Consider the following 115,343-nt stretch of genomic DNA (forward strand, 5'->3'; position numbering starts at 1 on the left):
CCAGGTTGCCACAGGACAGGGTCTGACGCTGGGGAGACTCCGCCTTCTGGGCCTCCATTCGTGCCAGATAGTCAGTCCGCAGGTCGCGACTGCGTTCGGTAATGCGTTGGGTCACCTGTTCCACGGTCCGGTGCATCATCTCACTCCGCTTCTTTCCGTTATTGCCGTTTTCCGCTTTTCTCGGTCTATGTGCTTCCATGCCTGGCCGGGTCCGTCCAATCACCGGCACATGCCGGAACTCAGCGCTCTGCGAACGGTCTCAACGGCATGATTCCACTGTAAACTTACCTTGCATTTACAAAATTCAGCGCTGACATAACCTGCCACAAGGCAAAAATGTTGTTATAATTACTACATCTTTCCACTGTACTGAGTCCCCTGGCAACCGTGGAGATGCACCATGACCATTCGCATAGCGATTAACGGCTTTGGACGTATCGGCCGCAATGTACTGCGGGCGCTGTACGAAAACAGCTACCGCGACCGCCTTCAGATTGTCGCCATCAACGACTTGGCGCCGCCGCAGGGACTGGCCCATTTGCTTCGCCATGACAGCATCCACGGCCACTTCAGCGGCACGATCGACCACGATGCCGAATTGCTGACTGTCAACGGCGACCGCATCGCCACCACCGCCCGAACAGACCCCGCCAGCCTGCCATGGCACAGCCTCAATATAGACGTTGTGCTGGAGTGTACCGGCCGTTTTACCGCCCGCGACCAGGCCGCAGCCCACCTGCAGGCCGGCGCTGGCCGGGTACTGATCTCAGCACCGTCAAAGGATGCCGACGCCATGGTGGTCTACGGCGTCAACCATCAGCAACTGCGTCAGCATCATCGCATCGTGTCGTGCGCCTCATGCACCACCAACTGCCTGGCACCGGTGGTGCAGGCCCTGCACCAGGGTGTCGGGATCGAAAGCGGACTGATGACCACCATCCATGCCTTTACCCACGATCAGCCGGTCACCGATGCCTGGGGCGGCGATGCCTACCGCGCCCGCGCCACCACCGCGTCGATGATCCCCACCCGCACTGGCGCGGCCGGCGCTATCGGGCGCATCATCCCGGAACTGGCCGGCCGTCTGGATGGCCTGGCGGTGCGGGTGCCCACCAACAATGTCTCGATGGTGGACCTAAGCCTGATTGCCCTGAAAGACACTAACGTCGATGATATTAACCAGTTACTTGAGCGAGCCGCGGATGCCAGCCCGATTATGGGCTTTAACCATGAGCCTCTGGTCAGCATTGATTTCAACCACAACGCTCTGTCGAGCATTGTCGACGGTAACCACACCCGAGTGCTCGGCCGTCACGTAAAAGTCATGGCCTGGTATGACAATGAATGGGGCTTCTCCAACCGAATGCTGGACAACACCCTGGCGCTGGTCCATGCCGAACACTGACAGACAGCGCCTACACCAGTGGCCAGTGGCACCCCATACATCCGTGACGACTCATACACCTGTGACACCCCATACGTCTGTGATACCAATACAACATTCATACCACCCCACCGAAAGGAACACACTATGCTGAGGCGCACCAAGATTGTCGCCACCCTGGGTCCCGCTACCGACTCCGCGGAATCGCTGCAGGCCATCATTGCAGCCGGTGTCGACGTCACCCGCCTGAACTTCTCCCACGGCAGCGCCGAAGATCACATCCAGCGGGCCCGCCAGGTTCGCGAAGCCTCCGAAGCGCTGGGGCGCTATACCGCCATCCTGGCGGATCTACAGGGCCCCAAACTGCGCATCGCACGCTTTACCGACAACAAGGTCACCCTGAAAGCCGGCCAGAGCTTTGTATTGGATGCCGCCATGGACAAGGAGAGCGGCGACAGCGAGCGGGTCGGCATTGACTACGAGCAATTGATCCAGGATGTGGCAGCCGGCGATATCCTGGTGCTGGATGACGGTCGTATCGAGATGGAAGTGGAAGCCGTGGATGACCACAGCATTCGCTCCCGGGTATTGATTGGCGGCCCGCTGTCCAACAACAAGGGGCTCAACAAACGGGGCGGTGGCCTTTCTGCCGACGCCCTTACCGACAAGGACAAAGAGGACATCCGCACCGCCGCGCAACTGGGGGCCGACTACGTCGCGGTGTCGTTCGTACGCACCGCTGACGATCTTCATACCGCCCGCGCCCTGCTGAAAGAAGCGGGCTCCAGCGCCGGCCTGGTGGCCAAAATCGAACGCGCCGAACTGGCCCACGACGATGACGCCCTGGACGACGTCATCCGCGCATCGGATGCGGTCATGGTGGCTCGCGGCGACCTGGCGGTGGAAATCGGCGACGCTGAACTGGTGGCGGTGCAGAAGCACATCATCGGTCGTGCCCGCGCCCTCAACAAGGTGGTGATCACCGCCACCCAGATGATGGAGTCGATGATCGAAAACCCCATGCCCACCCGGGCCGAGGTGTCCGACGTCGCCAACGCGGTGATGGACTACACCGATGCGGTGATGCTGTCGGCGGAGACTGCTGTCGGCGACTACCCCCGGGAAGCCGTGGAAGCCATGGTGCGGATCTGCATGGGCGCCGAAAAGCATCCCTCGATGCGTCAGTCGAAGCACCGCATCCACGAAACCATGGACCGGATCGACGAAGCCATTGCGCTGTCCGCCATGTACGCCGCCAACCACCTGGAAGGCATTGCCGCCATCATCTGCCTGACCGAAACCGGCGCGACACCGCTGCTGATGTCCCGCATCAAATCAAACCTGCCGATCTTCGCATTCTCCCGTCACCACAGCACCCAGCACCGGGTATCAATGTACCGTGGCGTGCAGACCGTGCCGTTCAACTCCACCGACATGCCGCACGAGGAAACCAATGCCCGCGCGGTGGCGGAACTGACCTCACGGGGCGTGGTGAAGGAAGGTGATCTAATCATCATCACCAAGGGCGACTATGCCGACGCCCAGGGCGGCACCAACTCGCTGAAGATTGTCAGGGTTGGCCCGGACGTTCGCTAGGCAACCTCTGCCAGGCATGGCAACCCAGCGCTCGCCGACGCCATTCACGGCGTCGGCAGTGCCGCCAGGCTGCTCCGCGCCAGCTCGGTGATAACACCCCAGTCGCCGGCGGCCACCGCCTCCCGCGGCGTCAGCCAACTGCCTCCCACCGTCAGCACGTTCGCCAACGCCAGATAATCCGCCGCATTCTCGAGATCGATGCCGCCGGTCGGACAGAAACGCACATCCGGAAACGGGCCCGCAAAAGCGTTCAGTGCCGCCGTCCCACCGGCCACTTCGGCAGGAAAAAACTTGAACTCGCGATAGCCCAGGGCATAACCCAGCATCAGCTCCGATGCCGTGGCAATACCGGGGATCAACGGCACGTTGGAGGTTAGACCACAGGCCAGAACCGCCTCAGTCGAACCCGGTGTCACCACAAACTGGGCACCAGCCGCCTCCACCTCGCGATACTGCGCTGGCGTAGTGACCGTCCCCGCTCCCACCCAGACTTCTGGCAACGACTGCCGCAACTGACGGATCGCCGGCAGGCCGTGCTCGGTACGCAGGGTGATCTCCAATGCCCGGATGCCACCGTTCACCAACGCCTTGCACAACGGGTAAGCCTGCTCCGGATCGCGAATGGTCAGGACGGGGATCACCGGCGCTGCATTCAATACTGCATGTACCCGGTTACGGTAGACCTCAGACAGTTGCGTCATCGATACCTCCAATGGATGTCAGGCGCTCCAGAACACCCGCAGCCCCAGTTTCAGGAATACCCGGATCGGCATATCCGCCACGTCATCCAGGTTCTCGCAGGCCTGTCGCAACGCCTCCGCCTTGCTTCCGCCCTGAATGTGCAACGCCCGGAAACCGGCCGCCGCCAACGCCCGCAACGTCAGTGTCACTCTCGCCTGGGTCTGGGATGGCGGTGTCATCGCACACACCCGCTCCGGTCGCGCGGTGTCCAGAGCCCGGTAAAGCTCTGGCGCATCCGGGAACAGCGACGCAGTATGGCCATCCGTTCCCAGCCCCAGCACGACGGCTGTCAAAGGCCAGGCCAGGGAAGCCAGCGCCCGGTCCGCCAGTGCCGCACCCTGCTCCGGGCTCACGCCTTCCCGCCACAACGGCCAGAAGGTCGCGGAGGCCGCAGGGCCCTGCAGCAGGTAACGACGAACGCTGGCGGCATTGCTGGCTGGATCGCTCTCCGGCACCCAGCGCTCATCCACCAGCACCACATCCACCCGGGACCAGTCGAGGGGCTTTTCCGCCAGCAGCTCGAAAAACGCAATGGGGGTCGTGCCGCCAGACACCGCCAGGCTCGCCCGACCGGGCTCTCGCAAGCGGTCAGCGAGCACACCGGCGATCTTTTCGGCCAGAATGCTGGCCACCGAATGGGCGTCAAGGGCGGACACCAGATCCACGCCGTCCGGTAACGCAATATCAGGCATCTTCATACCAGCTCCTGCCATCCCGGGTAATCAGCGCAATGGCCGCCACCGGCCCCCAGGTACCGGCGGCGTAGCGTTTGGGGAGATCATCATGGGCCTGCCAGTTGGCCACCACACCATCGACCCAGCGCCAGGCATACTCGACTTCGTCGCGACGCACGAACAGGTACTGATTGCCTTTCATAACTTCCCACAACAGCCGCTCATAGGCCTCCGGGATACGATCGGTCTGAAAAGCCTCCGAGAAGGTCAGCTCAAGCGGGCCCCGGCGTAACCGCATGCCCTTATCCAGCCCCTGGTCTTTGGTCAGAATCTGCAGAGTCATGCCCTCGTCCGGCTGCAGCCGGATGACCAGCTTGTTGCTGGCCAGATGGCGCTGGTCCGGATCGAAGATATAGTGCGGTGCCGGCTTGAAGTGGATGATGATCTGGGACAGTTTCTCCGGCAGTCGCTTGCCGGTGCGGATGTAGAACGGCACACCGGCCCAGCGCCAGTTCTCGATCTCCACCTTGAGGGCAACGAAGGTTTCGGTGGTACTGTTACGATCCGCTCCCTCTTCCTCCAGGTACCCCGGCACCACCTTGCCCTGGCTGGAACCGGCAGTGTACTGTCCGCGTACCAGGTGGCTCTCGATCAGGTCCGGTGTGATCGGCCTGAGGGCTTTTAGCACTTTCACCTTCTCGTCGCGGATGCTGTCGGCGGAGAGGTCCGCTGGCGGGTCCATGGCGATCAGGCACAGTAACTGGAGCAGGTGATTCTGGATCATGTCTCGGACCTGCCCGGCCTGATCGAAATAGCCCCAGCGGCCTTCAATCCCGACGCTCTCGGCGACGGTGATCTCCACATGGGAAATGTGATTCTGATTCCACTGGGAGGCGAACAGGTTGTTGGCAAAACGCAGTGCAATCAGGTTCTGCACCGTTTCCTTGCCCAGGTAGTGATCAATACGGAACAACTGGTCCTCATTGAACACTTCGCCCAGCTGCTGATTGATGGTGCGGGACGTCTCCAGATCGTGACCGATGGGTTTCTCCACCACCACCCGGGTCTTGCGGGTGCAACAACCGGCATCCCGCAACTGGCGGGCGATCACGCCGTACAGGGATGGTGGCGTTGCCATGTAGACAATAAGCGCGTTCTCGCAGTTACCGCGCCAGCGCACCAACGGCTGGTAATCATCAAGCCGGTTGATGTCCAGGCACAGATAGTCGACCCGCGCCAGCAGACGCGAGAGCACGCCGTCATCCCAGTCGCTGTCCGGGACCCGGCGCCTGATATCCGATGCCAGCTGTTCCCGCACATCGTCCACCGAGTGGGCACGGCGAGCCAGCACCAGCACCCGGCTGTCGGCGGCCAGCAGTCCGGTTCGCTCGAGCTGATACAGCGCCGGAAACAGCTTGCGGCGGGCCAGGTCGCCCAGACCGCCAAAGATCATCAGATCGCTACGGGTGTCGATCCGCTCCTCCATGAATGCCTCGCACTGGCTGGGTGAGGTTTCGGAAGGCCTCACATGTAGTAACTTTACCCAAATGTAGTGGTATCGTTACTCAAATAATGGCACTTGCATCGGTTTTTGCCAATGCAATAAGCATTCCGTGACATCTTTACTACGGCAATACAGCGGGAATACCGCTATAATGCCGGGCCACCATTCGCCAGACCCACTGGCCGCCGGACGGCCCGAGGATCAATGGAGAACACGCCCATGTCAGCCAAGCACGACAACCTGCTGGAGGAAATCCAGAACCGTCTGGAGAACCTGAACAAATCCGAACGCAAGGTTGCCGAAGCCATCCTCCGCGACCCCTCCGCAGCCACCCGCTACAGCATTGCCGCCCTGGCCCGCACCGCGGACGTCAGCGAGCCGACGGTCAACCGCTTCTGCCGCGGCTTCTCCGCCTCTGGCTTTCCGGACTTCAAGATCCGGCTGGCACAGAGCATTGCCACCGGCACGCCTTACGTGGGTCAGAACATCAAGCCCGACGACTCGGTGGAGGAGTTTGCCGACAAGGTCATGCTGACCACCATGGCCAACCTGGACAAGGCCCGCCAGGCCCTGAACCCCAAGGATCTGGCCACCGCCATCGACTATCTGATTCAGGCCAAGCAGATCAACTTCTTCGGCATGGGTGGCTCGGCTCCGGTAGCGCTGGATGCCCAGCACAAGTTCTTCCGCTTCAACATCCCGGTGATGCACTACGACGATGCACTGATGCAACGGATGGTGGCAGCCGGCAGCAGTACCGGGGATGTCATCGTGATCATTTCCTACACCGGCCGTACCAAGGAAATGATCGAAATTGCCCAGGACGCCCTCGCCAATGACGCCACCGTGATCGGCATCACCACACCGGGCTCGCCGTTGGCAGAGGTGTGCACCGTCGTGCTGGGGGTAACCGCAGCGGAGGACACCGAGGTCTATATGCCGATGTCATCCCGCATCATTCACCTGGCGGTGATTGATATCCTGGCCACGGGCGTGACGCTGAAGCGGGGCGAGGGTTTTCGCAATCACCTCAAGAAGATCAAGGACAGCCTCAAGGCCACCCGCCTGCCCCCGGCCAGCTCCTGACCAGGGGAGAAAGGTGTGGACCGGGCCGGCCATGCAGCGCCGGCCCGGGAAGAGTTACTGCCAGATCACCGGCTGGCGGCTGGAGTACCACTGCTCCAGATCCGGACGGTAAGCGTCCTCCACCACATTACGCTTGAGCTTCATGGTGGGGGTCAGGAAGTCATTCTCCATGCTCCACTCATCCTGCACCACCGCGATGAACTGCAACTGCTCGTGCGGATCGACGGTCTGGTTCACCTCTTTCAGCAGGTCTGAGAAGCTCTGCTCAAGCTCACGGCGATAGCCCTCGTCCAGGCGGCGGCGCTGGGCCTCTTCCGACAGCATCACCAGGCAGTGTGGCTGAGGGTAGTTTTCACCGGACACACACACCATCTCGATGTCCGGATGGCTCATCAGGCGATTCTCAATGGGAGCCGGCGCAACGTACTTGCCCTTGCTGGTCTTGAAGATCTCCTTGATCCGCCCGGTCAGACGCAGCCGCCCCAGATCATCGATCTCGCCCTTGTCGCCGGTCTTGAGGAAGCCATCCTCCGTCATGGTTTCGCGGGTTTTCTCCTCATCCCTGTAGTAACCCATCATGGTCGCCGGGCTCTTCACCAGCACCTCACCCTGCTCACTGATCTTGACCTCAACGCCGGGCAGCCCCTCGCCGACATAGCCGGTACGGGCTCGGCCGGGTTTGGTCATGTGGGAGTAGGCAAAGTTCTCAGACATGCCGTAGCCTTCCAGCAGTTCCAGCCCAAGACCGCGATACCATTCCAGGATATCGTGCGACAGCGGCGCCGAACCACTTCCGGCAAACTTGACGTGCTGCAATCCCAGGTTGGCAAGGATCTTCTTCTTGACGACCCGGCGCAGCAGCGGAACCCGCATCAGCCGCTCCAGCTTCTCTTTTGGCATTTTCTCGAACACGCCATGCTGGAACTTGGTCCAGATCCGCGGCACTGCCAGGAACAGCGTTGGCTGGGCGCGCCGGAGATCCTCAACAAAGGTATCCAGGGACTCGGCGAAGTAGAGATGGAAGCCCTTGTGCATGGAACCCAGCTCCACCACAAAGCGCTCAAACACGTGGGACAGCGGCAGATAGGACAGCATGCGTTCATTGCCACTGACATCGAGGGCATCGACCCCGCCGGCCGCAGCATAGGCCATGTTCTCAAAGCTCAGCATCACCCCCTTGGGCTTGCCGGTACTGCCCGAGGTATAGACGATCGAAGCCAGCTCCTTGGCATCGCGATGGACCTTGCCCTCCAGCGGCGGGAAGGTGGCGATGATGTCGTCCCAGCTCTTGAAATCGTTGGGCGGGCTCAGCGGGTAAGACAGGCAACGCACGGATTCCGGCACACCGGACTTCATGCTGTCCCAGTCGTCCAGCTTGCCGACAAACAGCACTTCACAGCCGCTGTGATCAAGGATGTAGCGCACGGTATCGGCGTTCAGCGTCGGGTACAGCGGCACCGAGACATGGCCTGCCATCCAGATCGCCCAGTCCGACATGATCCAGTGCGCGCAGTTCTTGGACACAATACCGATTCGGCTGCCTTCCGGCAGGTTCAGTGACTTGAGGTAGGACGCCATACGCCGGGCCTCACCCACAGCGCGGCGCCAGGTGTAATCAATGACCTGGCCACCACCCATGGGCTGAGTCAGATAAACAGCTTCGGCTTTGGCGGCCTCCCAGTGGTAGACCATTTCCAGGGGGAGTTTGTGATTATTGTCCATGGACCTTCCTTGTTGTGTGTCGGGAGTCTTGAGGTGCTCCCTTTGTTGGTTTTTGAGGTTGAGGTATGTCGTATCGTTGTTATGAATAGCCCCTTGCCGGGGGTTGTCGTTCTCGTTGTTGGACAGCCTTGAATGTCACGGCATCGACGGTTCAGGAGTCTCCGATTAAGACTTTGGTCTTACATTTCACCACACCCTGTCACTACAAAATGTGATGCAACCAAAACTATTTCTTTCCTGATACGCCCGTTGGCGAATGAAACGCGCCTGCAGCCGCCATCACCCTCAGGTCGTGAGCACGGCGGCAACAAATATCCGTAACTTGCCAAAGCGCGAACCTGAATGCTGTGCTAAACTGCCGCCTTTTTTGGGAGGGCCTGCTCGGAGGACCGCATCCCGCGGGAGCCCGCAGCCACGACCACCGACAACAAACCTGGGAGACACGGCACATGGCCAAGAGGACTCTGCGCACCCTGCTGGGCGCCATGCTGATGGCAACAACCAGCCTGGCACAGGCAAACGACCCGAAATCCGTGGCAATCACACAGATCGTCGAACACCCTGCCCTGGATGCGGTATACGAAGGCGTTAAAGATGAACTGGCAGACCGCGGCTACCGCGAGGGTGAAAACCTCACCGTCAGCCACGAAAGCGCCCAGGGCAACTCTGCCATCGCCGCCCAGATCGCCCGCAAGTTTATTGGCGAGAGCCCGGACGTGATTGTCGCCATCGCCACTCCGTCGGCGCAGACCATGGCTGCCGCCGCCCGCGGTCTGCCGGTGGTGTTTGCCGCCGTGACCGATCCGGTTGGCGCCAAGCTGGTATCCAACCTGGAAGCACCGGGCGCCAACATTACCGGCGTTACCGACATGCTTCCCATCGACCGTCATCTCGACATGCTCCAGCGCATCATGCCGGACGCCAAGCGCATCGGCACCGTCTACAACCCGGGTGAGGCCAACGCCGTTGCCCTGGTGGAGCTGCTGGAAGAGCGCCTGGCGGCGCGTGGTCTGGAGCTGGTGAAAGCCGCCGCCACCAAGACCTCGGAAGTACTGGGTGCGTCCCGCTCCCTGGTTGGCAAGGCCGACGCCATCTACCTGACCACCGACAACACCGTCGTCAGTGCGGCTGAAGCCGTGGTGTCTGTGGGTGAGCGCGCCAAGATCCCGGTGTTCGCCGCCGACACAGCCACCGTCAGCCGTGGCGCCGTTGCCGCCCTGGGCTTTGACTACTACGACCACGGCCGTCAGGCCGGCTCCATGGTTGCCCGCATTCTGGAAGGCCAGAAGCCGGGTGACATGGCGGTCGAGTCCGTTGATACCCTGAACCTGTTCGTCAACCCGGCCGCCGCCGAGCGGATGGGCATCACCCTGAGCGAGGAGGTCATCAGCTCCGCTCAGGAAGTGGTCAGCAGCGACGACTAACATCATCCCCGTAAGCCCCGGAACGGCGCCCATAAGGCGCCGTTCCCCGATCCAGTCACAGCGAATACCTACCCATGCTCAGTGAAATCGCATTCTACGGCGCCCTGGAAACCGGCCTTATCTACGGCCTGGTGGCGTTCGGCATCTATCTGTCTTTCCGTGTTCTCGACTTTCCCGACCTGACGGTCGATGGCAGCTTCCCGCTGGGTGCGGCCGTTGCCGCCATCCTGATCCTCCAGGGCGTCAACCCCTGGCTGGCCACCGGCGCCGCCGTGCTGGCCGGTATGGCAGCGGGTGCCGTGACCGCACTGCTGAACGTCAAACTGAACATCCTGAACCTGCTGGCGTCGATCCTCACCATGATCGCGCTGTACTCCGTCAACCTGCGCATCATGGGACGCCCAAACGTTGCCCTGCTGGGCGAGGAGACCGTGCTGGAATGGTGGTATGACACCTTCGACTACCTGCCCTACCACACGGTGCCAGTGCTGCTGTTCGCCATCGTGGTGGTGATCGGCATGATTCTGCTGTGGCGCTTCATGAAATCCGAGACCGGCCTGGCCATGCGCGCCACCGGCGCCAATGCCCGCATGGCGCGGGCCCAGGGCATTGCCACCGGCGCCATGATCGTACTCGGCGTGGCTCTCTCCAACGGCCTGGTTGGCCTGGCAGGGGCGCTGTTTGCCCAGAGCCAGGGCGCAGCGGACGTCACCATGGGCGTGGGCGTCATCGTCATCGGCCTGGCGTCGTTGATTGGTGGTGAAGCCGTGATCACCCCATCAACGGTGATCAAGGCGCTGCTGGCCTGCGTGGTTGGCGCCATCATGTACCGCCTGGCCATCGCGCTGGCGCTCAACGCCAATTTCATGGGCCTGCAGGCGCAGGACCTGAACCTGATCACCGCCGTGCTGGTCACTCTGGCCATCGTACTGCCGGGCGTGCGCACCTCCATCCGCTCACGACTGACCCGCAACAAGGCCTGAGGGGGAACCGATGATTAGTGCAAGCAACCTGAAACTGACCTTCGGCAAAGGCACCCCGCTGGAGAACCCGGCCCTGCGCGGCATGAGCCTGACCGTCAACCAGGGCGAGTTCGTAACGGTGATCGGCAGTAACGGCGCCGGCAAGTCCACCTTCCTCAACTCCCTCGCCGGCGAAGTGATGGTGGACAGCGGCCAGATTGTGGTGGACAACCAGGACGTAACCCGCCTGCCCACCCACAAACGGGCGCGCAATGTCGCCCGGGTATTCCAGGACCCGCTGGCGGGCACCTGCGAATCCCTGAGCATTGAGGAAAACCTGGCCCTGGCCATCAAGCGCGGCCAGCGCCGGGGCCTGACCGCCGCGGTGAAGGCGCGCTATATGGACCAGTTCCGCAGCAGCCTGTCCACACTCAAGCTGGGTCTGGAAAATCGTCTCGGCGACAAGATGGGCCTGCTGTCCGGCGGACAACGTCAGGCCGTAAGCCTGCTGATGGCGAGCCTGACACCGTCCAGCATCCTGCTGCTGGACGAGCATACCGCCGCTCTTGATCCCAAGACCGCCAATTTCGTGCTGGAGCTGACCCAACAGATCATCGAGGAGCAGAAACTCACCGCCCTGATGGTCACCCACAGCATGAAGCAGGCGCTGGAAGTGGGCAGCCGTACAGTGATGCTGCACCAGGGCCAGGTGGTGTTCGACATCGCCGGTCCCGAACGCGACGGCCTGGAAGTCAAAGATCTGCTCGGACTGTTCGAGCAACAGCGCGGCCTGCAGATCGACGACGACAGCCTGCTGCTGGACTGATCGCCCCACCCTCCCGATGCCCGGCGCAACCCGCGCCGGGCAATTCGTCACTCTCCCCCAAACAGCAACCAGCTCCGCCAGGAGCACCCGAAAATGGCCGTGTCGGTACGCACATTCCGGCACTATATCTAGTGTTTTCGGCTTGACGCCCTCAAGTCCCTATCAAGCCTGATTTTTTCGCCTTGCAAGGGGATTTCCATTGATTTTGTCGCGATCACCCGCCCCGGTTCATAGTTCCCGTCTTATTCACAGACCACTATATCCTGTTATACTTCCATGAAATCGCCCCACATATTGGGCTTTTATTGAACAATACAGTCAATCTGTAACCAGCCAGTTCGCAAACCAGGCCTGGTTACCCGGCCGACGCGCTGGCGCGAGCCGTCGACCCTGAAGCAACCACCAGATGTAGTGGTGTACGCACCACATATAGTGGTTGCTGGCAATTCAGCGCATACACGTATTTCAGGAACCGGACAGCGGTGTGGTCGCCCGGCCCCAGGCCAGGCTCACTTCATGCCGATTGTCCGGACCGGCATGACTCAGCACACAGAGGGTGGCAATGAACGCTAAGGCACAGGCAGTGATCACGACGATTCCCATGCAGGACGCCTCACTGGATATCTGGAGCAGCAAATACCAGCTCAAGACCAAGACCGGCGAACCGGTGGACAAGGACATCGAAGCGACCTACCAGCGGGTGGCCACTGCCCTGGCCGAGGTTGAGAACAAGTCTGCGCGCGCCAAGCACATGAAAGACTTTGTCTGGGCCCTGCAGAATGGTGCCATTCCGGCCGGCCGCATCACCTCCAATGCCGGTGCCGAGGCCCACAAGCCAGCCACCTCCACCATCAACTGCACAGTGTCAGGCACCATCGACGACTCGATGAACGACATCCTGGAGAAAAACCACGAAGCCGGCCTCACCCTCAAGGCGGGCTGCGGTATCGGCTACGAGTTCTCCACCCTGCGCCCGAAAGGCGCCTACGTCGCCGGCGCTGGCGCCACCACCTCCGGCCCGCTGTCGTTTATGGATATCTTCGACCGCATGTGCTTCACCGTGTCTTCTGCCGGTGGCCGCCGTGGCGCCCAGATGGCCACCTTTGACGTCCACCACCCGGACATCATCGACTTCATCCAGGCCAAGCGTGAAGATGGCCGCCTGCGTCAGTTCAACCTGTCGCTGCTGATCACCGAAGATTTCATCGAAGCGGTCAAGAACGGCGACGACTGGCACCTCTCCTTCCCCGTCACCCAGAAAGAAGTGGACGAGGAAAGTCTGGACCTGAGCGACAGCTCCCGCTTCCTGTACCGGGATTTCCCGGTGACCGAGAGCTACGTGGTCAATGACGAGGGCAAGGTCGCCTGCCGCATCTACCGCACCCTCAAGGCCCAGCTGATCTGGGACACCATCATGACCTCCACCTACGACTACGCCGAGCCAGGGTTCATCCTGATCGACAAGGTCAACCAGATGAACAACAACTGGTTCTGCGAGGAGATCCGTGCCACCAACCCGTGCGGCGAACAGCCTCTGCCCCCTTACGGCAGCTGCCTGCTGGGTTCAGTGAACCTGACCAAGTTCGTCGACTATCCGTTCACCGACAAGGCCAGCTTCAACTACGAGCGCTACCGCAAGGTGGTGGGCATCTTCACCCGCATGCTGGACAACGTGGTTGAAATCAACGGCCTGCCGCTGGCTGAACAGCGCCACGAAATCACTTACAAGCGCCGCCATGGCATGGGCATCCTGGGCCTGGGTTCCACCCTGGCCATGCTGCGCATGCCCTACGGCTCTGACGATTCCGTCAAGTTCACCGAGGAAGTGGTGCGGGAAATGGCCGTTGAAGGCTGGCGCCAGTCGCTGTCCCTGGCGGAAGAGAAAGGCGTCGCCCCGATCATGGACGACGAGTTCGAAGTGACCGCCAAGATGCTGGTACACCGCCCCGAACTGAAAGCCGATGGCTACAAGCTTGGCGACAAGATCAAGGGCCGGGTACTGCACGCCAAGTACAGCCGCTACATGCAGCGCATTGCCGAAGTGGAGCCGAAACTGGTTGAGCAGTTGGCGGAGAAAGGTGGCCGCTTCACCCACCACACCTCCATCGCGCCGACCGGCACCATCAGCCTGTCACTGGCCAACAACGCCAGTAACGGCATTGAGCCGAGCTTCTCGCACCACTACTCGCGCAACATCATCCGCGAGGGACGCAAGACCAAAGAGAAGGTCGACGTGTTCTCCTTCGAGCTGCTGGCCTACCGCCATCTGGTGAACCCGGGCGCCATGCCGTTCTCGGACGACGCCGACAAGAAGCTGCCGGAGTACTTCACCACCTCCGACGACGTCACCCCGGACCAGCACGTCGACATTCAGGCCGCAGCCCAGAAGTGGGTGGATTCCTCTATTTCCAAGACCGCGAACGTTCCGACAGACTTCGCCTACCAGGAATTCAAGGACATCTACATGTACGCCTACGACAAGGGCCTGAAGGGATGCACCACCTTCCGCTTCAACCCCGAGGCGTTCCAGGGCGTGCTGGTCAAGGAGAAAGACCTGGAGAACACCCTGTACGAATTCACCCTGGATGATGGCAGCAAGGTGACCCTGAAGGGTAACGAAGAGGTAGAATACGACGGTGAAACCCACACCGCAGCCAACCTCTTTGACGCCCTCAAAGAAGGCACCTACGGCAAATACTGATCCGGAACGACCGACACAGGAATAATGAGCATGACAGTCAAGATCACCAAGAATATCGTCGGTTACCGGGTGACCAAGGCCGACAACCAGCAAGAAGCGGAAACCACCGCCCCGGAGACCGCAGTCAAGCCGGTCGAGATGAACGAGTACATCGAACGCCCGGACTTCCTGCTGGGTACCACCTACAAGATCAAGCCGCCGGTGGCCGAGCACGCGATGTACATCACCATCAATGACATCCTGCTGAACGAAGGCACCGACCACGAGAGTCGCCAGCCCTACGAGGTGTTCATCAACTCCAAGGCGATGGAGCACTTCCAGTGGGTTATCGCCCTCACCCGCGTAATCTCCGCGGTCTTCCGTAAGGGTGGCGATGTCACCTTCCTGGTGGAAGAGCTGCGCTCGGTATACGACCCCAACGGCGGCTACTTCAAGAAGGGTGGCGTGTTCATGCCATCGCTGGTGGCCGAGATTGGCGCCGTGATCGAGAAGCACCTCAAGGCCATTGGCCTGCTGGAAAGCGAAGAGATGAGCGAAACCACCAAGCGCATCCTCGCCGAAAAGCGAGCCGAGTTCGAATCCGACGGCCAGTCCGCCCAGAACGACGCCGCCGCCAGCGACTACCCCGCCAACGCCACGGTCTGCAACAAATGCAGCACCAAGGCCGTCATCGTTATGGACGGCTGCGCCACCTGCCTGTCCTGCGGCGACAGCAAGTGCGGTTGAGGTGGTTAACCTGACGCGCTGAATAAAAAGCCCGGAAGCGAAAAGCTCCCGGGCTTTTTTGTTTGGAAAGGAATGTCATCAGCTTGCCCGCGTCGTTACTACGCAGTGATATTACGACCAGCAGAAGATCATATATCGAGGGCTTTTATAATACCCGACGGCGGCACAGTGGCCTTGGTTACCGGACTCCGCTAGAGATTCGAAAGAATCAACTGATGGGGCGTGTCCATTTTATTGGGGGAAGTCCACGCCTACGGCACCGGAAACAGCAAAGCTGCGCTGGTTATTGAGGCGTTATGCCCTAAGGAGAATTTTGAGCTAAATGGATACATCTGAGCTATTCGAACTTTTTGGCAAAAATATCGAGTCACCTGAAGTACATTCATTCTTGAAGAAGCATCCATCTTTTAAAGTTGGCGATCCGGACTATGGCAGGCAATACGTCGAATCAAAGAACGACGGTGTAGATCTGTTATTTGAACCAGATGGTGGCCCGCAGGGTGGCAAAACTAAAGATCTCAGGAATTGCCAGACTATATTCCTGTATGCCCAAGGCAAGGATGAGCATGAGAAGTTTCCAGGCGAGGTGCCGCTGGGCTTCAGTTTTTCGGACTCAAGATCAGACCTACTCAGCAAAGCTGCTCCAGAAAGAACCTGGAAGATTGGTCAAGGTGAAGTTGATGTCTCGTTCCCTAACCCAAATCATGATCGATGGGATTTGGGCGACAAGCTAATATCAGCTCACTACAGCAAGAAAACGGGTTCGATTATGTATTTCACAGTTACCCGAAAAAAGGCATAACTAAGCCATGCAGCGGATACCAAACCCTCCACTTCGCTCCGGTTTTGTCACCGATGATGGCGGGCGTTAACTTTATGGTCGAGTCGAAAATGGAAAGGTTGTCTTCTCATCAAATTGAAGCCATTAAGACGGAACATGGCCCTCTCCCCGACGAATACCTGATTTGGCTCTGTGAACGAGGATGGGGGGAGCAGGAAAGCGGGATCATGTTGTACTCAGGCCCCGTGCATCCAAAAGAAATATTCGGCGAGCAATACCCTGTGGCACTAAGGGAGGTATTGTTGATTGGCGATGATATGGCCGGCTTTTCGATTGGCTATCGTGCCTTAGAGCTTGGCTGGCAGTTTGTTGGTTTTGATAGTGCTGTCAGCGAGTTAGAGACGGTTAAAGAGGGACTCGGTGCATACCTCAAAAGTTAATCGGGTAGCCGGGGGCATCTAACCCCCAGCCCCCACAACACCCTGCATGCGGCTCCGCACAGGGCGTTTCACCGGGAATGGTGAAGCTTGATTGATCCATCCATCGCGCAGCGATGCCAGGCCTTCGGTTTTCAGGTAGTCATTGGAAAGAGTCTGTTGAATGCCCGGCGTCTTCGAGCTGCGCCAAGGGCCTTTGCTGGTGATACCACACGCCACGGCGGCCTTCACCTGTACGCCCAGCTTCATCAGGTTCCTGACTTTGGTACGTGGTTTACGCCACTGTCGCCAGTAGGCCATCCGGACGCGGCGGCGAAGCCAGTGATCCAGATCGCAGCAGCGCTGATAACCGGTGGCGATGCCACAGTCGTTGATCCAGCCACGAAGATACTGGCTAGGCCGAAAGCATCGATAGCAACGGCTGTACTCAGGCTTGATAGACAAAGTATCTGAATGGTGATTGACCGATCGCTCGTTGAGCAGCCCCCGATACGTCGGACCACCAAAGATAAGGACATTCACTGTCACTGCACTGCTGCATCATTTACGGTTGCCGTCAGATCACCGGCTTCGTTGTCTTGTGCCAACTCGCCGCCAGCCTACGCCTCATATGATGTTCTTGTGTTCATCAGCTCGCATTTGCGTTCGGCATCCTGGCCGCTGCAGGTATTCACGGCGTCTTCGGCCCTCCAGACGGAACCTCGCGGTTCGGTGCTTGCCATTCGCTAGTGGTTAGCGTTCAATCGGGAAAAATCCATTGAGCGACGATCTTCCCACAGGGGACTTTCACCCTTTTGGTTCCTGCCCAAGCTTGGCATACACAAGTATCGGCAACGAACATTAGCGCTGAAAGTTGCCGCCTAACACAAGGAAAGCCCGTGATAACCTGCTATCTTCGATATGTGATTGATCCCTACAAGCTGAAAGAATTTGAGCACTACTCAAAGCTTTGGATACCCCTGGTGAACAAGTTCGGCGGCCAGCATCACGGATATTTCTTGCCGTCGGAAGGCGCCAGTGACATTGCTCTGGCTCTGTTCACCTTCCCAAGCCTCGCCGCGTATGAACAGTACCGGAAGGACTCGTTCAGTGACCCTGACTGCATTGCCGCCTTCCAATACGCCGAAGAAACTCGCTGTATCCTCAGCTATGAACGCAGCTTTATGAGGCCGGTGTTTGAGTAATCCGGGTGAGCGCCAAGGTAGCTACTATGACCGGATCGCCCTCATCATTCAGGCTAGCAGCGCGACTTTGCTCACACTCGGGCGAATCACGAGAACCAGAGCACGATATAACCCCAGCACACTATGCTGGGGTTTTCCATTAGGTATTTGGTATCAAGCCTGGTAATCCCTTGATTGATGCCGCCTTTCCAGATACCGGAAAACAATGTTTCAACAACTCTGGAAAACCCCTGTTTAGGCCAAACCTCCGCTTAAACAGCACTCGCCCATATACTTATATGCTTAATAGGAATTTATTCATAGTGGATCTCATAGGTGGCGGCAGCAACTCCTGAATCGCCGATCATTAGCATATGCTCATCACCATAAGATCTGCGGAAAAACCCTCAGGGAGCAGAGACCAACACTCACTCCAACTCCATCATCGTACTGGCCAACATGCTCACAAGGGAAACAAACAATGTAACTTTCAGCATATAGATTCCTAACTCTACTGAGAGCGGCCAGACCATCCAGGAAATCGTTCCGATGTAGATTCCAAAATAACCGATCAGGAAGCACTTTGTCTGGCGAGCGGAATGAATCTGAAGACGCTCGAAGGATACGGCGAACAGAATGACAACGATTGGAATAAGCACATCGCCCAGATACAGGATGAGAGGGCTTAAATCTCCAGTTAACTGGGAGAAATGATTCAACCCAGTGGCAAATACTGCAATGACGATGGATAATAATATGGTGTTCCAGTTAATAGTGCTGGATTTTATGGCCTCACGGATTTCCGAGGGCTTCTGATCACAGTTCTCTAACGCGTAACGAAGGTTTCGTCGCCGTAGATAGCCGAAGATGCCTCGTGTGGTCCATACCTGTTTAGTGGTGCTGTCCAGTATCGCTCCGCTGATAAAAACCCGGTCCTTTCGACTAACCCGGCATCTTAGCGCCCGGAGGGCCGCCCTGGATTGCGGGGTGTCAATATGGCTTCCAACCTGAATGAGTTCAAAAACAATCGCAACAGGCAGTAATTTCTTTTTCTTGGCTTTGGGCTTTGACTTGGAAGCAGATGCCTCTGCTATGTCTTGTTCCTCGGCCTCCAACGCCTGCTCAAAATCTTCTCTGAAGGCCTTTCCGGTGGCGATCAGCTTCTCACGGGTTAGCTCTTTTGAGATCGGACCATCAATGAACAACGCGACCTTGATCGCCATACCGCTAACCTTGATGGCAATGCGGGAGCAGTAAGGCTTCAATGTTCGTAGTGCGGGCGCGGTCGAAACAACACTGACTGGACTTCCGTCCACTTCTGCGACATCGTCGAACTCCGGTAACGGACCACCAATCAACGGCGCTGAATTGGCATGGCGCGTCAACGACTCTAGATACTGAATAAGAAGCTCATCCTGGGCCTGCTCATCCGATTCGGCCTCAAGTTGATCCAGCAATGTCTCTTCATTGGGCAGCTGAGACACTTCGTCAACATCCGTAACAATAGTCCAGAAGCGCTCCACGATTAAACGTTGAACAAGACGATCAATAATGTAAGACAAAACCACATTCCTTTGCAGATAAACTCAGGAGCCAGCACTGGCCTGGATCAATGTTACACTATTTCACAGGCAAACATACAAAAGGCTACTGCTCTCTTGATATCGGAGGAAATATATCCCATACGCTCAAAATCCGATTGATCAATAAAACACCAGCCTGAATAATTTAATTTAAGAGATTACAAATAAATATAAGATTCTATATAGCCGTCAGGCTCAAAGTCCTTCATCTGGCCAACGATCTGCAGTCAGCTATCTCTCGCCGCACGCAGGGCGCAAATCTGGTACCGTTGTCCCTGGGTCAGTTGTCGGTATCCCGTCACAACTCTTTTTTGGTCTGTAACCCGAACGAGGGTTCCTACAGCGCCCTTCTTCCATCTCATTATCCCAAAGTGCTGCGGTTATTGCCGAACATCAGGAAAACAGGGAGCGTAACCTGCCCATGAACCAGGAATCACTTTACCCACCCGGCTTGGCATCCAGCGATAGAGTCATTCTGTTCGACGGTGTCTGCAAGCTGTGCTCTGCCTGGGCCCGTTTTCTGATCAGGTTTGACAGGAAGCGTCGATTCAAGCTGGCGACGGTTCAATCATCGGCAGGCAAAGCCATTCTGCAGTGGTATGGCCTACCAACGGATCACTACAACACCATGTTGCTTGTTGAGGGAGCGACGATCTACACCAGATCCTCTGCTTTTCTCAGAGTTGTGCGACGACTGCCCTGGCCCTGGCCGTTGATGTGCATTGGTTGGGCTATCCCCGGCCCCATCCGGGATTGGCTTTACGATCGTATTGCGTTGAATCGCTACAGGTTGTTTGGTCGTTACGAGACCTGTGTTGTTCCGAACAAAGATCATGATTCCAGGTTCCTGAATGACTAGTGTCCCCCTGAACTACGCTATTTGTCGGCTCACCGTCGCCTTTGTTTGGCTCTACCACGGTCTGGTGCCAAAATTGCTCTACCTGCATGAGGATGAGCTGGCGATGAGCCTCGCCGCCGGACTGTCGCAAACGGCGGCCGAAACCCTCGCAACCCTTGCCGGTATCGCGGAGATTGGGATGGCCTTTGCCGTCCTGCTTTTCTGGCGCCAGCGCTGGCCACTGATTCTCACGGTGGTGGCAATGCTTGGGCTACTGGTGTTTGTCGCCGCATTCCAGCCCGAGCTATTGGGTGGCGCTTTCAACCCAGTCACCACCAATGTCGCGTTGATCGCGCTTGCTATCATTGGCCTGAACCTGCAACGTTCAGATCAGGAGGAAAGCTAGCAGGCTTATTAACTCAAACATGAAGGCCTGACCAGTTGTCCAACTCACTGGCCTCTATCGAAGGAGAATCGCCATGAAGATGAGTCCGAAGGATTTTGTTGCGCGCAAAGGCACCAAGCCGATTCCCATGCTCACGGCATACACCTGCCCGGTTGCCCGCAGTGTCGAGCAGGCTGGGGTACCGATCATTCTTGTCGGGGATACGGTCGGGATGGTCGAGATGGGTTTTGACAGTACCCGGGATGTCACCATTGAGCACATGGAGTACCACATCGGAGCAGTGCGCCGGGGCGCGAAGAGTACCCACATCATCGGCGACTTGCCCTATAGAACAGACAGAGACCCTGAAACGGCCCTCGAGAACGCACAACGCCTGGTCAATGCCGGCGCCGATAGCGTGAAGCTGGAGGGTGCGAACACTCAGGTCATCCGTCACCTTGTCGAGCACAACATTCCCGTTGTCGGGCATACCGGACTACTCCCGCAAACGGCCGAGAACTTCAAGCAGGTTGGCCGCACAGAGGAAGACGCCAAGAGAGTCATGGACGAAGCCAGGTCCATTGAAGCGGCAGGCGCTTTCATGGTTGTGCTGGAGCATATCCCCTACCCTCTGGCCCGTGAAATCTCTCACGCGCTGGCCATACCAACCATTGGCATCGGGGCGGGTCAGGACTGTGACGGGCAGGTTCTGGTTATCAACGATGCCCTTGGGCTGGGCGACTACTGGCCGCCGTTCTCCAAACAGTATGCCTATGCCAGCAAGACCGTACTGCAGGTCGCGTCGGAGTTCTCCGAGGAAGTGGAATCGATGAAATTCCCAAACAACATCATTCAATTCACTGGCACAAACGGTCGTTAACTGCTGAATCAATGGGACGCGGAAGTGCGCCTTCGTGTCCCATTGATGCAACGTCTATCGAGATTGGAGAGCACGACCTCATCCCCATCCCAATCAAGGTCAGATGAATTTGCGCCAGGCTATTCCAATAGTCGGTCGTTACTGGCGCACAAGCATCTCAACGTAGGATGGCAGTACAGGTTAAGACATACCGGCGCTCAGCGAAGCTGTACCCTTCCGGGCTTACTGCCCTGTATTCTTCCGCTTGAACAACTTACTAAGCAGCCCAACAACGCCCGCAACGATAATTACACCAAACTTCTTCAGAAACAGCAGAGCGGCTGCGAAGAAGCCGGTTTTCGCTACCACTTTGCCAGCCACCAGTGCACCCAGGCCATAGGCCGCGACGGTGTCCACTTCCGGATCGAAATCGCTGTAGCGGTGCCCTTCATCAAACTCGGCCATGCCCAGCACCGTATCCAGGTTGCTCTCGATCTCGGGCAGTTGATGCATGCCCGCTATGAAGTTGAGCACCAACACGCCCTGGCGCCCAAGCGCCCGGATGTTGTAGTTCAGGGTATTGACCTGGGTATCACCGAACTGGAGTTCCTGGGCCCAGTACAGCTTGTGGGACTGCTGGTTGTAATGGGGTGTCGCCGCCCAGCCCAGCAATTCGACAGGCTGGTAGCCGGCTTCAATACGGGCCGGGTTCGATGAGCGGGTGTCCTCCTGCATCTGTTCAAGCAACTCGGCGTAGTCAATGTCGGCGGCATCGTCGTCGGACACATACCCCTCGGCCTCGTACTGAATGGTTACGCCCCAGGACTCATCATCCAGCGGGGTATAGCCTGCCGGAAACAGCATGCCCAGGGTTTCTTCGCCCGGCGGGTTGCCCCATGCCTCCACCAACACCCGTTCGCTGTCTTCAGGAGACAGGTAATAGAAGCTGTTTGGCACATTCAGTGTGGCCACACCATTCGGCAGGCTGATCTTACCCTGCTGGTAATCCAGGCTGTTGACGAAATGCTGAGCCCACTGCTGGTATTCCTGCTGCTGGTCCAGTTTTTTCGCCTCTGCCGCAACTTCCGCCTCGGAAGGCTCATTGGCCAGCACCCACTGGCTGCAAGTCATGAGTAACGCGGACGAAAACAATACGATGGCTTTCATAATGATTCCCTATGATTTGGTGCTCTTCCCTGATGGAGCAAACCCGATGTGTGGAGAAAGGGGGGCACTGCGCTGATTCGAAAATCAGTCCGGAGTATATCAGCCCTGTTTCAATAAAATCCTGAAGCAAGATCAACTGCGCGCTGGAATGAGGGCCTGTATCTTACTTATTACCCAGCGAATCCGGCTTCAGGATAGTTACGCCATCACACAAGACGAACTATGATGGTCGCCAGGCAATTCAGATGCCGTTTTCCTACCTTTTCCAATCACTGATCAAGGACAAGATGCCGTGAAAAAGACCGTTCTGTCAGCGTTATTGCTGCTCAGCCAGGCCTGCCTGGGAGATATAGGCCTTGCGGTCAACTCCTACGAAGACACGACCAGAGCAAGAACGCTGGAAACGACGGTGATGTACCCAACCAGTGCGGTCTCGCCCGAGAAACAGTTTGCGCAGAATGCTGCCTTCTATGGATTCACTGCGATTGAGAATGCCGTCGTAACTGGCCATCAGTTGCCGGTTTACATCCTGGTCCATGGCACCTCGGGAAACTGGAGGAACCTCTCCTGGTTGGCCAGCCAGCTGGCAGAGCGTGGCGCCCTGGTGGTATCAGCCAATCACCCCAACTACACCAGTGGCCAGGCCACACCTGACAGCGTCATCAGAATGTGGGATCAACCGCTGGATGTCTCGTTCCTGATCGACAACATCCTGTCAGGCCCGTATGGCCCTTACGCAGACCCGAAGAACATCACCGTCATTGGTTACTCGTTGGGTGGCTACAGCGCATTGGCACTTGCCGGTGCCAGGTTTGATATCGCCGGGTACCGCCAATACTGCGATGGTCACCAGGATGTGTCCTGCCAGTATTTTGCCAATGCCTTGATCGGGCTGACAGACGGGGATCGATCAAAGATTTCTGAGGACTACCGTGACACCAGGGTCACTCACGCAATCGCCCTGGCACCCGGGTATGTCCCAGCGGTCCAGCCAGACAGCCTGCGTGCGCTATCCGCCAGAACGCTGATCATTGGCGCGGAACTCGATGAACGTATTCCTCCCGCCTTGCAGTTGAAACCGTATCTGGAGCCGGCCTTTGACAACATCCGGTACCAGGAAATAGCAGGCGCCTACCATTTCAGCTTCATGCAGATCTGCAAGCCCGAAGCCGAGGCCATCCTTGCTGAAGAGGGTGCGGCGTTTGTCTGCCAGGAACGATCCGACATTGATCGGGAGTGGTTCCATACCCAACTGCAACAACTCATCGAGGAGTTTGACACCCTATAGGCCACACCGGGCAGCGTCTGTTATCAGATACGCCGTTGGTTGGTTTTCCAGGTCTTTGTGACCCAGCTCACGAACGTCATCGTGGCGCACAGGAGTCCCGATCCGATAAGCTAGACAACAAGTTGAAAAACTCACATAAAACACACCTGTCTAGCTTTCCGGTATGCCTGCCCTCGACTCAACCAAACGCGCACCCTCAATTGAAGACTACGAAGTCATGGAACAGGGGGTGTGCGACCAGATTGGCCAGAATCTTCGAATCGTTCGCACTCAGCTCGGGATCAGTCAGTCCGAACTCGCCTGCCTGATCGGGGTTTCCCGCAGCCAATACCGCCGCTATGAGGAAGGCCGGGATCTGCCCCGGCTGCACACCGCCATTCTCTGGTCAGTCGAGACCGGCATTCCAACTCATTGGTTGTTCACCGGCACCGGACACCACAATTGGGTGGATGTGCACTGGCACCCATCCTGGGTCGCCGTGCTGTACTTCCTGAACAAGGCACCCGGGTATGCGCTCAGATCCCTTCAGGCGGCCCTGGAAGGCTTGGCGGGATCAGCGTCAACCGGGCCCCTGGCGCACTATCGCAATCCGGGGATCGAAGAGTGTCGGAGCTGTATTGATGATCGCTACTATCAGGCAATTTCGAAACACCTGCGGCGGTTCCGTCAAGAGCACAGCCTTTCCCAGGACACCATGGCCCACCACCTCGGCATTTCCACCGCAGCCTACAAGCGCTACGAAGCATTCGGCACCAGTATCCACTTCAGCATTCTGCTGATTATGCGATTCTGGTCCGCCAGCGGCATCAGCCCGATGACGCTGACCCGCAATACCCCGGTGTTCCAGTACCGGCAGCAGCAGAACGACAATTTTGCCATCCTGCTGCCGCTGTTGAACAAGCTGTCGGTGGACCAGCTGGAAAGCGTGAAGCTACTGTTAGACACGCTCTGGACCATGTCCGGTCGCAACTATCTAACCGGAAGGGCTATCTAACAGGGAGAACTGTCTGACTGGGCAAGCCCGTCACACCCGCCGGCGGCCAGGCTTTGCCCGAAGACAATCCGACGATATGAAGCACTCAGGCTTCACATCATCTTTAGCGGTCAGGCTGGCTCTCCAATGACCCACCGTGGTATTCAATCGGTCCGATATCAGCCGCTGCATCCCGGGCGCGGCCGTAGATATCCGTCATCAACGCAGGTGCCAGACCTTCGTTAATCACCGGAGACCCCTGCCGCACGCTTACCCGGGCACCGGTAACACTGAGCAGTGGGTCGGCCGTTGAGTGGTCATGGTCCCAGGCCGGCACCACCGCCTCACTCGGGTTGCTGCCGGTGTAGTGCCAGATATTGTGGCTGCCAGTGACGTTGTCGTACTTGCTGTCACCCCGGTAGCCGGCACCCACGAAGGGCTGATCCTGTTGGGTGTAGCAGACGTTATTGCGCCACTCGATGGCTACGTTGTCTTCGCTGCCATTGAGGTTGAGGCAGCCACGGCCGCCCCGGGTCTGGCCATCGGCGGAGTAGCCATACACCAGGTTGTTGCGGATGTGCATGGTGCCCAACAGGCCGGAATCACGAATGGCAATGCCACCGTTCTCAGGACCATTGGAGGTGTCCGGATCGACACCGTCCCAGTCAGCCGCCAGCCCCACGTTGATCAGTACGTTATTGTCGATCTCCACATCCATCGACCAGTCACACTGGGAACCAACGCTGATTCCCGCCCCGGCCTGATCGACAATCACATTGTTGTAGATGCGGATGGGGCCTGTGGTGTCACCGCAGCCGTCATTCTGGTCGAACTGATGGATACCAAACTTGGCCTTGTTTCCATGCAGGTAGTTGTAGCCAAACTCCCAGGGCGCAACCTGCAGATCCGCGCCATCGCTGCGGATGGACATGTAGGTGGTGTGGTGCAGCTTGTTGGAGCCGTTACAGCCGTAGTCGTAGATCTCGTTGCCCAGCACCTTGAAGTTGGACACCCGGTCTGTACCCCACTTGGCATTGCCCATGATCGCGCCCTGGGTTTTGCTGGCGCAGCCGCCCGGAATGTCGCCGATCCGGTTGGCCACGGCACGCCCGTTCTTGCTTGAACGAATGCCATAGGTGCCTTTGAAGTGGATCACCGGCCCCGTTGGCTGGCCATTGCTGTCCACTGCGGTGTAGTTGGAGGCATACAGATCCAGTTTCGACACCACCAGGGCATCGGCGGTGTAGGCTTCAATGGCTCGCTGAGCGGTGACGGAAGGCTGGAACCCCGGGTAGGCGGTAATGGCAAACTGGGCATCCAGCGTGCTGCTGGCGGCACTATTGCTCCAGAAAATGCCCCGCGCCGTAGACGCATCGCCAGTATCAACATCGTGTACGTAAACGGTCGAACCCGCCGGTGCGGTGTCATCCGCATGGGTTACGGTGCGCCAGGGACTGTCCCAGGAGCCGTCGCCTGAGTCGCTGCCATCGGCTTTGACATGGTAGATGGTGCCGGATCTGACGGTGAATGGCAGGGCGTTGGAGGTGTGGCCATCCTGTTCGACATAGATCTTGCCTGCACCCTGGCTGGCGCCTGCGGGAATGGAGAACGCGATTTCCTGCATGCCGTGGGAAGCGAACAGATTGGCAGGTCCCGAAGGCAGGGTGCCATCGGCATTCTTCCAGTAGTAGACATAAGGCTCGTGCAGCGTACCGGTGCTGTCCTCGAACACCAATCGACCACCTTCGTCACCCAGGTCATTCCCCCAGACCGTTACAATGGCACCATCGCCACGACCGTCACCCAGGCCGGTGCTGGGGCCGCTGGTCAGATCGGTAAACGCCAGCGATGGTGGGGTATCAGCACCAGGACCTGAACCATCATCCGGATCATCGGCGGGCTGGAACTGGTAGGCGGCAATCACCGGGCTGCCGCCATTGCCTGCTTTGGTGGCAGCGCGGTTGAGCAGAAACAGCTTGCCAGAGGCTGGGTCAAAGGCACCGGCGGTGGGCATCCCCAGGGCAAAACGATTGTCGAAGCGGCCGTAGTCGTAGGGAATGGGCTCATGAAAGGCATTGGCCGCGAGGATGTCGTTGAGGTCGTAAAGCCAGACGTACGGGTATTCGTCCTCCGGGTCGTAAGGGCAGGTGCCGTGGCATTTGTTGCCATCCCACTGGGTGATGCCATATCCGCCGCCCGACTCGTGCATACCTGAGTGGCCGATGACCGCATAGGTGCGCGTGCCCGGCACGATGAAGCCAAACCAGGCAGAGCTGATGTGGGTCCAAAGCGTGTTGGATTGCGCAAAGTCAGAGTCCATACCGGTGTGGTTGTAGGCATCCCAGCTGCCCCAGCTGTCTTCATGGGCGTAAAGGGTGCTGGATAGCGCGGTATCCACGGTGTAGCCCAGCCACTGCTGGGCACCGACCAAGCCGGAGTCACCGCTCATGCCGGCAGGGTTAAAGGTGTACAGGCTGGGGCCAACGCTGGTGCGCTGAATGCCCCGGATGCCGCCACCACTGCCGGCCAGATGGGTGGCGCCCAGCTCGCCCTGCCACAGCTCCGGTACCGGCGACACATAGTTGAGCGTGGTGGCGCCCCCTTCCAGCTCAAAATAGCCATCCACCACCGGAGTGGCCAGGGAATCAGGATTGCGCACCACCACTGTGGTGTGGGTATTGCCACCGTTGACGTCGTTCCATCGGTAGCCCTGGATGACCAGCTCGCCATTTATGTAAGCCATGCCCCCCAGTTCATCGATGCCCTGAGGGTTATCCGATGTCGCCGCGTCAAGCACCCGGGTAAAGCCCTGCTTCATGGTCGCCTTGGGCAGCTGTGCCGGGTCCGATGCCATCCCCAGCACCTCCGGCACCTGGAATTCGGCAATCGCATCGTCATAACGGTGCGAGTCAATGAACACCGAGTTGGCATCCGGGTTGTAGGCCAGCCGGCCATTGGCCCAGGCCGTCTTGGAGACACCGTCACGGTATTCCACCTTGAAGGCCCCCTGATAGGCGCCGGTCAGGTCATCGATGGTCGCCAGCGGCAATGCCGTAGGCGCCGCCAGCGCGGCTGCGGGTACGGCCGTCAACACCAGGAAGCTCACAACCCGCCCTGCCCGACCGACCGTATTGGTGCCGGCAAGACCACCCGACCCGATCAAGCGCCGGGCGGTACCTTTTCCTCTCTTCACATAATCCATAGAGCGCCATTATCTCTGTCTGACTTGCTATCCATACTGCCGTTGCCACGCCCAGGCAGACGCATTGACGCCGACGCACCTGAAACGCAGGACAACCCCATGTTGCAACAGCGGTCAGTGTGTTCGGGACAGCCCGAGCCAACAAGCAACGAATCTGGCCATCATGAGGCGCAATTGGGCTCTGTTCGTAGACCAACCATCCCGACTTCATGATTGGTGTGAGACGATCCTTTGTTGCAGAATCAGCAGTCCTGGCTGCCGGGTTCATGAGAAATCAGCCGGCTCCAGATTCCACAAACGATCAAGTTGGCTATTTGCATAAGGAAAGCATGGCAATGTTAAGGACGTCCGCCCTTGTTCTTGCGCTATTTCTCAGTGGCTGTACAAGCGTCGCCACCTCCCCCCGACCAATGGATTACTACTCCCCGGGGCAACCGGAGTCAGCCGGCGAATCACTCTTTGAACCTGCCAAAAACTCCCTGGCAGACGACACCATCAAGCGCATCCTGGATTACCGGCTTGCCCTCCCCGCCCAGAACAGGGTTGCCGTACTGAAGCTGTCCAGCAACAGCTACTGGCGCTATTACTCCGATGACTTCACCCAGCTTAACGAAGACATTGCCACCAACTTTATCGGACGTCTGCAGGCATCCGATCGGGTCTACGACGCCTCCTTTCTCCCCAGCCTGCTGGTACCCGAGCAACGTACGCTGCCGTTCCTGCGGGAAGCCGCCGCCCGCTATCAGGCAGACCTGTTGCTGGCCTACCGGACCCAGTGCCGAACGTTCGAGAAGTACCGCCTGATCAATCCCGACGAAACCAGGGCCCACTGCACGGTAGAAGCCGTTCTCCTCGACACACGCTCCGGCACCGTGCCGTTCTCGGTGGTATCCAGCAACCAATTTTCCGCAAAGAAAGACAACCAGGACAACAACTTCAGCGAGACCATCCGCAAAGCGGAACTGGCCGCCATTGGCCAATCCCTGGCAGAAACGGCAGATCGTCTGACGGAGTTTCTGGCTCAGGTTGAGACGCTGTAACCGCGTTTGATGGCGGACATACCTTTGTTGTCTCCATCGATACAAATGGGCGCGGAGACGGAAAAGTCATAGTCCATCTCTATCGCTATAACCTGAGCAGGAGTGCCTATCAGATGTTTTTTTCCACAGAAAGTTGCCACGACCGACTACGTCAGTATTGTAAATAGCCTCGATGAAAGCCCTCAAAATCATAGCCCTCATCACCCTCTTCGTTCTCGTTTGCGGCTTCCTCGTACCCGATCGGCGCACCATTCCGGTTGCAGGTGCGACCCGCTCGGACTGGAACGCCAATACCTTCTGGTTTGAACCCTGGGGCAGCTCAGGGGTGCACAAGGGAATAGACATTTTCGCGACCAGAGGCACGCCCGTGGTTGCTGCTACCGATCTGGTTCTGCTCTACCGGGGAGAACTTCCGAAAGGAGGAAAGGTGGTCCTGGGACTTGGCCCAAAATGGCGCTTACACTACTTTGCCCATTTGGACAGCGTGAACCAGAATGGTTTGTTCGCTGTCCGGGGCGAATCTCTGGGAACGGTTGGAAACAGCGGAAATGCCCTGGGCAAACAGGCTCACCTTCATTACTCGATTGTGAGCCTGCTACCCCGTCCATGGTTGGTCGATGGGTCTACCCAAGGGTACAAAAAGGCATTTTACCTCAACCCGATCAAGTATCTGACAGACTGAGGATACTCTGAATACCCCAGTGAACCGCATGACCAGGCTATTGACGATACTCAGGAGGATGCCATGTTCCCACCAGCCTATCCCCATGACCGGATAGCCAAGCTTTATCCCAGTGTCTTTCTCCTCCACGGCAGTATTAGGATGAAGCCGGGGCTTCGAATCAACCGAAACATGATCATCCTGTGCGACGCTCAGGCACTCACCCTGGTCAACCCGGTTCGAATGGACGATGACGGCCTTTCTGCGCTGGAGAAGCTTGGCACCGTCAAGCGGGTCATCAGGCTGGGAGACTTTCACGGGCTGGATGACGCCTTCTATCTGGATCGGTACCAATGTGAGTTCTGGGCACAAAGTGGTCAGGCAACTTACCGCCACCCCCAGCCAGATACCGTGATCTCAGCCAACCTTGCCCCGCCCTTTCCCAACTCGGAATTCTTTATCTTCGAATCAGCCCAGTATCCGGAAGCCGCTCTTCTGCTTAGGGACCATCAATTACTGATCACTACCGACAGCGTTCAGTACCATGCAGACTGGAGCTACTTTTCGCTACTCTCAAAGTATGCATTCAGGCTGCTGGGATTCCGGCTTGGTCTCAACATCGGACCACCATGGTTGAAGCGAGTAACACCCGCCGGCGGCTCTCTGAAAACGGACTTCGAGCGACTGCTGGAGCTGGAGTTCGAGGCACTCGTATCGGCACATGGCAAACTGCTCTCCGCCAATGCCAAGCAGATGCTCGCCATGGAAGTTCACAGAATCTTCAATAAACCCAATACGCCGTAATAAACATCAAAAGCACACCATACAGGTAACCCATCGATGAAACTGATCGTATTGCTGGCAGCCGTGCTGATTGTCGGCCTTCTGTTCCTCCAACAGCTTGACAACGAACCCTCTCCCCCCGAAAACGTGGTCGGTAATAACCCGGCTGCTCCAGAGGCCCCGCGGGTTCCAACGAACCCCGAAGAGCTGAAAACCTTCGAGAACGACATCAATCAGTTTATGGATGACGCGGCGAAGAAACGCATGGAACAGGTCGAGTAGCGCCCCCCATTGTTGAGCGCTCACCCAGTAACTCCGTACTAGTGTCCCGCTCGAATTACACCGCAAGAAACGGAGTGTCCCCGGGCGCGGGGCAACTTATCGTTTGTGCATTCCAGCAAGACAGGAGAATGCACATGACGGAACGCAACGTATCAATGGGCGCGCTGGAGTGGGCCCTGGTGGTTATTCTGTCCATCCTCTGGGGTGGCTCGTTTTTCTTTGTTGAAGTGGCCGTATCAGCACTCGCTCCCCTGACGGTCGCGGCGCTTCGGGTGGGGCTGGCGGCGCTGGCACTCAACCTGCTGGTGCTGACCATGGGACAGAAGCTGCCGAGACAGCGTTCCCTGTGGCTGGCGTTCTTCACCATGGGGCTACTGAACAACATGGTGCCGTTCACCTTGATTGCCTGGAGCCAGACCCATGTATCCAGTGGGCTGGCCTCCATTCTGAACGCCACCACACCATTTTTTACCGTCCTTGCCGCCCATTACCTTACCCGGGACGAGAAGATCACTCAGACCCGGCTGTGGGGAGTAGCACTGGGGTTTGCCGGCGTCGTAGTGATGATTGGCGTCGGTGCCCTGGCCAGCTTCGGTACCGATACCATGGCACAGCTCGCGATACTGATCGCGGCCATTGCCTATGCCTGCGCCGGTATCTTCGGCCGACGTTTCCGCCAACTGGGCTGCTCACCACTGGTGACCGCCACCGGTCAGGTCACGGCATCAGCCATAGTGCTGATCCCCCTGGCCGCCGCTACTGACCAGCCCTGGCGACTGCCAACACCGGATGTTCATGTCTGGGGGGCCGTGATCGGTGTCGCCCTGCTATCTACCGCGCTCGCCTATATTCTCTACTTTCGGGTGCTGGCCACGGCAGGGGCCACCAACCTGCTGCTGGTGACGTTTCTGATCCCGGTCAGCGCCATTCTGCTGGGCACCACCGTGCTTGGCGAGCAGCTTGAACCCGGGCACCTGGCCGGTATGGCCCTGATCGGGAGCGGGCTGGCGGCGATTGATGGCCGCCCAGTGCAGGCTCTGCGACGCGTTTGGCGTCTTCGCCGGTTCCCGGTACGCTCACTGTTCAGGGACCAGGCTGATCGAAGCGACTGATGTGAGACAGGCAAGGAGTTTGGACCGATGAGCAGCATGGCTGACTTTTCCGACGACACCAGCCGCTGGCGGGCACTTGAAACCCGGGACCCGGCGGCGGAAGGCGCCTTTCTCTACGCCGTTCGAACAACGGGAATCTTCTGCCGCCCTGGCTGTGCCTCTCGCCGGCCCAGGCGGGCAAACGTTGAATTCTTCGAAACCTGCCGTGCCGCCACGCAGGCCGGCTATCGCCCCTGTAAACGCTGTCGCCCCGATACCCTGTCGCCGCGACGGCAGTTGATCAGCCTGATCGTTGACGCCTGCCGAGAACTGGAAGCCAGCGAGACCACGCCATCCCTGGACCAGCTCGCAGCCAGGGCGGGCCTGAGCCGCTGGCATTTCCAGCGACGGTTCAGGGATCTGGTGGGAATCACCCCAAAACAGTACGCTCTCACCCACCGGAGCCGACGGTTTCGCGCCAGTCTCAGCCATGAACCGTCAGTAACCGCTGCCATCTACGATGCCGGTTTCAGCTCCAGCAGCCGCGCCTATGACACCACCTACCAACGCCTGGCGATGACGCCCTCCTGTTATCGGGAGGGCGCCGCAGGCCTGACGGTGCACTACGGAGTGGCACCATGCCGGCTGGGCTGGGTGATGGTTGCCGCCACCGACACCGGGCTCTGTGCGGTAGAGTTTGGCGCGGCACCAGAGCCCCTGCACACCCATGCCAGACGCCGCTTCCATCGGGCAACACTTCAGGTGGACAGCCCCCTCATGGCTCCCATCCTCCAGCGGATTAGCGCATTCATCGACAACACAACCAGCCATCGCGAACTGCCGGCCGACATTCTCGCCACAGCTTCCCTGCGCCAGATCTGGCAGGTAGGCTGGCCATCAGGAAACGCCTGAGAGGACAACCCATGCCCCCGAGCATCGCACTGGAAGCACTCAATCCGGACCACACCCTAGAACTTTACCGGCTGACGGAGGCCAACCGCGAGCATCTGCGGGAGTGGCTGCCCTGGCTGGACAGTATCCGGTCCAGCCGGGATACCCGGGCTTTCATTGATGCCACCATGGCAGAGTCCGCTGCCCACGGTGCCCCGCACTTTGCGATCCGGAGTGACGGCCGCCTTTGCGGTGTCGCCGGATTCCACGCCCTCGATACACAGAATCGCACCGGCTCTCTGGGCTACTGGCTCGACCGCCAACACGGTGGCCGCGGCATCATCACCGCCGCCGTGGCGGAACTGGTGCAGCTGGGGTTTGGCGAATGTCGCCTGAACCGGATCGAGATCAGCTGTGCCGTCGGCAACCCCCGCAGCCGGGCGATTCCCGAACGCCTGGGATTCACTCTGGAGGGCGTCCTGCGCCAATGCGAATGGCTTTACTCCCACTATGTGGACCATGCCGTTTACGCCATGCTGGCTGACGACCCTCAACGCCATCTCATCGACTCATTCCGGAGAACGACATGCCTTCCCCGCTCGTAACCACCGACTGGCTGCAGGACAACCTTAGCAACGAACAACTGGTACTGATCGATGCCAGCATGACCAACGTTGTCGGTAAGGAACCGATCACCTATGACCACCCGCTATTCATTCCGGGTAGCCGTCGTATCGACCTGGAAGGCACGCTGTGCGACACCGGCTCGTCCCAGCTTCATGCCTTCCCGACAGAAGCCCAGTTCACCGCAGAAGCCCGGCGACTGGGCATCGGCCCGGACAGCCTGGTGGTGCTGTACGACAACCAGGGCATCTACTCGGCTCCCCGTGCCTGGTGGATATTCCGATCCATGGGGCTGACGGACGTGTGCGTGCTGGACGGAGGCCTGCCGCAATGGCTAGCGGAAGGACGGGAGACTGTCGATACCCCGATCGCCGATGCCGCCACTGGCCATAGCGTGACAGGCAACCTCGACGCCAACCGGGTGCGGGATGCCGCCTATGTCCTGCAGCATCTGGAGAGCGAGGAGGTTGCGGTTATCGACGCAAGATCCCGTGCGCGCTTTCTGGCACAGGCGCCGGAACCCCGGCCCGGCGTGCGAGGCGGCCATATTCCCAACTCATTCAACCTGCCATTTACTGAAGTGCTGGATGACTACCGCTTCAAACCCGCAGACCAGTTGACAGCACGCTTTACTGACCTTGAACTCCACCCCGACAGCCAACTGGTGTTTTCCTGTGGTTCCGGCATTACCGCCTGCATCATCCTGCTGGCGGCCGAGTTGGCCGGATTCAAGGCGCTATCACTGTATGACGGCTCCTGGGCCGACTGGGGCAGCAATGAAACATTGCCAATCACCGTGGCACCATCAAACAACGGAACCGCCAACCCGTGAAACTGGAATGCCTGAGCTCCTCGCATCACGCCTCACTGCTGCGATTTGAACTCGACAACAGAGCCTGGTTCGAGCGCTTTATCGAGCCAAGGCCCAAGGCGTTCTACAGCGATAACGGTATCCTCGCTCACATTGACGAATATCATCGGGCCTTTCAGAGTGGCGAACTGTTCCCTGGCCTACTCATCGCCCAGGGCGAGATCCTGGGCCGGTTCAACCTCCGGCAGATCAGCCTGAGTGAACGCTCCGCCACCCTGGGTTACCGCTTGGCACAGGTTCACACCGGCAAAGGGCTGGCAACCCGGGGGGTGGCCCTGATGCAGACCCATGCTCGCGACATCCTTGGCCTGACCACCCTGAAAGCCCAGGTACTGGACAACAACCCGGCTTCTCTTCGGGTGCTACGCAAACGGGGTTTCCAGCCTGCAACGTATCACCCCCAGGCCGCCACTATTGGCAACACAGTCTGCGGCCGCACCGAGATGTTCTGGCAATCCGCCAACAGCAGCGGCTGACAAACAGGCACCGGTTGAAATTCCGCCTTTTTCAGAATACTGTATATTTAAACAGTATTCTGGATGAGCGATGAGCGATCTGCTGAACACCCTGATTCATGATGCCCGCGTCTGGCAGGGCCGTCGCCACGGCCTGGCCAGGCCACCGTCACACAGTACGGGGCACGCTACCCTGGACCGGCTGCTGGACCATACCGGCTGGCCAGTCGGTGCCCTGAGTGAGTGTCTGATCGACCGCCCGGGGATTGGCGAACTGCAACTGGTACTGCCGCTGCTGAAGCAGGTAGCCGAATCGGAACGTATGGCGTTCTGGATCAATCCCCCCTGCATTCCCTATGCCCCTGCCCTGGCCGGGGCCAATATTGCCCTGGAGCAGGTTGTGGTGATCCACACCGACGCCCCGGGCGATACCCTGTGGACTCTGGAGAACTGCCTGCGCGCCAGTGTGACCGGGCTGGTGCTGGCCTGGCCCGGCAACCTGGCCAGCCGGGATATTCGCCGGCTACAGCTGGCAGCGGAAGCCGGTCGCAATGTCTGCATCCTGTTCCGTGAACGGCGCCAGGCCCGCCAAAGCTCCCCTGCTGCGCTGCGGCTGGAGCTGGAGGCCCGGGACGACCGGCAGTTGCAGGTTCAGGTACTGAAACGTCGCGGCGGCTGGCCCGGACAACCCGCGACCCTGGAGATCGATGGGCGCCTGGGTCAGCGCGAGCCGTCCGCCCCCCGGGTTATTACCGGTCCCTGGGCAGGATCAATGGGTTAGCCGTTATGCTCTGGCTTTACCTGCATTTCCCTCACCTGTTACTGGATCACCTGGCACGCAGCCAGGAAACACCGGCAGCCATGGTGACCGTCGCCAGCACTTCACAACAGGTACTCCAGGTCTGCCCGCTGGCGCAGCAGCAGGGGGTGCAGGCCGGGATGCGGCTGAAAACCGCCCTCGCCCTGACCCCGGAGCTGGGCATTGTCCACACCAACAGCACCCGGGAAGCGGAGCTGCTTGAACAGCAGGCCTGCTGGCTCTACCACTACGCCGCCCAGATCGTTCTCTACCCTCCGGAGGGCCTGTTGCTGGAGGCCAGCAGTCTGCTGCGGCTATACCGGACTCTGCCAGCATTGTGGCAAACCCTGGAGAACGCGCTCGCCAGCCGCCGGCTGACGGCCTGGCTGGCCTGCGGCATCACCCCCAAGGCTGCCCGTCTGCTGGCCCGCCAGAATCTGGGACAGTGCAGCGACGACCACACCCTGCTGGCGGCACAGGTCCAGGAACTCCCTCTGCCAGCCACCGGGCTGGAGACCCGACCACTGGAACGGCTGGCACGCCTTGGCCTGACCCGGCTGGGGGAAGTGGCGGCCCTGCCGCCCCGAGAACTGGCCCGCAGACTGGCGCCGGAAACCCTCGCCCACATCCAGCAGATTCTGGGACAGAGGCCGGACCCCCAGCATTGCTGGCAACCACCACACCGTTTCCAGCAGCGGGTGGATTTCATGCAGGAGGTGGAGCAGGCCCAGGGACTGCTGTTTCCATTGCAGCCCCTGCTCACCGAGCTGGAGGAAGACCTGTTGTGGCGCCAGGAGGACACCGACCGGTTACAACTTACCCTCCACCACCGGGATCACAGCCAGCAGGCTCTCAGCATACGCACTGCCGGACCGGAACACCGGGCCAGTGCCTTTCTGGAGCTGGTGCGACTGCATCTGGAACGACAGCCACTGCCAGCCCCCGTTATCGCCATGACGCTCACAGTCACCCGCTTCCTGCCCCGGGGCACCACAATCAGCCGGGATCTGCTGGGGGAAAACGAAGACCCGAAAGAAGCCTGGCAGACCCTGATTGGCCGCCTGCAGGCACGGCTTGGCCGTGGCGCGTTGCGGCAACTGGAACCCCAGGCAGATCATCGCCCGGAAAAAGCCTGGGCAACCGCCGGGCTCCAGCCACAGCGACGCAAGCCCCCGGTAACGCAGAACCCACCACCGCGACCACTGTGGTTACTGCCCTCACCCCAGCCGCTGCAACAGCCCCCGCAAACCTGGCTGTCCGGCCCGGAGCGCATCAGCAGCGGCTGGTGGGACGGCGAACGGGTGCAACGGGATTACTACAGCGCCTTGCTCACCAGTGGCCAACTGGCCTGGGTGTACCGGGACGACCAGGGCCACTGGTTTGTTCACGGCTGGTTTGGCTAGTGTCCGAATTAACCAGACGGGACACGAGAACACCATGAGTTATGCCGAGCTGACCTGCTTCAGCAACTTCACCTTCCTGACCGGCGCTTCCCATCCCCATGAGCTGGCGGAACGGGCCCTGGCGCTGGGTTACCAGGCACTGGCCATCACCGACGAATGCTCTGTCGCCGGTATGCCCCGGGCCTGGGCCGCCCTGCGCGATAGCCCGGTCAAACTGGTGACCGGCAGCTACTTTGAACTGGCCAGCCGTGACGATGGCCAGCCTGTCCGCTTGGTCGTACTGGCCCGGAACCGGCTCGGTTACGGCCAGCTCTGCCAGCTGATTACCCAGGGCCGCAGGCAGGCCAGCAAGGGCAGCTATCAGTTGAGCGGTGACGATCTGGAACAGCATCCGCTGGATCACTGCCTGTGCCTGTGGCACGCCCCCCACCCCCGGGAAGCCGACTTCAACAGCAGCCTGACCACAGGCCGCTGGCTACAGGCCCATTTCAGCCAGAGGTTCTGGATCACCGCAACCCGCACCCTGGAAGCCGGTGAAGAGTCGCATCTGGAGCGTATCCGCAACCTCGCCTCCAGCTTACGCTGCGCCATTGTTGCCACCGGCCAGATCCACATGCACAGCCGTGACTGCCAGCCACTTCAGGACGTGCTCACGGCCCTGCGGCACAACACCACCGTCGAACAGGCCGGGCACCGGCTGTTCCAGAATGGCGAGCGTTACCTGCGACCGCTGGCGGTGCTCGAACGGCTCTACCCGGAGACCTGGCGGCAGGAGTCCCTGCGTATCGCGGAACGCTGTGATTTCAATCCCGACATTCTCAAGGAGGAATACCGCTACCCGGCCAATCTGGTGCCGCCAGGCTACGGTGCCAGCCAGTACCTCCAGCACCTCACCCGGGAAGGTGAACAACGCCGCTTTCCCGACGGTACGCCGCCGGCAATACAGGCGCTGATCCGCAAGGAACTGGCACTGATTGCCGAGCTGGAGTACGAGCACTATTTCCTCACCATCCACGACATCGTCCGCTTCGCCCGCAGCCGCCATATCCTCTGCCAGGGGCGCGGTTCCGCCGCCAACTCAGCAGTGTGCTACTGCCTTGGCATTACCGAAGTCGACCCCCGGCAGGTGGACCTGCTGTTCGAACGGTTTATTTCCAGGGACCGCGGCGAGCCCCCGGACATCGATGTGGATTTCGAGCATGAACGGCGCGAAGAGGTAATCCAGTACATTTACCAGCGCTACGGCCGGGACCACGCCGCGCTGGCGGCAACCGTGATCCGCTATCGCCCCCGTAGCGCCATCCGCGATGTCGGCAAGGCGCTGGGGTTTGATCCGATTCTGGTGGAGCAGTTTCTCAATGGCATCGACTGGCGCGACAGGGAAAGCAACTGGCGTCAGCAGATCCTCGACAAGAACCTGACCCGCAACTCCCGCATTGCCGACCAGTTCTTCAAGCTGGTGCAGCGCATCCTCGGGTTTCCCCGCCACCTGTCCCAGCACGTCGGCGGTTTCGTGATCAGCGCCGGCCCACTGGCGGAACTGGTACCGGTGGAGAACGCCGCCATGGCCGAACGCACCGTCATCCAGTGGGACAAGGACGACCTGGAAAGTCTGGGACTGATGAAAGTCGACGTCCTCGCCCTGGGCATGCTGTCCGCCATCCGCAAGGCCTTGGCACTCATCAGCGCCAGACGTGGCGCACCCGTTACCCTGCAAGACATCGAGCGGGAGGACCCGAAGGTCTATGACATGCTGCAGAGCGGTGACAGCATCGGTGTGTTCCAGGTGGAATCCCGCGCCCAGATGAACATGCTGCCGAGGTTGCGGCCCGCCTGCTACTACGATCTGGTGATTCAGGTTGCCATCGTACGGCCCGGCCCGATCCAGGGCGACATGGTGCACCCCTACCTGAAGCGACGGGCCTGTCCGGAGGCCGTAACGTACCCCAACGACGACATCCGCCAAGTGCTGGAGCGCACCCTTGGTGTACCGATCTTTCAGGAGCAGGCCATCAAGCTGGCGATGGTCGCCGCTGGCTTCAGCGCCGGCCAGGCAGACCGGCTGCGGCGGGCCATGGCCGCCTGGAAATCCGATGGCGACCTGACGCCTTTTCGCGGCGCACTGATCGAGGGGATGCTGGCACGAGGCCACAGTGAAGCGTTTGCCGAACGGCTCTATAAGCAGATCTGTGGTTTTGGCGGGTATGGGTTTCCGGAATCCCACGCCGCCAGCTTTGCCCTGCTGGTGTACGTCTCCGCCTGGCTCAAGCACTACCATGCCCCCGCTTTCTATTGCGGCCTGCTCAACAGCCAGCCAATGGGGTTCTACTCGCCGTCACAACTGGTGCAGGACGCCCGCCGCCATCAGGTGACGGTGCTGCCGGTGGATGTCAATCACAGCGACTGGGATCACGTTTTAGAGAGTATCAACTTAGAGAATACTACCTTAGAGAATACTACCTTAGAGAATACTACCTTAGAGAATACTACCTTAGAGAATACTACCTTAGAGAATACTACCTTAGAGAATACTACCTTAGAGAATACTACCTTAGAGAGTACTAACTTAGAGGATACCAACGACAGCCTCAGGTTGGGGTTGCGGCTGGTGAAAGGGCTGTGCCGGGAAGCGGGCCGACGAATTGGCCAGCAGCGGCCTGAGTCCGGTTACCGGTCCACCACCGACCTGCGGCAACGAGCGGAGCTGTCCCAGCGGGATCTGGAGGCGCTGGCCGGGGCCGGCGCTCTGGCCAGTCTCAGCAGCAACCGACACCAGGCCTACTGGCAGTTGCTGGAACACCAACTGGCCCCCGGGCTGCTTCTCGGCACCGCCGGGGCAGACGACCACCCCGCGCCGCCCGTGCCACTGCCCGTACCCAGCGAAGGCCAGAACCTGCTGGCGGATTACCACAGCCTGGGGCTGAGCCTGCAGCGCCACCCCCTCGCTCTGCTGAGAGAACAGGGGCACCTGAAACACTGCCTCAACGCCGAGCAACTGCTCGATGTCGAACCCGGGCGCCCGGTCCAGGTTGCCGGTCTGGTAACCGGCCGCCAGCGCCCCGGCTCCGCCGCCGGCGTGACCTTCGTAACCCTGGAGGACGAAACCGGCAACATCAACGTGGTGGTCTGGCTCGCCACCGCCCGACGCCAGCGCAAACCCCTGCTGACCGCCCGCCTGCTGCACGTCAAAGGCATCCTCGAACGGGAAGGTGACATCATTCACATCATGGCCGGCAAGCTGAACGACCTCAGCCACCTGATTGAAAACCTCAACGTACAGTCACGGGATTTTCAGTAGTACCGCCCACCGCTTACCACCCTCTTCCATAACAGCTCACCAACAGACAACTGGTGATAAATCCACCAGCCTGGCGCTGGCGTAAGAACCTTGGCGGTATGAGTTGCAACAACCTTACTGACGAGGACCCCATAATGAAAAAACTGACAAGCTACATCCTCCTGTTATTGGCGCCTCTGGCCCTTACCGGCTGCTGGCTCGATGACGACGATGACAAGGACGTTGTCACAGTTACGGTCTTCCACACCTCCGCCGATGCGCCTGCCGTCAACGTGCGTCTCGGTGACGAGGTGGTCGTCACCAACGCCGATTTCAAACAATCCGCCCGTACCCGGGTAAGCGGTACCCAGAACCTGTTCGTCGATGCCCGTCTGCCGGACGGTCAGACCCTGGAAGTTCTGGGACCGGCCACCATCATGGCAGACGCCGAGAACGTTGACGCCTACGACGTCTTCGCCATTGGCCAGGTAGGCAACGCCACCTTGGAAGCGCTGGTCATCAGCGATGACCTGGAGCGCATGGACGCCAACAGCGTGCGGCTGCGGGTAGCTCACCTCGCCTCCGCGGCCCCTGCCGTGGATGTCTATGTCACCGCCCCTGACGCTGACCTGGCTGCGGCGTCACCAACCCTGACCTTCAGCTACAAAACGGTGACCGATGCTCTGGAAGTGCCCGCCGGGGACTACCGGGTCCGGGTCACGGCGGCCGGTCAGAGTGATGTGCTGTTTGACAGTGGTACCGTCCCCCTGGCCAGCGGTGCCGATCTGCTGATCGCCGCAGTCGACAACACCAACCATGGAGATGCGCCCATCAGCCTGCTGGTGGAAAGAGAAGGCACAACCACCGAGCTGGTGGATGCGGATGCCGGTGCCGGTCTGCGGGCGGTCCATAACGCCTACGACGCCCCGGCCGTCGACATCTATCTTGGTGGCATCACCGGCGCTCCCGCGATTGCCGGTCTGTCGTACCCGGATGCGGCACCAGGCCCTGCCCTGGGTAACTACGCCAGCGTCGCTGCCGGCACCACTGATGTCGCCATCACCGCAACCGGCGATACCAACGCCGTTGTCCAGGGCAGCTTTGAACTCGGCAACGGCATGGCTTACACCGTACTCGCCGCCAACGCACTGGCCGACATTGAGCTGCTGCCGTTTACCGACGATGCCCGATCAGTGGCAACCGAGGCCAGACTGCGGGTCATCCATGGCGCCGGCCAGGCCCCCAATGTCGATGTGTACCTGACCGCCCAGGGCAGTGGCGGTATCGGTAACGCCAGCCCGGTACTGAGTGATGTACCCTTTGGCGCCAGTTCCGGTTTCCTGGCGGTTGCCGAAGGTGACTACGACGTCTACGTTACCGTGGCCGGCACGGGCACCGTCGCCATCGGGCCGATACCGGTCACCCTCAGCAATGGAGGGGTCTACACCGCCATTGCCCGGGAAGCCTCCGATTTCGGCAGTTCGGGCAGTTTCACCGTCACCGGCCTGGACGACCTGGCCTCACCCAGTGCACCTTAAACACCGCATCCGCTAACCAAGAACCACCCGCCCCGGCCTGCCCAGCCGCAGCAGACCGGGGCCACTCCCTTTCAACAGGCACGTCTATACTGACCTTCATCGCCTTTCCGTCACCAACCGAAAGTGGAGGTCCGCATGGGCATTCAACAGCAACGCCAGGACACCATCGCCGCCCTGGTTGCCCCTGGCAAGGGCATACTGGCTGCCGATGAGAGCAGCCCAACCATCGCCAAGCGTTTTGCCGCCATTGCGGTGGAATCCACCGAAGCCAACCGCCGGGAGTACCGCAGCCTGCTGTTCGCCACGCCCAGACTGGGTGACAGCATCAGCGGCGTTATCCTGTTCGAAGAAACCCTGGGCCAGAACGACGATGACGGCACGCCATTGCCGCAACGGCTGGTCCAGCAGGGGATCGTACCGGGCATTAAGGTGGACAAAGGCAAGGGGCCGCTGGCCAACGCCCCGGGGGACGAGATCACCCGTGGTCTGGATGGCCTGGAGAAGCGCCTTGAGGGGTATCTGCAACAGGGTGCCCGGTTTGCCAAATGGCGCTGCGTGTACCACATCGGCGGCCACAATCCGGGGCCTTTGGCGGTCAAGGCCAACGCCGAAGTCCTTGCCAGCTACGCCGCCATCTGCCAATCCCTGGGGATGGTACCGATCGTCGAGCCGGAGGTGCTGATTGACGGCGACCACGACCTAGAGCGCTGCGCCCAGGTCAGCGAAACGGTGCTCCATGAGGTGTTTCACGCCCTCCACCGGCACCGGGTTGAGCTGGAAACGATGATTCTCAAGCCCAGCATGGTCACACCGGGCAAGAACCATCCGCAGGCAGCCACAGCCGAACAGGTGGCCGAGCATACCCTACGGGTCTTTCGCCGGGTGGTACCGGCGGCGGTTCCGGGCATCAATTTCCTGTCAGGCGGTCAGGGACCGGAGGAAGCCACCGTCAACCTGAACGCCATCAACCAGGCCAGCCATCGCCCCTGGACCCTCAGTTTTTCCTACGGCCGGGCCCTTCAGGAGCCAGCGCTGGCTGCCTGGGGTGGTCACCACGATCAGCGGGAAGCAGCCCAGCAGGCACTGCTGCACCGGGCCAGGATGAACGCCCTGGCTACCACCGGCGAGTACCGAACCACGCTGGAAGCGCGCTGATCTGTCCACTTTCTGCAAAACCCCACACTCCGTGACCGGCCCCTCATTTCGGGGCCGGGCGACGTTGATTCAGGTCAAGGTTTGGTCCCGTTCGAGTGCCTAGCATGGCGGACTCGATAATAAAAACGGACGGGAAGGACACCATGACATTCTGGCCCTGGAGTGAAGAGCTCGAAGTTGGTATCAGCGACATCGATCAACAACACCGCTGGCTGGTGGACCAGACCAACCGGCTGCACGAGGCCCTGGAGAACCAGGCTGAAGACAGCGAAATTGGCGACCTGCTGGAGGGGCTCATGGACTACACCATGAACCACTTCATTGTTGAGGAGGACCTGTTCGCCCGCCTCGGCTATCCGGAAACCGAGGCCCACAAACGCGAGCACGACACCTTCACCCAGAAGGTCATGACACTGATTGACCGCCATGAACAGGGCGACGCCTCAGGCGCCGAAGCCCTCGCCCTGCTCAAAGACTGGCTGACCCACCACATCCTCAAGGTGGACAAGGCCTACGTTGAGCACTTCCGCACCCATGGGGTCGGTTAGTGTCCCGAGTTACCGGGCGGACTGCCAGTTTGCCATATCCGCCAGTGCCAGCAGGCCGTCCGCCAGCACCCCTTGCCAGGCAAAGTAGTCATGCCCGGCGGCGTACTCCCGATAGCGAACCGGGAAGCCCTTGGCTGCCAGCAGGTCTCGCAGGTGGCGTGAGGTCTCCAGAATCCCGGCCATATCGGACCGGTGCCCCTCAAACAGGCCGGCACTGAGGAAGAAACGCACAGGTACGGTCTCCATCCCAACCAGCTGACGGGCGACATATTCCTGTTCATGGGCAGGGGTACCAGGCGGATGCCACCAGAACGAACCCGACATCGACAGCACATTACCGAACACCTCGGGGTAGGCCAGTGCCACCGTAGCCGATGCCAGACCGCCATAGCTCGAACCGGCCAGGATGGTGCGCTCTGCAAGAGGTTCCATTCCGGTCTGATGCTGCAACCAGGGCACCAGCTCCTCCGCCAGCACCCTGGCAAACAGCGGATTCGCTGGCAGTTCCCGGGAGCGGGCTTCGCGGTCCGGGTTGGCAATAAACACAGCCATCACCGCAGGCAGTTCTCCGGCGGCAACCAGGTTGTCCAGAATGGTGGGCGTCGGCACCTGGCTGGTGTAGGCATCGCCATCGAACACCAGCAATAACAGGTTGTCCGGATTCGCAGGGTCAAAGCCGGCGGATCGGTAGATCTGAATGTCCCGCTGGTTGCCCAGAGTCTCACTGGCAAACCTCAGAGTCTCCAGGCTGCCCCTGGCTTCCGTGCCGGGCGACAGCCAGGGTTGAGGCGGCGCCTTGTCCAGCGTCACGGTGGAATTCTGCTGGTAGACATCCACCGCGTCCGCCGGCCAGGGTGTCAGATTCAGCGGATCGGCCTGGGCCGTGGCCAGAATCGCCACCCGCCGCTCCCGGGCAGTCCCCGGAAGGTCGGGTACGTCGGGGGCCAGCTGGTAGGACAGCCGTGTGCTGTCCGGCGCCTCGAAGCTGCGGAACCAGATATCGCTCTGCCCCAGACGGGCCAATTGCTCATGGTTGCTGGAAGGCGCGCCAAACAGTCGCACATTGCGCTCGGCACCACGGTAGAGGAAGGTGAGAATGCGCCTGCCATCAGGCCCCGGTTCAACCAGCGGCGTCCCTGCCCTGGCTACCTGCTGCCAGAACGCCTCGGTATCACCACCATCGGCAATGACACTGGCCACTTCGGCAATCGTCGGGCTGAGGAACTCCCGCTCGGGTGCCCGCTGACTCGCCACCGGCACCTGGCGATCCAGAGTCAGCTCAAACTGCCCCCCGCCGCCGTGACCACGGACCTCCAGCACCTGGTCGGCAGCGCCCACCACAAACTGGAACTGCCGGCGTTCATCGCCAGCTGCCACCAGTTGCCGTACGGGATGCCCCGTTGCCGACACCAGCGTCAGATCCGCCAGGGCATTCGCCGTCACGAAGTGACCACGCAGATAGTCCCCGGGGGCGGCCTCCAGTGCCACGCGAATCGGTGCCTCGCGGGGCAGCTCAGCGGCCACGGGATGGGTGAGTGTCAGGGTCTGGCCCTGCGCGAGCGAGGCAGCCAGCGACATCAGCAGTCCCCCAAGTTGTTGTTTCCATTTCATCATCAGCAAATCCATAGCGAGCAAGGCGCGTCATAAAACCATAAATAGTAACGATTTTCACTCGCAATAAAAAGCACCTGATGGATCAACTGTCAGAAAACTATACAACTCCCCGACAAGTCGCCAGACACACTTTCGCCAGTGCTCTGAAAGCCGTCCGAATTCGCCGGAGTGGACACGATCTTGCTGCCACCAGAATGACAGCCCACGGGCTGTCAGGGAGTCCCTGTCAAAGACAACTGGGAGACAGATCAATGCTCCGTTCCCGTGTTCACTCACTCTGCCTCGCCGCTGCGCTGACGACCGTGTCAGCCGGTGCCAGCGCCGGGGTTATCATCAACAACAGCACCAACGGACTCTACAACAATGGCCTGGGCGACCTTGCCGCGACCTATGGCCCCAATTCGCTGTTCTTCCCTGGCGCCAATGTCAGCGAAGGTGATCCGAACCAGAATCCGCTGGCCGAACCGGATCTGTCACTGACCGCCGAACTGGGTACCGACTGGCTGGCGGGAGACTATACCGGTGGCACCTGGAGTGCCGGCGCCGTCGCGATTCCGTCAACCTGGGCCGTCAACACCGAGACCGCCATCGTCTACAACTTCGACCTGACGGAAACCTCCAACCTGCATCTGGACCTGGGCGTGGACAACGGCATCTATGTCTGGCTGAACGGCAGCTACCTGTTTGGTGCCATGGCACCGGGAGGTTCCAACCTCAATGAGTACGACATCGACCTGGCAGGCCTGAGTGCGGGCAACTACAACCTGCAGATTCTGCGGGAAGACCATGGTGGCGGCACCGACTTTGACATTCTGGCAACAGCCACCGCTGCGGTTCCGGAGCCTGGCACCCTGGCGTTGCTTGGCCTGGGACTTGCAGGACTGGGCTTCTCACGCCGCCGTCGACCCGCTTGACGGATCTTTGCGAGCATTACGACAACCGTGACAAACACCGGCCGGACCTTTTGGGTGCGGCCGGTTTTTTGTGGCCAGGACGTCTCCGATCCTTGCCGATAGGCGAACAACGCTTTAGATTCTGAAGTCAGCAGACAGCACAGTCAGGATCAGGATTAACCAGGAATACAATGGGCAACAAGGTAAGGACACCGGTATCGAGCCACGGGCTGCCAGACCGATGCCCGCTCCAGTGAGCGGTGAATGCGTCATCCTGCTGCACGGCCTGGCCAGGACAGACGGCTCCATGAAGAAGATGGCGACAGCCCTTGAGCAGTCGGGTTACGTCGTTATCAATCAGCCCTACCCGTCAACCCGATACCCGATTGAGACACTCGCCGATACGGCCATTGGCCAGGCGCTCTCGAGGTGTCCGGACGGAGGCCGAATTCACTTCGTCACCCACTCCATGGGCGGCATTCTGGTGAGACAGTACCTGAGTCGCCAGCGGATCAGCAGCCTGGGACGCACGGTCATGCTTGGCCCACCCAACCGGGGCAGCCAGGTCGTCGACACGCTGGGCAAAATGGTGGGATTCAAACTGGTCAACGGACCGGCGGGGCTGCAACTGGGCACCAGCGAAACCAGCGTGCCAAATCGGCTCGGGCCGGCGAATTTTGATGTCGGGATCATTGCCGGCACCCGCAGCATCAATCTGATCCTCTCGACCATGCTGCCCAAGCCGAACGATGGCAAGGTCTCGGTAGCGAACACCCGGCTTGACGGTATGGCGGACCATCTCTCGCTGCCGGTGACCCATCCGTTCATGATGAACAATGCCGAGGTCATCACTCAGACGCGGCACTTCCTGCGGCACGGCATGTTCGACCGCATGGGCAAATAGAGCGGGCAGAAGGCCACCTCAGGCGGCTTTCTCAAGCGCGGCAGAGGCCTTCAGGCAGTCGTAGAAAGGTTGGGCCTCGCGGATCTTGCGGGCCTTTGACCAGACCGCCTCGGCTTCCGGATAACCACGTCTCAGGTAGTTGAGCCACTGTTTGATGCGGCCGGTCACGAAGCGGTCTTCCAGCCGCGCCTGCAGTTCAGCGCCGTAGGCAATGACCAGGCTGACTACGGCGGGCCAGTCCAGTTCCTCACCCTGTTCGCCCTGCTGGCTGGCCTTGATCCGCCGCGCCAGGTCCGGGCGGGTGATCAGGCCGCGGCCGATCATCACCTCATCGCAGCCGCTCACGTCACGACAGCGCCAGTAGTCCTCAACCGTCCAGATCTCGCCATTGGCAATCACCGGCACGGCCACCGCCTCCCGCACCCGGGCAATTTCCTCCCAGTAGGCCGGCGGCTTGTAACCGTCCACCTTGCTGCGGGCATGAATAACGATTTCCCCGGCGCCAGCATCCGCCAATGCCTGACCGCAGGCCACGCCCATGGAACGGTCGTCATACCCCAGCCGCATCTTGGCGGTGACCGGCACCGCAGCCGGCACCGCCTGGCGCACCGCCGCCACGATCTGATGCATCAGCTCTGGCTCTCTCATCAGCACGCAGCCCCCCTTGTGACGGTTGACCGTCTTGGCGGGACAACCAAAGTTGATGTCCACCTGGCAGGCACCCAACTCCGCGGCCTTCACGCCGTGACGTGCCATCATCTCGGGATCAGACCCCAGCAGCTGTACCGCCACCGGTGTGCCGGCACGGGTCAGTGAGCGGTTATGGAGTTCCGGTGCATACTTGTAGAAGATGCGCGGCGGCAGCATGCCGTGGGTAACGCGGATGAACTCGGTCACACTGCGGTCAATGCCGCCGACACCGGTGAGGATCTCGCGGATGGGGGCGTCAACCAGTCCCTCCATGGGGGCGAGGGTAATGCGCATGGATGCTCCGAAATCGGTCAAATGATGAACAGCGGCGCATTCTAGCGAGTTGATGGCCGGAATGACAGTCGCCATTGCCACAACCGGCCCATCACCGGCTTAGCCAGGCTACGAGCGGATCAGATGTCCCGCAGACGGGCGATCAGGCGGGCAACCGCGTCGGCTGTCTGGCGCAGGTTCTGCTCGCCATCCCGCAGAATCTCTTGCTGCGACGCCAGTTGATGCAGACAGTCAAACACCGCGTCGATGCCATGCTGGTACACCAGGTCGCTGCCCTCTCCCAGGCAGCCGGCGATGGCGATGACCCGTTCGACGCCGGCCTGGCGCGCGATCCGGGCAACCCCCACGGGGGTTTTTCCAGCAACACTCTGGCTGTCGATACGGCCTTCACCGGTGATCACCAGGTCGGCATCCCGGCAGGCCTGAGCCAAGCCCACTGCCTCTGCAACAATGTCGATCCCCGGTCGCAACCGGGCTCCCGCAAACCCGATCAGCGCCGCCCCCATGCCACCGGCGGCGCCGGCTCCGGGTACCGCATCCAGCTCGGTTGCCGTGGCCTTGCCTGCCAGCCCGGCGAAGTGCGCCAGATTGCGATCCAGTGTCGCCACCTGTTCACGGTTCGCGCCTTTTTGTGGCCCAAACACCGCGCTCGCGCCACGGGGCCCCGTAAGCGGGTTATCAACGTCACAGGCCACGACGATGTCCACCTCCGCCAAACGCGGATGCAGCGCAGTCAAGTCGATCCGATGCAGTTCCGCCAGCCCGATACCGCCGCGGGGTATGTCGCGGCCACTGGCATCAAGGAAGCGGGCACCAAGAGCGGTCAGCATGCCTACCCCGGCGTCATTGGTGGCACTGCCACCCAGCCCGATGATGACACGGCGGACGCCCTGCTCCAGGGCGTCTTCCAGTAACTGACCGGTGCCATAACTACAGGCCGACAGGACGTTTCGAAGGTCCGACGCCACCCGGTGCAGGCCAGAGGCTTCCGCCATTTCAATAATGGCCAGATCATCCACCAGGCCATAGCGGGCCTGGACCGGTTCCTCCAGGGGACCGGACACAGCCAGTTGCCGCCAGTGCCCCCCAAGCGCATCCACCAACGACTGAGATGTGCCTTCACCGCCATCCGCCATCGGCAGGGTTACCAGCTCGGCATCCGGCAGGTGACGCCGACAGGCAGCGGCGATGGTGTCGGCAACCTGCCGGGCGGTCAGGCTTTCCTTGAACGAGTCAGGGGCAACGACGATTTTCATCAAATCTCCTTCGGAGCCGCCGCCAACGGCGGCTCCCCGTGCATTCAGAGCAGAACCAGGCTCAACAGGTACACCAGTACGATGGCGGTGATGCCCTGAACCAGGGTCGCCGCGGTATGGGCGCGGTAAGCCAGCGCCACCGGCATCCGGCTGAACTGGGACACCACCCAGAAGAAGCTGTCGTTGGCGTGGGAGACCGTCATCGCACCGGCACCAATCGCCATCACCGTCAGCACCCGGCCCATCTCGGTGGCCAACCCCAGATCCCCCAGCATCGGCGCAACCATGGCGGAGGTGGTAACCAGCGCAACCGTGGACGACCCCTGGGCCGATTTCAGCGCCGCCGCCACGATGAACGGCATGAAGATACCCACGCCCAGGGCGGACAGAGTGGTACCAAGGTATTCACCAATCGGCGTGGCCTTGAGCACTGCACCGAATGCGCCACCGGCACCGGTAATCAACAGGATCGGTGCAGCTGCTGCAATCCCCTTGCCAATATGCTCATTGAATTGGGCGATACGATCGCCCGGCTTCAGCAGCGGCAAGCTGAGGAACAGCCCGATCAACAGCGCGTTCAGCGGCTGCCCTAAAAAGCTGAACGTCTCGAACACCACACCAGCGCCCATCGGCCCGGTGGGGAAACGGGCAATGGAGCCCAGGCAGATCAGCAGGATTGGCACAAAGATCGGTGCAAACGCCTGCCCCGCTGTCGGCAGGGTGCCGTAGCTGGCTTTCATCGTCCGCCACTGCGTCTCCACCTCTTCCGGCGTTTGGGGCTCATCGCCTGCAATTTCCACCGCCCTGAAGCGGTTTGCCCACAGCACTCCGGCCAGGGCCGCCACGGCGCTCACCACCAGGCCCAGCAGAATCACCAGCCCAAGACTGTCCTCCAGCGCCAGGTTACCGGCGGCGGCAATGGGCCCGGGGGTCGGTGGCACAAAGGTATGGGTGGCAAACAGCCCGGTGGCCAGGGCCACACTCATCGCCACCGACGACACCGCCATGCGTTTGGCCATGGATTGCTTGAGGGAGTTGAGAATGACAAACCCGGAGTCGCAGAACACCGGGATAGAAACAATGTAGCCGATGATGGACATGGTCAGGGTCGGGAACCGTTTACCCAACAGCTTGACCACCGTATCCGCCATGGTGATGGCTGCGCCGCTCTTCTCCAGGATGACGCCAATGATGGTGCCCAACACAATCACCAGGCCAATGTAGCCCAGGATGCCACCAAAGCCACCGGTGATGGTCTTGGCAATCTGGTCCGCCGGCAGGCCGTAGGCAAAGGCGGCAATAAAGGCGGCGAGAATCAGGGTCAGAAACGGATGGATCTTGAAGCGGCTGGTCGCCACCACGATAAAGCCAACAACGGCCAGTAAGATGAGCACCAGACTCATGGAAAACCCTCCAACAGCGGTGTTTTTATTCTGTATGCCCTACTGAGAGGGCAGCATGAGTGTCACCGCACCATTATCGGGCAGGAGTAAAAACCGATGCATCGTCAGAACCAACAATAATGCTCACGAATTACACCCAGACCCTGTGCACACGCACAAAAATCAAGGCAGATAGGTCGACTTCAGGCGAGGGCCAACGCGACGTAGAGCTGCATCAGTGAGTCCAGCTCCGTCAGTGAACAGCCGCTGAGCTGTTCGATCTTGTTCAGCCGGTAACGCAGAGTATTGCGATGGATATGCAGTTGCCGGGCACAGCGTTGCTGATCCGGGTAATCCTGAAAGTACTGCCGCAATGTCTTCAGCAGATGGCCCTGGCGATCACCGGCCAGCAGTCGCTGCACCGGTGCCACCAGGGCGTCCCGGCGCCAGTCCTGCTCAAGCTGGGACAGCAGAACCGGCAACGGATCATCGGCGAAACGCAGCAGTGACTGGTCCGGGTGACGACGCCGGCCAACCTGCAGGGTCTGGCGCGCGGTCTGGTAGGACTCGGCCATGCGACGGGGGTCCTCGAACGCCTGACCCACCGCCAGCCGTACCTGGACTCCGGACGTACGATCCGCCACCGTCAACAGTCGCAGAAGCGACCTCGGCACCGTCTCGGTCGCATCCAGGGTATCGTGCAGAATCACCAGCTCGCTCAGCGACTGCATCGCCACCAGGGCGCCGGATTCGCCCCCAGCCAGCCGGTCCATGGCCTCCCCCATCACCTGCTGGCGGCCAGGGTCGTCACCGTCCACACCCATGACCATCGCCACCCTGGGTCGATCAAGGTCCACCTGGAGCTGCCGCGCCCAGTCCACCAGTACCGGCCAGTCGGTATGGCCCTGGACCCATTGCAGCACAAACTCCTCTTTCTGCCGGTGGCCCCACTGGGTCTGCTGCCAGGCCTGGGCCTGCTCGATGATCAGCTCCGCCGCCATTTTGACCAGCAGACCAAACTGCTTCACCTGATCCGGGTCCCCCGTCAGGCCGATCACCCCGACCAGTTGCTGCTGGTGGCTCAGCACCAGGTTCACCCCCGGCCGTACACCGCTGAGCCGGGCCGCGGCGGCCTCATCCAGCAACACCGTGTCACCCTTGGCAATGGCCAGCAGCGCGCCATCGTGGACCTGGCCCAGACGTCGGGAATCCCCGCTGGCGATGATGCGACCGTCGGCGTTCATCACATTGACGTTGTAGTCGATGATCTGTGTCGTGCGCACCACGATTCGCTGCGCCAGCTCGGCATCCAGTTCGATGGCCATGGAGATTCCTGAAGCGTGTGAGAGTCAGGGCCCCATCATACCGACTTCGTCTGGGTGGCCCCAGGCTCTGCCGCTGGCATCACCCCGTTCCAGACCGGCAGATCCAGATCCTCAGGCTCTTCATTGGGGCCGCCGGTACGGCTCTTGAACGCGCCCTCCTCAATCGGAATGCGGAACAGCGCCGTGATCTTGCGCTCCTTGGGGCTGGGTTCTCGCACCTGCTGCCAGCGTCCGGGTTCCAGCTGCTCAATGATGGCTTCGAAGGCGGCATCAAATGCCTGGTCGTCCGTTACCCGACTGGCGGTGCCATAAAGCACCAGTGATCGGTAGTTGGCGCTGTGGTGATAGGCCGACTTACTCATCACCCACTCGTCGGTCACCGCGAACGAAATGCACAGGGTGACGCCCTCATCCAGTCGCTTCGACAGTCGCCCACCCTCCAGGCAGTGCACGTACAGCGCATCCCCCAATCGCCAGATCGTGATGGGAATCACCCGTGGTGCCCCATGCTCCACGAACCCCAAATGCCCCGTCTTGAGGGCGTCGATCAGTTGGTAGGCCTGGGCCCGATCGTAACTGGCCTTCTTGGCGCCTCGCCGAACCATGCTGCGCGGGCAGCATCTCAGGGGTGACAGGGCTTCGTCGGCGGTGTCCGGTTTCATGCTGGTTCCTCGGTTGTTGGCTTGAACCGTCATTAAAGGCGTAAACTGACCCCATCAAAAGAACCAGATAGCAAATCCTGATGGGACCAGTTAAGAGCCGTCACCGTGATCACCGACCTTCAGATTGATAGCACCCTCCCCCTGCAACAGCAGCTCTACCGGCAGCTGTCGCAACGAATACTGCAACGTCGCTACCCCGCCGGCAGCCGGCTACCCTCGAGCCGCCAGCTGGCGCAGGACCTGGGGGTCAGCCGTAACACCGTGAACGCGGTGTATGACCAGCTCAAGAGCGAGGGCTTTCTGCAAACCCAGGCCGGTCGGGGCATCTTCGTTCATGAGGATATCGACAGCCGACACTGTCCGCCCGCCAAAGGCGCTTCCCCGCAGCCCGAGCGAGTGGCCATTCCGCCATTGCCAGCACTGCCGGAGGGCGCCATCCGCCGCAGCGACCAGGACAGTAACCTGCCGTTCACACCGGGACTGCCCGATCTGGCTGCGTTCCCCATTCGGGCCTGGAACCGAATCCTGCATCACCATGAAAGCCGGCCGTCGCTGATGGGCTACAACAGCCTGCAGGGCTATCGGCCCCTGCGGCGGGCCGTGGCGGAATACGTTGGCAGCGCCCGTGGTGTGCGTTGCCATGAGGACCAGGTGATCATCACCCAGGGCGCCCAGCAGGCCCTGGCGCTGATTGCCGACATTTTCCTGAAGCCCGGTGACCGGGTACTGTGCGAGGACCCCGGCTACCGAGGTGCCCGCTACGCCCTTGGACGCCACGGTAATCCGCTGATCCCGGTGCCACTGCGCCATCAGGTACTCGACATTGACGTCCTCGCCGACGCCGGCCCGGCCAGCCTGCTCTATTGCACGCCCACCCATCAGTACCCGATGGGCGGCATCCTCGACGCCTCACAGCGCATGGCGCTGGTGGAGTGGGCCCAGCGTAACCAGACCTGGATCATTGAGGACGATTACGACAGCGACTTCCATTTCTACACCAAGCCTTTCGCCGCCATTCAGGGCATGTTTGACCAGGCCCCGGTGCTGTACATGGGCAGTTTCAGCAAAACCCTGATACCCGCACTGCGGGTGGGCTATCTGATCGTGCCGGATACGCTGGTGGAGCATGTGCTGAGGGCGAAACGGGTGATGGGTGGCGAGACGGCATTGCTGACCCAGGCTGTCATCGCAGAGTTCATAGACAGCGGGCAGTTCACCCGCCATCTTCGGCGAATGCGACAGAATTACCGCGAGAAGTGGGAACAGTTCCAGGGCCTGGTCATCGACCAGTTGTCAGGGCTGGCGGCTCCGATTGCCGAGAGCGCCGGCATGCACCTGGTACTGACCGGGGACTGGCCAGACCGGGACTGCAATCACTGGCTGTGGCAACAGGGATACGGCAGCACTCCGCTGAGCGCCCATTACCTCGGGCCGGCCCAACAGCAGGGGTTGGTGATGGGCTTTGCCAGTGCCAGCGACCAGCAGATCCGGGATTGCGTGGCGGCCCTGACTATGGGCCTGGCGCGGGCTGGACAGCGGAAGACTTGAGGCCGACAGCCTCATGGGCCGCTTCGATATACCGGCCAACCTGCTTTCCGGTAATATCGTCGACGCTACGCAGTTTGATGTGTCGGCGGTACTTGCCGGTGCCTTCCAGCACTTGACCGGGATCGGCAAGGCCGGCACCTTCACTGAACTCCAGCGAGACATGCTGGCGATAGGCGAACACGCCACAGAACGGCCGGCCCGCCGAGAACAGCAGTCCGCCGTACTTCACCTCTTCCGTTACTTCGGGACCAACCGCCAGAATCACCGCTCGCAGGCGGCTGACCAGCGCGTGCTGGTCGGGGTCGACCAGTCGAATGTCCTCAAGCAACGCCTCCACTCGATCGTTAATTGTCATGCCCGCAACACCTCCCTGATAAGATTCATCTCGTGAACGCTTACTGCACGACTAGTGTACCGGAACGACGCAGTGGGTCAGCGAATTAACCGCACAGGACACTAGCGATCATTCAGCCCTTTACCGGCAAGGATACGGGGCTCACACCGATCAACCCGGGCAGCCCGGGTGCTGGCCTGCTTTGCGCCGGCGAAGTGCAGCAAATAGCCCCGCTGGCGCCCCGGCGTCAGTGCCTCGAAGGCGGCTTTCAGTGCCGGGCTGGCGTCCAGCCGCTGCTGAAACTCCGCTGGCACGTCAAAATCCTCGGTGCGCTTGAACTCAACCTGTTGGCCGGACCGTTCCACCTCAATAGCTTCAAGTAGATAGGCTTCGATTGCCGGCGCCAATGCCTGGATCTGTTCGACACTGGTGAAGCGGATCTGGCGGGTCGCCTGGGTATTGTCCGTTTGGGCAATCAGAAGCTGATCCGGGTCCTTCAGCAGTGCGCCCTTCATGAACAGCAGGGCGCAGAAATCCTTGAAGCCGTGAATCAGCACCACGTTGCTGCCATCGATGGCGTAGCAGGGCTTGCCCCATTTAAAGCCCTCCTCCAGCGGCGTTCGGGAGACAATGGCTCGCAGTTGCTGATATTCATCACGCCATTGCCTGGCGGCCTGAAGAAACTGCTCAACCTTGAGGCTGGACGGGGTTTTCTGGGCCTGATTCATCGGTTTCATCCCTGACTGGTGATTGCTGACCTGAGACGCTCTCTGTACCAACGCGGCTGCCACAACCTGCATACCAGCGGGCAATGACAGCAGCGTGAATTGAGCATGGACCAGGCAGCCGGATTGCGCAAAAGCGCCCAGTCAGGTTGCTGAATGTGAGGGGTTAGTAATCGTCCTCATCTTCAGCAGATCTCTCCATGTTCTGGAGAAGTGTTTCCTGGAACGGAGCGACAGCCTGAACATCTGAATCGGGAACATCGCCAAGGAACTGCCTGGAACGTTCGTACATCGCTTCCTCTCTCTTAATGAGTTCTGCGATCTGCTCCTCGGTGTAATTATAGTTGCGATACATCTCGGCCCTTGACTCTATCGAAGCTACCTGCTTCTGGTGCATCAACAGGATAGAGGCCTTACCAACACTCCGCATCACATCCAGGTATTCGTCCGCATCGGAGAATCCATATGGCCGGACTATGTCTGTAACAAACTCTTTTGCATCATCATTTTCCCGCAGGTGAGAGACAGATTCTTCGAACTGCTCATCAAAACTCTGCGCAGATTCGTTCCTCCCGCCCTGAAAAGTGCTCACAAGCTCAGCCACCTTCTCATTATTCATAGCTTCAAATTTGGCGCGATCACCCGACTCCACGGCCTCTTCATACTCACGCTCCCAAGCAGCTTCTGCTTCGGCTTTAGCCTCCAGCTCGGCCTTTTTTTCCGGCATTAACTGGAGTAGCTCATCTTCTCTTCCTTCCAGTGCCTGCTGAGCTGACAACATATTTCGGACATCCGCTTCACTCAGCCCGGCCATAGCCTGCGAACTCCAAACAGTCAGCAGGGCGACGATCAAAAACAGGGGGTTCATCAGGTATTTCATCGGTTCCATCTCCAAAACAACTCCACTGGGTTCGCAGCCAACACCGTCCACGGTGTCTTGATTGTGCAAGCCATCAAAGAAATACGTCAGAGGCAGGCGATGTGCAGAGCCCCGGGCGGGGTTGCTGCGAGCAGAGGCGTCTATCCTTGACGATTCCGCCGTGCACAGGATCAATCTCCTTCAGGCAACGGCGGCACAAACATTACCACTTCAGGCATTGTCTTTGCAGCTGAACATTGCAGGGAGTCACTGTCCACCCCGGCAACGCGGGGTCACCAGGGTGGGCAGGTCGGCTTGGCCGGAGGGGTTAGTGGATGTCGAAGCGGTCGGCGTTCATCACCTTGGTCCAGGCGGCCACGAAGTCATTGACGAACTTCTCCTGGCTGTCGTCCTGGGCGTAGACTTCGGCGTAGGCTCTCAGGATGCTGTTGGAGCCGAAAACCAGGTCCACCCGGGTGGCGGTCCAGCGGACGTCACCACTGCTGCGGTCACGCAGTTCGTAGCGGTTGTTACCGGCCGGTTTCCAGCTATAGGCCATGTCGGTCAGGTTGACGAAGAAATCGTTGGTCAACTGCCCCACCCGATCGGTGAACACACCGTGCGTGCTGCCGCCGTGGTTGGTGCCCAGCACCCGCATGCCACCGATCAGCACCGTCATTTCCGGCGCGGTCAGGCCCATCAGCTGGGCACGGTCGAGCATCAGCTTTTCCGGCTCCACAGCGTAGTCTTTCTTGAGCCAGTTGCGGAACGCATCGTGGATGGGCTCCAGCGGCAGGAACGACTCGACATCGGTCTGCTCTGGCGTTGCATCACCACGGCCCGGTGAGAAAGGCACCGTCACGCTCACGCCCGCAGCCTGGGCGGCGGTCTCTATCCCCACATTACCAGCCAGGACGATCACATCCGCCAGGCTCGCACCAGTGTCAGAGGCAATGCCTTCCAGCACCCCCAGCACCCGGGCCAGCCGCTCCGGCTCGTTACCTTCCCAGTCCTTTTGCGGTGCCAGGCGAATGCGGGCGCCGTTGGCGCCACCCCGCATGTCGGAACCGCGGAAGGTGCGAGCGCTGTCCCAGGCGGTGGACACCATGTCACTGGTGCTCAGGCCACTGTCCGCGATCCGGGATTTCACCGCCGCGATGTCATAACCGGTACTTCCCGCTGGCACCGGGTCCTGCCAGATCAGGTCTTCTGACGGCACTTCCGGCCCCACATAACGGGCCTTCGGCCCCATATCACGGTGGGTCAGCTTGAACCAGGCCCGGGCAAAGGCATCCTCGAACGCGGCCTGATCCTTGGCGAACCGCTCGGAAATCTTGCGGTACTCCGGGTCCATTTTCATTGCCATGTCGGCGTCGGTCATGATCGGTTTGCAGCGGATCGACGGGTCCTCCACATCCACCGGCATATCCTCTTCCTTGATGTCCACCGGCTCCCACTGCCAGGCACCGGCCGGACTCTTCTTCGACTCCCACTCGTGGTTCAGCAGCATCTGGAAGTAACCGTTGTCCCACTTGGTGGGGTTGGTGGTCCAGGCCCCTTCCAGGCCGCTGGTCACCGCGTCCCGACCAACACCACGGCTGACCTTGTTGACCCAGCCCAGGCCCTGCTCTTCAACCGGGGCGCCTTCCGGGTCCGGCCCCAGGTTGTTGGCGTCGCCATTGCCGTGGGTCTTGCCGACGGTGTGGCCGCCAGCTGTAAGGGCGACCGTTTCTTCATCGTCCATCGCCATGCGGGCAAAGGTTTCACGAACATCGGCAGCGGTCTTCAGGGGGTCCGGATTACCGTCCACGCCCTCGGGGTTCACGTAGATCAACCCCATCATCACCGCAGCCAGCGGATTCTCCAGATCGCGTTCGCCGGAATAGCGGCTCTTGTCGTTGTCAGACGTCGCCAGCCATTCGTCCTCGGCGCCCCAGTAAATATCCTCTTCCGGGTGCCAGATGTCTTCGCGGCCAAAGCCAAAGCCAAAGGTCTTGAAGCCCATGGATTCGTACGCCACGTTGCCGGCCAGGATGATCAGATCGGCCCAGCTGACCTTGTTGCCGTACTTTTTCTTGATCGGCCACAGCAGCCGGCGCGCCTTGTCCAGGTTGCCGTTGTCAGGCCAGGAGTTCAGCGGCGCGAAACGCTGGTTACCGGTACCACCACCCCCACGGCCATCAGCGATGCGGTAGGAACCTGCCGCGTGCCAGGCCATGCGGATCATCAGGCCACCGTAGTGTCCCCAGTCAGCCGGCCACCACGCCTGGCTGCTGGTCATCAGGTCGTTAAGGTCCTTTTTGAGGGCCGCCACGTCGAGCTTCTTGAGTTCCTCCCGGTAGTCGAAATCCTTGCCCATGGGGTCGGTCTTGGTGTCGTGCTGGTGAAGGATGTCCAGGTTGAGAGCATTGGGCCACCACTTCATGTTGGTTGAGCCCTCGGTCGTGTTGGCTCCGTGCATAACCGGACACTTACCTTGGGCGGAGCTGTTCTGTGTCATCTCTCTCTCCTAATTCTGTTGGCAATTGGCGACAGCGTCGTTGTTCGTGGCAGGCACACCACTAACTATAGATCGGCCATCGGGAACTGCTTGGGTCTCAACCGGCGCAATCGTTTGCTAGTGCGCCAGGGCGTAGTCCACCAAATAGCTGATCAAAGAGTTCGTCGAGTAGTTCCACAGGGCGCCCAGGCGAATGGCTCCGGCGGATAACGCCTTGTCAGTAGGCTGTTTCATGGGCGATCTCCTGCGTTGTCGGGAACCATTTCACGATAACGCCCAGGGAGATCTCGAGATAATTAATTAAAAGAAAAGGAACAAGAGTTTTTAGCTATCGAAAACGGCAGCGGAACAGAGCGCTCAGGGGAAGGATCAGGCGAGGCGTTCTATGGAGTGGAATTTTCCCTGGTCATCAAACAGGATACGGAAGGAACCGTGGATGCCGTCCCGCAGGAAGAACGGCACAAGAATACGGGCCGGGAAGCGGATTGAGCGTCCGTCCCGGGCCCGGGTATGGACATCCCGCGCCGAGCCCTGATAGAGCTTGATCCACTCGTCAGGGCCGATGGAGATGTCCACGATGATGTGCTGCACTGGGCTGCCCGTTCCGGTGACGGATCAGTTGGACAGTTCCAGCAGCAGGCGATTCAGCCGGCTGACGTAGGCACCCGGGTCTTCCAGCTGCTCGCCGCTGGCCAGAGTGGCCTGGTCAAGCAGTACCGCAGACAGCTCACCAAAGCGCTCCTCGCCCTGCTCGTTCTCAAGCCGCTGCACCAGTGGGTGCTCAACGTTGATCTCGAAAATCGGTTTGCTGTCCGGCACTTTCTGGCCGGCCGCTTCCATGATCTTCTTCATCTGCGCGCCCATGTCGTGGTCTCCCACAACCAGGCAGGCCGGAGAATCGGTCAGGCGGTTGGTCACCCGCACTTCCTGGACCCGTTCAGCCAGGGCTTTCTGGATACGCTCCAGCAGATCCTTGTGGGCTTCGGTGGCCTCTTCCTGCTGCTTCTTGTCTTCCTCGGTCTCAGCCTCGCCCAGGTCCAACTCGCCGCGGGCAACGTCCTGCAACTGCTTGCCGTCGTATTCGTTGAGGTAGCCCATCATCCACTCGTCGATACGGTCGGACAGAATCAGCACCTCAATGCCTTTCTTGCGGAAGACCTCCAGGTGCGGGCTGCTCTTGGCGGCGACGTGACTGTCGGCAGTGATGTAGTAGATCTTGTTCTGACCTTCTTTCATGCGGCCGAGGTAGTCATCCAGCGAGACGTTCTGGGCAGCCTCACCGGTATTGGTGGAAGCAAATCGCAGCAGGCCGGCAATCTTCTCACGGTTGCTGAAGTCTTCCGCCGGGCCCTCCTTGAGGACCTGACCGAACTCGTCCCAGAACTTCTGGTAACTGTCGACATCTTTCTTGGCCAGTTTGCCCAGCATGTCCAGCACCCGCTTGGTGAGGGCGGACTTGATGCTCTCGACAGTGCTGTCGTTCTGCAGGATCTCACGGGAAACGTTGAGGGACAGGTCGTTGGAATCGATCACGCCCTTGGTGAAACGCAGGTACAGCGGCAGGAACTGCTCGGCGTCATCCATAATGAACACCCGCTGCACGTACAGCTTCAGGCCTCGTGGCGCCTCGCGGTTGTACATATCAAACGGAGCACGTGCCGGCAGGTACAGCAGGCTGGTGTAATCGAGCTTGCCTTCGACCTTGTTGTGGGACCAGGTCAGCGGGTCCTCAAAGTCGTGGGCAATGTGCTTGTAAAACTCTTTGTACTCGTCATCCTTGATCTCAGTACGCGGCAGGGTCCACAGCGCAGTCGCGTCGTTGACGGTCTCGTCTTTCGCTTCCTCGCCTTCTTCGGTCTGCTCGGCCTTCATGATCACCGGGAACGAGATGTGGTCGGAATACTTCTTGACCAGGGAGCGCAGACGCCAGCCGTTGGCAAATTCCTTCTCGTCCGCCTTCAGGTGCAGCACGATCTGGGTACCGCGGACATCACGATTGACCGATTCAATGGAGAATTCGCCGTCGCCCTTGGAGTCCCAATGCACACCTTCTTCTGCCGGTGCACCGGCACGACGGGTAAACACTTCCACCCGATCAGCCACGATGAACGCCGAGTAGAAGCCAACACCAAACTGACCGATCAGCTTGCTGTCTTTCTTCTCGTCACCAGACAGCTGCTGGAGGAATTCGGCGGTGCCGGATTTGGCGATGGTGCCGAGGTTGGCAATCACATCGTCGCGGGTCATACCGATGCCATTGTCAGTGATGGTCACGGTATTGGCGTCTTCATCGAAATCGATGCGGATGTTCAGGTCGGGGCTGCCCTCGTAGAGGCTGTCATCCTTGAGAGCGGCGAAACGCAGCTTGTCTTCAGCGTCTGAGGCGTTGGAGATCAACTCCCGCAGGAAAATTTCCTTGTTGGAATAGAGGGAGTGGATCATCAGGTGAAGCAGCTGCTTCACCTCGGTCTGGAAACCAAGGGTCTCTTTCTGGGATTCAACCGTCATGGCTTGAACGTCTCCTGACTGAGATGGAACACGTGGGGAATCGCGCGGGCGATCCCCCTCTGTTTGGGGTTGCAAACAGAAGTGGGGCCACCCGATCGCTTTTCAAGGGCTGATCAGTCTTCCAGAAGGAAGTGGGCGCGGGCGGTGGCGATGGGCTGGCTGCGTGATTTCTGCCAGGCGGTGACCATCACGTTCGCCACCCGGTTGCCCTGGCGGGTAAGCCGGCATTCGGCGAAGGTTTCCCGGTCCAGACCGGCTCGCAGGTAGTCCAGTGAGAAGTCGACGATGCGCGGCATACGCAGCACGTCCTGGGACATCATCAGATAGATGGCTGCGGACAGCTCCATAAAGCCGCCAATCACACCGCCATGAATGGCCGGCAGGATCGGGTTGCCAATGTTGCTGTCCTTGCGGGGCAGCCGGAAAATCAGGTCATCGCCGAACCGCTCACACTGCAGGCCGATGAAGCCAGCGTAGGGGATGCCATCCAGCATGCGGGAAAAATCGCCCGTTTCCTGGGTATAGCGCAGGATTTCCGCGGTGGTCATGCGTCGTCTCCGGTAATCAGGTCACGGTAGGATTTGGGCGTGGCTTCCCGCCCGATGCGCATGAAGGTACCAACGCAGTTGGCAATGGCCTTGCCCTTTTCCTGGTAGGCCTCACAGCGGGTAAAGATGATGTTATTGGTAATGCGGTAGGCCTCGGCACGGGCATAGACCGGCTTGTTGGGTTCCGCCGGTCGCATGTAATCCACCCGCAGGTCGAGGGTGGGACACAGCTCAAAATCCGGCAGCACACAGATCATCACCGAACCGGAGGCGGTGTCCATCAGCGTGGTGATGGCGCCACCATGGATCACCCCGGTTTCCGGGTTGCCGATGATTTTCTGGCTGTATGGCAGGCACAGAGTCAGTTGCTGATCGTCAGCGTCGGCCACGGTCAGCCCCAGTGTGCGAGCCTGCTGCAGGGTGTTGATGAACCGGGTGACCCGGTCCTTGCGCACGGAATCGGTCATTCAGTCGGCCTTTCCTTCCACGTTTCGTTCGGTTTTTTCGGTTTGCTTCGTGCTTTTTGGTGCCTTTGATGACGGCTCCTCAAAGACCTTGCCAGAGCGCAATGCGGTCAGCGCTGCCGACCGGAACTCCCGCCGGTACAGTACGAACACCACCAGGGTGGAGGCCGCAAGAAATGCCACCGGGTGGATGAACCAGGCCACCACGGCCAGAGCGTAGTAGTAGGAGCGCAACCCCAGGTTGAAGGCGTCCCCCGCCATGTTGCAGACCTGGGCCGCGCTGCGGGCAAAGGCTTCCCGCGATGCCGGGCTCACCTGTTTGTCACCGGGGAACGGCGCGCCGCCGATCAGCACCGCCACGAAGTTGTACATCCGCATCGACCAGGTGAATTTGAAGAACGCGTAGATAAACACCACCATCAGCACCACCATGCGCAGCTCCCAGATGGCCCGGCTGGGCAGGTTGCCGAATGGCAGGGTGCTGAACACTTCCATCACCTCCTGGGTGTAACCCAGCGCGGTGATGATACCGGCCAGGATCAGCAGGCAGCTGGAGGCAAAAAAGGCGCCGTTACGTTCCAGGTTGCCCACCACCGAGGCGTCGGAGATGCGGTTATCCCGGCGCAGCATGACCCGCATCCAGTCTTCCCGATAGAGATCCAGGGTGTTGGACAGGCAGGGCCGGTCGTCGGCGCGACGGCGGGAATACTCGCTGTAACCCAGCCAGCACACGAGGAACCAGAGCAGGGCCAGCAAATCCAGGGATTCTTTCATCAAGGGGTCCGGGTAACGGGCAATGGCAGAAGCACGAAGACGAGGGCCCGATTCTACCGCAAGGGGCCAGTACCCAGCCAGTTTGCCACGGCTACGGGGCCTGGGAACCTGCAACCACCTCTGTCATCGCCGGTCTATATGGTATAAAGCAGAGAATCCTCCTGCCCACCGGCAGGAAGCGCTTCGCTACCGCTTCTGTACCTTCCCCTCAAGCTAGGTGGTACTGAGCGGGAACGCCAATCAACGGATCTACAGGGAGTCTGGAGTGAACATCCGCGTTCTTCGTCGTTGCCTGCCACTGGCACTGCTGCTGGCCATCCTTGGCGGTTGTGCCGTCAACCCCGTCACCGGGGAGAAACAGCTGTCGCTGATCTCCGAACAGCAGGAATGGACCATGGGGGCCAAGCAGTACATTCCCACCCAGCAGACCCAGGGCGGCCAGTTCTATCTTGACCCGGAGCTGAGCTTCTACATTCGTGAGGTTGGCATGAAGCTGGCTGCCGTCAGTGATCGACCGGACATGCCCTATGAGTTCGTGGTACTCAACAGCAGCGTTCCCAACGCCTGGGCCCTGCCCTCCGGCAAGATCGCCATCAACCGCGGCCTGCTGGTGCAGCTGGAAGACGAAGCCCAACTGGCTTCGGTACTGGGACACGAGATCGTCCACGCGGCCGCCCGCCACAGTGTCCAGCGAATGCAGACCGGCATGCTGATCAATGCCGGTATGGCCGGAGTCGGCATTGCCCTGGCCGACAGCGACTGGGCCCAGCTGGCGATGGGGGGAGCCGCTGTCGGCGCCCAACTGGCACTGGCCCAGTATGGCCAGGCCGATGAGCTTGAATCCGACCACTACGGCATTCGCTACATGGTGAAAGCAGGCTATGACCCGATGGCAGCGGTGGAGCTGCAACAACTGTTTGTGAAGCTGTCCGAGGGCCGCGAATCCAGCTTTGTCTCCGGGCTGTTTGCCACCCACCCTCCCTCCCAGACCCGGGTGGATCGCAATCTGGAACTGGCGCAGAAGCTCGATGGCGGCGGCTTCCGTGGCCGTGACGTCTATCAGCGCCACCTGGCCACGCTGAAGCGCCTGCAGCCCGCCTATGACGCCTACGACAAGGCGGTGTCGTTGATCCGGGAAGAGAAGTTCCAGCAGGCCCTTGGCGAAATCAACCGGGCAATCGACATTGAAGACGGCGAAGCCATGTTCTTTGCCCTGCGGGGGCAGATTCATCAACTGCTGGAGCAGCCGGATCTGGCCGATCATGACTACGACAAGGCGGTGTCGCTGTATCCGGAAATGTTCAGCTATCGCCTGCGGCGGGGCCTCCACGCCTATGCCCTCAACAACCTGAACCAGGCGCAAGAGGACATTACCGACGCCAACCGCACGGTGCCCACCTCCATTGGCTATCTGCGGTTGGGAGACATTGCCGTCCGCCAGCAACGCAAGAACGATGCGATTGCCCACTACCGCAAGGCCTCAGAGGCTGGTGGCGCGATTGGCCAGGAAGCCCAGCGTAAACTGGCCCAGCTGACCGGCACCCAACCACAGCAGCAGCCCAAGCAACAATAACCCTAACGGATGTCGGGCCACCTGCCGGCCCGGCATCCGCCGTTCTCTCCCTCATCCGCTCCCTTTCTCGGTCGCGCTTGCTGAAGTGACGACGTTCCCGCGTCAGTGGCTGCATTGACATCTAGAGCAAAAACTCTAAAAATCAATTTAACGCTAACAACAAGGGACCAACCCGATGCTTGCCAGACGACTGCAACCCATGGCATCGCAGGCCCGGCGCCTGTACGTGGAGCTGATGTTTCAGGTGATGGGCAACGCCCTCCAGGCCATCAGTGAGATTGACGACGATGTTCAGAACGAGGCCCGGGCACTGCCAGAGGGCTTCCTGTTCGAGATGATGGTGATGCCCCACGGCGCCAGCCTGGTGATAGAACACCTCGGCAACGGCCGCTTCCGCTATCACGGCTCGGAAGCGCCCCGCCCCGTGAACCTGTCCATCCAGTTCAAGCACATTGCCCATGCCTTCCTGGTGCTGTCCTTCCAGGAAAAAACCTCGGTGGCGTTTGCCAACGACCGCATGCTGGTGGATGGCGACATTGGCTACGCAGTCCGCATGACCCGCATTCTCAACCGCCTGGAGGCCTTTATCCTGCCGCGGTTGCTGGCCCGAAGGGCAGTCAAGGAGTATCCCCGTAACCTGCACCTGCCGGAGAAACTCCTCAACGCCACACGCATCTACCTCAAGGTTGCGTCCCAATTCTTTGACACGGTGAGAGCATAATGAGCAGCACATTCTACGAGTTCTTCTGCCCGGTGAAGGTGATTGCCGGTAAAGCCGCACTGGAACACATCCCCTACGAACTGGCCGGCCTCGGCGGCAAACGGCCGATGATCATTACCGACAAGGGTGTGCGTGCCGCAGGCCTGCTGGAACCGGTGATTGCCGCCTGTGAGGAGAGCGATCTGGACATCGCCAGCGTTTACGACGACGTCCCCCCCGACTCCTCCAAGGCCGTCGTGCGGGACATCGCCGGCATCTACCGCCAGGAGAAATGCGATGCCATCATCGCCGTGGGGGGAGGCTCCGCCATCGACACCGCCAAGGCTGTCAACATTCTGGTATCCGAAGGCGGTGACGACATCGCCGCCTACGCCGGCGCCGGGGTGCTGAAGCGGCCGCTGAAGCCGTTCTTTGTGGTGCCGACCACCGCAGGCACCGGCTCGGAAGTGACCGCGGTGGCGGTGATTGCAGATACCGAAAAGTCGGTCAAACTGCCGTTCACCTCCTCGTTCCTATTGCCCAACGCCGCCATTATCGACCCGCGGATGACGCTGACGCTGCCCCCTCACATCACCGCAGCCACCGCGATGGACGCCCTCACCCACGCCACCGAAGCGTTCACCTGCATGGCCAAGAACCCGCTCAGCGATGCCTATGCCACCGCGGCGGTGAAAAAGATCAGCCACTCACTGCTGGCGGTGATGGACAATCCCAAGGACGCCGACGGCCGCCTGGAGCTGGCCCAGGCCTCGACCATGGCCGGCATTGCTTTCTCCAACTCGATGGTGGGTCTGGTCCACGCCCTGGGGCACGCCACCGGTGCGATCTGCCACCTGCCCCACGGCCTGTGCATGAGCATCTACATGCCCTACGTGCTGGAATACAATCTGGAGACCATTCGCGAGCCTCTGGGTGAGCTGCTGCTATACCTGGACGGTCCGGAGGCCTACGCCGCCACGCCGGCCAACCGACGTGCTGAAGCGGCCATCTCCGCCATCCGTCGACTGCGGGATGCGCTGTACAAGAAGTGCCAGCTGCCCCGAACCCTCAAGGAAACCGGTAAGGTGGACGAGTCCCAGCTCGACGACATCGCGGCCCTCGCCCTCGACGATGGCTCAATCATGTTCAATCCCCGCGAGGCCTCGCTGGAGGATGCCCGCGCGGTACTGCAGAAAGCCTGGGCCTGATAGCCGACCGCCCCGCCCTCGTGGCGGGGCACAGCCCACCTTCCCCGAACGCCGACAGACCTTCCCAACATTGCAAATCCCTGGCGAAACGGACAAAATTCATAATATGTTCCGGGTCGCGCAGGCTCTTGCCAGGTGTCATCACACCGCCACAGGCAGCCTTGCCAGCTGAACCGGACCAGATCCCAGTGTTTGCCAAGCGGCACATCCTGGCATGGAAGCATGAAACGGAACGGCCCCCGTTCTGAACGCTCTGGTTCATTTCGTTCACTGTTGCCTCACGCCTATGCCAGCCAACCTTGCTACCGCCCTGTTATCGTCCCTGTTGCTCCTGGCCACCCTGCCGGGCCAGGTTTCGGCGTCCACGGGCAATGACGACCTGCAGGACACCATCCGCTTTAACGTCTCGCCCAACGGCTATCCACCCTACCTGATCGTGGAGGATGACCACCTGGGCGGTATCGTCTGGGATGTTATGTCCCGCATCAGCGAACGGCTGCAACTGACCCTGGAGCCACTGAAAGTTCCCCGCAAGCGGGTCGATGAACTGATTCTGAACGGCTACGTCGACGCCACCCCGCGAGCGGTGGAGTGGACCAGCCAGCCCGAGCGGTTTCTCTACTCCGACCCCATCGTGCAGGTAGAGGAAGTGCTGTTCTACCCTCACAACCGGGCATTTGAATTCCAGTCACCCGACGATCTGGCAGGCAAGACCCTGGTCACCCACCTGGGCTACTACCACGCCAAACTGGCGGAGCTGTTCGATAGCGGCCGGACCCAGCGATTCGATGTGGTGGGTGATGCTGAGGTGTTCCGGTATCTGCTCGACAGCGAGCGCTTTGACGGCGCCATCGCCGATCGCCTGGTCGGCCGCTGGGTCATCCGCAACCACCCATACATGGCCGGCGCCCTGGCGACTTCACAAGCCAGCATCAGCAACTACAGCTTGCGGCTGATGGTACGCCCCGAGCTGACCGGGTTCATACACCGCTTCAACAGCGAACTGACCCGCCTCAAGGCCAGCGGTGAGCTGAACGACATCCTCGCCAGCTACCGCTGAATCGGCCCCGGCAGCAAGCCGCCGGGCCTCACTCCAGGCGTCGCAGCAACAGCATCGGGGACACCTTCAGCACCGGCGCCAGCTGCCAGCGACCAAACAGTGACAACAGCGCCGCGCTGACCAGCGGCACCGGCAGCATCACCGACCAGTGCCACTGGAATTCGCCTTCAAACATCCGCAACTGCAGTGCCCAGACCGCCGCCTCAGCGGCCAACGCCCCGAGAATACCCGCCACCAACCCCAGCAGGGCAAACTCCAGCATGGTGCTGCGCACCAGCAGTCGCTGCTGCCCGCCCAGGGTTCGCAGCAGCGCGCCTTCCCGCTGACGGTCACGCAGGGTGGCGCTGACCACCGCTGCCATCACCACCAGCGCCGCGGCCAGGATCAGGGCCAGAATGGCCTCCACCGCCTGGGTCACCTGCTGGACGATAGCGCGGATGCGCTCAATGATGTGGTCCACTTCCAGCACCGAGACCGTCGGGAATGCCCGGGCGAAATCGTTCAGCAGGGCCTTTTCCGACGTCGGCAGGTAGAAACTGGTGATCCAGGTGGACGGCATGGCCGCCAGCTGACCATCCGGCGGAAACGCCATGTAGAAATTGGGCTGCATACTCTCCCACTGCACCGTGCGGATACTGGTCACCGTTTCGCTCAGGGTATCCGAGCCAATGGTGAATCCCAGCCGGTCGCCGATCTTCAGGCCCAGCCGTTCTGCCAGTTCATACTCCACCGACACCCCGTCGCGGGCGCCCGCTTCGAACCACTGTCCCTGGACCAGGGCGTTGTCCGCTGGCAGTTCCGACATCCAGGTCAGATTGAGCTCCCGGTTCAGGGCGTTGATCCGCTCATCCTTGCTGACCGCCTCTTTCACCGGCTGGCCATTGAGTTCGGTCAGCCGGCCCCGAACCATGGGGTACAGTTGCGCCAGTGGATGGCCGCGCTGTTCCCAGAAATCGGCCACGGCATCGACCTTTTCTGGTGCGATGTTGATCAGAAAGTGATTGGGCGCGTTCTCCGGCAACTGCGCCTGCCAGTCATCGAGCAGGGAACTTCGAACCAGTATCAGGGTACAGGCCAGCATGATGGTCATCGCGAACACCGAGACCTGGGACAGGGTACTCTGGCGATGCCGATACAACGCCACCAGCGCCAGCCGCCAGGCGGTACCGCCACCACGCAGGTGACGCAGCCCCAGCACCATCAGCCAGGCCACCAAACCGAGCACCGCCAGCAGCGCCGCCACGCCGCCCAGCAGAGCCGTCACCATCGCCAGTTCACCGGCGTAAAACCACACCAGGCCGAACACCGCCAGACCGGCCAGCAGAATGTCCGGCCATGCCCGCCGGCCCGACTCACCGGGCTCGCTGCGCAACACCCGCATGGCCGCCACCTGCCGCAACCGGCGGACCGGCGGATAGGCAAACCCGAACAGCGCCACCAGCGCGGTCACCAGGGCCGGAAGCAAGGCACGCCAGTCCAGCTCTGCCGCCACCGGGCGCTCCAACACCTCGCTCAGCACCTGGGCCAAACCGTAGTAGATCGGCAGGGCCAGTAGCAGCCCACCGGCGCAGCCAGCCACGCCCCATAGAGCCAGACGGCGAAGATACAGCCGCGAAATGGCGCCACCCCGCAGGCCCAGGGTCTTCAGCAGGGCCACCGTATCCCGCTGTCCCAACGCGTACTCCCGGCTGGCAACTGCCACGGCCACCGCCGCCAGCAACACCGCCAGACTGCCGCCAAGCAGCAGGAACCGTTCCGCCCGCTGCAGCGAGCGCGACAGGGTCTCGCCATCCTGCACGCTTTTCCATTCATGGCTGGGATGGAACTGCGGCTCCAGCCAGCGATGGAACGCCTCCAGTTCCGGCTCCTCACCGGCGAACAACGCCACATACTCAACCCGGCTGCCCTCACGCACCACCCCGGTGGCGGGCACATCATCGGCGTGCATCATGATCCTGGGCGCCAGCGCCGCCATGCTGAAGCCACCATCGGGCTCCCGCAGCAACAGACCGCTGACCGTCAGCGCCTGATTGCCCACTTCCAGCGAGTCGCCCATATCCAGGGCCAGCAATCGCATCAGGCGAGGGTTGAGCCACACCTCCCCCGGACGGGGGCCCCGACTCACCAGCTCACGCTCGGCGCCTTCCCCCGCCTGCATCTCAATCTGCCCCCGCAACGGGTAGGTATCGCTCACCGCCTTCACGGCCACCAGCTGGAAGCGGTCACCACCGAACACCATGGTGGAGAACTCCACCATGGACGCCGTGCTGATGCCTCGTCGATTTGCCTCCTGGTACCAGTCCGGCGGGATCGGGCGGCCGTGTTCCGCCTCCAGCTGTCGGTCGGCCGCCAGAAAGGCACTGGCTGAAGTCACCAGGGCCCGCTGCAGCAGACTGGCAAACAGGCTGATGGTCGCCACCGTCGCTACCGCCACCACCAGGGCGGTGATCACCACCCTGACATCACGCTCCCGCAGATCCCGTCGAACCGACGCCAGTTGTCCCGTGACCGCCATCAGTGCTGCTCCTCCGGCTCGGTGACCCGGCCGGCATCGATGCTCAGGCGACGTTGGCAACGCTGGGCCAGCTGCTCGTCATGAGTCACCATCACCAAGGTCGTGCCCTGCTCGCGGTTCAGCGCCATCAGCAGGTCGGAAATGGTCTTACCGGTACGATTGTCCAGGTTGCCGGTAGGCTCGTCGGCGAACAGCACCGCCGGATTGCTGGCAAAGGCACGGGCAATGGCGACCCGCTGCTGCTCGCCACCAGAGAGCTGCCGCGGCGTGTGCCGCAAACGCTGTCCCAGACCAACCCGCTCCAGCAGCTCGGTGGCCTGGGCCTCCGGAGCCTCATGACCGGCCAGCTCCAGTGGCAGCATGACGTTTTCCAGGGCGCTCAGCGCCGGCAACAACTGGAACGACTGAAACACGAAACCGACCCGCCGCGCCCGCAGCGCCGCCCGCTCATCCTCGCCGAGGGCGCTGATCTCTTCGCCGTCGAGAACCACCCGCCCGGACGACGGGCTGTCGAGCCCCGCCAGCAGTCCCAGCAAGGTGGTCTTACCGGACCCGGAGCGTCCAACGATGGCCACTGACTCCCCCCGGGCAATATCGAAGGAAACCTCCTGCAGGATGGTTAACGTATCATCTCCCAGATCTACCCGATGACTGAGCGCTTCCACTTTCAGCATGGATTGGGACGAAGGCATATCGGTCGGGGTCTGATCGGGCACGGCGGCTCCTCGTTAAGAAAATGTCACGGTGTTGGTTGGGGCCCGGCCCGCCGAATCACTTGATCGGGACGGTAGGTGGACCACAGAATGACTCTCCAAATTCTCTGGAGTTCCTTATGGATACGGTAAAAAAAGTCATGAGATCAACTGTTTTTTTACTGCTGTGGCTGGCGGCCGGACTCGCCCAGGCGAATCAGGGCACCGTGCTGATCATGGGGGACAGCCTCAGCGCCGCTTATGGCGTGCCGACGGAGCGGGCCTGGGTAGCACTGCTGAAATCCCGGCTGGAATCTGAAGGCCTGGGAGACTGGCAGGTGGTCAATGCCAGCATCAGCGGCGAAACCACCGATGGCGGCGCCCGCCGACTGCCGGACCTGCTGACACAGCACCAGCCCGATGTGGTGGTGATCGAACTCGGCGGCAACGATGGCCTGCGGGGATTTCCGCCACCGGTCATCAAACGCAATCTGGAGAGCATGATCGATAACAGCCTAGATGCCGGCGCGGACGCCCTGCTGGTGGGTATCCAGATTCCTCCCAATTACGGTGAGCGCTACACCCGGATGTTTGCAGACATCTACCCATCCCTGTCCGAACAACACGAACTGCCGCTGGTGCCCTTCTTTCTCGACGGCATCTACAACCAGCAGGGGATGATGCAGGGAGATGGCATTCATCCCACCGCCGAAGCCCAGTCCCGACTGCTGGACAATGTCTGGCCCCACCTGGCGCCACTGCTCCGAGACTGAATCAGCAACAGACGCCCTATGACGCCTGTTGCTCAAGGAACGCCACCGCCCGGCGTTCCGACCAGTAGTAGCCGTCACGGGCGTGTTCCACAAAGCCAACATGGCCGCCCCAGCGCGGCGCCTCCAAGGTGACGCAGTCCCCCAGAAGCGATGACGAACGGGGGAAACAGTCCGCGCTCAGGAACGGGTCGTCCTGGGCATTGACCAGCAGCGCCGGCACCCGAATGTCCTTCAGCCGACCCAGACTCGAACACTGCGCCCAGTAATCCTCGGCATCCCGGAAACCGTGCAGGGGCGCAGTGTAGCGATCATCAAACTGGCGAAACGTGCGAATCTGGTCAAAGCCCCGGGTGTCGATCAATTCCGGGAAGCGGGCCGCTTTCTCCTCCATCTTGCCTTCCAGATCCTTCAGGAACCGCTGCATGTAGATGCGACGCGATGGTTTGGCCAGCTCCGCCGCACTGCCGGCAAGATCACAGGGTACCGAGAACGCCACCGCGCCACAGATCCTCGGGTCCACCTGCTCACCCTGCTGCCCCAGGTACAACAGGGTCAGGTTACCGCCCATACTGAAGCCAGCCAGCGAGACCTGCTGATAATCCTGCTCCAGAGCCACATCTACCACCCGCGCCAGGTCAACGGTGGCGCCACTGTGGTAGAACCGGGGCTGGCGGTTCATCACCCCGCCGCAGGACCGGAAATTCCAGGCCAGCACATCCCAGCCGGAACGCAGCAGGCCCCGAGCCAACCCCAGAATGTAAGGACGCCGGGAGTGGCCCTCGAGACCATGGGACAGGATCGCCAGCCGTCGACTGCCGGTTCGGTACCAGTCCAGATGCAACTCATCGTCATCAGCCGTGGCAATGACCTCCGCCTGCGGCGGCGCCAACGCTACCCGTCGAAACAGGGTTGGCCACACCGATTGCAGGTGACCACTGCGCAGCCAGCCCGGTGGCCGATAGTGCTGCAGTCGGGCCTGACTGCCGGCCGGCACCGGATGGGGAACGGTGGCGTAGCCATGCGGCATTGCCAGAGGGTCATCAATTACTGCCACGGGCATCTTCTCCAAATCATCAACTTCAGGGCGCCTGTTGGTACGTTACTCATATGGCGCCTATTCTGCCCCATTCTGCGCCCGCCGACCTCCCTGACAGATCACTTTTTAACCATTTAATTCAGGGGGTTGACTCCACTGAAATAAGTCCTTAATATGCGCGCCATCTCGACGATGTTCCCCGATAGCTCAGTTGGTAGAGCAACGGACTGTTAATCCGTTTGTCGCTGGTTCGAGCCCAGCTCGGGGAGCCACTTATTCCCAAAAAAGCCGCTGATTCAGCGGCTTTTTTGCTTTCTGGCGAGCGAAGAACAAGCCCGCGAAATCACCGAACGGGACACTGGCGCACTGTTACATCAGGGCGGCATCGCCGCCCACTCCACGCAGCGGTCAGTTCACCTGCGGCCGGTTCATAAAGGCCTCCAGCACCCGGTAAAGGGTCACACCGTCCTCGACCCCCGCCGTCTCCCGAATGGAATGCATTCCCCACTGCGGTACCCCGATATCCAGGGTGGTCACTCCCAGAGTACCGGCCGTAATCGGTCCGATGGTGCTGCCGCAGGCCATGTCACTGCGAACCACGAAGGTCTGGTGGGGCAGCCCCAGCTCGTCACTCAGGTGGCGGTACAGCGCCGCCGAACGGCTGTTGGTGGCATAGCGCTGGTTGTGGTTCACCTTGATCACCGGCCCCCGATTAAGCAGCGGCCCGTGATTCTCATCGTGACGATCGGCAAAATTCGGGTGCACGCCATGGGCATTGTCCGCCGAAATCATCATCGAGCGGCTGATCGCCCTTGGCATCACCTCAGCACCGCACCACCGTTCCACCACCGAAGCCAGGAAAGGCCCCTGAGCACCTTCGGCGGACTGACTGCCCACCTCTTCGTGATCATTGCAGACAAACAGCGAGGGCTGCTCCCCGTCCGCTGCCAGCAGAGCCTCCAGCCCGATAAAGCAGCTGAGCAGGTTATCCAGCCGCGCCGAGGCGACGAATTCGTCCCGCAGGCCAACCACCGCCGGCGGCTGGGCGTCGTAGAAGCTCATTTCATAACCCAGGATACGGTCAAACGACAGCGTCGGGTGCTCACAGCGCACCTGCTCCGCCAGCAAGTCGTGGAAACAGACCTCCTCGTCCTCACCCACCTGCATCAATACCGGCGGCAGGTCTTTCTGGGGATTGATCGAACGGCTGTTGTTGGCTTCCCGGTCGAGATGAATCGCCAGGCTCGGGATATAGGCCACCGCCTTGCGGAAATCCACCAGTACATCGCTAAACTTGCCATTCTCGTCCACTACGCTGACCCGCCCGGCCAGAGACAGATCGCGATCAAACCAGGGGTTCAGCAGTACCCCGCCATAGACCTCAACGCCCAGCTGGAGATACCCCTTGCGCTGCAACTCCGGGTTGGGTTTGACCTTCAGGCACGGGCTATCCGAGTGCGCCCCCACCATGCGAATCCCCGCCGTTTCCGGCGCCTGGCGCCCACTACGGAACGCCACCAGCGACGAGCCATTGCGCACCACGTAATAACCCTGCCCCGGGGCCAACTGCCAGGTGTCCGCTTCATCCAGGGCCACAAAGCCGGCAGCATCCAGACGCTTGGTCATTTGCTGCACCGCATGCCAGGGCGTCGGTGATTGGTGAAGGAAGTCGAGCAGTTGCTGATTGAAAGACTGGTGTTCCATGCTGTTCCCGGAAGTCAGGACCGTAAGTGTCGGCCAAGGATGGGCGAAGCCGAAGCGGCGGACGGAATCGTCGGCCCTTCGGGGCAAATACGCATTTTGCCACGAATAGCACGAATGGCTAAACTTCCAGCCCGTTTCCCCACCGCCACAGCCGCATAGCAGGAGTTGAACGTGTCCATTCCGCGCTTTATCGACATTGAGTACTGCCAGACCGACGACGCCCTGTTTCCCACCGCCATTGCCTGGTCGCTGTCTGACGGCCGTATGAAAACGGTGGTTATTGCACCGGATGAAAGCTGGCTGCCAGCGGATATGGAGCTGCCGGACGTCGACCTCCACTACCTGGAGGAACAGGGCGTCCCACTGATCGAGCTGGCCCGGGTACTGCACGAGGACCTGCCAGATGAAACCGTGTTCACCGACGGCCTCGATCCGGACGACGTCCTGGTGGATCTGATCTTTTCCAGCGTCAATCTGGAAGCGCCGTTCGAGCTGGCACCGGTGACCGACCTGATTACCGGGCTGGACCGGGATACCATCGAAGACCGCCGCCGTGATCTGATGTTTGAACAGGGGCTGGACCCCCAACTCCCTGAGAACGGTGTTTATGCCCTGCTACTGTTGGCCCGGGACGAAGGCCTGATCGGCATGGAATGACCGGGACGGCACCGTCATACTGTGACCTGGGTCGACGTAACATACCGTCACCCTAGGCAAAATCAGCCAGAATTCGCGGACCTTCAGGAATAATTACGACAATGACTACGCTGCTGCGAGCCCTCCGCCCCACCCTGCTGCCGTTGGTTCTCGGCCTGCCGTTGACCGTCCAGGCCGCCGACGACATCCCCCGTGAAGACCGCCACTACGTAGGCCTGCTGGCCACCGCCCTGAATCACCGCTCGGTAGGTGATGGCCCGGAGAAAAAAACCTGGAGCAACGCTGCGACTCTGGTGGTCGGCGGCCACCTCACCGAGCTGTTCCACGCGGAACTGCGTCTGGGCGGTGGTCTGTCCGAGGGCACCCTTGATGACGAACTGTCACTGGACATCGAGCATTACCAGAGCTGGTATATGGGTCTGCATCACCCGCTGACCGACTACGCCAACATCTACGGCCAGTTCGGCTTTACCCACGTCAGCGGCTCCGCCAGTCTGACCAAGGCAGGCAAGGCCCGGGAAGACGATCCTGACGACAGCTCCCCCTACGCCGACCAGACCGGTGACTTCCCGGACAGCGACTTCAGCGTCAGCTGGATCGTGGGCGCCGACCTGGAACTGGCGGAGCGCACCTACCTGCTGGTGGAAGGTGGCCGCCTGTTCAAGGACACCGGCACCGGTGCCAACAGCTTCCAGTTCTCCGCCGGGTTCCGCTACGAGTTCTGACGGAGCCGCCGATTCACCCCCGATCAAACCCGGTGGCGAATGTGCCAGCAGCGATGAATGCGGGGGTTACGCTGAAAGTCCTTGTCCAGCGTGTCGCGGGTCACTTCGCGGATCTCGAACGCCTGTTCCAGCGCTTCATCCAGCTGGAAGCGACGGAAATTGTTGGAGAATACCAACAGCCCATCGCTGGACAGGCGATCCATCGCCTGGCGGATCAGTTGCGGGTGATCCCGCTGGATATCGAGCACATCCCGCATCCGCGCCGAGTTTGAAAAGGTTGGTGGGTCCATGAAAATCAGATCGAAAACCTGATCCGGCGTGGCCGGCTGGGCCAGCCATTGCAGGCAGTCCTGCTGCTCCACCTGGTGACGGCGATCGTCAAGGCCGTTCAGCGCCAGGTTCTCCCTCGCCCAGTTCACGTACGTCTTCGACATATCCAGACTGAGAGAACGGGTGGCCCCGCCCACCGCCGCATGGACGGTTGCCGCTCCGGTGTAGCAGAACAGGTTGAGGAAACGCTTGCCGCGCGCCTGCTGTTGGAGCCAGTGACGCACTGGCCGATGATCCAGGAACAGGCCAGTGTCCAGGTAATCCCGGAGATTCACCCTGAGCGCACAGCCGTGTTCGTGAACGGTAAAGAACTCACCGGTGGAGGACTGCTTTTCGTATTGCTGGGTGCCGCTCTGGCGCGAGCGCTGTTTGCAGCTGATCGCCGTTGCCGGCACGCCCAACACCTCGGGAATCACCGCCAGCGCCTCTGCCAGCCGTTCCAGCGCTGCCCGGGTATCGACCGACTTCGGCGGCGCATACTCCTGAACGTGTACCTGATCACCGTACAGATCAATGGCCATGGCGAATTCGGGCATGTCCGCGTCATACAACCGATAGCACTCGATGCCCTGCTTGCGGGCCCAGCCTCCCAGGGCTTTCAGGTTCTTGCGCAACCGGTTGGCCAGCATCTCAGCCCGCTCCGGATGTCGTATACGCGGCGTCAGGGAGCCCTCTTCTTCCGGTGTGTGCGGCCGCATCGCGCTGGCCTCATCCACCTGGAACAACAACAACGTCGCGGGCAGCTTGCCGTTGAACAGCTTGTAACGCTTGTCGCTGCGCAGGCCGAGCGCCTTGCCGTATTCCGGTGCACCAGTGAACACCCCAAGACGCCAGCCCTGGCATGCCCGTTTCACCGCTTCCCCCAGCTCGCCGTAGAGCGCGGCCAACTCGCGGCGCTCACTCAAACGCTCGCCGTAGGGCGGGTTGGTCAGCACCAGGCCGCGCCCCTCCCAGGTATCCGGTAGTGCCAGCTCCGAAACAGCACGACACTCAACGTGGACAACACCTTCCAGACCAGCGCGCTGAATGTTGCGCCAGGCCGTGGCAATGACGGCGCGATCCTGATCAAACCCCGCCAGCTTGAGCTGACGGGTCTTTTCCTTGCCCTCGTGGGCACGGCGCTCCGCTTCCTGACGCAAGGAAAGCCAGGTCTCAGGCTGATGCCCAAGCCAGCGTTCAAAACCGAAGCGTGGTCTCTGGCGGCCCGGCGCCAGATCCTGCGCCATCATCGCGGCTTCGATCAGCAAAGTGCCGGAGCCGCACATGGGATCAACCAGGTGGCCGCCGTTGGCGGCTATCTCCGGCCAGCCGGCCCGCAACAACAGCGCAGCCGCGAGGTTCTCTTTCAACGGCGCAATGCCCTTCTCGGTGCGATAACCGCGCTTGTGCAGGCTGTCGCCACCAAGATCAATACCCACGGCCAACCGGCCACGGTGCAGTCGCGCCGAGATCAGCAGGTCAGGATCACTGGCCACCGACGGCCGCTTGCCATCCGCGGTCCGCAGTCGGTCCACTACCGCATCTTTTACCCGTTGGGCGCCATACTGAGTGTGACGGATCGCCCGATTCTGGCCACTGAACATCACTTTGAAGGTACCGGTGACGGCCAGATGCTGTGACCAGTCGAGGCCATGCACGCCATCGTAGAGTTGATCTCCGCTCTCGGCGCCCACTTCTGCAAGATGCAGGATCACCCGATTGGCCAGCCGCGACCACAGACAGGCCCGATAACCGGCAGCCAGGTCTCCCTTCCCCCAGACGCCCGCCGGGGTATTGCGCACAGGCTCAACGCCCAGCTCCCGCAGCTCATCGGCCAGCAGGTATTCAATACCTTTCGGGCATGAAATAAAGAAAGTGAGATTGCTCAATGGGTTACTCCTGAAACTTGAAATGCGGTGCGGGGTGGGGTCGGGACTGGAAGCTGATAGCACAGCATAGTCGAGTCGCCGACAATTCGCCTGACCAGCACCTGCTGGCCTTATTTCACAAAACTATAAAGACGCTGACACATAGATGAAATAAATAGTGTACACGGCGCTTTGGTTCATCATACCTTGTAACTGACGCGTCATTTAACGAGACCCAAAAACAGGTTTCGTGATCAGGATCCTGACTGCCGTGGCTACGGTAGACATGGTCGGATTTGAGCCCAGACAACGGTATGTCGGTTCACCGGCCCAATTCTACAGGCCACGGCGGGTGTGCACACGCTTGTTCTCTAAAACCATGAGGTGAGGAACGGCATGAAGAGACAGAAAAGAGACGTGTTCGCTCGCGCATTCAAGCGGGGTTATCTGGCCGGTGTGTCTGGTAAATCCAAAGACCGCTGCCCCTCCGATCAAGCTGAAGTCCGACAGGAATGGCTCAACGGGTGGCGGGAAGGCCGAACCGATCACTGGGATGGCATGACCGGCGTATCAGGTATCCACCGACTGGCGGACGTTACCGCCTCGACCTGAACGGCTCAGGCCCAGGGGCCTGACAGCAATTTCTGAATCTTTCGTTTCACCAACAGGGCGTCGGAACGCCCGGACACAATCAGAAGAACAGACCTTGATACCCAAAACGGGTCCTCCCGACCCGGACCAAAACCTGTAACGCCACGGGGTTTATTCCCCGCACGGGCCCGCTCAGCGGGCCCATCTTTTTTCCCGGCAGCGTCTACAACCCTAACGACTTCCCAGCGCCCGGATGGCCTCCACACACTCGCCGATCAGTGCCGGCCCGCGATAGATAAACCCGGTGTAGATCTGCACCAGCTTGGCACCGGCACGGATCTTTTCGGCAGCAGCGGCGCCATCGGTGATACCGCCCACACCAATAATCGGCAGCGACTCACCCAGCTCAGCGTACAATCCTTCAATAACCCGCAGTGACGCCGCCCGGACCGGCGCGCCACTCAGCCCCCCGGTTTCGGCGGCCAGGGCATGTCCGGCCACCGCCTGCCGTTCAATGGTCGTATTGGTGGCAATCACCCCGTCCATACCGGCCTCACGCAGGGCCTGGGCCACAAAACGGACACCGTCGTCATCCATGTCGGGGGCGATTTTCACGGCAATCGGCACATAACGGCCCTGCTCCTGCTGCTGCAACGTCTGTTCGTCCTTGATGGCTGCCAGCAGGCGCTTGAGGGCGTCTCCGAACTGCAGATCCCGCAATCCCGGGGTGTTGGGCGAGGAAACGTTCACGGTGATGTAGTTGGCACGACTGTAGACCGCCGCAATGCCCTTGCGGTAATCCAGCTCGGCTTCATCGTCCGGGGTGGCCTTGTTCTTGCCCACGTTGATCCCCAGCACCCCCTGATAGCGCATGCGATCCACCTGGCCCAACAGGTGATCCAGCCCCTGGTTGTTGAATCCCATGCGATTGATAATGGCCTGATGTTCCGGCAACCGGAACAAGCGCGGCTGCGGATTACCCGGCTGCGGCTGCGGCGTGACCGTGCCTACCTCTACGAAACCGAACCCCAGGGCGCCCAGGGCATCGACATGGTCAGCGTCTTTGTCCAGGCCCGCCGCCAGGCCGACCGGGTTGGGAAACTTCAGCCCCATAACCTCCACCGGCAGCGGCGCTACCTGATCCACCACCAGCTTCAGCAGCCCCAACCGGTGCGCCATATCCAGTCCCCGCAGAGATACCCCATGGGCCTGCTCAGGCGGCAATCGAAACAACAGGTTACGGGCTAGACCGTACATGGGAGAATCCTCGCGGTGGCTGTAAACCGGCGCAGTATACCGGAACAGGCCCCAGAACGGGCAATATCTGACCGCACTGGACATTAGCCCCGGTGTCCACGACGAAAACTGCGTTACAATGCCGCCGAACCGGCCGCCAGATCTTTTCCACAGCCGGCGCTAAGCTGACAGAGTGACAGCTAAATGACTGTCTCATTAAGGTCTCGTGATGTTTTCCACGATTTCTGTGGATAACTCTGTTGAAAATGGGCCCTGACCCACGGCTATCCCTTGCGGACTGCGCCAGCCTACAAATTGATCATTTTTTGATCAATTATAACTTATTGAATCACAAGAAATTTGATCGTAAGCGCTTGTTTTATCTTGGTTATGTAAGTGGATGTCACCTCTGTGTAACATACCGGCAGTGTGCATAAAAACATCAGATTTAATACCCCGCACACAGATGCCGGGAGCCAGCAACGGAGTTCGCAATGGCCACAAAGCCCCAACCAACCGCGACCGCCAGCCAAGCCAGCGCTGCCACTGAAGCCCAGGCCGCAACCCGGGTCACCCTCATCGGCATGGTACTGGACCTGGTACTGGGGGTGATCAAGTGCATCGGTGGCGCACTGTTTCACTCCCAGGCGCTGCTGGTGGATGGCATCCATTCCTTTTCCGACGCGGCCTCGGATCTGGTGGTGATTGCGGTCATGAAAGTATCCCGGCTGGAACCGGATCAGGGCCACCCCTACGGCCACCAGCGCTTCGAAACCCTGGGCACCATGATACTCGGCGCGACACTGATTGCGGTGGGTGGCGCCCTGGCCTGGGACAACCTGGAACGCCTGTTTGTCGACACCGACGCGCCGCTCCCGGAATGGCCCGTGCTGGCGGCCGCGCTGCTCTCCGTCGTCGGCAAGGAATGGATCTTCCGCTATACCCGAAAGGTCGGTCTGGCCATCCGTTCGGAATTGCTGGTGGCCAATGCCTGGCACAGCCGCACCGACGCCCTGTCTTCCATCGTGGTGCTGGTTTCCACCCTGGGGGCCATGGCCGGCTTCGTCTGGCTCGACGCCCTCGCCGCGGTGGTGATTGCAGTGCTGGTGGGCCACGTTGGCTGGGGCTTCACCTGGCGCAGTGTCAAGGAGCTGGTGGATACCGGACTGCCTGTAGAGGAACTGGAGCGTCTGAAGGAGGTTGCCCGCACCACCGAAGGGGTGCGTAACGTCCATGACCTGCGCAGTCGCCGCATGGGTCACAACATCCTGGTGGACGTCCACCTGGTGGTGAGCCCGGATATCAGCGTGTCGGAAGGCCATCAGGTGGGCATGCAGGTGGTGGCAAGGATGCGGGACAGCCTGCCGGACATCGCCCACATTACCTTCCATATCGACGCCGAGAATGACGAACAGGGCCGCCCCACCTCACTGCAACTGCCCAGCCGAAAGACCATTCAGGGGGAGCTGGAGGCCTGCCTGAGCCGGCCTGTCAGCCCCGGCCGACTCAGGCTGCATTACCTGCGCAACAAGGTGCACCTGGAGCTGTTTGTGGAAGACCGCGGCGAAGGCCCCGACGCCGAGGCACTGGCTCGGGCCGTTCACAGCCTGGAGCAACATCCCTGGTTTGGCAGCCTGCGCATCTGGCACGGCCCGGACTAACGCCGGCGCTGCTCCATGCGCAGCAGAAACTCCTGCATGATCAGCGAGTACAACTCACCACCAAGGAAGCGGTCTTCCACCCCGGCATCAATGCTGGGGTTGTCGTTCACCTCGATCACGGCAATGCGATTGCCGCTCTGCTTGATGTCGACACCGTAGAGCCCATTGCCGATCAGCCGGGTGGCATTGAGCGCCGCCTGGATCACCTTGCGCGGCACCTCGTAGGTCGGCAGCGTCTCAAAGTCGCCACTGTCCACGGCCTGGTCGCCGCCATGCTGATAGATCTGCCAGTGCCCTTTCACCATGAAGTACTTGCAGGCGTAGATTGCCCGCCCGCCAAGCACCCCAATGCGCCAGTCATAATCGGTATAGAGATACTCCTGAGCCAGCACCAGGGCCGATTGCCGGAACAGCGAGGCCAGGGCCTGACGCAGAGACGCCTCGTCGGTGGCCTTGATCACTCCACGGGAAAAGGCACCGTCGGGAATCTTCACCACCACCGGATAGCCAATCTCGCTGCTGATCCGGGCGATGGCGTCATCCTGGTCCCGGCTGAAAATCAGGGTCTTCGGCGTTGGTACCCGATGGTTGTTGAGCAGGTCCGCCAGGAACACCTTGTTGGTGCAGCGCAGAATCGACACCGGATCATCAATCACCACCAGCCCTTCGGCCTCGGCACGACGGGCAAAGCGGTAGGTATGATGATCGATGGCGGTGGTCTCGCGAATGAACAGCCCATCGTATTCCGGCAGCCGGTTGTAATCCTTGCGGGTAATGGTCTCCACATGGATGCCGAGTTTGCGACCGGCGCGCACGAAGCGTGACAACGCCACCGTATCACTCGGTGGCAGCGCCTCGTCGGGATTGACCAGCATGGCCAGATCGAAGCGGTACCGCTGCCGACTGCGGGGCTTGCGCCAGACGATGCTGCTGAAACGGTCCAGAGCCGCCGCAAACAGGTCCTGCTCGGCGTCGGAGAGGCCAGCCGGAGACACCGGCTTCATGGTGTCAATCTGCCAGCCCCGGCGATGCCGGAAAGTGACTTCCAGAATCGGACAGGGGAAGCGCTCAAACAGCGTTCTTGCCACCGCCTTGAGGGCCTCATCGCCGGCCTGGCCGAAGAACAGCCGAACCTTGACCTGATCCCGTTTGCCACCCCCGTCGGCCTGCTCCAGCCATGCCTGTGCCGCCGCATCCAGTTCACTCAGTTGCAGTGAGAACAGCCCTTTGCGACTAAGATCATTGAGGGTGGACACCGACGGCAGGACATGGTGGCGGCGGGCCTCCGCCAGCAGCGAGCAGTAGTAGCCCTGGCTGAGGTAACGGGCACTCTGGCACAGGTTGATAACCCGGGTGCGCCGGCTGTCGCGGCCGTTGGCGGCCAGGTACTGGGAGAAAGTGACGACATCGTCACTGGGAAAAAACGGCGCCCAGTCTTCCAGGCGGTCAACCACAATCAGCAGTTTGGACATGAATGGCAACCCCTCCTGGAGGCCATGAGTGGGCACCGACCGGCACCCAAGACGCCAACGATACGACGACTCGGTAAATCCCGGCAATCCCCGGTGGATGCGTGCATCTACGCATCCGGGGCAACTACCCCGCGGGCCAGGGCTCGACAATAATGGCGGCCTCGGTCCCATGCCTTTTCAGGAGGCTTCCGTCATGACCACCACTCTGCGCCCTGCCCTGCCATCCGACCTGGACGCCCTGGTGGATCTGGAGAATCGCCTGTTCCAGAGCGATCGACTGTCCCGTCGCAGCCTGCGTCGGTTCATCGACCACCCCAGTGATCGTCTGATCGTTGCCGTCCAGGCCGAGACGCTGGTGGGTTACAGCCTGGTGCTGATGCGCAGGGCAACCCGTCTGGCCCGTATCTACTCGCTGGGGGTCTGCCCGTCCGTGCGGGGTCAGGGGGTTGGCGAAGCACTGCTGAGCGCATCGGAACAGGTCGCCCAGGAAGCCGGACGGATCGTGATGCGGCTGGAAGTGCGGGAGGACAATGCGCCGGCGATACGGCTCTACCAGCGGCTGGGCTACCGCCAGTTTGGTCATCATCGGGATTACTACGAAGATCACAGCGACGCCCTCAGGTTTGAGCGCAGAATACTGCACTACCACCCTTCTGCGGCGTTTCCCCGGGTGCCGTACTACCCGCAGACCACCGAGTTCACCTGTGGTCCGGCAGCGCTGATGATGGCCATGGCGGCGGTGACACCGGACAGCCCACTCAATGCCCGGGAAGAACTGGCCATCTGGCGCCAGTCCACCACCATCTTCATGCTGGCCGGCCACGGCGGCTGCGGACCTCACGGTCTGGCACTGGCGGCCTGGCAACGGGGCTTCCAGGCCTGCGCCTACATCAGCCACACCGGCCCGCTGTTCCGGCAGACGGTCCGCAATCCGGACAAGAAGCGGGTGCTGGAGCTGGTCCACGAGACCTTTCTGGCGGATCTCGCAGACACCGACGTCACCCTGCACGACCGCGCCATCACCCTGGCCGAACTGGAACAGGCGCTACGGGCCGGCCAGGTTCCGCTGGTGCTTATCAGCGGCTGGCAGCTCAGTGGCAGCCGGGTGCCTCACTGGGTCACGGTGTGCGCGGTGGACGACAGCTTTGTCTACCTGCACGACCCGGAGGTGGACCTGGAAAGCGGTGATACCATCGCCGACAAACAGTACCTGCCGGTGGACCGGCAGCTGTTCACGCGCATGCAGCAGTATGGGCGGGAACAACGCCTGCAGGCGGCGGTGGTGGTTGCCGCAAGGGAACCGATTCAGCGGTAGGCCGGATCGGCTTGCGGCTCATCCTGCGGCGGTCGCTTGGACCAGATACCGGCCAGGATGGAGCCGGAGATGTTGTGCCAGACCGAAAACAGGGTGCCAGGCATGGCCGCAATGGGCGTAAAGAACTTCATCGCCAGGGCGGTGGCCAGGCCGGAGTTCTGCAATCCAACCTCAAAAGCCACCGTACGACTGATGCGACGGTCAAAGCCAAACAGCCGGCAGGCACCGTACCCCAGGCCCAGCCCCAGGCTGTTGTGCAGGATCACCGCCAGGGCGATCATCAGGCCCTGGCTGGCCAGATTGTCCCGGTTCAGCGCTACCACGATGGCGATGATGATCACAATACTGAACATCGACACCAGCGGCAGCACCGGCTCAACCGCTTTGACCTGACGCCGCAGGAAGGCGTTGAGCGCCACCCCGATCGCCACCGGCACCAGCACGATCTTCACCAGGCTCAGCAGCATACCGGTGATCGGCACGTCCACACTCTGCCCCACCAGCAGGCCGGTAAGCAGTGGCGTCAGCACCACACCCAGCAGGGTGGAGGTAGCCGTCATCGAAATCGACAGTGCCACGTTGCCACCGGCCAGGAACGTCATCACGTTCGACGAAGTACCGCCGGCAACGCAGCCCACCAGCACCATGCCCACGGTCAGTTCCGGGCTGAACCCGAACAGCAGGCTGATGCCCAGAGCCAGCAGCGGCATCACGGAGAACTGCAGCGCAGTGCCCAGCAGCAGGGCGTGGCGATAGGTCACTACGTGGCGGAAATCGGTCGGGGTCAGGGTCAGCCCCATGGCCAGCATGATAATGGTCAGCAACGGCACGATCGCCGCTTTGAGATCGGTAAACAGGGCGGGCTGGTAGAAGGCACAAACGGAGAACAGAATGGCCCACACCGGAAACAGCTGGATAATGCGGTTCAGCATGGCGTAACTCGGACAATGGCAGCTTGATGATCAGGAAGCCCGTCAGACGCGGGGCACTGGCCCATCAGACCAGGCCCCGACGGTAGCCGGATCACGGCTGAAACCGCTTGCCCCACCCAGCCAGATTCCGGCTTGTGGCCGGTTGACTGCTGTGGTCAGGTTAAGGAACCGGTATCGTTCCTCAGTCACGGGGACCGCTATTCTACTCACAGGATCGGCCACGTACAGCCCCAAATGCGCCAGCGACCCCGAATGTGCGACGATCAGGCGGTCCGGATGGCGGCTTCCTTGAGCTCGGCGATCTCATCCCGCAGGCGGGCCGCGGTCTCGAAATCCAGGTCCGCCGCCGCCTTGTACATGCGGTCCTCCAGGCCACTGATCTCTTTCATCAACTCTTCCGGAGAATGGCCACCAGCCTTGGCGCGATACTGTTCCGCCGCTTCCGCCGCCCGCTCACCGGGACGTTCCGGTTTGCGACGGCCACGACCACCACCGGTGGCCCCCTCCATGATGTCGGCGATTTTCTTGCGCAGACCGGTCGGGGTAATGCCGTGCTCTTCGTTGTGGGCCTGCTGTTTGATGCGGCGACGCTCAGTCTCATCAATCGCCCGCTGCATCGAGCCGGTGACGCGGTCACCATAGAGGATGGCCTTGCCGTTGACGTTCCGCGCAGCACGGCCGATGGTCTGAATCAGCGAGCGCTCGGACCGCAGGAAGCCTTCCTTGTCGGCATCCAGGATGGCAACCAGGGACACCTCGGGCATGTCCAGGCCTTCCCGCAGCAGGTTGATCCCCACCAGCACGTCAAACTGGCCCTGGCGCAGGTCGCGGATGATCTCCACCCGCTCTACGGTGTCGATGTCCGAGTGCAGGTAGCGAACCCGGATGTCGTGCTCCATCAGGAAGTCGGTCAGATCTTCCGCCATTCGCTTGGTCAGGGTGGTGACCAGCACCCGCTCATCCACCGCCACCCGGGCGTGGATTTCTGACAGCAGATCGTCCACCTGGGTGGACGCCGGCCGAACCTCAATCTCCGGGTCCAGCAGACCGGTAGGCCGTACCACCTGCTCCACCACCTGACCTGCGTGATCGGCTTCGTAGCTGCCGGGGGTTGCCGATACAAACACCATCTGTGGCGCAATGCGTTCCCATTCCTCGAACCGCATGGGACGGTTATCCAGCGCCGACGGCAGCCGGAAGCCGTACTCCACCAGGGTTTCCTTGCGGGAGCGGTCGCCTTTGAACATGGCGCCAATCTGCGGAATGGTGACGTGGGACTCGTCCACCACCAACAGGGCGTTGGGTGGCAGGTAATCGAACAGCGTCGGCGGCGCTTCCCCCGGGCGGCGACCGGAGAGGTAGCGCGAGTAGTTCTCGATGCCGTTGCAGTACCCCAACTCCAGCATCATTTCGACATCGTAGCGGGTCCGTTCTTCCAGCCGCTGGGCTTCCACCAGCCGATTGTCATCCCGCAGCTGGGTCAGCCGCTGGTCCAGCTCGACCTTGATCTCCTCAACCGCATCCAGCACTTTCTGGCGCGGGGTAACGTAGTGACTCTTGGGGTAGATGGTCACCCGCGGGACCCGTCGCAACACTTCGCCAGTGAGCGGATCGAAGTAGCTGAGGTTTTCCACCTCATCATCAAACAGCTCGATGCGGATGGCCTCTTTCTCGGATTCCGCCGGAAACACATCAATCACATCACCACGAACCCGGTAGTTAGCGCGATGGAACTCAATGTCGTTTCGGGTGTACTGCAGTTCCGCCAGCCGGCGCAGGATGTAGCGCTGATCAATCTGATCGCCCCGATCCAGGTGCAACATCATCTTGAGGTAGGACTGGGGATCACCAAGACCATAGATTGCCGATACCGTGGCCACAATGATGGCATCCGGCCGCTCCAGCAGCGCCTTGGTGGCAGACAGTCGCATCTGTTCTATGTGCTCGTTGACGGAAGCATCCTTCTCAATGAAGGTGTCCGACGATGGCACATAGGCCTCTGGCTGGTAGTAGTCGTAGTAGGACACGAAGTACTCCACCGCGTTGTCGGGGAAGAACTCGCGAAACTCACCGTAAAGCTGGGCCGCCAGGGTCTTGTTGTGGGCCATGATGATGGTGGGCCGCTGCACCCGTTCGATCACGTTGGCGACGGTGAAGGTCTTGCCCGAGCCGGTCACCCCGAGCAGGGTCTGGTGCGCCAGGCCGGAGTCGATGCCATCCACCAGCTCCGCGATGGCGGTCGGCTGGTCCCCCGCCGGGGCAAACTCCGAATTGACCCGGAAAGCTGTGCGTTTACTGGACTCAGTGTCTTGGCTGGCCATGGCAGGTGGTCATCCTCTCATCAATGGATCGGGTTGCCACGAAGCTGGCTTATCCTTATGCAGGCTTCATGGTACCATCAGCAGGTTTCACGATGGTCCGGCATAGCTGACACCCGGGCCATCGTCGCCTTTCGGACGCAGCTTTAAGGAGCGCAAGTTTGGACCTTCAACTATCCAGCCGTGTACAGGCCATCAAGCCATCTCCCACTCTCGCAGTCACCAACAAGGCGGCCGAACTCCGTGCCGCCGGCCAGGACATTATTGGCCTGGGCGCCGGGGAGCCGGACTTCGATACACCGGATCATATCAAGAACGCCGCCATTGAGGCGATCAACGCCGGTCAGACCAAGTACACTGCTGTCGATGGTACCCCCGCGCTTAAACAGGCCATCATTGCCAAGTACAAGCGTGACAACGGGCTCGATTACGAACCCAACCAGATTCTGGTTTCCAGCGGTGGCAAGCAGAGCTTCTTCAACCTGGCCCTGGCGGTACTGAACCCGGGAGACGAAGTGGTGATTCCGGCCCCGTATTGGGTGTCCTACCCGGATATGGTGCTGGTGGCCGAAGGCAAGCCGGTGGTCATCGAAACCTCCGCCGAGACCCGGTTCAAGATCACACCGGAGCAGCTGGACAACGCCCTCAATGAGCGCACCCGCCTGTTCGTCATCAACAGCCCGTCCAACCCCAGTGGCATGGCCTACACCCTGGACGAGCTGAAAGCGCTGGCCGCGGTACTGATGAAGTATCCGCAGGTAATGATTGCCACCGACGACATGTACGAGCCGATCCTGTGGACCGGCCAGCCGTTCTGCAACATTCTCAATGCGGAGCCGGCGCTGTACGACCGCACCTTCGTGCTGAACGGGGTCTCCAAGGCCTACTCCATGACAGGCTGGCGCATCGGTTACGCCGCAGGGCCCGCCAAGATCATTGGCGCGATGAAGAAGATCCAGTCCCAGAGCACCTCCAACCCGTCGTCCGTCTCCCAGGCGGCCGCTCAGGCAGCTCTGGATGGCCCGCAGGAGTGCGTGGGCGAGATGGTCAAAGCCTTCCGCGAGCGCCACGACTACCTGGTCGCGGCACTGAACGAGCTGCCGGGCGTGGAATGCCTGCAGGGCGACGGCACCTTCTATGTGTTCCCCAGCTTCCAGGGCGCCATCGATACGAACGACGGCATCAGCACCGATGTCGAGCTGGCCGAGAAGCTGCTGCAGGAAGCTGGCGTTGCGCTGGTTCCAGGTTCGGCCTTTGGCGCACCGGGCCATATGCGACTCAGTTTCGCCACCGGTCTGGACGTTCTCAAGGAAGCCGTTGCCCGCCTGAAAAAAGTTTTGGCATAAATTTCAAAACAGGGGTTGACGAGGTGCGTACCGGCCCTTAATATACGCGCCTCGTCACACGACGACGTTCCCCGATAGCTCAGTTGGTAGAGCAACGGACTGTTAATCCGTTTGTCGCTGGTTCGAGCCCAGCTCGGGGAGCCACTATTCCAAAAAGCCGCTTTTCAAGCGGCTTTTTTTATGCCTGGCGCTGGACGGCCCGCCTGATTTCCGCATAGCATAAAGCCATGTGCTATCCCCTAAGCAGTCATCTGGCCCAACGATTTACATCCCCCCGGAACCATCAAGGCACGGGGGCCAGGTGACTATTGCCACCTGATTCTGCACCCCCGCACCAGCTTCCGGGGGAACCGCAGACATCAGGTGGACAGCGATACCCGATAACCCGATCGCTCCCTCCTGTTTTTTCCGCAGAAACCTGATTGTTTCCAATGGAGAAAACACCGATGACAATTCTGATGAGCCGGGAGGCGCTGACACGCTCCCTCAACCTGCCAGACCTTACCAACCCGCACCATGGCGACCATGCCATGCAGCAACTGCTTACCGAGATTCGCCAGGCGCTCGCCGCTCAGTGGCCCTGCCGCCAACAACTGGCACGAACGAGCCCGGCCGTTCCGGTCTGCGACAATTACGATCGCCTGGGCTATCCGACCGACGGTGCCGCCCGGGAAGCCCGCTATACCCGTTACATCACGCCCAACCTCATGCTCCGCACCCAGACCTCGGCCGCTATTCCTGACCTCCTCGAAGGCCTCAGCATTGATCCTCCACAGGATCTGTTACTGGTCCTGCCAGGGCTGGTTTACCGGCGCGACAGCATTGACCGACTCCACTGCGGCGAACCTCATCAACTCGACCTGTGGCGACTGATCGCGCCGAACGCGACTGCGCCCGCCACCACCAAAACCCTGCTGGAGATGATCACCCTGGTAATGCACGCGGCTTTACCAAGCGTCGCCTGGCGAACGAAGCCATCCCCTCACCCCTATACCGAAGAAGGCGTCCAGATCGACGCGTACTGGCAGGATACCTGGATTGAAGTGGGCGAATGCGGCCTAGCCAACCGCCGGCTGTTAGCCAACGCCGGACTTACCGACTACAGCGGCCTGGCCATGGGCCTGGGCCTTGATCGCCTGTTGATGGTGCGCAAGGGCATTGACGACATCCGCCTGCTGCGCAGTGAGGACCCGCGGATTCGCCACCAGATGACCACCCTCGCCCCCTACCAGCCAGTTTCCGCCATGCCTGCGATTCAGCGCGACCTGTCGCTGTGCGTTGCGGACTGGGACGACCCCGAAACCCTGGGGGATCACCTGCGCTCGAATCTACCGCAGGCGGACCTGATCGAGGCCCTGGAGGTGCTCTCTGAAACCGCCTATGACGCACTGCCCGAAACCGCCCATCGACGCATGGGCATGAGCCCGGGCCAGAAGAACGTACTCCTACGACTGACCCTCAGGCATATGACCAGAACCCTGACCGACAACGAGGCCAACGACCTGCGCAACCAGGTCTACCGCCTGCTGCATCAGGGCCACCATCAGGAAATTGCCCATAATGGTTTGTGAGCTATAGCCATAAAAAAACCCGCTGCGCCTAAGCGCAGCGGGTTTTCAGTCGATGCGAGACGATCAGGTCAACAGCTTGATCATCACGCCCGCGGCAACGGCCGAACCGATTACGCCGGCCACGTTCGGGCCCATGGCGTGCATCAGCAGGAAGTTCTGCGGGTTGGCCTCCAGGCCGACCTTGTTGGACACCCGGGCGGCCATCGGCACGGCGGACACACCGGCCGAACCGATCAGCGGGTTGATCTTCTCCTTGCTGAGCTTGTTCATCAGCTTGGCCATCAACACACCGGATGCGGTACCCACGCCGAAGGCGACGATACCCAGCGCCAGGATACCCAGGGTCTGGGGATCGAGGAACTTGTCGGCCATCAGTTTGGAGCCTACCGAGAGGCCCAGGAAGATGGTAACAATGTTGATCAGTGCGTTCTGGGCAGTATCGCTCAGACGCTCGACCACGCCACACTCGCGCATCAGGTTACCGAAGCAGAACATACCCAGCAGCGGAGCCGCATCTGGCAGGAACAGCACAACGGCAATCAGTACCACCAGCGGGAACGCGATCTTCTCACGCTTGCTGACCGGACGCAGCTGGGACATTTTCAGTGCCCGCTCTTCCGGAGTGGTCAGCGCCTTCATGATCGGCGGCTGGATCATCGGAACCATGGCCATGTAGGCGTAGGCGGAAACCGCGATGGCGCCCAGCAGATGCGGGGCCAGTACGCTGGATACGTAGATCGAGGTCGGACCGTCCGCACCACCGATGATACCGATGGCTGCCGCTTCAAGGATGTTGAAGTCGAGGACACCGGTCCAGTCCAGCAGCGCTGCGCCAATGACGGTACCAAAGATACCGAACTGGGCAGCCGCGCCCAGCAGCATGGTCTTGGGGTTGGCCAGCAGCGGACCGAAATCGGTCATGGCGCCCACACCCATGAAGATCAACAGCGGCCCGACGGTGCTACCGATAACCACAGAGTAGAAGTTGTAGAGCATGCCGTTGCCATACCCGTAATCCTGGGCAATGGCATTCGCCATCGCCATGTCGGTATGGCTCGCCTCTTTGATGGCCACCTTGAAGGCTTCCTTCAGCTCGGGCGTTACCGTCTGTCCGGCCTGGTAAGCTACGTCCAGCGGCGCCGCCAGGGCGACCAGGATCTCGGACAAGCCGTCCTTCAGCGCAAAGTGGATGGCATTCTCTGCCGCAGTCAGGGCCAGCCCTGCCTCCGGAATATTCGCCAGAATACCGCCGAACCCGATGGGTACCAGCAGCAGCGGCTCAAACCCCTTGCGGATCGCAAGGAACAGAAGGAGAAGGCCGATGGCGATCATGATCACCTGGCCGATCTCAATGTTGAACAGGCCACTGCCTGTCCACAGCGTCATTATCTTATCCATGGAATGCTGGCCCTTATGCGATTGTCAGCATTTCATCATCAACAGCAACGGCATCACCGACCTTGATGAAGACTTCGCCGATGGTCCCGGCTTTCGGTGCGCGCACCTCAGTTTCCATCTTCATGGCTTCGAGGATAATCAATACGTCACCCTCTTCCACGGCTTCGCCCGGAGATACCAGCACCTTGAAGATGTTACCGCCCAGTGGCGCCAGAACCGGCTCACCACCACCTACCGGAGCAGCTGCCGCAGCACCAGCGGCCGGCGCGGCAACCGCACCACCCTGACCCTGAATCTGGGTGATTTCACCACCCTCAGAGACCGCCACCACGTATTCCTTGCCGTTGACGTTGACGGTGTAGGTTTCGGGGCCGGAAGCTTTCTTCGCCGGCGCGGCGTCTTCGGCGGTCGGAACCGGCTCGAACGCATCCGGGTTGCCACGGTTTTCCAGGAACTTCAGGCCAATCTGCGGGAACAACGCGTAGGTCAGAACATCGTCCACAGCCTGATCTGCCAGCTTGAAGCCCTTGTCACCGGAAATCTGCTTCAGCTCATCGGTCAGCTTGTCCATTTCCGGCTCAAGCAGGTCCGCCGGGCGACAGGTCACCGGCTCCTTACCATCCAGAACACGCTCCTGCAGTTCCTTGTTGAACGGCGCCGGGGCTGAACCATACTCCCCTTTCAGGATTGCGGACGTTTCCTTGGAAATGGACTTGTAGCGCTCGCCCGTCAGCACGTTCAGTACCGCCTGGGTACCAACGATCTGGGAGGTCGGAGTCACCAGCGGGATGAAGCCCAGATCTTCACGGACCTTGGGAATCTCCGCGAGAACATCGTCAAATTTGCTGATGGCGTTCTGCTCGCGCAGCTGGCTTTCCATGTTGGTCAGCATGCCACCCGGCACCTGAGCGGTCAGAATGCGGGAATCCACCCCTCTCAGGCTGCCTTCAAACTTGGCGTACTTCTTACGCACTTCGCGGAAGTAGCCAGCAATGTCTTCCAGCAGATGCAGGTCCAGTCCGGTGTCACGCTCAGTGCCTTCGAGGATCGCGACGACGGCTTCTGTGGGTGAGTGACCATAGGTCATGGACATGGAGGAGATCGCGGTATCGACGTTGTCGATCCCTGCCTCCGCTGCCTTGATGGCAGTGGCGGTGGACATGCCGGTGGTCGCATGACACTGCATGTGAATCGGAATATCCAGCTCTTTCTTCAGACGACTGACCAGATCGTAAGCCACGTAGGGCTTCAACAGACCGGCCATGTCCTTGATGGCAATAGAGTCCGCGCCCATGGCCGCGACTTCTTTGGCCAGATCCACCCACATTTCAACGGTGTGGACCGGGCTGGTGGTGTAGGAAATAGTACCCTGGGCATGCTTGCCGGTCTTGCGAACGGCCTTGATGGCGGTATCCAGGTTACGGGGATCGTTCATCGCATCGAAGATACGGAATACGTCAACACCGTTTTCGGCGGCACGATCCACAAAGCGCTCAACCACATCGTCGGCGTAATGGCGGTAGCCCAGCAGGTTCTGACCACGCAGCAGCATCTGCTGAGGGGTGTTGGGCATCGCTTTCTTCAGCTCGCGAATGCGCTCCCAGGGGTCCTCGCCCAGGTAACGGATGCAGGCGTCAAACGTCGCGCCGCCCCAAGATTCCAGGGACCAGAAGCCAACCTTGTCGAGCTTCTCGGCAATTGGCAGCATGTCGTCGAGGCGCATGCGGGTAGCCAGCAGGGACTGGTGGGCATCACGCAGGATAACGTCCGTGATCCCCAACGGTTTCTTTGTGTCTGTCATCGTGTCGGCCTTCTGTTTAAAGGTTCTAATTCGTCTTCCGGATCACTTTTTGTGGCGTGAGCGGAATTGTGCAATCGCCTTTTTGATCGCTTCAGCGGTATCAGGGTCTACTGACTCGGGGGCTGAAGGCTTTGCACGGGGTGTGCGTACCGGGGTGGCCGGCTCGGGTGGCATGAACCGCGAGATGATCTTGGACATCAGCAGGGTCGCGAACACCAGTACTACCAGGAACGCGAAGACAAACCCCATGCCGGCGATCATCAGGTCTGCGGCTTGTGACATCAGGTTATCCATAGCGAATAACTACCTGTATTGTTGGGATTGATTTTCCCCGAACACCCTCTCTCCAATAGGTGTGGCCCAATGGGCCATTTCGGGGGGCAAAATCCCGCGTAATTTACCGGTTTCCTGTATAGGGAGCAACCTAAAGGGCCGTTGCAAACGGGCCAACCCCCGCGCCAGACGTGCCACTCGCCACTGCCCCGGGAACCGCTAAGCGCAGGATATCCCAAATGATTCAGACCAACCGCACAGGGATCTTGCGTCCCTTGATACGGCCTTTTTCAAGGGCGGCCAGAGCCTTCTTCGCCAACTCCGCTTCCACCGCCACCAGACACTGAAACTCGAAGACGTCAATCTTGCCCACCGATTTGCCCGGCAGGCCCGCATCGCCGGTCAGGGCGCCAAGCACATCCCCCGGACGCACCTTCTGTTTGCGGCCCGCGGCAATGCACAGCGTCCGCATCGCGGCCGGCAACGGCCGATCCTTCACTATCAGCAATGCTGCGGTGTCCCCCCACGCCAGCGCTGTCGCCCGCTGATCCATCAACCGCTCCAGCCGGCCGCGCTGGGCCGGGGTGCAGAAGGTCACGGCGACACCCGCCTCCCCTGCCCGACCGGTCCGCCCAATGCGGTGGGTATGAACATCGCCATTGCGGGCCGGCTCAACATTGACCACCAGCGGCAATGACGCGATGTCCAATCCCCGCGCGGCGACGTCGGTGGCCAGCAGGATGGTGGCACTGCGGTTGCGGAACCGCGCCAGAACCAGATCGCGCTCCTTCTGCTCGAGGTCGCCGTGCAGGGCCTGGGCGGTAAACCCTCGGGCCCTCAGCTCATCTGTCAATTCATCGCACTGCTGCCGGGTTGTACAGAAGGCAATGCAGCCGTTGGGTCTGTGCCGGGACAACACCGCCGCCAGGGCATCGGCCTGCTGATTCGCGGCGATCTCGTAGAACTGCTCTTCGATATCCGGCGCCGACTCCTGGTCCACCACCCGAACATCCTCCGGCTCCTTCTGGAAGCGCTGACTCAGCCCCCGAATGTCTTCCGGCCAGGTGGCTGAGAACAGCAGGGTCTGACGCTTTGGCGGCGTCTGCTTTAGGATCGACTCAATGCTCTCCAGAAAGCCCATATCGAGCATGCGATCGGCTTCATCCAGTACCAGCGTTTTCAATTGCCCCAGATCCAGCGTGCCCTTGCGCAGATGGTCCTCAACCCGCCCTGGCGTGCCGACCACCAGGTGGGCCCCATGGGCCAGCGAGCCGATTTGCGGACCAATCGCCACGCCACCACACAACAACAGCACCTTGACGTTCCCCTTGGCGCGGGCGAACTGGCGCAGCGCCTTGGCGACCTGGTCCGCCAGCTCCCGGGTCGGGCACAACACCAGCCCCTGGACGGCGAACTGACGCGGATTGAGGCCGGCGATCAGTGGCAGCCCAAACGCCGCGGTCTTGCCACTGCCGGTCTTGGCGGTAGCGATCAGGTCGCGTCCGGCCAGAGCCGGAGGCAACGCCGCCGCCTGGATCGGCGTGGGCTGCTGGTAACCCAGATCCTTCAGGTTGGATTGCATGGCGGCGGACAAGCCAAGATCAGCAAAGGAAGACATATATAAAGGAAGCCTGTAACAAGTGAGATGGATGCGGGCCGGGAGTCTGGTCGGAAGAACAGGAACGTTTCGGAGTTCATCAGAGCCCCGTCAAACAGAGTCTTCTTAATCCCGGGCTCCCCAGGCCGTATACTATCGGATTGCAGCAATTTAGTCTGGATTGTGATCGACGGAGCACCTCATGGCATCACTTCAAGAGCAACTGATGAAGGCGGGTCTGGCAGATGAAAAGAAAGCCAAGTCCATACGCCAGGAAAAACGCAAACAGCGCAAGCAGCAACCCAAAGGCAGCCAGCCGGTCAATGAGGCCCAGCAACGGGTCGAACAGGCCCGGAAAGAGAAAGCGGAACGGGACCGCCAGCTGAACCAGCAGCGGCAACAGGAAGCTGAACGCAAAGCCATCCAGGCCCAGATTCGCCAACTGATCGAAACCAATCGACTGGATCGTGCCAGGGGCGAAGAGGAGTACCAGTTTGTCGATGGCAAGAAGATCAAGAAGATTCTGGTGGATGCGCAGATGGTGGACCAGCTCTCCCGCGGCCGTCTTGCCATTGTGAAACTGAACGACGGCTACGAAGTGGTCGCCGAGGGCGTCGCCCGCAAAATCATGGAACGGGATGAACAGGCCGTTCTGGTACTGCACGACCGCAACGCCAACGATACCAATGAAGACGATCCCTACGCCGGCTACGAGATCCCTGACGATCTGATGTGGTAAGCACGCTTCATGACACGGGCGCAACCCCCCCTGATCTGCGCCCTTGCCATCTTCTCTCCCACCTGCCCGACAGCCCCCTGCAAATTTCTTTTCAATCTTCTGCATCCAAGCCGCCGCCTGAAACGAATCTCCCTAGGTAGTTCATAAAAATAGTCGACCAGGAGACTCCGCCATGAGCCCGAAATCCGTGAACACCGTCATCGCACTTGGCTCCCTGCTTATCAGCAGCACAGCCTTTGCAGGCCATACCAACCACGTAGTGTCCACCCAACTCTCTGCCGACCATCTGGTAGGCACGATGGGAGACGCCGATGGCCATGGGCACGCCCACGTCTTTGGCGTTGACGGCGACCCAACCACGCTCTGCTACGTGCTGCAGGTGTCTGATATCCAGACAGTTCCTGTAGGAGACGGCATGGCCGCACACATCCATGAAGCCGCTGCCGGCAGCAATGGCAGCCCCATAGCCATGCTGGCAGGGCCTGAAGATGGCGATGCCGCAGACTGTCTGACCGAAGGCGAGAAGGGTAAATTTCCGACCGGAGAAGCCGGCATCGTGAAACGGATTCTGGAGAATCCGCAGCAGTTCTACATCAACGTTCACAACCCGGAATACCCTGCGGGCGCCATTCGCGGGCAACTGCAAGCGGCAGAGCATGACCACGGGATGTAAACGGACGCTGAAAACAAAAAACCCCGCTCACGGCGGGGTTTTTTGTTTGATCTGGCGCGGCTGGGAGGATTCGAACCTCCGACCGCCTGGTTCGTAGCCAGGTACTCTATCCAGCTGAGCTACAGCCGCTAACACTTGGTGGTGGCCTTTCCTGATGCCTGGCAACGCCTTGGTGCGCCGCCTTCGAACCGATCCTGGCTCTGTTTCGCTTCTTTTTCTTCTTGAAAAAGAAAACGCCTCATTACCGCGCTTACTCGCTAATGAGGCGTCTCTGATTTGGCGCGGCTGGGAGGATTCGAACCTCCGACCGCCTGGTTCGTAGCCAGGTACTCTATCCAGCTGAGCTACAGCCGCTAAAACTGTGTCGTCGCGTTGCTCCGACGTTCCTCAGCACACTGCGTGCGCCAAGCTTCGGTGTTTGATATTGGCGCGGCTGGGAGGATTCGAACCTCCGACCGCCTGGTTCGTAGCCAGGTACTCTATCCAGCTGAGCTACAGCCGCCGATATCAAAAACCTGTTGGGTGCTAAACCAACTGCCTCAACTTTTCTTCCGCAAAAGAAAATGGCGGAGAGGGAGGGATTCGAACCCTCGATACGCTAACGCGTATGGTTCCTTAGCAGGGAACTGGTTTCAGCCACTCACCCACCTCTCCTTGAGAACGGGGCGTATACTACCACGAAATTTTTGTTTTCATAGGGTTGACGCAAAATTTTTTTAAATTCGTTTCCCAGACAAAGAAAAAGGCCGCTCAGGTTTCCCTCGAGCGGCCTTTTTAGAGCTGGCTAGCGATTGCCGTTCGGCTCATCAGAGTCTGTTTTCTCACTCTGGATACGCTGGTAAATCTCTTCACGGTGTACTGCCACTTCTTTCGGAGCGTTCACACCAATGCGTACCTGATTCCCCTTAACCCCCAGTACCGTCACGGTGACCTCATCACCGACCATCAGGGTTTCGCCAACTCGGCGAGTCAAAATCAACATGTCCTTTACTCCCTTTTCAGAGCTACCAGTTCCGACGAATATCACTTTATATAAGTTATAGTGGGCAAACTCATCGTTTGAAAGGCGAACAACCACTTATACGTGATTCCCGCCTTTCCAGACCAGGAATTCAACCCTTGTTATTCCACTGCGGCCGGACCCCACACGAATGTCGGATCAGGCCTCGCCCTCAGGCTTATCCAGTTCAAACGCACTATGCAGGGCGCGAACCGCAAGCTCAAGATACTTCTCATCAATTACTACAGAAATTTTAATTTCAGATGTTGAGATCATCTGGATATTGATGCCTTCATGGGACAGCGCCTCAAACATTGTAGTCGCTACCCCGGCATGAGACTTCATTCCCACACCAACAATGCTCACTTTGGCGATCTTGTTGTCACCACTGACTTCCCGGGCACCCAGCTCGGCAGCCACCCGTTCCAGCACGTCGTTGGCGCGTTTGAAGTCGCCACGATGTACCGTGAAGGTGAAGTCGGTGCGATTGTCGGCGCCCACGTTCTGGACGATCATGTCAACATCGATGTTGGCGTCGCTGACCGGTTTCAGGATACCCACAGCGCTGCCCGGGGTGTCGGGAACGCCCGAGATGGTCAGCTTGGCTTCATCACGATTAAAGGCTATGCCGGAAACAACCGGTTGTTCCATGACGTCGTCATCCTCAAGAGTAATCAGGGTTCCACCACCGTCCTGGAAACTGGACAGGACACGCAGCGGCACATTGTACTTGCCCGCGAATTCCACGGAGCGAATCTGGAGCACCTTGGAGCCCAGGCTCGCCATCTCAATCATTTCTTCAAAGGTAATACGGTCCAGGCGACGGGCACTGTCCACAACCCGCGGATCGGTGGTGTACACCCCGTCCACATCGGTGTAGATCTGGCATTCATCCGCCTTCAGCGCCGCTGCCAGAGCAACCGCAGTGGTATCGGAACCACCCCGGCCCAACGTGGTGATATTGCCGTGCTCGTCGGTGCCCTGGAATCCAGCCACCACCACCACGCGACCTGCGTCCAGGTCTTCCCGCATCCGCTGCTCGTCAATCTGGCGGATACGCGCTTTGGTGTGGGTGCTGTCGGTCAGAATGCGAACCTGGCTGCCAGTATAGGAACGGGCCTCACAGCCACGTTTCTGCAGAGCCATGGACAGCAGTGCAATGGTGACCTGCTCGCCAGTAGACACCAGCACGTCCATTTCCCGCGGCGTCGGTTCTTCCATGATGTCGCTGGCCAGCCCAATCAGGCGATTGGTCTCACCACTCATGGCGGAAACCACCACCACGACATCGTGACCTTCTTTACGGAACCGGCAGACCTTCTCTGCCACCGCCTCTATTCTCTCGGTAGTGCCGACCGAGGTACCACCGAACTTCTGAACCAAAAGAGCCATTTTTCTTCCGTCTTGCTATCACCACCCACGACGGACACCCAGTGCCGTCAACCTGTATTCACTGCGCCAAGTGGTCAGGCAATTGTCTGCTCAACCCAGGCCGCAACACCTTCCAGCGCGGCCGGCAGCTTGGCGGGGTCATTACCGCCACCCTGGGCCATATCCGGACGACCGCCACCCTTGCCATCCACCTGGGCAGCAAGGTGCTTCATCAGGTCACCCGCCTTCACGCGACCGGTAGCGGACTTGGTCACCCCCGCTACCAGGGTCACCTTGCCATCCTCGACACTGGCCAGCACCACAACGCCCTCACCCAGCTTGTTCTTGAGCTGGTCTGCGGTTTCCATCAGCGCCTTGCGGTCGGCCCCTTCCAGCTCTGCCGCCACGACCTTGAGACCACCCACCTCAACGGCCGATGCCGCCAGGTCGGAGCCAGCAGAGCTGGCGAGCTTGGCCTTGAGCTGATCGAGTTCTTTCTCCAGCTGACGGTTACGTTCTACCGTGGCCTGGACCTTGTCGATCACCGAATCCCGGCCGCCTTTCACCAGCTGGGCCGCCTCTTTCAGCTTCTCTTCAGTCTGATCCACCCAGGCCAGCGCATTAAAACCGGTAACGGCCTCAATTCGACGGACGCCAGATGAAATGCCACCTTCGGAGACAATCTTCAGCAGACCAATATCGCCGGTACGGGCAACGTGGGTTCCGCCACACAGCTCCACCGAGTAGCGATCGGTCCCCATGCTCAACACCCGCACGGTGTCGCCGTACTTCTCACCGAACAGCGCCATGGCGCCTTTTTCCTGGGCGCTTTCCATGTCTGTGATGTCGGTTTCGACCGCGGTGTTGGCCAGGATCTGCTGATTGACCTCACGCTCGATCTCTTTCAGCTCGTCGGCGGACACCGCCTCAAAGTGGGAAAAGTCGAACCGCAGCTTGTCCGGATCAACCAGTGAGCCTTTCTGGGTCACATGCTCGCCCAACACCTTGCGCAACGCCGCATGCAGCAGGTGCGTTGCGGAATGGTTTAGGGCCGTGGCCTGGCGGCGAACGTGATCCACCCGGGCATCCACTTCCAACCCCGGGAACAGCTCACCCTCAATCACCGTACCGATGTGGATATGGTGATCACCTTCCTTACGGGTGTCAGCAACCTGGAACCGGCCGCCACTCCAGGTCAGCAGGCCGGTATCGCCCACCTGGCCACCGGACTCGGCGTAAAACGGGGTTTTCTCAAGCACTACAATGGCCTCGTCACCTGCCTGGGCCGGCTTTTCCTCGCCATCGACGATGACGGTGCGAATGGTTTCGTGGCCATCCACCCGCTCGTAGCCGGAGAACTCGGTCTTGCCTTCAAGCTGCAGGCCGGCGTTGTAGTCGATACCAAACTTGCTGGCAGCCCGCGCACGTTCACGCTGGTCGTTCATGGCGGCTTCATAGCCGTCGTAGTCCAGGGTCAGGCCGCGCTCGCGGGCAATGTCGTTGGTCAGGTCCACCGGAAAGCCGTAGGTGTCGTACAGGGTAAAGATGGTCTTGCCCGGAATGACCGTTCCCTCAAGGTCTGCAATATCCTGCTCCAGCAGGCGCAGGCCCTTGTCGAGGGTTTTGGCAAACTGCTCTTCTTCCTGCAGCAGCACCCGTTCGATCTGGGCCTGGGTGCGCGCAAGTTCCGGGTAGGCTTCACCCATCAACGACACCAGCGCCGGTACCAGCTTGTGGAAGAAGTTACCCTGAGCACCCAGCTTGTTGCCGTGACGGGCCGCACGACGAATGATGCGACGCAGTACAAAGCCGCGACCTTCGTTGGACGGCATCACACCATCGGCGATCAGGAAGGAGCAGGAACGGATGTGATCCGCCACCACCCGCAGAGACGCTTCGGTGGTGGCCACGCCGCCAAGAATCTCAGACGCGGCTTTCAGCAGGTCCTCGAACAGATCAATTTCGTAATTGCTGTGAACCCCCTGGAGTACAGCGGCAATCCGCTCCAGACCCATGCCGGTATCGACAGACGGCTTGGGCAGCGGCAGCATTTCGCCCTCGGCGGTGCGGTTGTACTGCATGAACACCACGTTCCAGATTTCGATGTAGCGATCGCCGTCTTCCTCCGGGCTGCCGGGGGGTCCACCGGCAACGTTCGGACCATGGTCGTAGAAGATCTCGGTGCAGGGACCACAGGGACCGGTGTCCCCCATCTGCCAGAAGTTGTCAGAGGCATAGGGCGCGCCCTTGTTGTCGCCGATGCGGATGATCCGCTCCTCCGGCACGCCCATTTCCTTGCTCCAGATATCAAAGGCCTCGTCGTCGGAGGCGTAAACGGTTACCCAGAGCTTGTCTTTTGGCAGTTTCAGCCACTGATCACCGGTGAGGAAGGTCCAGGCAAAGTTGATCGCCTCACGCTTGAAGTAGTCACCGAAGCTGAAATTGCCCAGCATTTCAAAGAAGGTGTGGTGACGGGCGGTGTAGCCCACATTTTCGAGATCGTTGTGCTTGCCGCCGGCCCGCACACACTTCTGGGCGGTGGTGGCCCGGCTGTAATCGCGCTGCTCCCGGCCAAGGAAGACGTCCTTGAACTGGTTCATGCCGGCATTGGTGAACAGCAACGTGGGATCGTCGGCAGGCACCAGCGAACTGCTGGGTACCACGGTGTGTCCCTGTTGTTGGAAGAAGTCAAAAAATGCCTGTCGCAACGCTGCGGTTTTCATAGAGAAGTGCCCTGGTCCACGTATCAGCCGTTCGATGAATAAGATTCATTCCTGATAGCGTCGCCGGAACAGCAAAAAGGCCCTGGGAAGGCCGACGTCCGGCGGCGCAAATCCGCTACTCTAGCATAGGCTGAACAGCGGAAAAACGGATTCATCACCGCGAGCGGGGAATGATTCGGCAAGGTATACTCTCGCCCTGATTCCATGTCTCCCGCAGCGGTCCCGGGTCACCGGCACCACGGCGGGGCGAAACCACAATCCAGGAGTATTCGATGCCACGCCGCTTTCACGACGAGGACATTCTGCTGCCACCGGCCACCCTGACCCGCCGGTTGCTGGCCATCATCTATGACGGGCTGATCTGCATTGCGGTGTTGATGGTGACTACCTGGCTTTACACCCTGGTGGCGGCCTGGGTGATGGGGTTCGACCAGTATGAGGCGAAGATGGAAGCGGGTACCCTGGAGGCCGATCCGGTACTCAGCAGCCTGCTGTTCGTGGTGCTGTACCTGTTCTTTGGTTACTTCTGGACCCGCTCCGGACAGACCCTGGGCATGCAGGTCTGGCGCATCCGGGTGCAGAATCTCAACGGCATCTCTATCAGCTGGAGCCAGTCCCTGAAGCGCTTCATGATGGCCGCCGTCGCCCTGTTTGGCGCCCTGCTCTGCCTGTACCACTGGGGCAGCTGGAGCCTGATCATCCTGGCGCCCGCCGTGGGCCTGGTGTTCTGGCCGTTCCGGGGAGAATCTTTGGTGGATCGGGTCTCGAAAACCCAGGTGGTCCGGGTGCCGAATCCCGACAAGAAAAAATAGTCATCATCGGCGAGCTGGGTCGCTACCCGGCACGCCGCATCAGCAACACCCCCACCACCGCGTTAATCAGGATCGGCACCAGAATGGCCAGAATGGGGTCGAAGCCGAATACCAGACTCATCGGCCCCAACAGATCCTGCATGTACTTGAACAGCAACCCGACAATCAGACCGGTGAACACCCGGAACCCCATGGTGACAGAACGCAGGGGGCCGAACACAAACGAGATGGCCACCAGCACCATCACCGCCGTGCCCACCGGCATCAGCACCTTTTTCCAGAACGCCAGCCAGTAACTCGCCGAACTCAGCTCCTGCTGATCAAGGTAGGACGCGTAGGTAAACAGACCGGACATCGACAGATTCTCCGGTTTGACGATGAGTACACTCAACACCTCTGGCGACAGCCCGGTATCCCAGCGCAGCTGCTGGTGCGCCTCCCGCTCGGTATTCTGGGGATGAAAACGCGTGGTCACCGCATTCTGCAGCAGCCAGTGATCACCCTGGTGAATCGCCCGCTCGGCAAACGTGGCCGTGACCATGCTGCGCCGGTCGGTGAAACGGAACAGTGAGACCCCGTGCAGTACGCCGTTGGGCTGCACCGCGTTGAGGTGAATGAAGGTATCGCCTTCCCGGTGCCAGATCCCCCGCGCCGACGCGATGTTACTGCCGGCGCCCTGGGCCACCGCTTTCTGGCTCTGAGCCATGCGTTCGAACGGCGGCGCCACGTATTCACCAATCAGCAGGCCAATCACCACCACCAGCAACGTCGGCTTCATCGCCGACCAGATGATACGGCGAATCGACACCCCCGCCGCCCGGATCACCGTCAGCTCCGACGAACTGGCCATGGCCCCCAGCCCCACCAGGCACCCCATGAAGGCACCCAATGGCAAATAATCGTAGATCCGGCGCGGCAGCGTCATGAACACGTACAGCAGAGCCTGCAGGGTCTGGTAATCGGCTTCCGCATCATCGAGCTCGGCGATGAAGGCGAAGATCAGATCCAGCGACAGCACCACCATCATCACCAGCAGCATGGCGCCGCCGACGGTCCGCATCACATAGCGGTCGAGCTTACGCATGGCGCGCGCCCTCCCGGGTCAACCGCCGGCGATGGAGCCAGGCCGGCCCGAACTGCAGCCACAGTCCCAGCGCCAGGAACAGGGCGTGTACCCAGAGCATGCCAATCCATTCCGGCACCTTGCCGTCCGCCAGGGCGTCCCGCGCCACGATCAGCAAGCCAAGATACAGGATGTACACCAGCATGGCCGGCAACAGATGGAAGAACCGGCCCTGGCGGGGGTTGACCCGGCTCAGCCGCACCGCCAGCAGAGTCACGATGGGCACAATCAGCGGCAACGAGAAGCGCCAGTGCAGCATCGCCCGATCCTCGGGACGATCCGACGCCATCAACTCCAGGGTACTGACCGCCTCTTCCAGTTCCCGGTCCCGGGCATCACCAGCCAGCACCTTGAGACCATAGGCATCGAAGGTGGTGACCTGATAATCCAGCTGCCCCGGCACCCCCTCATAGCGCGCGCCCTCCTCCAGAATCAGGAAGCGGCTTCCGGTTTCGCTGTCCACCAACTGAGATCCCACCTCGGCGGTCACAATGCTGATGCCCGGCTTATCCCGGGAAATCTCGGCAATGAACACGCCCTGCAGCTGACGCTTGTCGTCGCTCAACGCCTCGGTGTAGGTCACCCGCTCACCGGACGACAGGTCCTGGAACCGGCCCGGCGCCAGCATCTCGAACTCGGTGGCTTTGCGCTGTTCATTGAAGATACGCTCCACCTGCTCCATACCCCAGGGCGAGACGTACAGGCTCATGGCGCCCACGGCCAGCATCACCAGGCCGCTGCCGATCAGCGTCTGCTTGAGCACCTGACGATCACTGACCCCGCAGGCGAACAGCACCGTCATCTCGCTTTCCAGATACATGCGGCCATAGGCCAGCAGAATGCCAATGAAGTAGCCCAGCGGCAGGATCAGCTCGAGAAAGCCGGGGAAACGGTAGGCCATGATCTGGAACAGCACATCACCGGCCAGTTCCCCCTGGGCCGCATCGGCCAGGTACTTGATGAAGCGCCCACTCATAAACACCAGCAACAGAATGCCGGACACCGCCAGCATGCTGATCATCACTTGACGGGTGAGGTAACGGAAAACGATGCTCAAGACAGTCTCTTCTGGCCGGAAACTAGGGGGCCTCTGATCAATTCCGAACCGCCCCTGCACACGCTGTCCAGCGGCCAGATCCGGAATAAAGGAGCCTCAAAATCAGAGACTCCCAAGGCAACGGAGAAATTGTCGGGTATTCTATGTAACCTGATCGACGAATGACAGAGCCGCACCGCCTCCCCGCCAGGCACCGGCCGGGTATCGGTCGCGCATCCCTTGATAATTGCCCGCGCCACCCTAAGGTTAGGGTCTATCCATCGAGGGAAATGAAGCCCCAAAACACACTCAGGAGTTGTCATGAATTTCACGCTGAGCAGTAAAGCCGTATCCAGTAGTAAAGCAGACTGCGTTGTGGTCGCCGTACCCGAACAGGGAGACTGGCCGGAATCCACCCAGCAGGTTGATGAAGCACTGGGCGGTCTGCTCAAGCAGCTGGTCAAGAGTGGCGACATCAGCGGCCGCAATGCCACCACGCTGATGATTCCGGTGAGCGGCCAGCCCTGGCCTCGGGTTCTGGTGGTCGGCAGCGGCAAGGATGCGGATCGCAATCCCACCAACTACCGTAAGGCGCTGATCGCCGCTGTGGGGCAGCTCAAGGACGGTGCCGCCGGCAACGTTCTGCTCGCCCTAGCTGACAGCGCAACCACCGGTGACGACCAGACCAGCTCCGAGGCCGGACGCCTGAGCCTGATTGGCCGAACCCTGGAAGACCAGCTCTACACATTCCACGATTACAAGAGTGAGAAGCCCAAGCCACGCAAACTGAAAAAGGTGACGGTCAGCGCTTCGGCAACCACCAAGGCCCTCAAGAGCGCCTTTGAACTCGGCCTGGCCACCGGGCGCGGCATGAATTTCACCCGCGACCTGGGTAATACCCCGCCCAATATCTGCCATCCGACCTGGCTGGCCAAGCAGGCCGAGAAGCTCGCCAAGGACTTCGGCAACATCAAGACCGAAATCCTGGACGAGAAGGAAATGAAGAAGCTGGGCATGAACACCCTGCTGTCCGTGGCGGCCGGCAGCAAGCAGCCCGCCCGCCTGATCGTGATGGAATACCGTGGTGGCAAGGCCAAGGACAAGCCCCACGTTCTGGTTGGCAAGGGCATCACCTTTGACAGCGGCGGCATCAGCCTCAAGCCCGGCGAAGGCATGGACGAGATGAAATACGACATGGGCGGTTCCGCCTCTGTCTTTGGTGCCATGCGGGTGCTGGCGGAAACCCAGCCCAAGATCAACGTGGTTGCGGTGATCGCCGCGGCGGAAAACATGCCGGATGGCGGCGCCACCCGTCCCGGGGACATTGTCACCTCGATGTCCGGCCAGACTGTGGAGATCCTCAATACCGACGCCGAGGGCCGTCTGGTGCTGTGTGACGCCCTTACCTACGTCAAACGTTTTGATCCGGAGACCGTGATCGACCTGGCCACCCTGACCGGCGCCTGCATCATCGCGCTGGGTAACCACGCCACCGGCCTGCTGAGCAACGACGACGCCCTGGCCAACGAACTGCTGGCCTCCGGCGAACGCGCCTGTGACCGCGCCTGGCGCCTGCCGCTGTGGGATGAGTACCAGGCCCAGCTGGACAGCAACTTTGCCGACATGCAGAACATTGGTGGTCGTCCGGCGGGCACCATCACCGCCGCCTGCTTCCTGTCCCGATTCACCAAGGAGTACCGCTGGGCCCACCTGGACATCGCCGGTACCGCCTGGCACTCCGGCAAGGCCAAGGGCTCATCCGGCCGACCGGTGCCGCTGCTGGTCGACTACCTGATGTCCCATGCCGGCTGATTCCGACAACCAGCACCAGGGTGAACGGAACCAGGCCTACTGGTTCCACATCCTCGTCAAGAACACACCCGCCGCCCGCAATCTCCACGCGGTGCGGCTGGTGGACAAGGCCTGGCAACAGGGGGACCGGGTCTGCATCGTCTGCGACAGCAGCCAGCAGGCCCAGGACCTCGACGACCTGCTGTGGCAGTTCAACCCGGACGCCTTCATCCCCCACAGCATCGTACCGGACACCGCCACCACCTGTACCGACCCGGTGGGCATCCTGCTGTGCCCGCCCGTCGCCGAAGACTGGGACACCGTGGTGGTGCTGTCAGCCACCCTCCCCGCCGACGCCGACCGCTTCAAACGCCTGGCCCTGGTGGCCCACAACGACCCCGCCGTCCTCAACCAGGCCCGCTCCCATTTCAAGCAGCTAAGGGCGCTGGGCATCGAACCGCAGGTGCATGATTTTCGAAAGCGATAGTGGGAATCAGCGAAACGAGCCATCTACCACCCGGAAAACTGTATTCAAAAACCCAGGCTGCAAAGATGAACAAAAACATCGACTGGAAACAAGGAGAGCCCTTTTTCGAAGGGCTGTATCTCACCGCCATTCGGTTTCCTAATGGCTTGGGTCAACTGGACCTGATGTTTTGGGAGAACCGGCAATGGCTCACTTACGACAGCAAAGACCCCATTCACGATTACTGCCAGGTCGTGGGCTTTGCGTCTACCAGCGATATCATTCAGTTCTGTCGCGGTAACTGGCCCCAATGGGATGACGAGGACTGACCCCGATCACGCACGAGCGGGCGGAGTTCTAACAGTTACTGATTGACGCCTCCAGCGCCGCCATCATCAATTGGGCCGAGCGTTCGCCCAGCAGGGTGTGCTTGCCGGCCCAACGCTCCTCCCCACCGTGACCGGCGACAATCACTGTTGCATCGGTCCCGGTGCCCGTGGCGAGCAGGCCAGACACCGGGCTGGTTATGCCCAGTTTCTGCAAGGTTGCGCATTTGGCTTCGGTGAGCACCATCATCAGTTCCACCATGGTAGCCGGGCTCAGGGTCAGACTGGTGACCAGCACCGTGTTGATGGTGCCCGGCGGTGGCGCCAGCTCGCCCTGCCAGTCATGGGGATCGCCGGCCCGGCGGGCATTGTCCAGACCACAGGTCAGCCACAACGCCAGGCTTTCCCGATGGTAGCGACAATGCCGGTGGCGCAGAGAGTCTGGCCGCGCGGCGGTCATCATCCCCACCGTGGTGCCCGGCCACCCCGCCGCCGTGGCGTAGGCCTGCAACGAGACGTCGGGAGCTTCCGCCACCGGCTGACCGCTTACGTGCAGGTTCAGCACCTGGTCAACGACCTGGAAACCACCGTTCAACGGCGCCGAACTCAGGCACGGCCGCGGCCGGTCAAATCCGAGGTAAAGATGACGCTCACCCATCGAGGGCCGAATGGCGGCCCCGCCCAGATCATCCAGCTCCAGCAACGACTTTCTCCTCTGTCCTGACGTAACGATCACAACGACCACCTGCTGACGACAGAGGCGCCCTCCGGAGGGTTCGCCGCACCCTTCCAGAGCATGTATAATTGCGGCCTTCAAACTTTCGATTTTCACCAACCAACGCGGTCATCAGCACAGCCCATGGAAAAAACCTACCAGCCAGAAAACATCGAGCGCCAGTGGTACGAGAACTGGGAATCCAAAGGTTACTTCCGCCCTTCCGGTGAGGGTAATCCCTACACCCTCATGATTCCGCCTCCCAATGTCACCGGCAGCCTGCACATGGGTCATGCGTTCCAGCACACCATTATGGACACGCTGACCCGTTACAAGCGCATGCAGGGCAATAATACCCTCTGGCAGGTAGGAACGGACCATGCCGGCATTGCGACCCAGATGGTGGTGGAACGCAAACTGGCCGTCGAGGAAGAGAAAACCCGCCACGATCTGGGCCGGGATGAGTTCATCAAGCGCATCTGGGACTGGAAAGAGCACTCTGGCGGCACCATCACCGGCCAGATGCGCCGCCTTGGCAACTCCGTGGACTGGGACCACGAACGCTTCACCATGGACGACGGCTTCTACAAGGCGGTTCAGGAAGTGTTTGTGCGTCTTTACGATGACGGCCTGATCTACCGCGGCAAGCGGCTGGTGAACTGGGACCCGAAACTGCACACCGCCATCTCTGACCTGGAAGTGGAAAACAAGGAAGAAAAGGGGCACTTCTGGCACCTGCGTTACCCGCTGGCCAATGGTGCCACCACCCAGGACGGCAAGGACTACCTGGTGGTTGCCACCACCCGTCCGGAAACCATGCTGGGTGACACCGCCGTCGCCGTCCACCCGGATGATGAGCGCTACCAACACCTGATTGGCCAGAAGGTACTGCTGCCTCTGGTCAACCGTGAGATTCCCATCGTGGCCGACCACCATGCCGATCCGGAAAAAGGCAGCGGCTGCGTGAAGATCACCCCGGCCCACGACTTCAATGACTACGCCGTCGGCAAGCGCAACGAGCTGCCGATGATCAACGTCATGACCCAGGACGCCAACATCCGCTCCGTCGCCGAGGTGTTCAATTCTGATGGCAGCACCAATGACGAGATCGACGGCACTCTGCCAGCGGCCTACGCAGACAAAACCCGGGAGGAAGCCCGCAAGCTGATCGTCGCTGACCTGGAAGCTGCCAGCTTGCTGGAACAGGTGGAAGACCATGTGCTCAGCGTTCCCCGCGGCGACCGTTCCGGCCTGATCATCGAGCCGATGCTGACCGATCAGTGGTTCGCCGATGCCAAGACCCTGGCCAAGCCCGCCATCGAGGCGGTGGAAGACGGCCGCATCGAGTTCGTGCCCAAGCAGTACGAGAACATGTACTTCTCCTGGATGCGCGATATCCAGGACTGGTGTATTTCCCGTCAGCTGTGGTGGGGACACCGCATCCCGGCCTGGTACGACGCCGACGGCAACATCTACGTCGGTCGCGACGAAGCCTCGGTACGCGAGAAATACAACCTGGCCGCCGACCTGGAACTGAACCAGGACGAGGACGTGCTGGACACCTGGTTCTCCTCCGCGCTGTGGACTTTCGGCACCCTGGGCTGGCCGGAAATCACCGAACGCCTGAAAACGTTCCACCCCACTGACGTGCTGGTGACCGGCTTCGACATCATCTTCTTCTGGGTTGCCCGGATGATCATGATGACCATGCACTTCATGAAGAACGAGGACGGCACCCCGCAGGTTCCGTTCAAGACCGTCTACGTCACCGGCCTGATCCGCGACGAGCACGGCCAGAAGATGTCCAAATCCAAGGGCAACGTACTTGACCCACTGGACATGATCGACGGCATCGACCTGGACGCCCTGCTGGAGAAGCGCACCGGCAACATGATGCAGCCGCAGCTGGCCGAGAAGATTGGCAAGCGCACCCAGAAGGAATTCCCGGAAGGCATTGCCGCCCACGGCACCGATGCCCTGCGCTTCACCCTGGCGGCGATGGCCACCACCGGCCGTGACATCAACTGGGACATGAAGCGCCTGGAAGGCTACCGCAACTTCTGCAACAAGCTGTGGAACGCGGCCCGCTACGTGCTGATGAACACCGAAGGCGAGGACTGCGGCGTCAACGACGAGCCGGTGGAGCTGTCGCTGGCGGATCGCTGGATCATCAGCGAACTGCAGCACTGCGAGCAGGAAGTCGCCCGTCACCTGGAGCAATACCGCTTCGACCTGGCGGCCTACGCGCTCTATGAGTTCATCTGGAATGAGTACTGCGACTGGTACCTGGAGCTGTCCAAACCGGCGCTGAACGACGAGAGTGCCAGCGCCGAGGCCAAGCGCGGCACCCGTCGTACCCTGGTGCGCGTGCTGGAGGCCGTGCTGCGGCTGGCGCATCCGATTATGCCGTTCATCACCGAAGAGATCTGGCAGCGCATTGCGCCCCTGGCGGGCAAACAGGGCGACAGCATCATGCTGCAGCCTTACCCGCAGCCTGACAGCAGCCGCAAGGATGAGTCGCTGACCGCCGACATCGAATGGCTCAAGGGCGTGATCATTGCCGTGCGCAACATTCGTGGCGAGATGAACATCTCCCCCGCCAAGCGGATTCCAGTGCTGCTTCGGGGCACCAGTGCCGAAGACCAGCGCCGTATGAACGACAACCGCCAGTTCCTGATCTCCCTGGCCAAGCTGGAGAGCCTGGACTGGTTCGACGGTGCCGAAGCCCCCATGTCCGCCACCCAACTGGTGGGCGAGATGGAAGTACTGGTGCCAATGGCCGGGCTGATCGACAAGGCCGCCGAACTGGCGCGCCTGGACAAGGAGCTGGAGCGCCTCAACAAGGAAATCGGCCGTCTGGAAGGCAAACTGGGCAATGAGAAGTTCACCGCCAAGGCGCCCGCCGAGGTGGTGGAGAAGGAGCAGGAGAAGCTCCGCGACGCCCAGGGCAGCCTGACCCGTCTCAGCGACCAGCGTAAAGCCATCGAGGCGATGTAAGCCATGCCGGCGCCGCGCCACCAGGCGCTCTCCCCTGGGGAGGGCAGCATCCTGATCCTGGGGGCCGGTGCCATGGGACGTCTGTGGGCAGCATTACTGCCCACAGACACCACCCGGTTGCTGGCACGACCGGGACAGCCCACCGACACCGACACCTTCCGTTTCCAGCCCGTCGACGGCCCCGAGCAGCTCCGCACGGTGAGCGTCTGCCTCGCGGCTGAGGACAGCCAGGCGGAACTGCTACTGGTCACCACCAAAGCCCATCAGACCCTGGATGCCCTGGCCGAACAGCTTCCCCTGTTACCGCCAGCGCTGCCCATCGTGCTGTTCCAGAATGGTCTTGGCAGCCAACAGGCCGTGGCCGAAGCTTGGCCGGCGCACCCGGTGCTGGCCGCGGTCACCACCGAGGGCGCCAACCGTCCGGAACCGGGCCTGACGGTGCATGCAGGCCTCGGCCAGACCTGGATCGGCGCGATCAATCCGGCAGGCCAGAGGCATCTGGATGCCATCACTCAACGCCTGGCCCACAGCCCTCTCAGAGTCCAGCCGGAAGCCGATATCCAGTCCCGGCTGTGGCGGAAGCTGGTGGTCAACGCGGGCATCAACCCGTTTACTGCCCTGCTGGGCTGTCGCAATGGCGACATCCTGTCGCAGTCCCTGTACCAACGCCATATTGATGGATTGTGCCAGGAGCTCTCGGTGCTGATGGCGGCCGAAGGCCTGGAGGCTGATCCGCCAGCCCAGCTGCGCGCCACCATCGAACAGGTGGCCCAGGCAACGGCCCGGAACATCTCTTCGATGTGCGCAGACGTAATGCAGGGACGACGCACCGAAATCGACTACATCAACGGCTACGTCACCCGGCGCAGCCGGGCACTGGGCCTGCCCTGCCCGGTCAACGCCATGCTGACCGAGAAGGTCAGAAACCTGGCAAACCGCTGATTTGCAACCTAGAAAGGATCAACACCATGGGAAACCGACTGTCCAAGATCTACACCCGCACCGGCGATGACGGCTCCACCGGTCTCGCCGACGGCAACCGGATTGCAAAGAATGCCCAACGCGTGGAAGCCATGGGTACTGCGGACGAACTGAACTGCCATCTGGGGCTACTGATCGAGTGCCTGGACAGTAACGATCCCCTGCTGGAGACCCTGCGCCGAATCCAGCACCACCTGTTTGATCTCGGCGGCGAATTTGCCATCCCCGGCAGCCAGGTGATCGGTGCAGACCATATCCAATGGCTGGAAGACACCCTCGATGAACACAACGCCGACCTGCCCCCGCTGAAGAACTTCATTCTTCCGGGAGGTTCACCGGCCGCGGCCCAGTGCCACATGGCCCGGGCGGTATGTCGACGGGCGGAAAGGGTGGTGGTGGCACTAAGCCATGAGGATTCCATCAACAGCGCAGCGCGGCAGTACCTGAACCGGCTGTCGGATCTGCTGTTTGTCATGGCCCGGGTGCTGGCCCGACGGGAGGGCGCCGAAGAGATTCTGTGGGAGCAGAAAAAATCCGCGCTCTGACGAGCACGGATTGTCTATAGTCAGACCCGAAACGCCTCTACCAGCCGCTGCAGGGATGCCGTCAGATCAGACATCTCGCGGGAGGCTCCCAGGGTCTCCTCGGCGTTGGCGGCCGTGCGCTGGCCAAGGGTGCCAATCTGCTCCACGTTGACGTTGACGTTCTTGGTCACCGCCGACTGTTCCTCAGCGGCCTGGGCAATCTGGTGCCCCATATCGACGATGGCCGCGATGCCCCGGGTGATCCGATCCAGTGCCTCGGTCACCTCCGAGGACTTGGCCACCGTGGCCTCGGTCACTTCGTGGCTGTTGGTCATGGCATCCACGGCGTCTTTGACACCGTTCTGCAACCGGGAAATCATCCCCTCGATCTCTTCCGTCGACTTGTGGGTGCGCTGGGACAGCGAGCGAACCTCATCCGCCACAACCGCAAAGCCACGTCCCTGCTCGCCCGCCCGGGCCGCCTCGATAGCGGCGTTGAGAGCCAGCAGGTTGGTCTGCTCCGCAATGGCCTTGATCTCCACCAGCACCTGGCTGATGCTGCCACTGTCCTCAGACACCCGATTGATTACCGCCACCGCACCGTTGATCTCGCCGGCGAGGCGGTTGATGGTCTCGACCGTATCGGCCACCACCTGGCGCCCGATTTCAGTATCCTGCTCGGCGCTGCCGGCGCTGTCAGACACCCGCATGGCGCTCTCCGCCACCTCCTGCACCGCGCCGACCATCTGCTGCATGGCATCGGTGATCTGGGTGGTTTCATCCATCTGCCGCGCCGACGCCTCGCTGTTCATGGTCGCGGTTTCATGCACCCGGCTGGCCTGACGATCAACGTCGCTGGTGGTGGCAGAAACCGAGCGGATCAGATCCGCCATCTTGCTGGTCATGTTGTTGAACTCGGACGTCAGCTCACCCAGTTCATCGCGGTTGTCGAGCCGGATGGTCACCGTCATATCCCCGGCCGCCACGGTACGGGCCGCGTCGCTGAAGCGGTTGATCGCCGTCCGTACCGAAACAAAGAAGCCAATGTAGAGGTACACCACCACCAGCAACACCGCGGCCAGCGCCAGGAAGATCAGGTTTCGTTGCCGCTGCTCCGCCGCCAGGCGCTGCTCGAGATTGCCTGCCACTATGTCGAAAATACGGGCATGGAGACGGTCGATGGACTGGAACTGGCGCCCCACCACCTGGTTGAAGTCCCGCCAGGGCATCTCCAGTCGCATCGGCACGATGACGTTGGTATCGAGCGTATCCCGCACTTCGGTCAGGCCATTGCTGACGGAAGCCAGCAACTCGGCCTCAGCCGCCAACTGGTCCGACGCACTGGTGGCCACGTTCAGTACCGGCCCCAGCAGTGCCTGACGGTTGGTGAGCTCGTCGAAGACTTCGTTCAGGGCATCACTGAGGGCATAGCCCACCTGCCCTTCAATCAAGGCATAGGCCCCATAGGCCCGGGCCTTGCCCATGGCGCTGCGAGCGTCCTGGGTGGACTCCTCCACCAGCTTGAGCAGCGCCAGGTTCTCGCGGGAAACATCGTGCCCCAGTCCGGAGATCTCCAGGGTTGCAGACAACAGCGCCCGCGCTTTCTGAACAAACTCCTGATAATAGTTGAACTGCGGCGCAATGTTGCCCTGGTAACTGTCTTCCTCGCGGAGCTGGCGCCAGGCCGCTTCCAGTTCGGTGACCTGCTGTCGCCAGTCGCCGTCACCGTCAAACTGCACGTCACTGGCAAGCAGTCCGGCAAACACCTCATCAATGGTGCCGGCGGCTTCTTCAGACAGCGCAAGCAGGCCATCGTCGTTCTTGATCTTGCCGCCCGAGCGAAAATCCCGGAAGCGGTAGGCCGCATCGACCAGGCTGTCGACCTGACGCAGTTGGGCAAGGCCTTCCTGTTCACGGGTCAGGGTATCGAGGGATTGGTTGAGCTCACTGACAACCAGATAGGCAAGGCCACCAATCGGTAGCAGGAAGAGAATACTGATGAGGCCGAACTTGTAGAACATCGGCAGGCGGTTCATCAGGGAGACAGCAGGAAAGATGAGTCTCTTCACGAATTAACTCCCCAGGGCGTGTCTGGATTATTGTTATTTATTTGTATATCGCCGGATTGTCGCAGATCTTGAGCGAAATACATTGTAAATTTTCGACAAAGTTTTGTATTTGCTGTAATAAGTGCGAAAAGCAATGACTTCTGTTGTTCAGCATACCAGCCGCACCGTAAGCGCAATTGAGCCAGGACAATCCTGGCGGCACCCATCCTGCGTGCATTCTTTTTAGCTGGCTGCTGGCCAGTGCACAAACCACCATACAAACCACTACACCACGCCAATAATGACCAGCAGTGCCAACAGGCAGACCCAGACCAGCATGCTGCGGTTGAGCAGATCACGGATGGCCTTAAGACTGCGGCCGCCGAACTGGAGCCACTCATCGGGGTGCAACTCGGAGAACCGCTGCGGGTCGAGGGCAAACCCAGTCAGAGCACTGCTGGCGCCCGCCGCCAGTACAGCAGATGCCGACACCGCTGGCCGGCCCAGATACTGACGGCCAGAGCGCAGCCACCCCGACAGATCCCCGGCAACCCCAAAACTCAGCGATAGCAACCGCACCGGCAACCAGGCCATCACCTCCACCAACAAACTGAAGCGGGACCGGGCTTCCGCATCCGGCCAGTGATCCCGCAGCGCCACTAGGGCGCGGGCAAGAAATGCCAGCGGTATGCCACCAAGCACGAACCAGAACGCCACCAGGAAATAGCGCTCGAAGACGGTCATCATGAAGCGATGGCACAGCGACCGGTGCATCTGATCCGGGGAACTGGCCTGACCACGCTCACTGGCCGGCAGGCAATCGCGAACGTGATGCCAGGCCGCCTGCATGTCCCCCCGCTGCCAGGCATCGCTGTACACCTCCAGCCGGCCTTTCCAGCCAGGCAGGCCCATCAGCACCAGCAGCAACCCAAGCTCCAGGGGATACAGTACCGCCGGCCATCCTTGC

100 protein-coding genes and 6 tRNA genes (2 of these 106 cut by a window edge) are annotated in these 115,343 nt (G+C 60.6%); 57 read left to right on the forward strand and 49 right to left on the reverse strand.

The window, feature by feature from the left end:
• Positions 1–136 carry the 5' portion of a phosphogluconate dehydratase gene (gene edd, locus J2887_RS12490; protein ID WP_227176117.1) on the reverse strand. The gene continues 1,700 nt to the left of window position 1, outside the view, so the window shows 136 of its 1,836 coding nt (coding positions 1–136); its start codon is at positions 134–136; the stop codon falls past the left edge of the window.
• 264 nt (positions 137–400) lie between these two features.
• Here edd and gap point away from each other — a divergent pair, with 264 nt between their 5' ends.
• Both gap and pyk read left to right on the forward strand, forming a co-directional pair.
• Positions 401–1,405, forward strand: a complete 1,005-nt coding sequence (gap, locus tag J2887_RS12495) for a type I glyceraldehyde-3-phosphate dehydrogenase (protein WP_227171455.1) — start codon at positions 401–403, stop codon at positions 1,403–1,405.
• A gap of 126 nt (positions 1,406–1,531) precedes the next feature.
• Positions 1,532–2,980: a pyruvate kinase gene (pyk, locus tag J2887_RS12500; RefSeq protein ID WP_227171456.1), complete on the forward strand. Its 1,449-nt coding sequence runs from the start codon at positions 1,532–1,534 to the stop codon at positions 2,978–2,980.
• A 44-nt stretch (positions 2,981–3,024) separates the two neighbouring features.
• Here the strand turns inward: pyk and J2887_RS12505 are convergent, their stop codons facing one another.
• The 3 genes from J2887_RS12505 to zwf are packed head-to-tail and all read right to left on the reverse strand — an operon-like array spanning position 3,025 to position 5,881.
• A complete protein-coding gene (locus J2887_RS12505) occupies positions 3,025–3,681 on the reverse strand; it encodes a bifunctional 4-hydroxy-2-oxoglutarate aldolase/2-dehydro-3-deoxy-phosphogluconate aldolase (RefSeq protein ID WP_227171457.1) in 657 nt (218 codons plus the stop codon).
• Between the two features lie 18 nt (positions 3,682–3,699).
• On the reverse strand, positions 3,700–4,419 hold the full coding sequence (pgl, locus tag J2887_RS12510; protein ID WP_324197211.1) for a 6-phosphogluconolactonase: 720 nt from the start codon (positions 4,417–4,419) through the stop codon (positions 3,700–3,702).
• Positions 4,406–5,881: a glucose-6-phosphate dehydrogenase gene (gene zwf / locus J2887_RS12515; protein ID WP_227176119.1), complete on the reverse strand. Its 1,476-nt coding sequence runs from the start codon at positions 5,879–5,881 to the stop codon at positions 4,406–4,408. The genes pgl and zwf overlap by 14 nt, the downstream gene beginning before the upstream one ends.
• A gap of 237 nt (positions 5,882–6,118) precedes the next feature.
• On the opposite strand from zwf, the gene hexR reads away from it, so the two are divergent.
• Positions 6,119–6,985, forward strand: coding sequence for a transcriptional regulator HexR (hexR, locus tag J2887_RS12520; RefSeq protein ID WP_227171458.1), 867 nt, complete (start codon positions 6,119–6,121; stop codon positions 6,983–6,985).
• Positions 6,986–7,039: 54 nt separating this feature from the next.
• Here hexR and J2887_RS12525 read toward each other — a convergent pair whose 3' ends face one another.
• On the reverse strand, positions 7,040–8,707 hold the full coding sequence (locus tag J2887_RS12525) for an AMP-binding protein (protein ID WP_227171459.1): 1,668 nt from the start codon (positions 8,705–8,707) through the stop codon (positions 7,040–7,042).
• A 449-nt stretch (positions 8,708–9,156) separates the two neighbouring features.
• Between J2887_RS12525 and J2887_RS12530 the strand changes: the two genes are divergently transcribed.
• The 7 genes from J2887_RS12530 (at position 9,157) to J2887_RS12560 (ending at position 16,567) form a co-directional block, all read left to right on the forward strand.
• Positions 9,157–10,131, forward strand: coding sequence for an ABC transporter substrate-binding protein (locus J2887_RS12530; RefSeq protein WP_227171460.1), 975 nt, complete (start codon positions 9,157–9,159; stop codon positions 10,129–10,131).
• Positions 10,132–10,205: 74 nt separating this feature from the next.
• A complete protein-coding gene (locus J2887_RS12535) occupies positions 10,206–11,114 on the forward strand; it encodes an ABC transporter permease (RefSeq protein ID WP_227171461.1) in 909 nt (302 codons plus the stop codon).
• 10 nt (positions 11,115–11,124) lie between these two features.
• On the forward strand, positions 11,125–11,919 hold the full coding sequence (locus J2887_RS12540; protein WP_227171462.1) for an ABC transporter ATP-binding protein: 795 nt from the start codon (positions 11,125–11,127) through the stop codon (positions 11,917–11,919).
• A gap of 562 nt (positions 11,920–12,481) precedes the next feature.
• Entirely contained in the window at positions 12,482–14,620 is a 2,139-nt protein-coding gene (locus J2887_RS12545) for an adenosylcobalamin-dependent ribonucleoside-diphosphate reductase (protein WP_227171463.1), read from the forward strand.
• 30 nt (positions 14,621–14,650) lie between these two features.
• On the forward strand, positions 14,651–15,346 hold the full coding sequence (locus J2887_RS12550; protein ID WP_227171464.1) for an NrdJb: 696 nt from the start codon (positions 14,651–14,653) through the stop codon (positions 15,344–15,346).
• A gap of 322 nt (positions 15,347–15,668) precedes the next feature.
• A complete protein-coding gene (locus J2887_RS12555; RefSeq protein WP_227171465.1) occupies positions 15,669–16,148 on the forward strand; it encodes a hypothetical protein in 480 nt (159 codons plus the stop codon).
• A gap of 53 nt (positions 16,149–16,201) precedes the next feature.
• Positions 16,202–16,567 carry a hypothetical protein gene (locus J2887_RS12560; RefSeq protein WP_227171466.1) on the forward strand — a complete coding sequence of 122 codons (366 nt, stop codon included), beginning with the start codon at positions 16,202–16,204 and terminating at the stop codon, positions 16,565–16,567.
• Between the two features lie 18 nt (positions 16,568–16,585).
• Here J2887_RS12560 and J2887_RS12565 read toward each other — a convergent pair whose 3' ends face one another.
• Positions 16,586–17,092 carry a group II intron maturase-specific domain-containing protein gene (locus tag J2887_RS12565; RefSeq protein WP_228752814.1) on the reverse strand — a complete coding sequence of 169 codons (507 nt, stop codon included), beginning with the start codon at positions 17,090–17,092 and terminating at the stop codon, positions 16,586–16,588.
• 350 nt (positions 17,093–17,442) lie between these two features.
• Between J2887_RS12565 and J2887_RS12570 the strand changes: the two genes are divergently transcribed.
• Positions 17,443–17,748, forward strand: coding sequence for an NIPSNAP family protein (locus J2887_RS12570; protein ID WP_227171467.1), 306 nt, complete (start codon positions 17,443–17,445; stop codon positions 17,746–17,748).
• Between the two features lie 407 nt (positions 17,749–18,155).
• Here the strand turns inward: J2887_RS12570 and J2887_RS12575 are convergent, their stop codons facing one another.
• A complete protein-coding gene (locus J2887_RS12575) occupies positions 18,156–19,289 on the reverse strand; it encodes a hypothetical protein (protein ID WP_227171468.1) in 1,134 nt (377 codons plus the stop codon).
• Between the two features lie 442 nt (positions 19,290–19,731).
• Between J2887_RS12575 and J2887_RS12580 the strand changes: the two genes are divergently transcribed.
• The 3 genes from J2887_RS12580 (at position 19,732) to panB (ending at position 21,413) form a co-directional block, all read left to right on the forward strand.
• On the forward strand, positions 19,732–20,169 hold the full coding sequence (locus J2887_RS12580; RefSeq protein WP_227171469.1) for a thiol-disulfide oxidoreductase DCC family protein: 438 nt from the start codon (positions 19,732–19,734) through the stop codon (positions 20,167–20,169).
• On the forward strand, positions 20,162–20,554 hold the full coding sequence (locus J2887_RS12585) for a DoxX-like family protein (protein WP_227171470.1): 393 nt from the start codon (positions 20,162–20,164) through the stop codon (positions 20,552–20,554). Before J2887_RS12580 ends, J2887_RS12585 begins: the two co-directional genes overlap by 8 nt.
• Before the next feature lie 73 nt (positions 20,555–20,627).
• A complete protein-coding gene (gene panB, locus J2887_RS12590) occupies positions 20,628–21,413 on the forward strand; it encodes a 3-methyl-2-oxobutanoate hydroxymethyltransferase (protein ID WP_227171471.1) in 786 nt (261 codons plus the stop codon).
• 222 nt (positions 21,414–21,635) lie between these two features.
• On the opposite strand, the gene J2887_RS12595 is transcribed toward panB, so the two are convergent.
• Positions 21,636–22,559 carry a DUF2167 domain-containing protein gene (locus tag J2887_RS12595; RefSeq protein WP_227171472.1) on the reverse strand — a complete coding sequence of 308 codons (924 nt, stop codon included), beginning with the start codon at positions 22,557–22,559 and terminating at the stop codon, positions 21,636–21,638.
• Between the two features lie 292 nt (positions 22,560–22,851).
• On the opposite strand from J2887_RS12595, the gene J2887_RS12600 reads away from it, so the two are divergent.
• Both J2887_RS12600 and J2887_RS12605 read left to right on the forward strand, forming a co-directional pair.
• Positions 22,852–23,847, forward strand: a complete 996-nt coding sequence (locus tag J2887_RS12600) for an alpha/beta hydrolase family protein (RefSeq protein ID WP_227171473.1) — start codon at positions 22,852–22,854, stop codon at positions 23,845–23,847.
• Positions 23,848–24,010: 163 nt separating this feature from the next.
• Entirely contained in the window at positions 24,011–24,841 is an 831-nt protein-coding gene (locus J2887_RS12605; protein ID WP_227171474.1) for a helix-turn-helix domain-containing protein, read from the forward strand.
• A gap of 103 nt (positions 24,842–24,944) precedes the next feature.
• Here the strand turns inward: J2887_RS12605 and J2887_RS12610 are convergent, their stop codons facing one another.
• Positions 24,945–28,022, reverse strand: a complete 3,078-nt coding sequence (locus tag J2887_RS12610) for a hypothetical protein (protein WP_227171475.1) — start codon at positions 28,020–28,022, stop codon at positions 24,945–24,947.
• Positions 28,023–28,357: 335 nt separating this feature from the next.
• Between J2887_RS12610 and J2887_RS12615 the strand changes: the two genes are divergently transcribed.
• The 15 genes from J2887_RS12615 (at position 28,358) to J2887_RS12685 (ending at position 43,440) form a co-directional block, all read left to right on the forward strand.
• Positions 28,358–29,062, forward strand: a complete 705-nt coding sequence (locus J2887_RS12615) for a hypothetical protein (protein WP_227171476.1) — start codon at positions 28,358–28,360, stop codon at positions 29,060–29,062.
• A 172-nt stretch (positions 29,063–29,234) separates the two neighbouring features.
• Positions 29,235–29,744, forward strand: a complete 510-nt coding sequence (locus tag J2887_RS12620) for a M23 family metallopeptidase (RefSeq protein WP_227171477.1) — start codon at positions 29,235–29,237, stop codon at positions 29,742–29,744.
• Between the two features lie 63 nt (positions 29,745–29,807).
• Positions 29,808–30,527, forward strand: a complete 720-nt coding sequence (locus J2887_RS12625) for a hypothetical protein (RefSeq protein ID WP_227171478.1) — start codon at positions 29,808–29,810, stop codon at positions 30,525–30,527.
• A gap of 36 nt (positions 30,528–30,563) precedes the next feature.
• On the forward strand, positions 30,564–30,788 hold the full coding sequence (locus J2887_RS12630; RefSeq protein WP_227171479.1) for a hypothetical protein: 225 nt from the start codon (positions 30,564–30,566) through the stop codon (positions 30,786–30,788).
• Between the two features lie 134 nt (positions 30,789–30,922).
• Entirely contained in the window at positions 30,923–31,900 is a 978-nt protein-coding gene (locus tag J2887_RS12635) for a DMT family transporter (RefSeq protein WP_227171480.1), read from the forward strand.
• A 27-nt stretch (positions 31,901–31,927) separates the two neighbouring features.
• A complete protein-coding gene (locus J2887_RS12640) occupies positions 31,928–32,791 on the forward strand; it encodes a bifunctional transcriptional activator/DNA repair enzyme AdaA (RefSeq protein ID WP_227171481.1) in 864 nt (287 codons plus the stop codon).
• Positions 32,792–32,802: 11 nt separating this feature from the next.
• Positions 32,803–33,375, forward strand: a complete 573-nt coding sequence (locus J2887_RS12645) for a GNAT family N-acetyltransferase (RefSeq protein ID WP_227171482.1) — start codon at positions 32,803–32,805, stop codon at positions 33,373–33,375.
• On the forward strand, positions 33,357–34,226 hold the full coding sequence (locus J2887_RS12650) for a sulfurtransferase (RefSeq protein ID WP_227171483.1): 870 nt from the start codon (positions 33,357–33,359) through the stop codon (positions 34,224–34,226). The genes J2887_RS12645 and J2887_RS12650 overlap by 19 nt, the downstream gene beginning before the upstream one ends.
• Positions 34,223–34,741: a GNAT family N-acetyltransferase gene (locus J2887_RS12655; protein WP_227171484.1), complete on the forward strand. Its 519-nt coding sequence runs from the start codon at positions 34,223–34,225 to the stop codon at positions 34,739–34,741. Before J2887_RS12650 ends, J2887_RS12655 begins: the two co-directional genes overlap by 4 nt.
• A gap of 70 nt (positions 34,742–34,811) precedes the next feature.
• Positions 34,812–35,501, forward strand: coding sequence for a translesion DNA synthesis-associated protein ImuA (gene imuA, locus J2887_RS12660; protein ID WP_227171485.1), 690 nt, complete (start codon positions 34,812–34,814; stop codon positions 35,499–35,501).
• 5 nt (positions 35,502–35,506) lie between these two features.
• The gene (locus J2887_RS12665) at positions 35,507–36,922 is read left to right on the forward strand and encodes a Y-family DNA polymerase (protein WP_227171486.1); all 1,416 of its coding nucleotides are present in this window, start codon (positions 35,507–35,509) and stop codon (positions 36,920–36,922) included.
• A 34-nt stretch (positions 36,923–36,956) separates the two neighbouring features.
• Positions 36,957–40,220, forward strand: a complete 3,264-nt coding sequence (locus tag J2887_RS12670) for an error-prone DNA polymerase (RefSeq protein WP_227171487.1) — start codon at positions 36,957–36,959, stop codon at positions 40,218–40,220.
• Positions 40,221–40,354: 134 nt separating this feature from the next.
• Positions 40,355–41,737 carry a DUF4397 domain-containing protein gene (locus tag J2887_RS12675; RefSeq protein WP_227171488.1) on the forward strand — a complete coding sequence of 461 codons (1,383 nt, stop codon included), beginning with the start codon at positions 40,355–40,357 and terminating at the stop codon, positions 41,735–41,737.
• A 135-nt stretch (positions 41,738–41,872) separates the two neighbouring features.
• The gene (locus J2887_RS12680) at positions 41,873–42,892 is read left to right on the forward strand and encodes a class I fructose-bisphosphate aldolase (protein WP_227171489.1); all 1,020 of its coding nucleotides are present in this window, start codon (positions 41,873–41,875) and stop codon (positions 42,890–42,892) included.
• 143 nt (positions 42,893–43,035) lie between these two features.
• A complete protein-coding gene (locus tag J2887_RS12685) occupies positions 43,036–43,440 on the forward strand; it encodes a bacteriohemerythrin (protein ID WP_227171490.1) in 405 nt (134 codons plus the stop codon).
• A gap of 9 nt (positions 43,441–43,449) precedes the next feature.
• Here J2887_RS12685 and J2887_RS12690 read toward each other — a convergent pair whose 3' ends face one another.
• A complete protein-coding gene (locus tag J2887_RS12690) occupies positions 43,450–45,054 on the reverse strand; it encodes an alpha/beta hydrolase-fold protein (protein WP_227171491.1) in 1,605 nt (534 codons plus the stop codon).
• 251 nt (positions 45,055–45,305) lie between these two features.
• Here J2887_RS12690 and J2887_RS12695 point away from each other — a divergent pair, with 251 nt between their 5' ends.
• Together J2887_RS12695 and J2887_RS12700 are read left to right on the forward strand one after the other, a co-directional pair.
• Positions 45,306–45,968, forward strand: coding sequence for a PEP-CTERM sorting domain-containing protein (locus tag J2887_RS12695; RefSeq protein ID WP_227171492.1), 663 nt, complete (start codon positions 45,306–45,308; stop codon positions 45,966–45,968).
• A 220-nt stretch (positions 45,969–46,188) separates the two neighbouring features.
• Positions 46,189–46,851: an esterase/lipase family protein gene (locus tag J2887_RS12700; RefSeq protein ID WP_227171493.1), complete on the forward strand. Its 663-nt coding sequence runs from the start codon at positions 46,189–46,191 to the stop codon at positions 46,849–46,851.
• A gap of 18 nt (positions 46,852–46,869) precedes the next feature.
• On the opposite strand, the gene J2887_RS12705 is transcribed toward J2887_RS12700, so the two are convergent.
• From J2887_RS12705 to J2887_RS12725, 5 genes are all read right to left on the reverse strand, one after another.
• Positions 46,870–47,835: a tRNA dihydrouridine synthase gene (locus J2887_RS12705; RefSeq protein WP_227171494.1), complete on the reverse strand. Its 966-nt coding sequence runs from the start codon at positions 47,833–47,835 to the stop codon at positions 46,870–46,872.
• A 119-nt stretch (positions 47,836–47,954) separates the two neighbouring features.
• Entirely contained in the window at positions 47,955–49,091 is a 1,137-nt protein-coding gene (locus J2887_RS12710; protein ID WP_227171495.1) for a glycerate kinase, read from the reverse strand.
• A gap of 44 nt (positions 49,092–49,135) precedes the next feature.
• On the reverse strand, positions 49,136–50,494 hold the full coding sequence (locus J2887_RS12715; protein ID WP_227171496.1) for a GntP family permease: 1,359 nt from the start codon (positions 50,492–50,494) through the stop codon (positions 49,136–49,138).
• Between the two features lie 182 nt (positions 50,495–50,676).
• On the reverse strand, positions 50,677–51,798 hold the full coding sequence (locus tag J2887_RS12720; protein ID WP_227171497.1) for a sugar diacid recognition domain-containing protein: 1,122 nt from the start codon (positions 51,796–51,798) through the stop codon (positions 50,677–50,679).
• A 35-nt stretch (positions 51,799–51,833) separates the two neighbouring features.
• Entirely contained in the window at positions 51,834–52,460 is a 627-nt protein-coding gene (locus tag J2887_RS12725) for a pyridoxamine 5'-phosphate oxidase family protein (protein WP_227171498.1), read from the reverse strand.
• Between the two features lie 105 nt (positions 52,461–52,565).
• On the opposite strand from J2887_RS12725, the gene J2887_RS12730 reads away from it, so the two are divergent.
• Positions 52,566–54,008: a PLP-dependent aminotransferase family protein gene (locus J2887_RS12730; protein WP_227171499.1), complete on the forward strand. Its 1,443-nt coding sequence runs from the start codon at positions 52,566–52,568 to the stop codon at positions 54,006–54,008.
• Here J2887_RS12730 and J2887_RS12735 read toward each other — a convergent pair.
• From J2887_RS12735 to J2887_RS12775, 9 genes are all read right to left on the reverse strand, one after another.
• Positions 53,971–54,363 carry a DUF1801 domain-containing protein gene (locus tag J2887_RS12735; protein ID WP_227171500.1) on the reverse strand — a complete coding sequence of 131 codons (393 nt, stop codon included), beginning with the start codon at positions 54,361–54,363 and terminating at the stop codon, positions 53,971–53,973. The genes J2887_RS12730 and J2887_RS12735 overlap by 38 nt on opposite strands.
• A 101-nt stretch (positions 54,364–54,464) precedes the next feature.
• The gene (locus J2887_RS12740; RefSeq protein WP_227171501.1) at positions 54,465–55,070 is read right to left on the reverse strand and encodes a YdeI/OmpD-associated family protein; all 606 of its coding nucleotides are present in this window, start codon (positions 55,068–55,070) and stop codon (positions 54,465–54,467) included.
• Between the two features lie 163 nt (positions 55,071–55,233).
• A complete protein-coding gene (locus J2887_RS12745; protein ID WP_227171502.1) occupies positions 55,234–55,947 on the reverse strand; it encodes a hypothetical protein in 714 nt (237 codons plus the stop codon).
• Between the two features lie 307 nt (positions 55,948–56,254).
• Positions 56,255–58,426 (reverse strand): catalase/peroxidase HPI, encoded by a 2,172-nt coding sequence (katG, locus tag J2887_RS12750; RefSeq protein WP_227171503.1) that lies wholly within the window; start codon positions 58,424–58,426, stop codon positions 56,255–56,257.
• Positions 58,427–58,795: 369 nt separating this feature from the next.
• Positions 58,796–59,017 carry a DUF2835 domain-containing protein gene (locus J2887_RS12755; RefSeq protein WP_227171504.1) on the reverse strand — a complete coding sequence of 74 codons (222 nt, stop codon included), beginning with the start codon at positions 59,015–59,017 and terminating at the stop codon, positions 58,796–58,798.
• Between the two features lie 24 nt (positions 59,018–59,041).
• Entirely contained in the window at positions 59,042–60,934 is a 1,893-nt protein-coding gene (htpG, locus tag J2887_RS12760; protein ID WP_227171505.1) for a molecular chaperone HtpG, read from the reverse strand.
• Positions 60,935–61,047: 113 nt separating this feature from the next.
• Positions 61,048–61,482: a PaaI family thioesterase gene (locus J2887_RS12765; RefSeq protein WP_227171506.1), complete on the reverse strand. Its 435-nt coding sequence runs from the start codon at positions 61,480–61,482 to the stop codon at positions 61,048–61,050.
• Positions 61,479–61,949 (reverse strand): PaaI family thioesterase, encoded by a 471-nt coding sequence (locus J2887_RS12770; RefSeq protein ID WP_227171507.1) that lies wholly within the window; start codon positions 61,947–61,949, stop codon positions 61,479–61,481. The genes J2887_RS12765 and J2887_RS12770 overlap by 4 nt, the downstream gene beginning before the upstream one ends.
• Positions 61,950–62,720, reverse strand: a complete 771-nt coding sequence (locus J2887_RS12775; protein ID WP_227171508.1) for a DUF599 domain-containing protein — start codon at positions 62,718–62,720, stop codon at positions 61,950–61,952.
• Positions 62,721–62,985: 265 nt separating this feature from the next.
• Here J2887_RS12775 and J2887_RS12780 point away from each other — a divergent pair, with 265 nt between their 5' ends.
• From J2887_RS12780 to J2887_RS12795, 4 genes are all read left to right on the forward strand, one after another.
• A complete protein-coding gene (locus tag J2887_RS12780) occupies positions 62,986–64,293 on the forward strand; it encodes a M48 family metalloprotease (protein ID WP_416381860.1) in 1,308 nt (435 codons plus the stop codon).
• 175 nt (positions 64,294–64,468) lie between these two features.
• Positions 64,469–65,014 carry a hypothetical protein gene (locus J2887_RS12785; protein ID WP_227171509.1) on the forward strand — a complete coding sequence of 182 codons (546 nt, stop codon included), beginning with the start codon at positions 64,469–64,471 and terminating at the stop codon, positions 65,012–65,014.
• Positions 65,014–66,201, forward strand: a complete 1,188-nt coding sequence (locus tag J2887_RS12790) for an iron-containing alcohol dehydrogenase (RefSeq protein ID WP_227171510.1) — start codon at positions 65,014–65,016, stop codon at positions 66,199–66,201. Before J2887_RS12785 ends, J2887_RS12790 begins: the two co-directional genes overlap by 1 nt.
• 286 nt (positions 66,202–66,487) lie before the next feature.
• Positions 66,488–67,261, forward strand: a complete 774-nt coding sequence (locus tag J2887_RS12795) for a substrate-binding periplasmic protein (protein WP_227171511.1) — start codon at positions 66,488–66,490, stop codon at positions 67,259–67,261.
• A 28-nt stretch (positions 67,262–67,289) separates the two neighbouring features.
• On the opposite strand, the gene J2887_RS12800 is transcribed toward J2887_RS12795, so the two are convergent.
• Positions 67,290–69,776: an ABC transporter permease gene (locus tag J2887_RS12800; protein ID WP_227171512.1), complete on the reverse strand. Its 2,487-nt coding sequence runs from the start codon at positions 69,774–69,776 to the stop codon at positions 67,290–67,292.
• Positions 69,776–70,450 (reverse strand): ABC transporter ATP-binding protein, encoded by a 675-nt coding sequence (locus J2887_RS12805; RefSeq protein ID WP_227176121.1) that lies wholly within the window; start codon positions 70,448–70,450, stop codon positions 69,776–69,778. The genes J2887_RS12800 and J2887_RS12805 overlap by 1 nt, the downstream gene beginning before the upstream one ends.
• 158 nt (positions 70,451–70,608) lie before the next feature.
• Between J2887_RS12805 and J2887_RS12810 the strand changes: the two genes are divergently transcribed.
• On the forward strand, positions 70,609–71,241 hold the full coding sequence (locus J2887_RS12810) for an arylesterase (RefSeq protein ID WP_416381861.1): 633 nt from the start codon (positions 70,609–70,611) through the stop codon (positions 71,239–71,241).
• A gap of 16 nt (positions 71,242–71,257) precedes the next feature.
• Here the strand turns inward: J2887_RS12810 and J2887_RS12815 are convergent, their stop codons facing one another.
• Entirely contained in the window at positions 71,258–72,295 is a 1,038-nt protein-coding gene (locus tag J2887_RS12815; protein ID WP_324197212.1) for a YheT family hydrolase, read from the reverse strand.
• 178 nt (positions 72,296–72,473) lie between these two features.
• Between J2887_RS12815 and J2887_RS12820 the strand changes: the two genes are divergently transcribed.
• Positions 72,474–72,549: transfer RNA gene (locus J2887_RS12820), tRNA-Asn, on the forward strand.
• 136 nt (positions 72,550–72,685) lie between these two features.
• On the opposite strand, the gene J2887_RS12825 is transcribed toward J2887_RS12820, so the two are convergent.
• The gene (locus tag J2887_RS12825; protein ID WP_227171514.1) at positions 72,686–73,981 is read right to left on the reverse strand and encodes a M18 family aminopeptidase; all 1,296 of its coding nucleotides are present in this window, start codon (positions 73,979–73,981) and stop codon (positions 72,686–72,688) included.
• Positions 73,982–74,152: 171 nt separating this feature from the next.
• On the opposite strand from J2887_RS12825, the gene J2887_RS12830 reads away from it, so the two are divergent.
• Positions 74,153–74,638 carry a hypothetical protein gene (locus tag J2887_RS12830; RefSeq protein ID WP_227171515.1) on the forward strand — a complete coding sequence of 162 codons (486 nt, stop codon included), beginning with the start codon at positions 74,153–74,155 and terminating at the stop codon, positions 74,636–74,638.
• 101 nt (positions 74,639–74,739) lie between these two features.
• Positions 74,740–75,363, forward strand: coding sequence for an outer membrane beta-barrel protein (locus J2887_RS12835; protein ID WP_227171516.1), 624 nt, complete (start codon positions 74,740–74,742; stop codon positions 75,361–75,363).
• Positions 75,364–75,386: 23 nt separating this feature from the next.
• Here the strand turns inward: J2887_RS12835 and rlmKL are convergent, their stop codons facing one another.
• On the reverse strand, positions 75,387–77,561 hold the full coding sequence (gene rlmKL, locus J2887_RS12840) for a bifunctional 23S rRNA (guanine(2069)-N(7))-methyltransferase RlmK/23S rRNA (guanine(2445)-N(2))-methyltransferase RlmL (RefSeq protein WP_227171517.1): 2,175 nt from the start codon (positions 77,559–77,561) through the stop codon (positions 75,387–75,389).
• A 375-nt stretch (positions 77,562–77,936) separates the two neighbouring features.
• On the opposite strand from rlmKL, the gene rmf reads away from it, so the two are divergent.
• On the forward strand, positions 77,937–78,152 hold the full coding sequence (gene rmf, locus J2887_RS12845) for a ribosome modulation factor (RefSeq protein WP_227171518.1): 216 nt from the start codon (positions 77,937–77,939) through the stop codon (positions 78,150–78,152).
• 210 nt (positions 78,153–78,362) lie between these two features.
• On the opposite strand, the gene J2887_RS12850 is transcribed toward rmf, so the two are convergent.
• Entirely contained in the window at positions 78,363–79,388 is a 1,026-nt protein-coding gene (locus J2887_RS12850) for a quinone-dependent dihydroorotate dehydrogenase (RefSeq protein WP_227171519.1), read from the reverse strand.
• A gap of 473 nt (positions 79,389–79,861) precedes the next feature.
• Between J2887_RS12850 and J2887_RS12855 the strand changes: the two genes are divergently transcribed.
• Positions 79,862–81,028, forward strand: coding sequence for a cation diffusion facilitator family transporter (locus J2887_RS12855; protein ID WP_227171520.1), 1,167 nt, complete (start codon positions 79,862–79,864; stop codon positions 81,026–81,028).
• On the opposite strand, the gene J2887_RS12860 is transcribed toward J2887_RS12855, so the two are convergent.
• Entirely contained in the window at positions 81,025–82,500 is a 1,476-nt protein-coding gene (locus J2887_RS12860; protein ID WP_227171521.1) for a RimK family protein, read from the reverse strand. The two genes, J2887_RS12855 and J2887_RS12860, sit on opposite strands and share 4 nt — an antisense overlap.
• Before the next feature lie 193 nt (positions 82,501–82,693).
• Between J2887_RS12860 and J2887_RS12865 the strand changes: the two genes are divergently transcribed.
• Positions 82,694–83,815, forward strand: a complete 1,122-nt coding sequence (locus tag J2887_RS12865; RefSeq protein ID WP_227171522.1) for a GNAT family N-acetyltransferase/peptidase C39 family protein — start codon at positions 82,694–82,696, stop codon at positions 83,813–83,815.
• Here J2887_RS12865 and J2887_RS12870 read toward each other — a convergent pair.
• Positions 83,806–84,747, reverse strand: a complete 942-nt coding sequence (locus tag J2887_RS12870; protein WP_227171523.1) for a bile acid:sodium symporter family protein — start codon at positions 84,745–84,747, stop codon at positions 83,806–83,808. The genes J2887_RS12865 and J2887_RS12870 overlap by 10 nt on opposite strands.
• Before the next feature lie 263 nt (positions 84,748–85,010).
• The gene (uvrB, locus tag J2887_RS12875; protein ID WP_227171524.1) at positions 85,011–87,068 is read right to left on the reverse strand and encodes an excinuclease ABC subunit UvrB; all 2,058 of its coding nucleotides are present in this window, start codon (positions 87,066–87,068) and stop codon (positions 85,011–85,013) included.
• 158 nt (positions 87,069–87,226) lie between these two features.
• On the opposite strand from uvrB, the gene J2887_RS12880 reads away from it, so the two are divergent.
• From J2887_RS12880 to J2887_RS12890, 3 genes are all read left to right on the forward strand, one after another.
• Complete coding sequence (locus J2887_RS12880; RefSeq protein WP_227171525.1) at positions 87,227–88,411, forward strand: pyridoxal phosphate-dependent aminotransferase; 1,185 nt, start codon at positions 87,227–87,229, stop codon at positions 88,409–88,411.
• A gap of 68 nt (positions 88,412–88,479) precedes the next feature.
• A tRNA-Asn gene (locus J2887_RS12885) sits at positions 88,480–88,555 on the forward strand.
• A gap of 302 nt (positions 88,556–88,857) precedes the next feature.
• Positions 88,858–89,982, forward strand: a complete 1,125-nt coding sequence (locus J2887_RS12890; protein ID WP_227171526.1) for a hypothetical protein — start codon at positions 88,858–88,860, stop codon at positions 89,980–89,982.
• A gap of 63 nt (positions 89,983–90,045) precedes the next feature.
• On the opposite strand, the gene J2887_RS12895 is transcribed toward J2887_RS12890, so the two are convergent.
• From J2887_RS12895 to dbpA, 4 genes are all read right to left on the reverse strand, one after another.
• Entirely contained in the window at positions 90,046–91,380 is a 1,335-nt protein-coding gene (locus J2887_RS12895) for a sodium ion-translocating decarboxylase subunit beta (protein ID WP_227171527.1), read from the reverse strand.
• Positions 91,381–91,393: 13 nt separating this feature from the next.
• Positions 91,394–93,181 carry a sodium-extruding oxaloacetate decarboxylase subunit alpha gene (oadA, locus tag J2887_RS12900; RefSeq protein WP_227171528.1) on the reverse strand — a complete coding sequence of 596 codons (1,788 nt, stop codon included), beginning with the start codon at positions 93,179–93,181 and terminating at the stop codon, positions 91,394–91,396.
• Between the two features lie 42 nt (positions 93,182–93,223).
• Entirely contained in the window at positions 93,224–93,475 is a 252-nt protein-coding gene (locus J2887_RS12905; protein ID WP_227171529.1) for an OadG family protein, read from the reverse strand.
• 223 nt (positions 93,476–93,698) lie between these two features.
• Positions 93,699–95,072, reverse strand: a complete 1,374-nt coding sequence (gene dbpA / locus J2887_RS12910; RefSeq protein WP_227171530.1) for an ATP-dependent RNA helicase DbpA — start codon at positions 95,070–95,072, stop codon at positions 93,699–93,701.
• Positions 95,073–95,253: 181 nt separating this feature from the next.
• On the opposite strand from dbpA, the gene J2887_RS12915 reads away from it, so the two are divergent.
• Positions 95,254–95,790 carry a DUF2058 domain-containing protein gene (locus J2887_RS12915; protein ID WP_227171531.1) on the forward strand — a complete coding sequence of 179 codons (537 nt, stop codon included), beginning with the start codon at positions 95,254–95,256 and terminating at the stop codon, positions 95,788–95,790.
• 172 nt (positions 95,791–95,962) lie between these two features.
• Positions 95,963–96,463 carry a CHRD domain-containing protein gene (locus J2887_RS12920; RefSeq protein WP_227171532.1) on the forward strand — a complete coding sequence of 167 codons (501 nt, stop codon included), beginning with the start codon at positions 95,963–95,965 and terminating at the stop codon, positions 96,461–96,463.
• Between the two features lie 52 nt (positions 96,464–96,515).
• Here the strand turns inward: J2887_RS12920 and J2887_RS12925 are convergent.
• The 7 genes from J2887_RS12925 to alaS all read right to left on the reverse strand — a co-directional run bounded on the left by J2887_RS12925 (position 96,516) and on the right by alaS (position 101,557).
• A tRNA-Arg gene (locus tag J2887_RS12925) sits at positions 96,516–96,592 on the reverse strand.
• Positions 96,593–96,740: 148 nt separating this feature from the next.
• Positions 96,741–96,817 (reverse strand) — tRNA-Arg (locus J2887_RS12930).
• Between the two features lie 71 nt (positions 96,818–96,888).
• Positions 96,889–96,965 (reverse strand) — tRNA-Arg (locus J2887_RS12935).
• Between the two features lie 62 nt (positions 96,966–97,027).
• Positions 97,028–97,117 (reverse strand) — tRNA-Ser (locus J2887_RS12940).
• Between the two features lie 130 nt (positions 97,118–97,247).
• On the reverse strand, positions 97,248–97,445 hold the full coding sequence (gene csrA / locus J2887_RS12945; RefSeq protein ID WP_227171533.1) for a carbon storage regulator CsrA: 198 nt from the start codon (positions 97,443–97,445) through the stop codon (positions 97,248–97,250).
• A gap of 177 nt (positions 97,446–97,622) precedes the next feature.
• On the reverse strand, positions 97,623–98,855 hold the full coding sequence (locus tag J2887_RS12950) for an aspartate kinase (protein ID WP_227171534.1): 1,233 nt from the start codon (positions 98,853–98,855) through the stop codon (positions 97,623–97,625).
• 74 nt (positions 98,856–98,929) lie between these two features.
• Positions 98,930–101,557 (reverse strand): alanine--tRNA ligase, encoded by a 2,628-nt coding sequence (alaS, locus tag J2887_RS12955; protein ID WP_227171535.1) that lies wholly within the window; start codon positions 101,555–101,557, stop codon positions 98,930–98,932.
• Positions 101,558–101,829: 272 nt separating this feature from the next.
• Between alaS and J2887_RS12960 the strand changes: the two genes are divergently transcribed.
• A complete protein-coding gene (locus tag J2887_RS12960; protein ID WP_227171536.1) occupies positions 101,830–102,369 on the forward strand; it encodes an RDD family protein in 540 nt (179 codons plus the stop codon).
• Positions 102,370–102,391: 22 nt separating this feature from the next.
• On the opposite strand, the gene lptG is transcribed toward J2887_RS12960, so the two are convergent.
• Complete coding sequence (gene lptG, locus J2887_RS12965; protein ID WP_227171537.1) at positions 102,392–103,453, reverse strand: LPS export ABC transporter permease LptG; 1,062 nt, start codon at positions 103,451–103,453, stop codon at positions 102,392–102,394.
• The gene (gene lptF, locus J2887_RS12970; protein WP_227171538.1) at positions 103,446–104,549 is read right to left on the reverse strand and encodes an LPS export ABC transporter permease LptF; all 1,104 of its coding nucleotides are present in this window, start codon (positions 104,547–104,549) and stop codon (positions 103,446–103,448) included. The genes lptG and lptF overlap by 8 nt, the downstream gene beginning before the upstream one ends.
• A gap of 300 nt (positions 104,550–104,849) precedes the next feature.
• Between lptF and J2887_RS12975 the strand changes: the two genes are divergently transcribed.
• From J2887_RS12975 to J2887_RS12985, 3 genes are all read left to right on the forward strand, one after another.
• The gene (locus J2887_RS12975; protein WP_227171539.1) at positions 104,850–106,340 is read left to right on the forward strand and encodes a leucyl aminopeptidase; all 1,491 of its coding nucleotides are present in this window, start codon (positions 104,850–104,852) and stop codon (positions 106,338–106,340) included.
• Positions 106,330–106,806 carry a DNA polymerase III subunit chi gene (locus tag J2887_RS12980; protein WP_227171540.1) on the forward strand — a complete coding sequence of 159 codons (477 nt, stop codon included), beginning with the start codon at positions 106,330–106,332 and terminating at the stop codon, positions 106,804–106,806. The genes J2887_RS12975 and J2887_RS12980 overlap by 11 nt, the downstream gene beginning before the upstream one ends.
• A 65-nt stretch (positions 106,807–106,871) precedes the next feature.
• Entirely contained in the window at positions 106,872–107,114 is a 243-nt protein-coding gene (locus tag J2887_RS12985; RefSeq protein ID WP_227171541.1) for a hypothetical protein, read from the forward strand.
• A 28-nt stretch (positions 107,115–107,142) separates the two neighbouring features.
• Here J2887_RS12985 and J2887_RS12990 read toward each other — a convergent pair whose 3' ends face one another.
• Entirely contained in the window at positions 107,143–107,814 is a 672-nt protein-coding gene (locus tag J2887_RS12990) for an adenosylcobinamide amidohydrolase (protein ID WP_227171542.1), read from the reverse strand.
• A gap of 156 nt (positions 107,815–107,970) precedes the next feature.
• Here J2887_RS12990 and J2887_RS12995 point away from each other — a divergent pair, with 156 nt between their 5' ends.
• Genes J2887_RS12995 through J2887_RS13005 form a run of 3 tightly spaced genes read left to right on the forward strand, consistent with a single transcriptional unit; the run spans position 107,971 to position 112,349 of the window.
• A complete protein-coding gene (locus J2887_RS12995) occupies positions 107,971–110,823 on the forward strand; it encodes a valine--tRNA ligase (RefSeq protein ID WP_227171543.1) in 2,853 nt (950 codons plus the stop codon).
• Between the two features lie 3 nt (positions 110,824–110,826).
• Complete coding sequence (locus J2887_RS13000) at positions 110,827–111,765, forward strand: ketopantoate reductase family protein (RefSeq protein WP_227171544.1); 939 nt, start codon at positions 110,827–110,829, stop codon at positions 111,763–111,765.
• Between the two features lie 26 nt (positions 111,766–111,791).
• Positions 111,792–112,349, forward strand: a complete 558-nt coding sequence (locus tag J2887_RS13005; RefSeq protein WP_227171545.1) for a cob(I)yrinic acid a,c-diamide adenosyltransferase — start codon at positions 111,792–111,794, stop codon at positions 112,347–112,349.
• A gap of 20 nt (positions 112,350–112,369) precedes the next feature.
• Here J2887_RS13005 and J2887_RS13010 read toward each other — a convergent pair whose 3' ends face one another.
• Positions 112,370–114,397: a methyl-accepting chemotaxis protein gene (locus tag J2887_RS13010; RefSeq protein WP_227171546.1), complete on the reverse strand. Its 2,028-nt coding sequence runs from the start codon at positions 114,395–114,397 to the stop codon at positions 112,370–112,372.
• A gap of 264 nt (positions 114,398–114,661) precedes the next feature.
• Positions 114,662–115,343 carry the 3' portion of a histidine kinase gene (locus J2887_RS13015; RefSeq protein ID WP_227171547.1) on the reverse strand. The gene runs 206 nt beyond the window's last position, so 682 of the gene's 888 nt are visible here — the last part of the coding sequence; its start codon lies off the right edge, out of view — the gene reads right to left on this strand; its stop codon occupies positions 114,662–114,664.

Source organism: Marinobacter sp. CA1, from assembly GCF_020546665.1.
GTDB lineage: Bacteria > Pseudomonadota > Gammaproteobacteria > Pseudomonadales > Oleiphilaceae > Marinobacter > Marinobacter xestospongiae.

Bases quoted from the DNA above. Each gene is read 5' to 3' on its own strand.
- gap (WP_227171455.1), top strand. From the start codon at position 401: ATGACCATTCGCATAGCGATTAACGGCTTTGGACGTATCGGCCGCAAT.
- pyk (WP_227171456.1), top strand. From the start codon at position 1,532: ATGCTGAGGCGCACCAAGATTGTCGCCACCCTGGGTCCCGCTACCGAC.
- J2887_RS12505 (WP_227171457.1), bottom strand. From the start codon at position 3,681: ATGACGCAACTGTCTGAGGTCTACCGTAACCGGGTACATGCAGTATTG.
- pgl (WP_324197211.1), bottom strand. From the start codon at position 4,419: ATGAAGATGCCTGATATTGCGTTACCGGACGGCGTGGATCTGGTGTCC.
- zwf (WP_227176119.1), bottom strand. From the start codon at position 5,881: ATGGAGGAGCGGATCGACACCCGTAGCGATCTGATGATCTTTGGCGGT.
- hexR (WP_227171458.1), top strand. From the start codon at position 6,119: ATGTCAGCCAAGCACGACAACCTGCTGGAGGAAATCCAGAACCGTCTG.
- J2887_RS12525 (WP_227171459.1), bottom strand. From the start codon at position 8,707: ATGGACAATAATCACAAACTCCCCCTGGAAATGGTCTACCACTGGGAG.
- J2887_RS12530 (WP_227171460.1), top strand. From the start codon at position 9,157: ATGGCCAAGAGGACTCTGCGCACCCTGCTGGGCGCCATGCTGATGGCA.
- J2887_RS12535 (WP_227171461.1), top strand. From the start codon at position 10,206: ATGCTCAGTGAAATCGCATTCTACGGCGCCCTGGAAACCGGCCTTATC.
- J2887_RS12540 (WP_227171462.1), top strand. From the start codon at position 11,125: ATGATTAGTGCAAGCAACCTGAAACTGACCTTCGGCAAAGGCACCCCG.
- J2887_RS12545 (WP_227171463.1), top strand. From the start codon at position 12,482: ATGAACGCTAAGGCACAGGCAGTGATCACGACGATTCCCATGCAGGAC.
- J2887_RS12550 (WP_227171464.1), top strand. From the start codon at position 14,651: ATGACAGTCAAGATCACCAAGAATATCGTCGGTTACCGGGTGACCAAG.
- J2887_RS12555 (WP_227171465.1), top strand. From the start codon at position 15,669: ATGGATACATCTGAGCTATTCGAACTTTTTGGCAAAAATATCGAGTCA.
- J2887_RS12560 (WP_227171466.1), top strand. From the start codon at position 16,202: ATGATGGCGGGCGTTAACTTTATGGTCGAGTCGAAAATGGAAAGGTTG.
- J2887_RS12580 (WP_227171469.1), top strand. From the start codon at position 19,732: ATGAACCAGGAATCACTTTACCCACCCGGCTTGGCATCCAGCGATAGA.
- J2887_RS12585 (WP_227171470.1), top strand. From the start codon at position 20,162: ATGACTAGTGTCCCCCTGAACTACGCTATTTGTCGGCTCACCGTCGCC.
- panB (WP_227171471.1), top strand. From the start codon at position 20,628: ATGAAGATGAGTCCGAAGGATTTTGTTGCGCGCAAAGGCACCAAGCCG.
- J2887_RS12595 (WP_227171472.1), bottom strand. From the start codon at position 22,559: ATGAAAGCCATCGTATTGTTTTCGTCCGCGTTACTCATGACTTGCAGC.
- J2887_RS12605 (WP_227171474.1), top strand. From the start codon at position 24,011: ATGCCTGCCCTCGACTCAACCAAACGCGCACCCTCAATTGAAGACTAC.
- J2887_RS12610 (WP_227171475.1), bottom strand. From the start codon at position 28,022: ATGGATTATGTGAAGAGAGGAAAAGGTACCGCCCGGCGCTTGATCGGG.
- J2887_RS12615 (WP_227171476.1), top strand. From the start codon at position 28,358: ATGTTAAGGACGTCCGCCCTTGTTCTTGCGCTATTTCTCAGTGGCTGT.
- J2887_RS12620 (WP_227171477.1), top strand. From the start codon at position 29,235: ATGAAAGCCCTCAAAATCATAGCCCTCATCACCCTCTTCGTTCTCGTT.
- J2887_RS12625 (WP_227171478.1), top strand. From the start codon at position 29,808: ATGTTCCCACCAGCCTATCCCCATGACCGGATAGCCAAGCTTTATCCC.
- J2887_RS12630 (WP_227171479.1), top strand. From the start codon at position 30,564: ATGAAACTGATCGTATTGCTGGCAGCCGTGCTGATTGTCGGCCTTCTG.
- J2887_RS12635 (WP_227171480.1), top strand. From the start codon at position 30,923: ATGACGGAACGCAACGTATCAATGGGCGCGCTGGAGTGGGCCCTGGTG.
- J2887_RS12640 (WP_227171481.1), top strand. From the start codon at position 31,928: ATGAGCAGCATGGCTGACTTTTCCGACGACACCAGCCGCTGGCGGGCA.
- J2887_RS12645 (WP_227171482.1), top strand. From the start codon at position 32,803: ATGCCCCCGAGCATCGCACTGGAAGCACTCAATCCGGACCACACCCTA.
- J2887_RS12650 (WP_227171483.1), top strand. From the start codon at position 33,357: ATGCCTTCCCCGCTCGTAACCACCGACTGGCTGCAGGACAACCTTAGC.
- imuA (WP_227171485.1), top strand. From the start codon at position 34,812: ATGAGCGATCTGCTGAACACCCTGATTCATGATGCCCGCGTCTGGCAG.
- J2887_RS12665 (WP_227171486.1), top strand. From the start codon at position 35,507: ATGCTCTGGCTTTACCTGCATTTCCCTCACCTGTTACTGGATCACCTG.
- J2887_RS12670 (WP_227171487.1), top strand. From the start codon at position 36,957: ATGAGTTATGCCGAGCTGACCTGCTTCAGCAACTTCACCTTCCTGACC.
- J2887_RS12675 (WP_227171488.1), top strand. From the start codon at position 40,355: ATGAAAAAACTGACAAGCTACATCCTCCTGTTATTGGCGCCTCTGGCC.
- J2887_RS12680 (WP_227171489.1), top strand. From the start codon at position 41,873: ATGGGCATTCAACAGCAACGCCAGGACACCATCGCCGCCCTGGTTGCC.
- J2887_RS12685 (WP_227171490.1), top strand. From the start codon at position 43,036: ATGACATTCTGGCCCTGGAGTGAAGAGCTCGAAGTTGGTATCAGCGAC.
- J2887_RS12690 (WP_227171491.1), bottom strand. From the start codon at position 45,054: ATGATGAAATGGAAACAACAACTTGGGGGACTGCTGATGTCGCTGGCT.
- J2887_RS12695 (WP_227171492.1), top strand. From the start codon at position 45,306: ATGCTCCGTTCCCGTGTTCACTCACTCTGCCTCGCCGCTGCGCTGACG.
- J2887_RS12700 (WP_227171493.1), top strand. From the start codon at position 46,189: ATGCCCGCTCCAGTGAGCGGTGAATGCGTCATCCTGCTGCACGGCCTG.
- J2887_RS12705 (WP_227171494.1), bottom strand. From the start codon at position 47,835: ATGCGCATTACCCTCGCCCCCATGGAGGGACTGGTTGACGCCCCCATC.
- J2887_RS12710 (WP_227171495.1), bottom strand. From the start codon at position 49,091: ATGAAAATCGTCGTTGCCCCTGACTCGTTCAAGGAAAGCCTGACCGCC.
- J2887_RS12715 (WP_227171496.1), bottom strand. From the start codon at position 50,494: ATGAGTCTGGTGCTCATCTTACTGGCCGTTGTTGGCTTTATCGTGGTG.
- J2887_RS12720 (WP_227171497.1), bottom strand. From the start codon at position 51,798: ATGGCCATCGAACTGGATGCCGAGCTGGCGCAGCGAATCGTGGTGCGC.
- J2887_RS12725 (WP_227171498.1), bottom strand. From the start codon at position 52,460: ATGAAACCGGACACCGCCGACGAAGCCCTGTCACCCCTGAGATGCTGC.
- J2887_RS12735 (WP_227171500.1), bottom strand. From the start codon at position 54,363: ATGACAATTAACGATCGAGTGGAGGCGTTGCTTGAGGACATTCGACTG.
- J2887_RS12740 (WP_227171501.1), bottom strand. From the start codon at position 55,070: ATGAATCAGGCCCAGAAAACCCCGTCCAGCCTCAAGGTTGAGCAGTTT.
- J2887_RS12745 (WP_227171502.1), bottom strand. From the start codon at position 55,947: ATGAAATACCTGATGAACCCCCTGTTTTTGATCGTCGCCCTGCTGACT.
- katG (WP_227171503.1), bottom strand. From the start codon at position 58,426: ATGACACAGAACAGCTCCGCCCAAGGTAAGTGTCCGGTTATGCACGGA.
- htpG (WP_227171505.1), bottom strand. From the start codon at position 60,934: ATGACGGTTGAATCCCAGAAAGAGACCCTTGGTTTCCAGACCGAGGTG.
- J2887_RS12765 (WP_227171506.1), bottom strand. From the start codon at position 61,482: ATGACCACCGCGGAAATCCTGCGCTATACCCAGGAAACGGGCGATTTT.
- J2887_RS12770 (WP_227171507.1), bottom strand. From the start codon at position 61,949: ATGACCGATTCCGTGCGCAAGGACCGGGTCACCCGGTTCATCAACACC.
- J2887_RS12775 (WP_227171508.1), bottom strand. From the start codon at position 62,720: ATGAAAGAATCCCTGGATTTGCTGGCCCTGCTCTGGTTCCTCGTGTGC.
- J2887_RS12785 (WP_227171509.1), top strand. From the start codon at position 64,469: ATGCTTGCCAGACGACTGCAACCCATGGCATCGCAGGCCCGGCGCCTG.
- J2887_RS12790 (WP_227171510.1), top strand. From the start codon at position 65,014: ATGAGCAGCACATTCTACGAGTTCTTCTGCCCGGTGAAGGTGATTGCC.
- J2887_RS12795 (WP_227171511.1), top strand. From the start codon at position 66,488: ATGCCAGCCAACCTTGCTACCGCCCTGTTATCGTCCCTGTTGCTCCTG.
- J2887_RS12800 (WP_227171512.1), bottom strand. From the start codon at position 69,776: ATGGCGGTCACGGGACAACTGGCGTCGGTTCGACGGGATCTGCGGGAG.
- J2887_RS12805 (WP_227176121.1), bottom strand. From the start codon at position 70,450: ATGCTGAAAGTGGAAGCGCTCAGTCATCGGGTAGATCTGGGAGATGAT.
- J2887_RS12810 (WP_416381861.1), top strand. From the start codon at position 70,609: ATGGATACGGTAAAAAAAGTCATGAGATCAACTGTTTTTTTACTGCTG.
- J2887_RS12825 (WP_227171514.1), bottom strand. From the start codon at position 73,981: ATGGAACACCAGTCTTTCAATCAGCAACTGCTCGACTTCCTTCACCAA.
- J2887_RS12835 (WP_227171516.1), top strand. From the start codon at position 74,740: ATGACTACGCTGCTGCGAGCCCTCCGCCCCACCCTGCTGCCGTTGGTT.
- rmf (WP_227171518.1), top strand. From the start codon at position 77,937: ATGAAGAGACAGAAAAGAGACGTGTTCGCTCGCGCATTCAAGCGGGGT.
- J2887_RS12850 (WP_227171519.1), bottom strand. From the start codon at position 79,388: ATGTACGGTCTAGCCCGTAACCTGTTGTTTCGATTGCCGCCTGAGCAG.
- J2887_RS12855 (WP_227171520.1), top strand. From the start codon at position 79,862: ATGGCCACAAAGCCCCAACCAACCGCGACCGCCAGCCAAGCCAGCGCT.
- J2887_RS12860 (WP_227171521.1), bottom strand. From the start codon at position 82,500: ATGTCCAAACTGCTGATTGTGGTTGACCGCCTGGAAGACTGGGCGCCG.
- J2887_RS12865 (WP_227171522.1), top strand. From the start codon at position 82,694: ATGACCACCACTCTGCGCCCTGCCCTGCCATCCGACCTGGACGCCCTG.
- J2887_RS12870 (WP_227171523.1), bottom strand. From the start codon at position 84,747: ATGCTGAACCGCATTATCCAGCTGTTTCCGGTGTGGGCCATTCTGTTC.
- uvrB (WP_227171524.1), bottom strand. From the start codon at position 87,068: ATGGCCAGCCAAGACACTGAGTCCAGTAAACGCACAGCTTTCCGGGTC.
- J2887_RS12890 (WP_227171526.1), top strand. From the start codon at position 88,858: ATGACAATTCTGATGAGCCGGGAGGCGCTGACACGCTCCCTCAACCTG.
- J2887_RS12895 (WP_227171527.1), bottom strand. From the start codon at position 91,380: ATGGATAAGATAATGACGCTGTGGACAGGCAGTGGCCTGTTCAACATT.
- oadA (WP_227171528.1), bottom strand. From the start codon at position 93,181: ATGACAGACACAAAGAAACCGTTGGGGATCACGGACGTTATCCTGCGT.
- J2887_RS12905 (WP_227171529.1), bottom strand. From the start codon at position 93,475: ATGGATAACCTGATGTCACAAGCCGCAGACCTGATGATCGCCGGCATG.
- dbpA (WP_227171530.1), bottom strand. From the start codon at position 95,072: ATGTCTTCCTTTGCTGATCTTGGCTTGTCCGCCGCCATGCAATCCAAC.
- J2887_RS12915 (WP_227171531.1), top strand. From the start codon at position 95,254: ATGGCATCACTTCAAGAGCAACTGATGAAGGCGGGTCTGGCAGATGAA.
- J2887_RS12920 (WP_227171532.1), top strand. From the start codon at position 95,963: ATGAGCCCGAAATCCGTGAACACCGTCATCGCACTTGGCTCCCTGCTT.
- csrA (WP_227171533.1), bottom strand. From the start codon at position 97,445: ATGTTGATTTTGACTCGCCGAGTTGGCGAAACCCTGATGGTCGGTGAT.
- J2887_RS12950 (WP_227171534.1), bottom strand. From the start codon at position 98,855: ATGGCTCTTTTGGTTCAGAAGTTCGGTGGTACCTCGGTCGGCACTACC.
- alaS (WP_227171535.1), bottom strand. From the start codon at position 101,557: ATGAAAACCGCAGCGTTGCGACAGGCATTTTTTGACTTCTTCCAACAA.
- J2887_RS12960 (WP_227171536.1), top strand. From the start codon at position 101,830: ATGCCACGCCGCTTTCACGACGAGGACATTCTGCTGCCACCGGCCACC.
- lptG (WP_227171537.1), bottom strand. From the start codon at position 103,453: ATGCGTAAGCTCGACCGCTATGTGATGCGGACCGTCGGCGGCGCCATG.
- J2887_RS12975 (WP_227171539.1), top strand. From the start codon at position 104,850: ATGAATTTCACGCTGAGCAGTAAAGCCGTATCCAGTAGTAAAGCAGAC.
- J2887_RS12980 (WP_227171540.1), top strand. From the start codon at position 106,330: ATGCCGGCTGATTCCGACAACCAGCACCAGGGTGAACGGAACCAGGCC.
- J2887_RS12985 (WP_227171541.1), top strand. From the start codon at position 106,872: ATGAACAAAAACATCGACTGGAAACAAGGAGAGCCCTTTTTCGAAGGG.
- J2887_RS12995 (WP_227171543.1), top strand. From the start codon at position 107,971: ATGGAAAAAACCTACCAGCCAGAAAACATCGAGCGCCAGTGGTACGAG.
- J2887_RS13000 (WP_227171544.1), top strand. From the start codon at position 110,827: ATGCCGGCGCCGCGCCACCAGGCGCTCTCCCCTGGGGAGGGCAGCATC.
- J2887_RS13005 (WP_227171545.1), top strand. From the start codon at position 111,792: ATGGGAAACCGACTGTCCAAGATCTACACCCGCACCGGCGATGACGGC.